Genomic DNA, 113,824 nt, shown 5'->3' on the forward strand with positions numbered 1-113,824 from the left:
GCGAATGATCACCAAAAACAGTGAGCTTTCGCAGTTTGCCCTGTGAGAATCTCATTAAAGTGCGTCCCGTCAAGTCGGAGCTACCGATATCGGCCAATCTTGCCAGCGAATCGTCCGCGTGTGCGAGCGAATCGTGCTCGAAATACCATCTCTTTTGCCCCCTCTAAGCACTGCATTCCCTGATCAAATGAACGCCGTTCCCCATTGGGTCACGCGTTCATGCCTCGCTTATTTCGCAACAAGAAGAAGGAAGCGCTTTCGCCGCTGCCTGGAAAATATTCCGAAGATGAGCCTCTGCAGGCCATCTTTGACACCAGCACGCGCCTACGCGTCGAGGCCAACCACTGGAAGACGTTTTGCTTCATCCTCGTTTTCGTAGCGGGCGGCGCGATCTTGACGCGCAACCCGGCGCCGTCGCTCGTCAAGGTCTTCGGCGTTAGCGCCGATACCAATGGCAACGCAGTTGTACGCGAGCTTGTGACCTACAAGCCAAGCGACCAGGAAATCCGTAAAGCACTGCATGACACCGTTGTGAGCTGGTTCACGATCGAGCCGGTTCTCTCGCGATCGCTTAACGATTCGCGGATGGCCAAGAACATCAATGCGGTCCGCAAGCAAATGACCGACAACGCGCGTAATCAGTTCGGCACCTGGATCAAAAACGACGCACCGTTCACGTCGATCACGCTCAATCCACGTCTGGTGCGCGAGCCGAAAGTCACGGATGTCTCATTGCTGGACGACTCGACGGCCGTCGTGCAGTTCACCACGTCGACCTCCGACAATCCGACGGCCACACCTGTCACGCAAAGCTACGCGTTGACGATTCGGTATCAGATCGTCCCGCCAACGTCCGTCGACGCGCTCACCGCCAATCCGTTCGGTGTTTTTTATCCTTACTTTACTTTGCAAAAGACGCAATGAGCCATCGGACCTATTACCGCGTTCGAGTCTGCGTCGCGCTCTTGATCGCCTCTATGTTGCACGGTGCTTACGCGCGCGAATCCAAACCCGCAGCGGCATCGGTCGACAGTACGAGTGCACTGGTGCAAGCGTTGACGGATCCCATGAATGCAACGAATCCATTTAATGGCGGTGCGGACGCGACAACTTTGCCCAACGATGCACGCATCGCTGTCTTTACCTACAGTCGGGATCAAATCTTCAAGCTAGTTACGGCTCCGCTGAAGTTGACCACGATCGAACTTGCGACGGGGGAGCAGCTTGCCAGTCCGCCGGCAATGGGCGACTCGGTTCGATGGGACATCGATACGGACGGCGCGAATCACATCTATATCAAGCCTTCTAAGCCGGGCCTGGTTAATACCGTTCACATCACGACGAACAAGCGAGAGTACGACTTTACCGTCGTGTCCTCTCCGATCGGTGGCTTCTACTACCAAGTCGTCCGTTTCAACTACCCGCAGTCCCTTATGGATAAAGTCCGTGAGCGAAATGCGGGATCTGATTCGCCCACGCGCGTGGGGTCGGGCAACCCGAATGCGGTCAACGCCTCGCCGGATCAGTTGAACTTCGATTACACCGTTGAAGGCAGCGCGAACTTCAAGCCCCTGACCGTCTTTGACGATGGACACGCTATTTGGCTGCGCATGCCCTCGAACGCTCCCTTTGCCGTCGCGCTCGTGAAAGAAGACGGTGATTGGGTAACGCCGAACAGCATCACCCACGGCGACTATCTGATCGTGCAACGCTTGGCGAGCGAGATGGTGCTGCGCTCCGGCAAAGAGGAAATCCATGTGTACCGCGGCAAGCACCGGGTACTTGGGCTCTTCTGAGCGAATACATCATGGCAGAGAACCCATTTAATTTGGACGATGAGGCCCTGAAAAAGGGCAAGCCGCCACGCAAGGTGCTCATCATTATCGGCGTCATGGTTGCCATCGTCGTTGCCGCCCTCGGCTTTTATTCGCAAACAAAGGACGCGAGCGAGGCTGCGCGTAAAAAAGAGGCTGCGCGTGACGCCAAGCTTGCCGAGACGACAGCAGCGAGTCCCACGGAGACCGATGTCGACTCTATCATCCGTCAACAGCAAGGCGATGCCTTAACGCAGGAGCGCAAGCAGCAGGCGCAGGCGAGAACGCCAGTCACTGCAATCAATGACGAACCTAAGCTGACGGCAGACGGCTTTGTGCGCGAGGAAGCGGCAAACCGCGGACAAGCGTCGTCTGGCGGAAAAGAGGATGACATCTACAGCGCGCCGATCTTTAAAAAAGGTCGAGAGGGTGAGGGCGGCGGCGGCGCCGCTGCGGCTGCTGGCGTCGCAGCGACTTTGACACCAGGCGCGATGGCGCTCGCGCAAAAGCAAGCAGGGCAGGACGCTGTCGAAAACGCTTCAACGCAGGCTGCAGCGATGGCAGCAAAGCTCGCGCAATCCGGTCAAAGCACGAGTGCGAACCATCCGAGCGGCAAATCCGATGACTCAAAATTCTTGGCCGACACCGCGACGCTATCGAAATCGGGCGCGGGATTCAAAACCTCGACCTTCGTCGGGCAAGAACGTGGTTGCACATTGGCGCCACCTCATCACATTGACGTCCTGACCATGGAGGGTGGCAATTCCGACCGCCCGGGGACGATCGCGCTGATGGTCAATGAAGACGTGTACGACAGCGTGCACGGCGATTGCCTGATGATTCCGCGCGGCACGACGATCACCGCTCCATACAGCAGCGATATCGCACCTGGCCAAGAAAGCTTATTAGTCGCCGCGACCGAGATGCGCCTGCCAAATGGCAAGGAAGTACCGCTAGACGGTGCACCGGGCGCGGACCCTAACGGGTACAACGGCTTTTCGGCGCATGTGAATAATCATTTCCTCCGGATATTTGGTGTCTCTTTCCTAACGGCCGTACTGGTCAACAAGTTTGACGGATCGTCTACGACATCCACCACCACCGGCGCATATGGTGTGCAGCAAGTTGGCAGCACGGCAGGCCAGGTAGCGGGCCAGACGGCTCAATCCGTCCTGCAGCGCTACCAGAACATGCAGCCCACGCTTACGGTGAAGCCAGGTCAGCATTTCATGCTGAAGGTGACGCACGACCTCGTGCTGGAGCCCTATCACTATGAATAGCGTGAGATGGGTATGGCTTATCCTCGGCGCGACCCTTTGGGCCGCGGCCACGCCAAGCCGGGCGCAGGCGCGTATTGCCGCCGTAATCAGCCCGACGGCCATCGTGATTGAGGGCGAGAGCAGCCGAGCTGTGCTGGCTTTGCCAGGCACACCGGTTTTTTATTGCGGGGCTCGCCCGTTCAACAACTGGGCACAGCAGCTTGTCGGGCAGGTCGTCCTCGCATCCAAGGGGGTCAGCGCCACGGTGAACGTCGATGGTAAGCCAGTCGAGATTTCGGAATTATTTGCGCAGGCCGGCTGGCTGCGCCCGCCCGTGCTGTCGGATGCTGCCCAAAGCGCCATGACTGAGGGGCGCGGTGGCTGGGCGTGTGCCACAACGGCCACCATATTCGATGCACTGCACTCGCGCGTTGATCCCAAGGTATTGGCCGGCATCGCGCTCAACGAGAGCGCTTGGCATGGGCGTCCCTGGCCTTGGACCTTAAACGTGGCAGGGCGTAGTGCTTTTTTTCGAAGCCGCGAGGAAGCATTCACAGCGATCGAGGCTCTGCGCCGCGTCGGTCGGTGCGATTTCGACGTTGGCATTATGCAAATCAATTGGTGCTATCAGGGACAACGATTTACGTCGGCGTGGGATGCACTTGATCCGCAGACAAATGTCCGCGTTGCCGAAGACATTCTCAACGAAAACTTCGCGCGTACGCACTCCATTGCAAAAGCAATTGCCTACTACCACTCCGCCAACCCCGGTCCTGGCCAAGCATATCTCGCTAGTTTTGTGACACACCTCGCCCAGATCGAGAACGGACGATAAATGCGTACCACACGCCTCCTGGCCTTGCTTGTCGTGCCACTCCTGCGGGCAGCGTATGCCGCTGACACCGATCCGCTTGACTTCGACTATACGCTCGCAGGCGATATGGCGTCGCGCCCGGCTCTCGTGTTCAACGATGGCCGCAGCACCTATCTACAACCGCGTGCGGGACAAACGATCAAGGCGTCCGGTGCCGAGGTCCAAGGTCCGTACTTGGTCCTGGCCGGCACGCCGATGGACCTTTCCTTCGATGTGAATGGGAAACCGGCGTCTGCACACTGGAATCGCTTGAATCAATTCGCCGGCCAAAGAGGCCCGTCCGGTGTGGCGAAGGATGACCAACCCGCAGGCTTTACGGGTTTCTCTGATCACCTGACGTTGATAGGCACGCATGGGCAGCTCGAAACCGTGCGTGCATTGACGCTCACGCTGCCGGTGGCAGCTATCGTGAAGACCCTTGTACCACAGGGATGGAGCGGTTCCGCTGAGCGTGGCGTCGATCTGAGCGCAATGCGAACGTTTACTTCTGCTGCGGGCGAGAACTGGGTTCATGCGCTCGATCGGCTTCTTGGTGCCGTGGACCTCTTTGCGAGTGTCGACTTCGACGCGATGCACGTGAGGATTTCAGCGCTGCCTCCGAAGTCCAATGCAGTGAATTATGCAGGTTCTACCGCGGTGCCACCTGCTGCCGCAAAAGTAAATACCGCTGGTGAGGCGGGGCTCGCGGTCCCTAACCATTACTCGCTGCTTGCATCGGTTTTTGGTGCTCAAGCGATCCGCGATGGTGACGATACCCACACGCAGATCCGGTTCGCTGCCAAGCCGGAGCCGATGCCGAAAGTGCTCGACCAAGATGGCCGATCGCTCCATCCGAAATGGGATGAGCTCACCAAGGTGCTAACGATTGATCGCAGCGCCGACTTCTTCGTATCCAATGAGCACGACAGTGTCGAAGTGGCGCGCGTGGACGGCATGGTCTATGACTTCGCCCCCAATAACGCGGCCCATCTGGAAGCGGTTTTCGACCAGGATAATGCGACTTATTTCAAATTTGGCCCGACCGTCGTTCAAGCAAGCGTGACAGATATTACGCACGCCGGTACCGGCGAGCAGAAGGGGCAGTACTACAAATTCGATGGCATTGCCTCCGATTACATCGCTACCGGCGATGGTCAGTCGGTGACGGTAAAGCGTCGGCATGACGTGCGCTATTTCGACCGCAAACCGGAGGCCACAAAGTGAGAGGACGGCTCATCGGATTTGCGATGTGTTTCATATCTGCCAATGCGGCTTGGGGTGACTGCCTCGATGACGCAGCGGCGTTTCAGCACGTCAGTCCCGCTCTGGTGCGGGCCATCGCGCAGCACGAATCGGGGATGCACGCGAGGGCGGTGAACGTGAACGCTGATGGGAGCGAGGACATCGGGCTTATGCAGATCAATTCGTCTTGGCTGCCGACGCTTGCGCGTTATGGCATCGGTCGCGCACAGCTTTTCAACGCTTGCGTGAACGCGTATGTCGGAACGTGGATTCTCGCTGCGAATATCCGGGAATTTGGACCATCGTGGCGTGCCGTCGGTGCGTACAACGCGCGATCGCCCCAAAAACAAATGATCTACGCAAAGGCTATTTATCGCCGTTTGACGGGTGCGGGCCAATAACTATGCAAATCAATAAATACATCGCTCAGCTTTTGCAGATTACAAGCCTGTCTGTCGCGCTTGCGCTCAGCGTGCATGCCAGCGCGCAGGAACTGAACCAGGGCAGCGTTGCACCGCCGGCGGGAAAAGGTTGGCAATCCTTGGATGCACCGGCAATGGCGCAGCCACCAATATCCGCCGCGCAGCCGTCCGCACTTGATTCCCAGATTGCGGCGGATCGCAAGATCGGCCCGCCTGTCATTTTGCCCAATGCGCCGCCTCGACCGGAGGATCAGCCCGCTGCGAAACCGTACGTTTCGCCATATGGAGCCGTAACTTCGTCGGTATCGGTGACGGATCAGTCGGCAAGCGGCGGTATTCCTACATTCGTGCTTCATCAGGGCGATCACATCCAGGCAAAGCTTGATGCCTGGCTCAAGCCGCAGGGTTGGCACCTGGATTGGAGCGCGACGGCGGGCACGCCCGGTCGTTTGCGCGATCTTGTTTCCGATGAAGACTACAACCTCCACCCGTCAAGCGTGGGCGATTTGCTTCAAACACTTCTGGCTGGATATGGCTTTGCGGCCGACGTCGACTCGTCCGCATTGATCCGCCGAATTGTCGTGCGTAACGATAACAACCAGACCGAATAAGCCATGCCCTTTTATTTGAAACGAATAGCCGTTGCGCTCGCGGCAGTTGGCATGTCGGCTTGCTCGAGTCTCGCCTATAACCAGGACAAAACCGACGCAGCCCTCAAGCCTGCGATCGAGCGGGCCAAGCAATTCCGTCCGGCCCGCGGCGTGGTGCACGATGTAACCGGACAAAAACACATCATTCTGGCTCACGAAACTCAAATCCCTGACCCGAGCAAGACGTTCTCCTTGCGCGTGAGCAATGCGCGTTTTTTCGATCTCGCCAGCACGATCGCGAAGTCGCGCGGATATGCCGTCTCGGCGATGAAGGAAGTCGACACGCAAGCGTCAGTCAATGTCGATTTCTCGGGTCTGACGTTTGATGAAGCGCTCAGGCAGATAGGTATGGTGGCCGGGTACGTGGCCGTTATCAATGACGATAGTCGCACGGTGACCTTCGCCAAGGTTGGCACTTACACTTTTCGAGTGCCGACAGTTCTGCTGCAGCGATTGTCCTCCGCTGGCACCGTCGGTGGCGATCCGTCTAATTCCGGGTCCGGCTCGTCCAGCTCCGGTTCGGGTGGGGGCTCGTCGGCGGGACAGTCATCGAGTAGCACTGGCTCGTCCGGCGGCTCGCAAGGCGCGAGCCTCACCGCGTCGTTTGTGATTACCTCGGAAACGTCGACACCCGGCGACACGATGACCACCTATTTGGAGCGTGTGGGCGGGGAAAACGTGCAAGTCGCGATCAACAAGGCGACGGGTTTCATCTTCGCCCGTGGCAATGCAATTGCCTTAAAGCGAATCCACGATTTTCTTAAAATCTTCGCGCGGGACGAAATGCGCCAAGTCCAGTTGCAGGCCAGCATCGTGGATGTGACGCTTGGCCAGGAGATGCAGTACGGAATCAAGTGGGACAAGATTCTGCGCGCGAACGGCTCCAGCATCGCCTTGGACACGACCAGTGCGGTCACCGGCACGGCAGCGCTTACAGGCACACTCACGACGAATTCGATCTCGGGTGTGCTCTCTGCGTTGGAGCAGGTCACGGATGTTCGCGTGGTCACGCAGCCGTCGATCGTGGCGGTGAACCACACACCAGCGACCTTGTTCGATGGTCGCAAGATCCCGTATCTGCCGCAGAAAACCACCACCGTATCCGGTAGCACGAGCAGCTTTTCGTCGAGCAGCGAGACCATCGTGTATGCGCTCGATGGCGTCAATATCTCCGCCACCGTCGATATTCTTAGTAACAACCTTGTTCAAATCCGTCTGATCCCCGTGACAAACACGGTCGGGACGTTCCAGACCTTCGACAGCGGCAATGTGACCGCACCTGTGCAGACGAATAAGCAGTCGGACATGACCGTGCAGGTGCCTAACGGTCAAACAGTCATCATGGGGGGTGACCGTTATTCGACGGCAAATGATGCAAATAACGGCATTCCCGGAATTACCGACATTCCCGTGCTTGGCAAGGTGTTGGGCGGCGTAAATAACTCCCATACGACGCGCGAGAACGTCATGATGTTGCAAGCGCAGATCCTGCCAGCTCCGGCGTACGAGCCATTGGTAGGCGAGGCGCTCTGATGAGTCTCTTCGACTTTAGGAATCGGCGCCGAGCCACCCTTTACGACATCACGGACGTTGAACCCGTGCGCGTTGAGCCGGGCCTTGGAAACGAGAGCGAGGCCCCGCGCCCGGTGGCTTCACAAAAAGCGCCCCGCAGATCGCTTTTCCGGCGCGCCATATTGGGCCGTCGTACCCTCCAAGAAAAAGCCTCATCCAAGCAGGGTGCGGGTTTAGGTGTGAAGCGCGCCCGCTCGCAGCTTGCGGCCCGACTTAAAGGTATGTCGTCGGCTGCCGGAGCGTCTGGGCAGGTCGCGGCAAAGCTCACCGAAACCGATGTGTTGGTCGTCACAGACCAGGGCGAACAGAAGGCTTGGTGGTCGCTCGACCTTGTGGCCGACACCGTTACGGAAGTGGCCTCTAGCGTGCCACCGGAGGATTATGAGGGCGAGCATGACCCGGCACCGCGCGCTGAGCCGGTGCTGTCGTTCTCGATTCACGACCTCACGGCACCCATCAAGCGCAACGAGATGAAGGGGCAGATCACGGCCCGCTTTGAGCGCGAGGAAGGCCTCAAGGTTGAGATCGTTGCTCGCAGCAAGGGCGACACCCTGGCCTTTGGCGCCGAGGGCGAGTGGATCAAGACCTATGCGCCGCAGCGCCTTTTTCCGGGAACCTATGCGCTCAGTGCGCTTCTCAAGGAGCGCGCACCGAAGCGCCTCCCGGCTATCGCCGGTTTTATGTTCCAGCAGTCAAGCGCACCCCTTCTCGTGCTGTACGAAGTCAAGGATAACGCGCAGATCGGGAACATGGCTTTTGTGCCGCGCGCCGGTGGCAAGCAAGAGATGGAATTGGCGCTACGCAGCTTCGCCGAGGAAAAGGGCATCTCCCTTTTTGAGGATTGGACGTCTCAGCAACTGGTTCTTTTCACGTCCGCGGACCTGCGGCAAGTGCTGCCCTCCATCAGAGCCTACCCGACTGAGCCGTACATCGGTAACGTCCCGGTGCGTCAACTTTGGTCTGGTGCGCTATTGGTCTCGGCGTGTGCGTTAGCTGGCGCGATAGCGAACGACGTATATCAAATCGCCGCGTTGCATAGCGAGCAGTCAACGCTCGCATTAAAGCGAGAGCAAGTTGAGCAGATTGACCATGAACTGAAATCCACGGTCACGGCGAATTTTGCTCGATTTGTCGAACTTGCCAACATAGATCCAACCCCGACCCTGCAAAAAGCCCAAGCCGTGTATGTCAGCGGCGCGAAGGTCGATGTCACGCTTAACCGGGCCGTCCCGCTTCAATTGGTCGTTACCGCGCCGTCCCAATCGAAGGCGGCGTTGAACTTCCGCGATGCGCCGCCTGGTTGTCAGCGCGCACCGCTATCCACGAACTCGAATGTAAATGTGATCCAGGCAACGTATGAATGTGCGCCTCATAGTTTTGACTTTGCTGGTTTGTTCGGCCCTGGCCATTCACTACGGAGTCCGGGTGAGTGAGGACCGCGTTGCTGCACAGACCGACATTGCGAATGCCGATGTGGCTCACACACATCTGTCGGTGCAGCTCGAACACCTGCGCCAAGCGTTAAGAAGTGTGAAGGGAGACGGTACGGCCGCCATGAGTGTCCAGGATGGTGTGGCGCAAACGATTAGCGCCGTCACGCGTAGCGCGGATGCCGCCTATGTATCCATTGCGAAGTGGGACTTGCTGGGCGCGAATGGCGCAATGCACGAGTTTCCAATTCAGGTGACGGCTAAGCGGACCGAAAGCGGCTTATGGGTTTCGACCTTAAGGGTTCAAGGCCGATATACGAGCTTGCCGCGCTTTGTCGCATTTGCCGCCGGCATCGGGCACGGGGGCATCGCGCTCGAAGAATTGCACATGCATGAGTACGACTACGACTTGTTGATTGACGTTTATGGAACCTGCAAGGGGTGTGTAGATGCCGCTAGATAGTGACTTTTTTACGGGCGGGCCGCTCACCCGTCAGGGCTTATTGGCTGAGTCGGCCAGTGCCGCTGAAACCGCTCGCGTCTTGGCGCAGGACAGCGCGCGCATCGGCGTGAGCGTCAATCTATTAGGGGTCACGGCACCGCTCACGGAAAAGGCTGAATTGTCGACGGGGTCCGTCGAGGACGCCGACGCGCAAAAGCTGGAACGATTGTTACGCAAGCACGGGGTCAAAGAGGCGCACATCCGCGCCTCCATCCTGCGCGCGCGCCTCACGGGCGAGGCGTTGACCACCATTATGCGTTCGAACGACTACGGATTTCTCTCGCCCGAGCGCATTGCACAGGTGAATGCGGAGATGTCGGGGTTCGCGTATTTCTCACCGGATGACGCTAACTGTATTGATGCGAATACGGTCAGCGCGAAAGTGCCGTCCTTCAAACTCGCGGGCTTCGTGCCTGTGCAGTTCCAGGCACCGAATAATCTGGTCGTGGCGCTCACCGAAGTGCGCGACTCGAATCGGGCAAGATCGGAATTCAACGCCTTCAACATCGAATGGCGGATTGCTTCGCCGCGCACCGTTCAAACCCTTTACCAACGCTATTTCGCACGTTCGGACGAAGCTTTCGACAAAGCCTACGAGGCGGTACGAACGATGCGCGAAGATGATGATAAGGCCGCGGTGCGCCTGGGAAATTTGGAAATGGCCCTGATTCGGCACGCTTGCTATTCCGGCGCGAGCGATATCGCTTTGCAGGCGATGGTCAAGGATACCGGCGGCATCGTCCGACTGAAGATCAATGGCGTGGGCGAACTATTCCGCTATCTCGAACGTGATATCTACCGGCGCCTCGTCAATCGGCTGGTGGTGAGCAATGGCAACACGGATGCACTCAAAAAAGGCCCTATCGAGGCGCAGATCGCATTTTCACCGGAACAGCAGCGCGAATACGCTGAGATATACCACCGATACGCGTTTCGGGTTCAGATGATCCGGCGCTCGGAGATGCAGTCCGATGAATATACGTCGATCGTCATCCGGATTTTGGATCAGAACGCCGAGGCAACCGATATCGATCGGCTGGGTTTCGATGACGAAGACTTGCGATTGCTACGAAAGGCGATGCGTAGCGCCTACGGCCTGATCCTGACCACCGGACCAACGGGTTCGGGCAAGACCACGACCACATACGCCATGCTGTCTGAGATCGATCCGGTCGAGAACTGGATTCAGTCGATCGAGCGACCAATCGAGTACACGAAAGGCCTGTGGATGCAGTATCAAGTGCCGATGGCCAAGTCCGAGGCGGAGGGTACGGCGGACCTGCTCAAGGGTTTGCTTCGTAATGCCCCAAACGTCATTTATGTGGCCGAGGTGCGCGATGGTCCAATTGGCATGCAATTGCTGCGCGCGTCTAACACCGGGCACTTGGCATTCTCTTCCCTCCACAACAACGATGCGGCGAGCGCCTTGTCTCGCTTGCGCGACTTGGGCTTGGATATGAGCGATGTCGGCGGCGTGCTGCTCGTGATCGTTGCACAACGACTCGTTCGAACGTTATGTGTGACCTGCCGCGTGCCCGACGATCGAGCGGAAGTACTTACCGAAGTCGAACGCGCTGGCAGCTATCTGGGCGCCGTGCTTGGCGCTCAACCCGCATCGCTTTATCGCGCAAGCGCCGAGGGGTGCGCGGCGTGCAAATTCACGGGCTACCGCTCGCGAGCCATGGTCTACGAAATGCTGCATATGACGCCGCGTGTACGACGTCTGATTGCCCAGGGCACGGCGCCGTACTTGATCGCACAGGAGTTCATCCCCGCCGATCGCACACTGCGCTCGCGCGCCGTGCGTCTGATGGCGCGCGGGATTACCTCCTATGAGGAAGTCGAGCGACTGGAGGAGCGGGAGGAATAATGCGCAATCTCATGTATTCCTTCGTCGCGCGCACTCGGCATAAGGACACGATCACCGGTCTCATTTCGGCGCGTTCGGCGAACTTCGCGCATCACCGTATCAAGAAGACCGGGATGTCTCATATCCGGATCAAACTCAATGTACTGGAGTCGGTCTCGGAGCTGCTTGGCGCCAAGCCAGATCAGCGGCAATTGAGCACGTTTTATCGCATTGTTGGCCAGCGCTTGCAAAACGGTGAGGGTCGTATTCAAGCGGCGCTTGAGCAGGCGCAGACGTTCTTGCTCGACGGCCGACTGAAAAGCATGGTCGCCATGTTTCATGCTGGTTTGGACGATGGGCAAGAGGTCGCCACCGCCATGACCCAGGCAGGCTTCGATCAGCGCGAAGCAATGGTCGTAAAAGCACTCTCCGATGGCGCGGAGCGCGGGCAAGCCTTTCTCAGCTTGAGCGAGGAGGTGGAATCCCGGGAGGATTTGCGCCGACGCTTTACCGTCATGCTCCGCACCCCCAAATTCATGCTTGGCTTCGCGTACGTGATGCTGCCCGGTTACATCTTCTTGCTCGCACCGAAGATCGAAAAGTTCTTCGGGCAACTCGGCGGCGCGATCACGATGCCCGGTTCCGTCACCTCCTTCTATCAGTTCATCGACGTGCTACGTGGCTCGCCAATCGCGTTTGGCCTTGGTTTTTTGCTCCTGCCGATCGGGCTGAAGGTGCTGCTCGGTTCTTCCTGGTTCAAGAGTCAGCTCGAACGCATCCCCATCGTGCGCAACGTCTCGGAAAAGCGCGATCACATCACGCTTTGGCACGCGTTCGCGCTGATGTACCGCGGGCGCATACCGCAAGGTGATGCCTTACGTACTCTGGGGCGCAGTGCCGCGCGTGCTGAGACGCGACGCGCCATCGCCATTGCAGCAAAACGGTTGTCGGCGGGGGCGGATGAAGTAAGTGCGATATCGAATGCCGGTTTTCCTACTTGGGTGGTAGCTGGTTTTCGTGGCGCCAAGCTTTCGGGCGATCTGGCGGACGGGCTTTTGCGGTTTACCGTTGCTCTCAAACAAGACCTGACATTCGCGATGGACAACTTGGCGCATGTTGTCGACAAGGTCGCTTTGGTCTTTATGGCCTTGATCGTCCTCGTATTTTTCTTCATCACGGTGTACCCGATGACGGCCCCAGTCTTGGCAAGCCTTTAAAAAGTCAGCGAAAACGGAAAATGGATACCTTAAAAACTAAGTCTCTTCGTGGTCAAGCGCGCCTCAATCGGCCGCTCCAACGGCGCGTCCGAGCCGCGCGCTCATCGTCGAAGCGCGCTCAAGGAGGCTTTTCGCTGATCGAGATTTTGGCGGGCCTAGCGATCATGGCGATCATCGGCGGCACGTTGATGTACAACTTCAATACCGACTCGTCCAAGGCCACCGCGTTGTGGCAGTCGATGGAAACCGCATCTTCGGGTTTGCAAAAGATGAAGATGGACGTCGGATGCTACCCGATCTCCCCTAAGGCCCTTTGGTCCAAGACCACCGCGACCGCGTCGAATATGTATTGTGGCCAAGACGGCGAGTCGCAATGGGATGGTCCGTATATGAAGCCGGTCAATTACGACTCGACTACCAGCGCCTTCATCATGTCGAACGTGGCTCCTTCCGCGGAAATCAGTTTCAGCCGTGAGACTGGCGGCAGTAACGGCTACTACTATTTCTTGCACGCGACGAATCTGCCTGCCGGCATCGTTAATACGGCCTTACAGAAGTGCAACGGTTCGACCACCGCCAACGCGTCGTTCGACACGGGTCGCTGCCGTGGCACCATCAGCACCGGATCTACTGCGTCCAGTACGTTCGATGTCCTGGTCGAGGATTCGGGAAGCTGATCATGGCGACCGCCTCGCAGCGGACAAAGGCCGCGCGCCACCAAAAAGGTTTTATTGGGTTGGCTTCCTTGCTCCTGATGCTCCTCCTTCTGGCGGTTTGCATGGCGACGGCTGCGGCCTTGGTCCACAAGAGCACGTGGAATAGCACGCGCGCCAGGCTCGACTACCTGAATGCGACAGAAATGAGAATCGCTAATTGGTACGTCGCTCAAGCCGGGAGTATCGATGCCATATCCGATGCGGTCCAGGTCTCGAACATAAAAAGCGTCATGGGCGCGTCGGCGTATGGCGTTCAGGTTGCCTCAACTCAGCGGCTCGGGCTGCCGTGCGACGAGCCAAATAGCCCATCGTGCATCGGCTACCACGACATTTACGTGTGGCTGCCGCCGGCGTCGAGCGCTGACGGTACGACCTTGGACGCTGTCGCCGGGACGTTCAATCCGGATGCAAAAGCGCAATGGATAAAGGTGTCGGGCAAGTCGATTGAGGCACAACTGATGCAGCAGACGACAACTACGATGGCGACCGTTCAGGGCCAGTTGCGGTCTTTTTTTGCGGCTCGGGCGATCGCGGACGCCGATGTGGCTTCCGAGACCAATTACTTTCGCGATGCGAGTTGTGCGACGACATATTCAGGAAGCCTGCCGTGCGTCGACACATTCACCAATCTGACCAGCACGGCGATATTGATCGACCTCGGCCTCGATACGTCCAATGCCGCCAATGCCTGGGGACTTCCGCTCCAAGTGAGTAACCAGGTCGACTCTTCTATGACCGCATCGCCGTTCTCAATGGCCTTGCGCAGTACTACGCCATGGGGGAGTAGCGTCGAAATGGCGGTTGTGCAACCAAATTGATATCAACTTTAGGAACGCAATGGCTTCTGCCCTCAACGATATTCTGGCCGCTCTGATTGCGGATGCCGCGGTGTCTGATATTCACCTCGCGGAGGATCGCGTCGTGTGGTCGCGCGGCAGTGAAGGATTGGTCCCTATCGATGTACAGGTGCCAAGCGAGGCACTTCGGTCATGGTTTGCGCATTTACGCGCGCCAGGCCGAGATGTGCATGAATATCTTTTGGCCAACGATGGATCGGATGATTTTGCCGTGGTTATCGCGGGCGTTCGGTGTCGTGCCAATGTCTTTCTTTCGCAGGGCAAGCTCAAGCTGGTTCTTAGACGCTTGGCCGGCGTCTTGCCATTCGCATCGCTGGGGCTGCCAGAGATACTGCTCAAGCTGACGGACCGTCCCCGTGGGATTTTCTTTGTCACTGGTCCGACCAATTCTGGAAAAACCACGACCCTTGGTTCGATCGTCGATCATCTCAACGAAAGCAGGGCACTTCACATCATCACGCTGGAGCACCCGGTCGAAGTCGAGCATGCCAATAAAAAGTCTCTGATTACGCAGCGCAGCGTGGGACCAAGCGTCTCTGACGACGTACCGACGTTCTCTTGCGGGTTGCGTGCCGCACTTCGCGAGAATCCGAACGCGATCATGGTTGGCGAAATCCGTGACGCGCAAACGATGCACACCGCTTTACAGGCGGCCGCCACCGGGCACATGGTCTTTACAACGCTCCACACCAATGGTGGAGCCGCAACGATCGAGCGCATCGCCGGGTTTTTCGATGGAGTCGATCGTGTCAACGCACTGGCCGAGCTTTCCTCGAACTTTGCCGGCGTGCTCTCTCAGGAGTTGCTGACTGACGTGTCGGGCAAAAAAGTCATTGCCTACGAAATCCTGGTACCGACGGCGCCTGTTTGTATGGCGATTCGCAAAGGAGATGTGAACGTTATCCATCAAGAGATGGATACAGGTTCAAGTTATGGACATGTGAAGCTTAATACGACCCTTCTCCAATTGGTGCGCACCGGCCGATTGAGCCGTGAAGAGGCGCTGTATCGGTCCAATGATCCGAGTCGGTTCGGAAAATGAGAAGAGCATTCATTCAGTCCCGGCGTACGCAACGCCGCCGACCACTTCGGGCGGACCGCCGCCAAAAAGGTTTCACGCTGCTGGAGACCCTTATCGCGCTCGCGATAACTGCAATCATGATGACGGCGGTGTTCGGCATGCTTGACGGTGTGATGCGTTGGTACGGCAAGGCCGTGACGGCCCACCGTCTGCAGCAATTACAGGACGATATTGGGCGTGCGTATGCTGAAAACATGTTGTCAATCGAATCGAACACAACGGCGACCGACGCGAGCGGCCTGGTGTTCCCGAATGGAACAGTCGGGACCGTCAACGGCACGTCCTGCAATGCAGGCGCGGCAGCACCTTTTGCGGCAGTGAGTGCGTATTTGGAGAGTTCTCCCGGCCAAGCCCGCCTCGATGGCTTTCAGCGTCCATTTTGCGTCTACTTCACCCCGCAGATGAGCTTTGCCGTGGGTGGCACGACGCTCTATTACCACTCAATTGCGATCGTCTCGATGGGTGCGTCCGGTGCATTGAATACAAGCTGGGATTCGGCCGGTACCTTGACGTTGGGTGGCGACAATCTCGGCGTCGTGATAGATGGCCGTGGCATAGCACTAAGGCAATTCCAATCGGTCCAGTCGCAGATGCAAAAGATTGTTCAAGCGACGCAAAGCTATTTCCAGGGCCGCTTTCAGGCGAGCGGGGGCAGCACGAGTGTGGACTATTTTGGGACTAACTCGGGCGACACCAGTTGGGACAGCGCCGGGACGATGCCGATCACGTCTGGCAGCTCCATGGTTGCGGACAGTACCTTCGAGCAAGCCTTGGGGCTGTCGGTGCTGGATCTGACCGACCCGTTCTCACAACCCTATTACTTCGACAACAGTTCCTCGGCGGTGCGCAGTCCTTCGAACACCAGTGCGTCAATGAACGGCGCGCCGCCCTGGACAGCACGTATTTCCACCTCTCTGCCAGGCGGCATTACCTATTATCAAACCGCTATCGGGTCCTACTGATGAACAACAAACACAAGATAAATCTAGGGTTGAAATTGGGCGCGGCCAGCGTGATGGCTGTGAGCGTGGCTTGGCTCAGTACGGATGCTCTGGCGGTGACCTCCGATGCTTCCGCCGCGAAATCGCAGGTCCAAATGGCCGCGGAGCTTGACGGGACTGCGATGTTGGATGCTGGTTCCGGCGACCTATCAACAGGCGCACAAGCGAGCGGCAATGTAGCACCGGCGATTGCTTCGGCTGCGGTGGCAAGCAAGCCCGCATCGGTACCGGTAGTTGAGCGACATACCGCAAGTGTCTGGGACAACCAGACCAACGGGCCGAAGCATCGGGGGCGTGCTGAGGAGGCGAAAAAGCACGCTGATGAAAGAAAATCCCTTGTCAAAGATAGTCCAAAGCAAATGGCAACGGCGCTGGTCGCCGCCGCGGCTGCGGCGAGCGCGGCGACGGCGCCGAGCGCGCTCAAGGTTACTGCACCTGCCTCAGCGGGTACGATGCCGACACCGGTTAGCACGGTCACGACCCTTAGCCATGCAGAAGCGATCGTCAATCCGATGACGGGGCAGGCACTGAGTACCGAAGAATTGCGTAGCAGCCTGCAGGATGAAACGCTTCGCGCCGAAATCATGGCGCAGCGGCTCAAAGGAGCGCAGGCGGAATCGCAAATGCAGCAGTTGAAGTTCGTAGGCGTTGTGCCATCGGGCGGCCCGCTACCGCCCAAGGAGATGACGCTGGCCGATGTGCCGAAGCCGGCGAAGGTAGCAGCGGCACCTAAAAAAGCGCCGAGGAAGGAATCCGAAGCCGCTCTACCGCCCGCGCAAATCGTTAAGGTCGCGTCGCCGGTCACTGGGGTCATGACCCAAGGCGGGGTCCGTTACGCGGTGTTGCAGATCAATGGGGAGGGGGTAATGGCTCGCGCGGGTGAGACGGTGCATGGTCGACACGTCGATCGTGTGGACGGCGATAGCGTTGTGCTTGATGGACATGTATATGCAGTTGCTACCCCGATTTCCGAGATCGCGAGTGTTGATACGCAGGCGCGCGCTGATGGGGCAGGGCTGATGAGCAATCGCCTTATGCCTGTTACAGGCGGCGTGACTTCGACCAACACGCCCAATCCTTTCGCGAACAACGCCAACGGCGGCTTGCCACCGCTGACTAGCGTTTTGAGCCGGGCGCGGTGACGGGATGCGGCGCTACCGTTCGTTCTTTCTGGCGATCCTATTGATCCTAGCCGCAGGCACAGCCGAAGCGGCGCGAGTCTCGCAGGTGAGCACCCGCCTTCACGCCCGAGCCGTGATCGTTTCACAGGTGGTATCGGGCGTTGCGTCGCCGTCCTCGACGATGAAAGTCAATTACGGGCCGACTCATAGCAGCGTCTCCAGCGGTTTTGACATATCCGGAGAGACAAACTCGATCGTTGCGCTGTCGAATTCGGCGCCGGCGATGGCCGTAAGCACGTATGGGAATCTGAGCCTGACCTCGGCGCAGATTATCTCCACATCGATGGCTTACATCCAGCAGCAGCTGGCGAGCTACATACCCAAGTTGACCGCGTACGCGAGCACACTTGATGTTTCCCGCGTTTACTACACGCTCGATCAAGAGGTCTTGCCAACCGGTGCGACGTCGAGTGTGCGGCTTGTATGGTCGATGATGGTGGACGCTAACGGCCACGCGACCTATGCGCAGCCGACGATTTACAACGCGTCACCCGGTTTCGTGTACGTTTCCTACACGCCATTGGCCGTTGCGAGCGGTTTGCCGCAGAACTGGCAATACACGAGCGCGGGCGTGATGACCTATCAGCTCTTTAGCACTACGGGGGCTGCACTGTCGGCAGTGGCCAGCGTGGACACCAAGGGTGCCTATGACGCGCCCCAAGCAAGTACCACAGCCGTCGACAATGATGCCGGTCTGAAATGCCTTATCGACAATACGATAGGGGGGTGTTCGACCTCCTATCCGAGCGCCAAAGGCTTGATAGGAAGTCTGAGCGCGTCTTTTGCGATCGTCGACTATCTGCGCATGGTGCAGCCTGTCTACAACGAAGTCGAATCACCTGCCGGTAGTGGCAATTACGCGCAGATTCCGGCGGTGTCGATCGGGGTAACGCTGCGCTCATGGTTCTATCAGACGTGTACTAGCAAGTCATATCGGAACATTGGCTACTACGGGTACACGCTGCTGACTCAGGTTGATCGATATCTCGTCCAAGGCGATGGTAGCTACGCGCTGCAATATTCCTATCAAGGCTCCAATGCCTCGCCATACGAGTCCTACGATTACACCCGTGGGTTGACTGACGCCGAGTTCACCGCGCTAAGCGCTTACATGATTGATCCGAGCAACCCATCGTCTACACTGCTCGCAACATCCGCGGTACCCAATTTGGTACAGCTCGCGGCCTTGAGTGAAGGCGCGTCACAGGCACCCACCACTTATTCAGTCGTGAGCAACGGTGCGTATGGCTCATCCTATGACGTCTCGCCGCATGACCACATCATTGAATTCTCGGGATCGTCAAGCGACGACTATTACAACTCGACCACTTATTCGGGTGCCTCGTCATTTTCGATAGCGAGCGTGAGCCAGGTTTCGAGTGCAAGGCTCGTGTCCATCACTGGAGCCAGCGTGGTGGTAAGCACTGACGTGAACAACAACACGGTGTACTCCACGGGGCGCAACGGTGGTCGCATTGTGAAGTGCGCCGTAACAGCGGGAATCGAAGCCGGGGTCTGGCCAGGCGTTAGCCCTTCGAACGTTCCCCTTTATACGAGTCAAACTTACGGCGAGTATTGCACCGAACAAAGCGCGTTCAACGGGACAGTGAATGTATGTCAGGGAGATGGCGGTGATGGGCAAACATGTAGCTCCTACGCCGGTACGTGGTTCCCTCAGTACAGCTGGGTTGCGCTGAACAATTCTGGTGTGTCGCAAACGCCAAACCTGTACCCAAATATGGATGTCAAACCTTATCTCGGAGCCGGTACGAATACGGTGTCTTTCCGGGCCATTCCGGCGGGTGGGGGATCGAATTGGGATATCAAGTACGAAATCATCGACGCGTGTGATTAGGAGAAGCGGTATGCGGGCGCTTTTAGAACATTGGCTGGGTAACGTCTTGTCGTTGCTGGTGTGCGTATGCCTTGTAACGACGGCAATGCTGGTGCCAGCCGAAGAGGCCCGCGCCGCCACGGGGACATTTCTGCCGGTTTGGCGTACGACCTACGTAGACGGTTACACGCCAATAACGTGGCCAGATGAAAACTGGACCGACATCGCCACGGCCACCTATACCGGAGGTGCAAAATCCGCGACCCTGACGGTCAATCCCAGTGAGCAGTGGATTTTGAATGATGACCAGAATGCGGGAATCTTGGGGCTCGACTCATTTCAGGCGGGCAATTTCGTCCAGTACAACTCGAATCGGCCGCCGATCATCTTCGCGCGTTACTTTGCCGAGCAGGCTCAACTCCGGGTGACCGTTATCCGGGTGCGCAGGATGGGCAACACCGTGCATGTCCAAAAAGCGGATTGGACGCCATGGGATGGCCTGCTTTACGCGCGGGACCGGTACTTTCTGAGCAGCGCCGAGAAATCGAATGTTTTCTTGGCCGGCCACGACCCGTTCGCCAATTTCTCGAACGGCGACAAAACCGATCCGGTCTTCTACAACATCTCGTTCCAGGCTGCACAAGTCGCGGTCGGGCAGGCGATGCAGCATTATCAGGCGTCGATCGCCTTCATGGCGGTTCCGAGTATCAGGCTTGATCAACAGACGTCAACAAGCGGCGGATTTCTCCGTAAAACCATTACGACCACGACGAAGGGTTACGCTAAACCCATTTGGTACGTCGGCCTACCGCCGACCGCCCAGCCTTATGGGAGCATCGCGCAAATCTGTGCCATCACGTATGGCGATGGAAGTACCTGTGATGACTCTGGGCACGTCGTCAGCTCTGGGATTGCGTTCTCGAACTGGCAGGGAGGGACGATGCCAGCGACTGAAGACCTCCTGTTTACTGACAGTGAGACAAAACACTCTTGGTCTGTGATTGCCTTTGCGCTTCTGACCATTGCTCTGGTCGCGGTTGGGGGCGCGGCGCTTGGAGCTGCCTTGGCAGCGGCAGGAACCGCCGGAATTGCAGGTGCTGCGACAACCGTGGGCATCTCGGTCGAGGGAGTTGCTTTGACAGCGGCTGCGGCTGGTGCAACGTACACGGCCGCTTCGGCGATTGTAAATGGTGGCTCGCTAGTGAGCGCTCAGAATGGTTATTTGGGCTCGACGGGAAGTGGAACGGCGACCACATCGGCCACAAATAGTACCTATGAAGCGCAGCTGAGATCAACAGCAACCCAGAAAGTGATAACCGACGAGGTCGACAATTCGTTGACAGGGATCACGGTGCAATACCAAGGCACCTGTGGCGAATCTGGAAGTTACTCAGGATGTGTCGCAGCTGGTTCCGATGCGGGAATGGTGCCAAGATCAGATGATCCTGAAAACGGTAACCAGGTGGCTTCGCACGCTAGCCGCTATGAGCTTTGCAAAGCAGCTGGCTATACGTTATCGAACTTAGAGCGTTGTACGTCCGGGGCGCTCCTTACCGCCGCCGAAGTCGCTGCGTATCAGAGCAGCGGGAATGTCTTGACTAGCCAGGACAGCTTGCCGCCGTCAAACGGGGCAAACTCGGCGGCTGGACTTTATTTTGGTGACACGCCGCCGCGGCGTTAGCTTAATCAGCAAAAGGCGGAAAGTCTTTGTTCCAATGCCAGCCATCGCATTCGACTCCACCTGTTCCTACGTGAGAACCGACCCACGCGCAGGAACTGTCTTTTTCGGATGTTGTGTGGCGTGCCAAACGAACAAATTTTGATCGCGGGGCTACGTCGGTTGGCAATGTAAACTCAACTATGTCGCCTTTTCGGGCGTTCGCGGTAATTGGAACGGCTAAACCGACGCGATAATAAACCCCCATGCCACGTTGACCAATAATAGCCCCAACCCATATCCAGTTCGCTTGATCTTGACAATACGCGGCGCTTTGATTTTCGCGCTGCTTACACGCGCTCTCCATAGGGTAAATGCCGTTGATTTCACCGTAAGCGGTGAGGCCGGCAATTTGTTCGAATTTCTTGTCTCCCGGCTGTAGGGACGTGCATGCCCCTAGTACCACAGAAATTCCAGTTGCCAGGATCGAGCCGCGGCAAAAATATTTAAATATCGACATTTTTTCAAGGGTAACGGTAGTGTATGTGCCATTTTAACTTCGAGGTACATAAGTCAAGTAAGAGTGTAATGGCGGGTGCTTGCCCCTGATTGTTGATTGCGTCGTCTTAGCTATTGAGGAGCGATTCAGAGGACCCTTTCGTCGCCGTTGGGGGCCGACGCAAAACCCGCCGCACCACAACTGCGATGACCTGCAGGAGGGCAGTCCCTTTAGGTCAGGACCAGCGCTAGTCAGCCGAAGTGCAAAATTACGAAGTATTCCAATAACTTAGCGAATGCCCGCGCTGTAAGAACAAGGAATTGCGATTTTCTGGTACGTAGGCCTGCCGCAAAAGGCCGGGCACGTGGTCAGCTCTGGCGGTGCGTTCTTGAACTCGCAGGGCGCGACGGTCCCAGCGACCGAAGATCTCCTGTCTACTGACACTGAGACCAAGCACTCTCGGTCCGTTATTGTCTTTGTGCGTCTGACTATTGCTCTAGTCGCGCTCGGGAGTTCCAGCCACTTGTGATTATACTATTTATGGTATAATGTAGCCATGACAACTTTAGAAAAGCCACTCGTGTGGATAGGTAGCAGCAAGAAAGACTTGATCTCGCTCCCGATCGAGGTGCGCAAGTTCTTCGGGCACGCCCTGGATTTTGCCCAAAGGGGTAACCAACACGACGCCGCCAAGGTTCTCAAGGGCTTCGGCGGGGCCGGAGTCCTTGAGGTTGTCGAAGACGACGTTGGCGGCACGTATCGCGCCGTTTACACCGTGAAATTTGAGGAAGCGGTCTTTGTGCTGCACTGCTTCCAGAAGAAGAGCAAGAGCGGGATCGCCACGCCAAAGGCGGATATGGATGTCATCCGCGCTAGGCTAAAGGTCGCTGAAGTGCTGGCTAAGGAGTTTCGAGATGAAAAAGCGAACCGTTGAAGGTATTGAAGTCGAAACGGGTTCAGGGAATGTCTTTGCCGATTTGGGGTTTGCCGACGCCGACAAACTCAAGATCAAGTCAGGCCTAGTGATCGAAATCACGAAGGCTTTGCGTAAGCTTGGATTGACGCAGGAGGAAGCCGCTCGTCGCATGGGCATCTCTCAGCCGAAGGTTTCCGGCCTGCTGCGCGGGGATTTTTCGAATCTCTCAGAACGCAAGTTGATGGACTGTCTGAACCGGCTTGGCTACGACATTGAGATCAAGGTTAAACCGGCGACAGAAGCAATTGGGCATTTGATGCTCGCCGTGGCATAAACATCACGAGGAAACGTTGTCTCGTTCGCTTTTCGCCAATACCATGTTGCAAAGACGTCGATGGTCTTCTTTCTTCGGTCGCCGATGAAAAATCCGCAGCATCACGAAAGCGACTACCAGCAAGAAAGCCGCCCCTTCCGGATCGCGTTGAACCAAGACCGGCACGAGTCGGCCGGAGCACCAGATTATGAAGCATGCGATGGCGAACTTCGCAAATGCCGGTCGGGCAAGAAAGCGGGCTATTGGGCGGTCTCGGAACTGATCTGGGCGTTTATCAACCTCGTTGAAATCCTCAAGGTTGAAGGATTCGCCGGCGGCCTCCTGAGCAGCCCGATACCGCCGCTCGTAAGTCGGAAATCGTGAATCTCCACGCCCACGTAACCATGCGTGTGCGCTGTCTTGGAACAGGTAGGAGAAGTCTTCCATTGTATGGTGTCTTGTTAATGGATCGAGTCGCCAGTCCAGGCGGTAGCGGCGACCACGTCGAGCAGCAGGGTACCGTCTGCTTCCGAGAAGAAGCAGTCCGTTCGATTGTCCCTCCAAGCGAATTGCGCGTGTCCGTCTGCGTCGAAGACGATGAAGCCGGGCTCGTGATCCATGCGCATGTTAAGAGGGGCGGGCCGTTTAGGGTGCGGGTTATTCATTCCTGAGGCCTTTTCTTCTTGGTAGAGCGTGTCCGGCCATCGAGCTTCAGCAGGCAAGCCGGGCAGACAAATTGCGATTGCATTTCAATCCGGTTGTCGCAATTCGAGAGTACATATTCGGTACCGCAATTGCGGCACCCGGTCATTGTCAGTCGATTATCGGCGGACATCGAGCGAATCAACAGAATGGCCCGATCCTGGTTGATCAGGCTGGTTGCGCCGAACAATTTCTCGTACAGGTCGTTCGTTGCGATAATGGCTTGCGGCACATTTACCCCTGAATTCAGTGCATATCGATACAACCATGCAAAGAACGACGCTTGCAAGCGTCGCTTGGGGGTCTCGACGAACCACGGCAAGGATGTTGCCTGATTCCCGCACGTTGACGGCGTGCCATGAATCGCGAGATAGCGCTTACGCATTTGGGCAGTATTGAGATTGAGCAAGTCGGCGGCCTTCTTGGCACGACAGCCATATGCCATCATGGCATCGGCGTAACGGTCTGCCTCATTTTTAGGCAAGCGAAATTGGACGCCCCAATTTTTCGGCAGGACAAAATCCTCCAATGCAGGAGAGGTCATCATGAGTTGATGCCCGATCGACTCGGCCGTGATCGAATTGTCGGCGAGCTCCTCCCAAAACCGGGAATTGGCAAACCGAAACTGGAATAGCGGCAGGCCGGGCGCGCGCTCCATGAGCGAATGCAGTTTGTGCCCAGTCATCGACTTCAGGTATGTCGCGAGCTCCGGGGAGATGCCGAGCAGGGGCGCTGCGAGGATGTTGAGATGAAGTATTGTAGTGACTACGGTCATGAAGCGCTTGTTGGCCTCGTCAATACTCGATTTGGTCAGTGGCGCCATATCGTTGGGGACGTTTTGCATCAGTTCATCGACGGCCCGAGTTGTCGGTGTGCCGTCTACCAGACAGTCCCAGTCCGCGATAGTGCGCAGCGTGATGGTCTGCATTGAGAAAGGGGTTTGCAGTAGGCTCACGAGCGCATGACGGTCCGAGCGCAACATCCGTGACTGTGCTGAATTCAAACGGAAGATTTTGGCCAAGGTGGGCTCGCTTAGCAGTGCAATGTTCATCGTGTCTGCTATGTCGAAATTGGTGTCGTGGATGATTTTTTCCAACCACGACGGCACATATAGGCTTTCGATTGCCTTGTATTCATCTAACTTCCGCACCATCTACTCCCTGGGATAACTTATGCGCCAGGTCGAATCCTCCGGCGCCTAATCGGCACAGCTTTATTAATGATCGGCTTGCGAAATCGCCAAACGGGTTTCGTCTGCAAACTTCGTCAAGCGCTCCGACAATTCCTCAAGGAAATGGCGGTAAGGCGAGATCGAGCTGCCAGATATCAAGACCTGGGCGGCGGTATATTCGGCGCTGAACTCACTGAACTTGGCCAGTACACTGTTCATGCGATCCTTGATGATCCGAGTTTTCTCCAATTCGCCATCGATCTCGGCCTGCTCACGGCGCAGGTTTTCAAGCTTGCTGTTGGACGCAATTATTTGCTCGTCCAGGCTATCGAGGTGGGACATTTTTTGTCTGATGGTCTCTTGCATTGAGACCAATCCCGCAGGAGGCACTTCGACCTTCTCGATGATTTTCAGCGGGTTAGCCTTTAGCGAAGACAATTCACCCGCCAATTTAGCAATCTCAACACGCTGGGCGTCCGCCTCTCGCACGAGCGACGTATGCTTTCCGGTGGTGTTGCGCAGCTCAAGTACCATCGATTCTGATTTGTCCTTGAGTTGCGCGATCTTGGCTTGCGCACGCTCGTTTTCGTTTTGCAGACGGTTTTTCTCGTCATTCGCCTCGCGCGCTAATTGCTCTGCGCTTTCCGAGCGCTCTTGCAGAATGGTCGCTTCGAGTTCCTGTTCGGAGATCCGCTGCTCGGCTCTCTTAACGCGATCCAGCAAGTCCTGCACCTCCTTGCCTGAGGCTTTTGGTTTGTCTTTACGTAAGTCAATAACCGCTTTGACCATCTCCTCGGTCTTGTTTTTCGCCAGGAGAACGCGCATATCGGTCGCGCCCAAATATCGCATGGCCTCTGGGTTTCGGAAGAATTTGTGATATTCGCGTAGGTACATCACGACATTCGCTTTCGAGAACCCTGTGATGCGTTCTAGGAACTCGTAAGTCAAGCGCTCCGCTCTCTGAGTGAGTCGCGGGGACGGGAGATTATTACGTTCGAGAGCTCGCGTGATGTGTCGCAAAATGTTGACCGCTGACAGAGCGATGCTCATGTGCAGTTCGACAATTCGATCTTTGGTAATACGGATATTGATGCTTTCTTCGACAATCGCGTTGCGGATGTCGTCGGGAACCTCCGTCCCCAGCATGGTCTTAGCTACCAGGCGAACTTCATCGCTATTCAACGGCTGATTCGATGTTCCATTGAGTTGCGCATCCGTGGCTGGCGTATTGTCGTCGTCGTCCTCGAGCGCAGAGGGGTCGAACTGCACGTTCTCTTGGCGATCGTTGTTAATTCTTTTAAGGGGGGGTGGTTTGGCCATGCGAAGAACCTCTCTCTTTTAAATAAGAATGCTCTAAAGAGCGTGTAATCGAAGCAGAAGACGGCGGCCTGCTAGTGTGGACGCAGCTATGCTTAGCAAACTGAGACCGGTGAAACTAGAAGCACCTTCAAGAAACTATTGGAAGCACCGAATAGCGGTAAAACTTCGGGAATCTTTAGAAGCACTACAGGAAATTTCATTGAATAGGGCATGAATTCCTTTTATTGATCAACGCATAACAGTTGCGCGGTGCCGTGCTTCGGCATCGTGTGAAAGATCGCAGGCCGACAAGATACGATTAGTCAATACAGATATGGATAGTCTTTCAAAGCCTGCTGAAAGGTGTAGATCACGTTGCGCTACAAGCCATTGAGGGAGGTCACTGCTGTAAATGAGATCGGGATGTAGATCGCCCTCAAGCGTGCAGTTGGGTGCCGCGAACACGCCCACGCTGCGCACGGGGCACCCCATTCCCGAAACAGTCTTTTGCAGGAAGGCGACCTTGGTTCGGTTTTGTGCCAGCGGCGATTTGCGCGTCTCACTCAAGCCGCTAGGGCTGATGCGTATCAAGTGATCTAGCGATGGACTTGGGCGCACGCGCCCGGACCAATGCTTGGTCTCGATGACGAAAACGCCGAACTGCGTGATCACCAGGTGGTCAATTTCCGCACTTGGGTATGCCGTACCAGGGGCATGCAATAAGATGGCTGGCCCGCTGTGAAGATAAAAGTCATCGCCGCAAATTGTTGGGAGGATTCTTGCAAGCTCTTTTTGGATCGCGCGCTCACCCAGAGCGCCGCGAGCGTCGCTCATTTTTGTGAATACGCCTCCTCGGGAGCGCGTTTCCGCCCTGTCACGGTTGATGTAGCAATAGATCACGTAGCCTACGAAGGCGAGTATCAGAAGTGACAGCATGGCAAATGGCTTTTGAGGTTGTGATAGCTGTAGTCTGAAGCGTTATTTTTGAAGTCAAGACATCGAAGTGTCTAGCGTATCGAATTTTCTTCAACGTCAAATGGCGAAAGATGATCGAAAAACGTGAGCTTTCGACGGAAAGTGGTAAACGAAACGCTTTTTTGTCGGGTTTCGAAAGCGAATCGATTTGCATAACCATTTGGTGGTTGCAGATTGCCTTTACGCGTATATGCTTGCGATACCCCCTCGCGCACTAGCGCATCGATCTAACCAAGCGGTGCACCCATGCCCGCTCGGCTCCTCCCAGCTTCCTCTCCCGCCTGAGCACTGAGTTCTTTCTTGAATCCGCGTCCGCAGTTAGCGCTGCTTCAAGAAAGCACTCTGGTGCCGAGTTTCCTTGCTCGCCGAGCATCGAAATAGCCATGTCGCCTGACCTGGCCAATTCCCTTGTGATCCCGTCCGTACGGAGAAGAAAATGCCTAATCTGATAAAGAACCCGCTCAAGTTGCTTGCCGTTTGCTATGTCGTGTATATGGCGCAGCACTCTTTTGCGGTATTGCTTTTCCTGCTTGGTGGTGGCTTTGTTTATTTGAAGCACCACTTGGCAAGTAAAGCTCGTGCTGAGCGCGAAGTCGAGCAAGCCGAGGGTGATTCATCAGCCCATAGCGAGCACCGGCCGGCGCAGTCGACAGTGTCGAGTACACCCGACAACGTTCGGCCGATCCGCAAGCAATATGCGAAATCTGCTGCTGTCGTCGATTTGAAGAATGGTACGAAGGATTAGTACCTGATCAACGAGGTGATGAATCCACTGAGGATTCGTCGCCTCCCACCGCATTCCGGGAGTTCCATTCCCCGGCGCGGGACATGGGGCTCCCCGGTTTCCTAGGAGCCATCCCATGAATGACCATGTGGCGGCATATCAATGTGACTTCTTCGCCGATCCCACACCCATCTTCAAGCCGGCGATAAAGCCGGACCCACTTCCGGACCCCATGCAGTGGAGTGAGGCTGTCCGGGAAAAAATGGTCGACGCGCTTATCGAGTTGGCATGCGACAGCCGACAAAACGACAAGATGCCCGAGTCCCTCATGGACTGCGCAACGCTCATCTCTGAGCGACTTCGCAACCGCCGCATCGACACTGCTGATTACTTCGCAACGCTTGGCTGGGTTATGGAGCTTTGGGACGGCGCTATTCCGTATCGGTTCGTATGCGACGTGAATGGTGTCGATCCAGAAACGCTGCAATACGTGATTCAGTCAACCCCATTGTTGAAATATGACTTTGCAGAGGTTCGCCGTCATTTAGTCGGCACGCTGCTTTAGAGGAGGCTTTTGTGATGAGTCTTGCCGCTAGTTTGTTCCAGAAGATTTTTATTACCCACGCCGTTGACCCGGAGTTTGCGCAGCCTGCAAACAGAGCGAAACCCGTTGCGGTGAACCGACCGAACGTGGGGAAGAGCACACCTGACGTTCCCGTGATAGTTGGCCAGGGGGCTTCGAACGAGACGCGAGTGACGATCGCGGGCATACCCAATCTCTTTGTCGATGAGAGTGAGTATGTTGTTCAGTTCAAGCCGAAATTCGCAAGCGATCTTCGCGATTTCGGATCGTTTGGTGTCAAGGTCCTTCCAGATCTCGTGCCAAGCTGGACTGAGGTGGGGACCCATTATTCATCGATGCGTGATGCCGTCACAGCAGCAATTCGAGCCGCCTCCGGATGCGAGTCGACGCAGAGCAAGGAGGCACCCACGCGCACGCATACCGCCGTCGAGCAATCGCCCGTGCCCGACCCGGCCCACGAGACGTCATCTGAACCGGCGCATCGACCGAGCCGCACCGTGGTGAAAAGCGTTACCGCGCGCAATACCCGGCGTTCGAGCACTGATTTTCACGTTGGTGTTATCCAGGGGTGGGGCGAGGAGACATTTCCGCGTCGCGAACCCAAGCCTGGTGAGAGCGCAACCTATCAATCTTTCGCACTTCGACTGCGTCAGGCTGATGGATTTGAGCGCGTGCTTCAGGGTGAGGGCTTGAAGGACGCGATTACGATGGCGGCCGCAGAGATTGGTGAAAGCGTAAAAGTTCATCGGTTGGGTAAAGAAGCGGTCGCAGCGTTTGGTGACGATGGTGAGCCTCTGTTCCGAGACAACGTCCGAGTGTATTGGAACCGTTGGAAATGGCGGATCACCAGGTAAGTCCATCGAGCAACTCTCCATATTGACTATCTCACCATGCGCAAGCGCGCATGGTGCTGAAGTCCCTTTTTCTCCAGAAGCAAAAAGCCTGCTGAACGAAGCTCGCCGCGAGCGCGATTTTCGTTGAGCAACGGTTTCCCCGTCCGCTCTGGACATCGACCCTACCACTTCCCTTGAGGTGAAATATGAAACTGAAAGACTTGGAGCTCACGTCCGGTCAGTGGTTATCGCTGCTCCAGAAGTACGGGGTCGCAGCGAGCTCACTTACAGGTAAAGGTGCTCCCTGTCCTATGTGCGGCGGTAACGATCGCTTCACTTATGACAATAAGTACGGGCGCGGCAATTGGGTGTGCCGTCAATGCGACGACGGATCCCCCGCAGCTGGCGACGGATTTGCCCTGATCACTTCGGTTACCGGGATGACTTTTCGTGAACTCGAGCGTGAGCTTACCGGGCCATTGGTACACAATCTGAAGCCAGTTGACGTCCCCCTTGCATTGCGTACGGCTGAGGGGCGTAAAGACCCAGTTGCAGTCGCCAAACGCTTGAACAAGATGTGGGAGGGCGCCAAGCCCCTCGCCATCGATGACCATGTGATGCGCTATCTGCAATCTCGGGTGCCAGGAATGAATGCGCCTGTCTCGGATGCGTTACGCATGGGCATGCTGGAATTTTGGCAGGATGGAAAATTGCTCGGTTCCTGGCCGGGTATCGTGGCGCGGTATCTGTTGCCCGATGGCAGCTTGGGCACGTTACACCGCACGTATTTAGACCGGGTGAAGCCGGCCAAGGCGACGATCTGCGATGGTGATGGCGTGGTGCTGGATGTCAAACGCAACGATGCAACACTCAACCCGTTGTCTGGCGGCGCGGTTCGCCTGATGCCGTCGGCGAATGGTGAAATCGGCGTTTGTGAAGGGCTGGAGACCGCCTACGCGGCTTTCACGATGTTTTCCGTGCCTATGTGGTATTGCCTCAATCGGGTGCATCTTGCTCAGTTCGAAGTTCCGCATGGACATGGTATTCGCAAGGTCCATGTTTTTGTGGACTATGACCGTGTTGACCAGAAGTGCGGAAAGCGTCCAGGCGTGCAGGCGGGCGATGTTCTGGCCAAGCGCCTACGCGCTCAAGGCTTTGACGTCGTGATTCACCGCCCGCGTGTGGAGGGGACGGACTTCGCCGACGAGTGGATGGAATTGGTCAACGGTGCTTCGCCAGATGTTGCGTTGCGCCGTGTTGCGAAATACAGGCCGCATCTGAGAACGCCTGCCCGTGTCGCTGTGCATATGTAGAAACGCGTTTCAATTGAAAGAGAAGCGGTAACGAAACTTTATTTGGCCCGGTGGGTTCCTCCCACCGGGAGAGATCCGTCTGGGCTTTCTTGCTTTTTGGGGAGTTGAGATGTCTCAGTTTTGTGTGATTATTTCTCGTTTCGCTATTGTTGGCACGACAGGTATCGACAATGGAAGTCAGCCGGCAGGGAAATCGGAAGCCGTGGCCTTTGATGTGATCGACCGATCGTCGATGCGAACGCGTCATCGTGATCTGTCGTTTTGGACAGCCTGGGAATTTTGTGTTTCCCAGTTACAAGCCGAGAAGCTCAGTCGGCTACATTGAATAAAAAAGCGCCGCTCCCATAACTAGGGGGCGGCGCTTTTTTTTTGCCGTTGTGTCAGAGCGACTTTAGCTTGTTGACCATCTTCACGATACCTGTCTCCAGCTCGATAGTGGCGGCGACGACGCAGGCGCCCCCGGCAAGTACGAGCCAGGCAAGTGGATCGTGCGCGTAATCGAGATTCAAGGCATCTGCAGGCGAAAAAGAAAAGACGGACAGGACGGCGTGTGCGATAGAAGAAAACATGTCATTGACTCCGAGGTAGATGGGATTAGTTTGCCAGGGAATTTTCTAAGGCAAGCATCCTCAATCAAAGGCGGCGAACTGATTTGCGATGTCCAGATCTAGATTGTCTTCGTTGATGAGTGGTAGGCTCGTCTCGACGGCTGCGTGTCCCGGTTTCTTTGCCGTCTCACCGGCCGATTTTATAGTGGGGGACCTGGTCGGCGGGATGCCAATAGAAACGCTCGTCTCGGCCGTATCGTCTATTGGTGTAGCCCCGGCCGGATGCCATATCGTCTGACCCGGGAGAGTAGATGGCTGCAGGGCATTCATTGCGGCTAACTCTCCCAGTATGCGCAGCAGCGTTGCACGCTTGCGTGGCGTGCTGCATTTTGAGAGTCGAGCGTGCAGAAACGGGGTGTCGATCGGATCGATAACCAGCTTCATTTCGATCTTGGCGGCGGTCGGCTCGTTCATGCGCGCTTAGCGAGCGTGCGCTCGCGCGCTATGCCCATTTCGCCAATCGCAAGGAAGCCTTTCGCATTGGTGAAACAGGGGGCGTCGAGAACCTCGACGGCAACGCGGGGGAATGCCTGGCGTATTGCCGCCTCGTAGAGTGCCGCGCCGCCACCGGAGAGGATGATGGAGCGTGCGTCGGCCAGGCGACCGACGTTATTCTGAATTTCCTTGACCGTGGCGTTGATGACCGGTGCCGATTGGTCTAGATAAGGTTGCAGGTCGATATCCTGACCAAAAAAGAAAAACGGTTTGCTCTCGCGCAAAGCCTTATCGATGCGCTCCAGATCGTTGACGGGTTCACCCTGGTCACGGGAGATGAGGCCTGCGATGCTCTGATAGATATGCGAGGCACCGCCCGGCAAGCCGCCGCTACGCTTGTCATCCATCGTGAAGCCATTCGCGTAGACCCAGTCGGTGGTGAAGTACCCCACGTCGACGATCAAATGGGCGCTGTCGCGTTGGAATTCGTTGCTGCGGTTTGCGGATGCGAATACCAACGAGCCCAGGGGCTGGGGAATAACCTGGACCCGGCCGATTGCGACCGGACCGTAGCCGAAGTCGACCGCTCCGGTATAGCGCTCCTTGAGTTCGTTGGCGTACTTCTGCATGTTGTGTACCGGTAATCCGAGCGCGAGCCGCTCGATGGTGGTGACACCGGAGAAATGAAATGCACCTCCGAGCAGCGCCGTATAGGTTGCCGATAAGGCGAAATCTTCCGATAGGGTTCGGCCCGTGTTGCCATAAGCGGATGTGATGGCCACGTCTGGGCCGACCTCGTAGTAGGCGCCCTCGATGCACACCTTGGTTACCCGGCGAGTGTTGAGCACGCCATCGCCAAACGAGGACAGACTGTGGGTGGCAGCTATTGGCGCAAGCGAGGGAAACATTCCGGTAGCGACATTAGAGCCGTTGCGAAAGGCGTACTTCGTATTACCGTAACCGACGTCTACTGCGAACACTGAAGTCTTCAAAATACGCTCCCAAGATGGCTATCGTGATACGAAGTCACCCGAATCTGACAGTTTGGGGTGACTTTCGGAATCGTTGAACTGTGGCGGAGTCCAAAGTCACCCGGAACTGTCAGATCAGGGTGACTTTGGCTCGTAACCACCTAGGAGTCTATCGAGCACTACACGAAGTCAAGGATTCAAAAGCGAGGCGAATTTACGCAGCATTTGATATGCGACGGCAACGCATAAGCCGCTATGCTTACTTCACCTACCGCGTCGCTGACGCATCGAATAGCTCACAGGGCCATATTGCGCCCTATGAGCATGTCATCTTCGGGACCGAGAAAGCCGCGAAGATGGCCAATACATCAATCAAATGACCGGGCCGCACGTTGAAGCGGCTTTTTTTTCAATTCCATCAAACACATGATGGCGCACACTGAGTACACCGTACACCAAGATATCTACTGGGCTGCACGGTGAATTCCCACAAATGATGCGCAATGAGGACATGTGGCACCGGACATCCGGACACATCCCGAGCGCGAATTAGGAGCCTGCTACACGTTCCCCAAACGTCAGAAACGCATCCACTGGTCGCTCCTTAAAACAGGTGCGAGCGAGATGGTGGAGCGCGGGGGGCGGGAGAGTGGTGAGCTGCATCAGCATCGCTCCATTCTCTGAGACGCATATAAGACGGCGCGCGCGGCCGTGGAAAGAACAGCGCAACAAGAGCTACGCGGGTGGCGGCAATCGAGCGATCAGCAAGATGCCGTTCATGTGAGATGGCGTTCCTCACAACCGAGTAACCGATAGACGCAATCCAACGAGCACCGCTCGTGGTGCGGCTGTCGGACAGTCGACGCATGGATGCTTCCCCATGTGTGGTTGGCCAGTCAGATATCGCTAAAGGTCAGGAAGAGCAAGGCAGTAGGAAAACGTGCGGTAGCGAAATACCGGTGAAGAGAAACGAAGGTGCAGCAATGCTTGGTAGGGGCAGATTGCGACTGCGCTAAAAGGGAGATGGGTGAAGATGAAAAATAGCCTGAAACTAGATGTGAATGCGATGGTAGAGCGCTATTCGCTCCCCACGCGGCTCAAAGCGGAACTTGCTGTGGTGTGCGCCGCGCAAGTAAGCGAGGTGCTGAGTCGCACCCGCGTCAGCCCGAAGGTCACTTCCTACAAGACGCAGGAAAGGCGGATGTACACCGTCTGCCGGACGTTTGCGGAGCTGCGCACATTAGGGTTTGCGGTTGAAAGTGCGCACGCGCTCTCAGCAAAGCACCTTACAGCATTGGTTGCCTATTGGATCGGCGAAGGGCAATCGGGCGGCACTATCGAGAACAAATTGTCTCACCTACGTGCCTATGCCAAATGGATAGGAAAGCGCGGCCTAGTGCTGTCGCTCGAAGACTACGTCGATCGAGACGCTGCCGGCCTTAAGCGCACGTATGTGACGACCACGGATAAATCGTGGGAGGCGGCGGGCGTCGACGCCGACAGCTTGATTTCTGAGATAGGTAAGCAATATCCGCGGGTGGCAGTCCAGCTCAAGCTACAGGCGGCGTTTGGCCTGCGCATTGAAGAAAGCTTTTCCCTGAAGCCGGCATCGGCGCTACGCAATCTTGATACGCTGAGGGTGAAGGACGGAACAAAGGGCGGGCGTGAGCGTTTGGTTCCAACGCAGTTGCGCCTTGACGTGCTTGCCGAAGCGCTCGCACTGTGCGACCCCTTGAGCGGATCAACGACTCCGGCGACCTACACGATCGCTCGGTGGCGAGACCACTACAACTTCGTGTTGCGCAAGTTCGGCATATATAAGAAAGGGCTCGGCGTCACGAGTCACGGGCTTCGTCACCAATGGCTCCAGAAATACTATGAACGTATCAGTGGTGCGCCGGCGCCGGTAAAAGGTAGCGTGCTGCGTCCTGATGCTGACTTGCATCGCGAGGCCTTGCAACTTGCGGTAGAGGCGGCTGGGCATAGCAAGGCATCGAAAACCGGTGCGTATCTATCGACCCACCACACGATGGCTGGAATTCAACGAAAGCGCATCTCTCCAGATGAAGCCAAGCAAGCGCTTGATCAGGCGAATGGCAACGTGTCGCAGGCCGCAAAGCATTTGGGAGTTACACGGCAATCGTTATATCGCGCTATGGCGCACCTGGCACCTCGGTAAACGGCCGTTCACATTGGAATGATCACGTCTTTAGTAGCGCATAGACCGGCCGCGAGCGCGACAGTTTGTCGTCTAATTATGTGTTACGGTGGTTTGCGCCGTCATTGGTCGCTGAGGTATGGCAAAGTGGTAGAAAAGGTAGGTGAGGAGATTTGGTCGCCCCGCCACGTTGTCCGTGACGCGAATAACATTCGCGTGCTGATTTACGATCACGGGGACGAGGTTGCCATGCTCTGCGAGGAGCTGGAGCTGCGTGGTTTCGACACGATGCGAGCAGCTACCGGTGCGCAAGCGTTGGTAACTGCTAAGGCATGGCGGCCTGACATTGCCGTGGTCGCAACAGACGTTGTATTAGGCGACGGATGTGCCACTGCGCGAAAGCTGCGAAACGACGATAAATGTTGGGATGTCGCAATCATTGCGTACACGTCGGATAGCGCAGAGAAAGTGCGTGACAGTACTCGGCAGTTCGAATTCGACGCCTATTGCCACAGAAGTCGTGGACCGCGCAGATTAATGGCGCTCATCGAGAGACTAACGCCGCCGGACTTACCAGCGATCCCGGTCAGGTAAATCGTCTACGGTTCTGGCCACCCTGGCCTCCCAAGCGAAATCGGTGTAGGCGGCGTCGGACGGAAGGCAGGGGAATTGGATCGACGGCACCCCGTCCACGATAACCATCTTGACCAGTTGAGTGATTTTGCGAAAGCGTGCCGCGTCCTCAAGTGTCGGCTCGATTGGCCAGTACTCGCGACCGGTCAGCGTGGCATCAAGTATGCGCAGCGCGGCTGCTTTAAGCACCGGCCCCCGAAGCTCCCATTGGTCGTCGTCCGTGGTGGCCATCATTGCCAGGACGAGTTGTTCGTCTTTAACCCCGACTTCCCGGTCTATCAAGGCGCGTACATCGTCGTCGCTGTACTTTGGACGTTCTACGCGGGTATTCCAACGGCGGCCGACTCGCTCCAGCACATCGATTTCAGCTTCGCCGTCTTTCAGATCTTCCCACGCCGTGGCCATGCCGCAGTCAGCGCAGTGGATATTTCGCAATTGAATCGTTTCGGGCATGCCGGGTGGGCGTGCTCCAGAGTCACCGTTTTCCGGGGCGGTGTCATAACCGAAGTCACCGAAGATCCGGTAATCAACCCGACGTTCGTAAAACGGCACGGCTAGACGCTGGGAACGACCTATTTTTGGCATTCCGGCGCAGCTAGGGCAGGGAATCAGTTCAGCAATCATAGTGGTAGACGTCGGCGCGGTTGGATCGGTCGTGTGGATACTGGGTGGGGCTTGTATCGCCACTCCTGTCGTGGACTGGCTTTTTGTTTCGAACCCGAAAGATACCGCTTTTTATGCATCATTCGCAATTAGGGGTTCGATTATTTGCGCAAGGCATCGTGAGTTTCAAGGAAGACGGACGTTTGTCTGGTAGATCGATGCCTAATTAATATGCTATCGATATTATCCATTCGCAAACATAGCGTTACGTGATTTTTCAACAGGAAGTTAGGCCGATTCTGTGGATACTTTAGGTCCGCGTAATCGTTAAGCGCACCAAATATAGGTAGCATTTGCCGTTTTCGAGTGGCGAATTTGCTGTATTGTCGTTCCACCTAACGCGTCCCACGACGCATCGATTTAACCCAGACGGGAGTTCTCCCGTCCTGGGCAGCTCTTCGTCCTTCGGAGAGCATGCATGGTTCGCAAAATAGCCAAAAATCTTAAGCAGTCGATGGGCAGCGGGCGCAAAACCGCACTTATCGCTGCCATTCATTCTTTCCCCGCTAAGCACCGACCTGAGCAGGTATTTTCAGACTTCGTCGAGTTGGCGGCCTTGTCGATATCGAACGCCGTGGATCGCTCCCAGTTCGATGCTCGGGAAAAGCGCTACCTCGAAGTGGTCAAGGGTTATGCTTCGGAAGATCTCGCACTTTTTCCTGAAATGTTGGGCCTTTTGACGATCGAATTGGAAGAGCGGGTGACATCCAATACGCTCACGGATGTTCTTGGCGAGACGTTTATGGGTCTTGGTTTGGGCAATGATCGTACCGGGCAGTTTTTCACGTTATGCGCAGCTGCGCATAACGTGAATAATGCGAAGTCGAAGATTATGCGAAGCTAGGCCCATCATGAAGGAGTACTCCTCCTGACGGGCCTTTCCGAGTAAATCCGGCTTCACATAATCAAAGACTTTGGAGGAACGCCAGCAGTGCCTTCGGTGCGCGATAGACAGCGGGCCTTACATCAGGCTGCTTCAGCCGAGCCAGGGTGCGCTGCTTCATCGCCAAGTCCGCTTCCACATACATGTGCGTCGTAGATGGGCTCTCATGTCCAAGCCAGAGTGCGATCTCGCAGGCGTCAGTACCGGCCTGTAGCAGGCTCATGGCGGTCGAGTGGCGCACGACGTGCGGGGACACTTTCATCGACCTCAGTTCCGGGTATCGGACTGACGCTGCCTGCACAGCAAGCTGCAGGCGCTGCGCTACATTGGCTCTCGTCATGTGCCGGCCATCACGCGTGGGCAGCAATGGCGAGTCTTCAACCAACTGTGGATTCAGATACAACCAGTCGCGCACGCCCTTTGCTACGCTCTTCCACAAGGGCAACGAGCGCTGTTTGCGGCCCTTACCACGTAGCTTGATACTGCTACACGGACCGAGTACGATGTCGCCGACACGCACGCCGATGATCTCGGAGACCCGGGCACCCGTGTTGAATAGGATGCTGAGCATCAGCCGGTCGCGCTGACCGATCCAGGTGTCCGTCGCCACATTGATCACCTCCGTCATCTGCTCGCGCGTGAGGAAACCGACCAGCTTGCGGTCATATCGCTTCATCGGAACCGCAAGTGCACTTTGGATTGCACCAAGACTCGCTGGCTCGCGCCTGGCGGCAAACTTCAAGAACGCCCGTATTGCCGCGAGCCGGACGTTTCGACTTCGTACCGAGTTGTGCCGCTGAACTTCGAGATGATCCAGGAATTCACTGAGAAACTTGGCGTTCAGATCGACGATGTCCAACTCATGAGCCGCCAGACCGAGCCTGACCTCAGTAAATCGCAAAAGGAGCACGAAGGTATCGCGGTAGGAGGCGACGGTGCGCGGACTCAGGGCTCGCTGCTGCACCATGTAGTACGTGAAGAACTCCTGCACGAGTCGCGGGAAGGATGTCGCAGTCTGACGGTTCATCGTGCACCTCCGATCGTACCCGTCTCAACGAAGGCCTCGAGCCGGTCTCCGACGGTGCTCATCAACTCTGGAATCGCAGTGAGATACCAGTACGTATGGGAGATCCTGGCGTGACCCAGGTACGTGCACATCCAGAACATCGCGTGCTCGATCGACTGGTCCGCCTCGCGCCAGCGCTGCACGCGTCGCACAACGAACGTATGACGGAGATCGTGCACGCGAGGAAGCGGGTGGTCCCCGCGTGCTACCCAGCCGAGTTGTTGCTGCAGCCGTCGAAAGACGTACTCCACGGCCGACCTTCGGAGATAGCCGCCGTCGCGCGAAGCGAAGAATGGAGAGTCTATTTCGGTGCTGTGACATCGATCACGAGCGTTGCGATATGACTGCAGCTCGCTGACCGTGCTCTCATGAAGGGGCAGGCAGCGAGACTTATGGAACTTCGCATTGCGCACAGTGATCGATCCCCCTCGGAGGTCGACGTCACCAAGGGTCAGAAGCCTCGCCTCGGAAAGCCTGAGCCCTGCCGCTGAGAGCAGCCCAAAGATCGCACGGTAGGTCTGGGGCCGCAGAGCCCAGCTGGGCGACAGCCGGCCTGCTGCGTCAAGCAAATCGACAAGCTCGGCGTCAGTGAAGATATGAGGGGTAAGCCGCCGATGACCGCATCCTAGTACTCTCAGTGTCGGAACCTCCGTGTCTGGTTCGAACTGCCTGTAGTACGCCGCGAATGGGCGCACCACCTCCAGTCGACGGGCGGCTGTCACCGAGCTGGTTCGTCTCACATGTTCTTGCGCCCATGCGAGCATCAGGGCTTCGGTAAGCGGACCGCGGTGGGCTCGCGCATCTGCGAAGCGCGCGAATCGCTGGAGCGCATATGCCTCTGCCTTCAGCGTAAAGCCCAGCCGTCGCCGTTCTTCGACGTAGCGGCGCACCGCGTCTTGCATCAATGTTGGGGCGCTCATGCTGCGCTCCCGGGCCACGGCATGGCGACGAGGATCAGGTGGCTAAAGTCCACCTTTGCGTAAATACGTGACGCATCCAACTCGCGATGGCGCAGTACATCGGCGACTTCCTTCAATGTGCTGCCGCTATTGAGCATCCTCCGAGCCAGCGTATGACGCAGAACGTGCACGACGGTGTACGGCAGGCCAGCGCGACGATATGCCTCTCGAACTGTCCGTCGAACAACGGCGGTGCTCACTGGCTTGTCCACTGGCGCGATATGTCGAACAAAGATGCGCCGACTTGTGGTGGGCGGACGCTCTAGACGTAGGTAGCTGGCGATGGCGGCGCCAGTTGCATGAGGCAACGGCAGGATATCGGACCGTTGTGTCTTACCCCCTTGGATGGAGACAGTGCCAGCTCGCCAATCTATATTGTCGAGATTCAGGGCAATCACCTCGCATCCTCGAAGGCCCAGATCGACCAAGCAACGGACGATCGCGTAGCACCGCAGCCGCGAGGGCAGATCAGACGGGAAGGCGCTGAGCAATCGCTCGATTTCGTCGGGAGCAAGAGTCTTTGGCAGTGCGGAATTGCGCCAGTGCGCCGGCTTGGCGACGACTGGCAGCAGATGGGTGACGGGATCACCGTCACTTGCGCGGAAAAGGAGATAGCTCCGGATGGTGGAAGCCGTCACTCCTGCACTGGCGGTAGAAATGCGAGAGAACTCCCTCATCAGGAACGCGCGCAGCTCCTCGGCCGTCGGAGTGATCGCTCTTGTTGGCATGCACAGCAGGCTTCGGACGATTGCGACTCGCCGCAGCCTTGTACTTGCTGCGAGGCCTTTTGCCCGCGACATGTAGTCGTCAAAGCGAGATAGCACCGCCTCGTATCTTTCGATACACGGATCCTCGTGCCCAAATCCGCTTGCTCGCACGATTTCCGTCAAGTGCCAGAGCGCGGCGCTAAGGTGATGTCGGCTTCTGGGAGCCGGGGCAGCACAGGTACAACGCGGAAGGTGACGATCGAGAAAGCAGGTGATGTGGCGATCCAAACTCGCGAGGTCGAAAGCTCGTCCCCTTGCCCATAGAGAAAAGTGCGAAAGGGAAATTAAATACGACCGGATCGTGACTGGCGCGTACTTCAGCGCCGACAATCGATCGTAGTAGATCTGTGCGAGCGGCGCGAGTTTGCCGTCACGCAATCGCGACGAAGCAGGTTCTGGAAGAGCTTCGAAGACATTCATGGCGAACTCCTTATGAGGGTTGAACCCAAAGGAGACGCCGTTTCTTATGCAATGTCCATCTGGCGCTTCGCCCCCCTTTGACGCTCTCGGGGCGGAGCGCCCGTGGTGGGGCTTCGCATAATCTTCGACTTCGCATTATTCACGCCTTACCATGTGTCGAGTCTGATGGCGAAGCTCACGATCAACGGCTCGCAGCAAGCGATCGAGGAGAACGGCTTCCTGCGCTTGCAGGAGCCGGCTTGCGGTGCGGCTGGAATGGTTATCGCGGCTGCAGAGGCCGTCCGCGATGCTGGCTATAACTACCAGAAGCAGATGCATGCGACCTGTATCGATATAGACGCGCGATGCGTTCACATGGCGTATCTGCAGCTTTCACTGCTTGGCATTCCTGCTATTGTCGTCCACGGGAATGCGTTGACTGCGCAGGTATGGAGCATTTGGCAAACGCCAATGCACGTTCTCGGCGGTTGGCGAGGCAAACTCAGCAAAGAGCTTGGTCGAGAGGGGCGCCGTTCGTTACACCGACCCGGGTCGCCCGATGATGTTGTCGACGTCACTGCTGCGGCAGGTGCGCCATGCGATGTCGAGGCCGGGAGCGACAACGGTGCTGCCCCAATTGTTACTGAACGCAAGGTCAGTGTTGAGTCTCCAAACGGGTCCGCTGCGGATATAGCAGCGCTTTTTGAGGACGTCGTGCGGGAAGTTCCCACGCCTATGATATTTGATGTCGTAGAGCAGATGACGCTGTTTTAAGCAACGTAGTATCTTTAGCCACGTTTTTTCCACGAAAGCCCACCGTAATTAGTGAGCATTCGAGGGATAGCGTCGTTCTTTTTTCGCGTATCGTTTGTTCAATTCCTCGCGTCTCTGACGCATCGACACCGGGCCATTCGGCCTTTTTTTCACCCCATTGGGACCATTTCCCAATGGGACAGGTCCCTTTACTGGAGACCTGTTATGCAAGGTAGCACTGTTAGCCTGTCCAGAATTCGTCTGGGTCAGAACCCCCGGCTGTATTTTGACGATCAGGAGATGGCTGATCTTGAGCTTTCTATCAAGGCTCAGGGTCTGCTCCAACCCATTCTCATCCGACCGGTAGACGATGCCTTCGAGCTCGTAACCGGTGGTCGTCGTTACAGGGCAATGACGAAAGTCTTTGGTCCCGATTACGAGGCCCCGGTTTTAATCCGTGAAATGGACGAGTTCGAAGCCCGCGCGGCCGCCCTGGCCGAAAATGCGCAGCGCGCCAATGTTTCGCCAGGAGAAGAGGCCCAATGGGCTTCCGAAATGCTGGGCTTGGTGAACAACGATCGCGATGAAGCCTCGCGCCGCATGGGCTGGACGCGAGCGACCTTGGATCGGCGGCTCGCTCTCATGAACTGCGATCACTCGGTGATCGTGGCGCTCGCTGGACGAAAAATCCAATTGGGCCATGCGGAGTTGTTGGCAGTCTTGCCCAAGGAGAAGCAGGTATTACTGTTGCCTGTGGTTACCAACGAAAGCAAGACGGTCGCGGAGCTCAGACGCGTCATCGAGCAAGCCGCGTGCGCGCTCGAATCAGCGATCTTCGACAAGTCCGACTGCGCATCGTGCCCACATAACTCGGCGCTTCAGACCGAAATGTTTGGTGAGTCGATCGCGACAGGAAATTGCACGAACCGCATCTGCTACACGGATAAAACCGAGCAAGCGATCAATGTCATCGCCGAAGGGCTAAGGGACGCTTACCCCGTGGTGCGTATCGTTCGTCCAGGGGAGAAGTTCACTCGTGTACAACTGGTACCAGAAGGCCCGAAAGGTGTGGGCGTGGAGCAGGCCAAGGCATGCCACGCTTGTAAGAACTATGGCGCTGCAGTAAGTGGCTTGCCCGACACCGTTGGTCGAGTGTACCGCGGTCAATGCTTTGACACCGTCTGCAATATGAAGATGGTGTCGAAGCAATTGAAAGCGGAGTCGGCATCTCGCGCGGCAGCACCGCAAGCGGCGTTAGGCAAAACATCGTCCAGCAAAACGACGTCAGTCAAAGGTGCCAAGGTGACAGCCGATTCGCCGCCCGTTACAACGGTTGCTGAGTCGGATCGTGTGAAAACGTACCGAGTCGGTGTGTGGCGCGCTGCGTTGCGCAAAGACATCGGAATGAACGTCGATCTGGCCCGCGAGTATCTTCTGGCCATTGCGCTGACCGGTAACGCCCGGAAAGTGAAAGAGGATACCTTGCGTAGCCTCTATGAGAAGGTGACCAAGCAGCAAGCCGAAACGCTTGATATTGCAAAATCGGCTGCGGCTGTCGCTTTACTGTCGGCGGACCAGCAAACCACGTTGATCATTGCGACGTGTTTTGCGGGGATTCAGGGGCTGGAGGTTGCAGAGCTCGTGAGTCTTTGCCGTCACCACAAGCTGAATCTCGGAAAGCACTGGTCATTATCGAAGGAGCTTTTGGAGATGATCACGAAATCCGAGATGCTCGCGCTGGCCGATGAGATCGGTATCGCGCAGGCCCTGGGCGACAACTGCCGGAAGACATTTGCCAAGCCGAAAACCGAGCTTATCGAGGCATTGCTAGCCGTCGAGGGTTTCGACTATTCCGGCAAAGTCCCAAAGGTCATGCAGTTTTAAACCATTTATCTATGTTGATGCTGCCCGGTTCTCGGGCAGCCGTCATCCCTATGGAGAAAGCAATGTTTCAGGAAATTAGTGATTTGGTGCGATCGAGTGGTCGGGTAAATATGACGATCACTGTAAAAGGCGAGCAGATGACCGTCGTCGTCGTGCCGGGTGCAAGCGATAGTGAAGGCGCGCTCAAGCAACCGTTGGTGCTGAGTGCGTCACCGCTTGAGCTGGACGCTGAATTTGCGTCCGTCATCACGGGCTTCAGCGCCGCCCATTGTTCCCTCGCGGAGCAAATGGAGGCGACGAAGGCCATCATCGACGCTGCCACGAAGGAGTCAGCCAATAAGGCGCAAAAGTCCTTGTCATCCTCTGCGAAGGCAAAGACGTCTGAGCCTATGCGTAGGCAGGGAGCTTCGGCGAATGGCGCATCCGATGAGCAGGACGGTGATGGAATCGAAACGGTGGTCTCCGACGAGATGGTGGAGGAGCGTCCCACGACGCCTCAAGCCGGCACCGACATGTCGTCGTTGTTATTTTGAGGGGCAGCGACATGTCGATCTCTATTAGCAAGGCCATCCGTGAGTTTTCCTATAACGGAATGACTTTTGTAGACCCAGGGCCGCAATTTAGCGCGGATGAGGTACGGGATCTATATAGCGCGCAATACCCCGAACTGACGACCGCTTCGGTCAATGGGCCGGAGGTGAAGGGAACGGTTATGCGCTACACCTTCCTTCGGGCGGCGGGCGCCAAGGGCTGATATGCGCAAAGCTGATTTGTTAAAAGCGCTTTTGAATTCGGAAGCGAATCTTAAGAACCTGGAGCCGCCCGAGAGGGCGGTTTTTTTTCATGATGAGGAACTACATAAATGTTGCTGGATCCTCGACAAGTTGGTAGCGAAATCGTGGGGGGAAATGGCGGCGAACCGAGTTGCGGAGCGCCTTCCGATACCCAATGTCGATTTGCCGATGATTTTCTGACGCTTCCAAAGATAGCGGAAGATGTGCCGGCCACTGTAGTGAAGCAGCAATCGGCACAGAAGGAGATATCGGCCATGGCTGCGATGCACTTTCGGTATGGTCCTATCCGTGCTGCGGACGTGCAAGAGGTTACATCCCCTCTAGATGCATTCGCTCAAGGATTTTTTGCGTGGATGCGTCGGTGTGCGAACACGTGGACGCGATTATGCCTCGCGCCAGTTCTGCTTGATGCAGCAGCTGTGGGCGAGGACCTTGCCTACAGCCAAATAGACTTCCATATACCAAACGACGCGGTCTTGTATATGGGTCTTAAGACGGATGGCGATTACATCCATCCGTTTAAGCCACGTGTTGTCGAGCTGGCCAAATCGCATCCTTTGTTGATGCATAGCTGCCTGCAGATCGTCGAGGCGGCAGCGGCGTCCTTAGGCATACATCTTCGAACCTCAGACGACCTGCTGCAGATGTTTTCCTACCATTACTGGGAAGGTGATCCAGGGATATCCGACGAAGACGCGGTCGAGTTCTTGACGGAGCGTTTTGGTGAGTCGGATGAGGACAGATCTCCCTTTCTTCCTTCGACGGTTCGAGCGGAATTGTTGGGTAACGGCCTTTCGTGCGCTCGCTCATGTTCCGAGACAGGACGTTTGGTGCGGGACGAACGACTGCGCCCGATCCAGTTGGCCAATCTGGCTCAGACGCTCACGGGACACGATAGGAATGTGTGCGACGCAACGCGCGAGCTTGAATTGCTCATACGACGTTCTCGGGGTGCCTGTTTTTCCTGGGACGTGCAATGCGAGCAAGTGTATAGCGCTGCAACGATCGTGACTGGAGACGACGACTTGATCAGCCAAATCCTTGACGACCATTACGAGTACTTCAATCAGGGTGGCGATGGAAGTCTTTTTCATGGATTCATGCAGCTTGCGAGGGACCCAAAAGCGATTGGCAGACAGTACCGCCGTATTGCACGCGGAATCGAGATTTTGAATAGCCTTGATCGCCTGATCGGGCTCTTGACTGAGGAGCAAAAGTGAAATGTGGAGTATTGAAAGCGATAGTGGCCGCCGTCAGGAGCTTTATCTGGCAAAGGCAATTCTGCTGTACAGCGATGATAACGGGGCGGCGTCCTATGCCACTATTCACCCTATTGAGCGTAGTGCGGCTCAGAAGCCGTACATTGGCGCGGGCGTTGCCGTAACACGGCGGGCGCTGTTGGAAGCAGTCGGAGAGCTTTCGGAACGCACGGCTGCGCGAGCCGCCTACCTGCCTGCGCAAGTGCTTGCTTACGATTCGTACTCAATCACCTGGTGGTGTCCCCCGTCAGTACGACGCGTGTTCTTCGAATGCAAGGAACTTGGGACCAGAAGTGAAGAGGTGCCTCATCCCGGCCTCGTATTTCGAGCGTCTGTTAAAGGGTTTCAGGTGTTCGCACTGAAAGGTTCGCAACGACCTGAGCCTGACACGGTGATATTTGAGCCGCCGTACTTCAATACGTGGGATGGTGGGGCTATCTGCATCGGCTCCGCACGAGTCCCCTCGTCCATTGACGTTAAGTCGATCCCTAGCTGGGAAAGCGGTTTTTTTGATTCGGCATTCACCCACCCGAATTTCGGGTCGACACGCGTGAAGCATAAGCGCGGTGAATACGCTTTTTGGAAGGAAATGTTAGACGGTAAATATGGGGCGAAATTCCCTTTGCGCTGTCTCGTCCCAATGAATATTACGCTTGCGGATGTCATCGCAGGCCGCTCAAGAGGTTGACGATATGAATATCAAGGATGTTGTTTTGCAGGAGTCTTTTCCATCTGTGATGGTGCCGCGCTTTGAGGCGGTGACGCCGATGGCTCGCCTCGGCGATCGCTTGCTTATCGCACGCAATGGCATTTTTCTGGAGCTAAGGCGGGCGTGGTTGCATCTCGTGGCGCAAATCGGAAGCATGTCGGCGCTCACATCGATCCCGTACGGGGACGTCCGAGAGAGTCATCGCTTGCTATGTGGGCCGATCGCCCCGGTGGTCGTGGATGAGTTCGTCGACTTCGCTCGAGCGCATTGCGATGTAGAGGTCGGCGCTTGGATCGTCTGGAGCCCGAGCAGCGGGCGGTTTCGCCTTGCGAAGGTCGGTGTTTTGGAGCATTCCGCTGATTTTCTGAGCTACGAGCCACCAGCGCTGTTCGACGATGAAGTGTTGGTCGTCGACTGTCATTCGCACGCCCGGGCGCCGGCGTTTTTTTCGTCAGTGGATAACGCCGACGATCGGTTCGACGTGAAGCTCGCCCTGGTAGTGGGATGTTGCGACCAGGCCCAGCCAACGATGGTACTCAGGCTTTGCGCCAAGGGCATCGTCAACGCGACGCCGGAGATCCCGGCGGCTTGGTACGGCAAATATGCGGGGGGGCGCGCTCATGTCTGACGCTATCCAACATCGCATGCCGTCTCGATGGTCCGAGAATGCGTGGAAAGTCTCAGTCATCGGCGCCGGTGGCACCGGTAGTGCAGTTTTACCGCACTTGGCTCGTTTGCACCACGCCATGGTGTCCCTCGGCCATCCCGGAGGAATCGAATGCACTGTGTTCGACGACGATTTGGTAAGTGAGTCGAATGTGGGCCGGCAGGGCTTCTATCCCGTGGACGTGGGACAGCCCAAAGCCTCGATTCTGGTGAACCGGATCAACCTGTTGATGGGAACGCAATGGAAAGCGCGAGTGACGAAGGTTGCGCGAGGCACGGCGATCCAAACAGATGGCCTGGTAATCGGTTGTGTCGATACCCGCGGGGCGCGTGCGGCCATATTGCAGGCCTTGTGTGGGGGTACTGGCTATTATATGGACTGCGGCAATGCGTCAGATAGCGGACAGGTGGTAGTCGGTCACATGCCTCGCTATCGCGATTTACGGGTGATCAAGGGGCAGCTTCCCCATGTTGGGCTTCTATTTCCTGAGATAGTCGATCCGCGTCTTGATGACAACGATGAGGTGCCATCATGCAGCATGGCCGAGGCGTTGCGAAAGCAGTCACTGGTAATCAATCATGCTGTAGCGGTGCAAGCGTTCACGATGCTTTGGTCAATGTTTCGCTATGGCGGTCTTGCGTATTGCGCCTCGTTTGTGAATACCGCGACGGGACGGAGCAACACCGTGCCGATCGATCCAGTGGCATGGGAGAGATTTGGGTATAGCCAAGGTACGAAAGCACTTAAGGGGCGGGCCCGTCGTGGCCGCGTTTGATGTCTTTCGTTGCAACAAGAGCCGCGCACTTCGTTGCGCGGTTTTTTTTGCCCGAAAGATCGGGTTTTTAAGGAAACTGACCCGGAAAAAATCGAAAGCTCGTCGATTTTCGTGAGGATTTGCGGGCTTATTGCTCCGCGATTCACCGTACACTGAGGGCTCATCTCGCGCTTTCTGCGCATCGACTTAGGCTGCACGCTCCGTGCATGCTCATTCCCGCCGCAAGCCCTTATCGGCGGTCTCCTCCCGCGTCAACTTCCGTTGACGGATTCCATGTCTGTGTCGACTCTCATGCCGCACTGGTGAGTTCGCACGTCCAACAAGTTCTTAACCATGTCGAAAAATTGCAAATTGACGATCCTTTTGCCCGGCCACGTCGTGCTTTCTGGTCCATGTGAAGTGGATCAGGATACAAATCGGGTCTATCCGGGCACCGGTCTACGTGACGCACTGCGTGACGCATGCATCAACTTGCAGGCTCCCGGCGTGCGCACCGTTGCACTCGTGAGAAACGAGGATGTTGAGGTTGCAGCGTATGCGATGCCTTCCGGGTTTGCTTTGTACCTGGATGCCGATGACCCGCAGCCAGCCAGTTGGTGGCGGCGGCTCTTCGCCTCTCATCTAATGTCCGCTGTATTCCAACGGACCTGACTTTTTACCGCGATTTCGTATCGCAGATTATATGGCCGCTCTTCGGAGTGGCCGTTTTTTTGGGGGGTACAGATAATGAAAAAAGTTCCAAAGCTGTTTTACGCGAGCCGTCGCGCCGCTGGTCGCGGTGCAGACGTGGCAATCGAGCGGTATTCGAGACGCTTTTTGCGCCAGGTCGCGCAGGATTTGCGACTACGTCAGGCCGAACACGAAATAGTGGCCGCGCCGGCGTGGCGCAGCTACGGTTCACGTGTCACGCTTCGTGCACCGGGGCTGTTGTTGGAAATAGGCCGGCAGTGTACGAACGACAATGTCGGTGTCGCATTTCGCACTCGATGCCATCCGGAGGATCTAGCCGGCGGCAGGCCGAATGTGGTTGATGTTGAAAACCTGACGACAACTGGCGGTTACCAGGGGCTGTTATCTGACCTTCGTAAGCTCGCTGGCACACGCTAAAGGGGGCAACGATGGCGAAAGAAAAGGTTCTGGTGCACGTCGAACTGCCGAACGGTGGCCATCTCGTCGACGATGCTTTTCTTGCACGAGACACTGGCGAAGTGTACGCCAGTGAGACGCTTGAGGCGCAGCTGGCGAGTCTGCATGTGGATCCCCGTTCTGCGAAGGCGACAGTTTCGATTGGCGAACAGTCGTTCCCTCTCATTCCACGTGCTCAGGCGCCAGTGCCAGGCATGTTTTGTTTGGAGGCGCAAAATCTAAAGCGGGTGCGGTGGGATGGGAAAAAGCGACGGTTGCTGTCCCTACACGCCCTAAACAAGTCGCAGAAGGACTTGGTTGCACGTGCGCTGCACACGGTTTCGCTTGCATCGGCGGCCACCGCGGTCGCATTTTCTGGCAATCTGTCGTTCCGTTTTTACGACATGCTATTGCTTGGGCGTTCGGTCGGAATGGCCGTGCTATGCTTTGTGCTAGGTATTCTGATCGTCAGAGGAGATTGACATGGACGTTTCATGGGCAGTGTTCGGCGTCGGCGTTCTTTTGAGCGGTTACGCTTATTTGATGATGCGAGTCGAACGTAAGGAAAAAGAAGAGCGAAATAGGCTGATTCGTCGTGCCTGTTCGCGGTCTTGATGTAAGTTTTATGTAATTTTTACTGGAAAGCTGCCTCGCGCAGCTTTTTTTCTTGGGGCCCGGCCATCCGCTTAGCGCGAGTGGCCGGGCCCTTTTTACTTCCCAATCCGGGGCGACCGCCCTGGAGGGACGTCGCCCCCAATTTTTAGGGTGACGTCATGTATTTTTTGATTTCTTCGGCAGGCGCGGCGCGGTTTGCCACACTCCTGGATTTTTTTGCATTCGCTGATAAACAATCGCCGGCGTGGCACGCCAATATCGAAGCCGCGACGCTGGTGGCCGCCGACTTCAGCCGCGTCGTACTGGAAGAGATGGGTGAACGTGTACGTGTTCGTTTGCCTGGCCAAGGAACTGACGTGATCCACGGCCTGCTCTGTGAGCATCGGCGCACCCACTTCCAGCGGGGCGGCCGCGGCTTGCTCGCGTACGAGGTATCTGCGCAAGCATGGGAGGCGGCGATGCATTTTTTCGTCGTTTCGCGCTCGCCGGCACGCTTTCTCAGTGGTGCGCAGCATTGTGAGGTCGGAACGAATCCTGGGGAGGTCCTGGCGAATGTAAGCCAGCAAGCACGGCTGGTGCTTGGTTTCGACGAGCGCGGACTGCCGTGTGGGTTCGGCCCTCAACCACATGATTCCCATGCCATGCACGTAGGGCACGCTTTGTTAAGCGGCGCAACTGTGCCTCCAACTGTCCTTCGTGAGTACCAAGCGCGTGCACGGATCGAATACGGACAGGAGTGGATTTCTCTCCTTGTCGCGTTTCCCGCTTTGGGTGGCCGAGTGAAGGCCCGACACGCACAAAGTTTGGCTTTGCTTTGGCGAGAAGATCTTGAGCTCACCGACCAAACTGTGCCGTGTATTGCCGCAGCATTACGTAGCTTGCCGCAAGATGCTACGTATATCGAGGTTGATGATTGCTTGTTTGCGCACGGCCTGTTGGCACCATTGACCGCGGAAGTAGAAGAGGTCCCCGTGGATATCGGCACACCAACTTCAGCGTTAGCCGAAGCGATTCATAGGCACACCTCGAATGCCATCTTCAATCATGGTCTGCGGCAAATCGAAGACGACCGCCGTGCCGGACGTATGTCGAAGCGCAGATACGACCAAGCGATGCTTAGAAACGCACTTAGTCAGACGATGCGCAGCTATTCGTATGCAAACAAGATGGCGAGTGCGATTGAAGGTGCAGAAATGGAGCTGGTACTTCCGTGCTTGGACAGTCCTGATACCCGCAACCGGGGTTGCAAGCAGGCCGTATATGAGGTGCTTGGTGTAAAAATTATTGGTCTGAAGCCGCAGGAGCGCCGCCGCATCGTGTTTTCTCTTTGCGGATTGAACGAAGCGCAACAGGCAGCGTGGGATGCTGAGTGGGCGCGTCTTAATGCAGTGGAGCAACTTGAACGCGCGAAGAAGGAGGCCCGTCGCAAAGCGGAAACCGCCCGGTATCGGACAGTAGAAGGGCGCCGCCTCACGGGTGCGGAGTATGTCGAAGAATTGCTCGCCGCAGGCTACACCTCTATCCGTAGCAGCCGTATCGGAGCGACGCAACGCTATCGCTTGGAACGACCTGGCACTGCGGTATCGCGAAACGTGAGTGCGAAAGACGGAACGCTCGAGTACGCACGCCAGTTATTGGTCGAGTCGGTCGTTTCGGCGTGACGCTGGATTTTTCTTTTGTTCTGTGCAAGTCAAATAGTCACCTTGCCCCACGTCAAATCGTACCTTTAGAGGTTGCGATTTGGCGTACCTTCATCTGCTGGGAGCAAGAATGGACACTATCGGAATTGAAGAGTTGGAACTGGCCATCAATCAGTGGCGTGTGCGTCGAGCGCAGCCTCTTGCACTATGCCGTGAGGTACGCGTCCTGGCCGATGTGTATGGCGACATGATCTATCAACGCCTGAGCACAATCGCCATCACAGCATTGAGCGCGGAGCAATTGAACGCGTTGCGTTCAGCGAAAGGGTAGTACGGTCGAAAGAGCGTACATTTTGGTGATCATTTGACTATTGCAAAGCGCCTCTTCGGATTAGAATTTATTCACCTACTGCGTCTTAGACGCATCGACCAGCCAGCCCTCTCGGGCTGGTTTTTTTTCGCCCTATGGGACTTGTCCCTACCGGGCACGTCCCTGCGGGCTCTTTTAGGAAAGCCTCATGGACGTCAAACCCAGTGAATTGCGTGCTCTACTTCACGCCTACGTGCCACAGCGGTTACCGGTTCTCGTCACCGGTGCGCCTGGCATTGGCAAAAGCGATATCGTCGAGCAAGCCGCGCGTACCCTCGACTACGATCTTTTGATCAGTCATCCCGTGGTCGAAGATCCGACCGATTCTAAAGGCCTTCCCTTTCCGGATCTGGCGAACCGGACGGCACACTTTCTGCCGTTCGGTGATCTTTGCCGAGCGATGCAGTCTCGGCGACCGCTACTGTGGTTTTTCGATGATCTAGGGCAAGCATCCGAAGCCGTTCAGGCGGCTAAGATGCAACTGTTGCTTGCGCGACGCATCGGAGAACACAAGCTGCCAGAGCACGTCACGTTCGTCGCTGCCACCAACCGCCGCAGCGATAACGCCGGCGTGAGCGGGTTGCTTGATCCGGTCATTTCCCGATTCGCGACGGTGGTGAATCTGGTCCCGGATCATCAGGAGTGGAGCGAATGGGCAATCGATAAGGGCGTGGCGCCTGAATTGATCGCTTTTTTGCGATTTCGACCCGATTTACTCTTGCAGCCGAAAGTCTCACGTGACATCGCCAACGTGCCAAGTCCTCGCACTTGGAATTTTATCGCGAAGACGATGCCGCACGTGCCGGCCAAGTTGAGGCTGGCATCCTTTGCTGGCTCAATCGGGGAGGGGGCTGCGACCGAATTCCTAGCCTTTCTTGAAATATGGCGGGATCTGCCCTCACCCCAGGCAGTGCTGTTGGATCCAGGGGCTGCTCCCATACCAGAGAACCCGGCAACGCTATTCGCTCTGTCGACGGCACTCGCCGCGCATCTGACCGAAGGCAATATTGATCGCGCACTGATTTACTTCGAACGGCTATTGGCCGCGAAACGGCGCGAGTTTGGTGCATTGATGATCCGCGACGCTTTACGGCGCAATCCAGCGCTGCAAAGCACCGCAGCCTTCATCAAGGCGCAGTCCGGCCCGCTCGGAAGGATCATCCAAGGCGAATAACTTCTTCTTTTCAATTTTCATTGTTTGCCGCGTCGCGCTTACCAGCGTCACGCGGCTTTTTCTTGTCTGCAGCATTTATTTCATAGAGGTTTCTAATGAGCATCGAAAACGTTAAATCGCAAGTCATGCTGTGTTCGGTCACGATTTCGACCTGGTACGCCCGTCGATTCGATAACAAGGCGACGGAAGAAGTCGAAAACATCCACAAGATCAAGGGCATTGGTCGTTTTAACAAGCGGCTTTTGCCTGCGGCCGCGCCGAGTTTTCATGACGTGTGTTCTTTGGGAAATCGCATCCGGAACTACTTCTACGATCACACCTTGCGGTACGACCAATTGGGCGTGCGTCTCTTGCCTACCGAGATGTACATGGATTTCATGGGACAGATTCGGAACATGAAGGACGAGTTTGATCTCAAGGCTCGCGTGTTCATGACTGACTACACCGAGCTAAAAGCGCAAGCTCGTGGCGAATTGGGGGGCCTCTTCAACGAGAGCGACTATCCGACGCTTGCCGAGCTCAACACGAAGTTCGGCATCAAGATGACGGTGTTGCCGTTTCCCGATGCGAGCCAGTTCGGCGTTGATTTGCCGGCCGACGTTCTGACCGAACTTCGCACCGAACTCGATCAGCACGTGCTCAATTCGATATCGGTGGCCAACCGGGACCTTATCGGCCGTTTGTATGAGGCGGTCTCGCAAATGGCGTCCCGCCTCTACGCGAGCGGCAATGTGCGCCTGGACGTCGCGAACAACGTGCGTGAGCTGTGCGAGCTGTTGCCGAAGCTGAACTTCACCGAGGATGCGCAACTCAGTTATATCCTCGAAGAAGCCAAGCGGCACCTCGCAGTCCATACCGGAGCGGATTTGAAAGAGTCCGAGACACTGCGTTCACATGTAGCCGCCAAGGCATCAGAGATTGAGGATTTGATGGCGGCTTTCATGGGTGGTGTACCGAAGAGCAGCACCTCGACGTCTCTGAACCTGCAATTGGTGGCGTGAACATGGAGACGCTTGAACGACTCCATAAGCAGCGCACAGAGATGATCCTTTCGCAGCCCTTTCACGGCGCCCTGGCCATGCGATTGAGTCTGATTGAGGACCGGACTTGCAAGACGGTGTGGGTCGATGGTGTCTCGCTGGGCTTCAACCCCGCATACATCGAGAGTTTGGACAACCTGCAGGTGCGCGGCGTCATTGCGCACGAAGTGACTCATGTTGCCAATGGACACTGTTGGCGCATGGGTTCTCGCGATATTGATCGCTGGAATGACGCGGCCGACTATGTGGTCAATCCGCTCGTTGTCGAAGCGGGATTTTCACTGCCTGCCGGTGTCATACTGGATAAGCGGTATGAGGGGTATAGCGTCGAGGAGGTGTATTGCATGCTTCCCGAGCCTGCGGCCGAGCCCCAGAACAATGGGGCAGAGCCAAAGGCTTCCGATACCGAAACGGGAAAAGCGCCAGCCAGAGCGCCGGAGGCTGGCTTTGGTGAAGTCCGACCCTATCCTGGAGAATCGCCATCATCCGCGGAAGCGATGTGGAAGGTCGCAGTTGTCCAAGCAGCGAAAGCCGCGCAGCTATACGGGCCGCTATCGCCAGCGGTTGAAGGCTTGGTGCGACAAGCGGTGACACCGCGTGTAGATTGGCGGGCAATACTTCGACGGTTTGCACAGCACGCTTGCAAGAGTGACTACAACTGGGCGCTTGCGAACCGCCGATACCTCCACCTCGGGCTGTATTTGCCTGCGTTAAGCGTAAAGCGGGTTGGTGACGCAGTTTTTGTCCGTGATTCAAGCGGCTCGGTGTTTGACGAGATACAGGCGCAGTTCGATGCCGAAATCCTGTCGATCAACGAGAGTTTGCAGCCTGCGCGCTTGATCGTCATGGACTGCGACAGCAAAGTGCGACAGGTTCAGATTTTCGAGCGTGGCGACGAGGTCGTGCTTAAACCGGTCATCGGAGGAGGCGGGACTGCTTTTGATGATCCGTTCGTGCAATTGCGGAGCATGGAAGTCGATCCTGCATTCGTCGTCTATTTGACCGACCTGGACGGAAGGTTTCCATCTTTTGTTCCTTACTACCCCGTTTTATGGGCGAGCGTGAAAGCTGAGCGTCGTCTTAAAGCTCGGCCACCTTTCGGGGAAATTGTTGAAGTGCTTCCCTAGATCTAAAAAAGCCCGATGACCATAAGGTCGTCGGGCTTTTTTGTTTGGTGATCTCGGCCGAGCGAGGTGCTACTGGGCGGCGTCCAGAATGCAACTGCCCAACCAATCCAGATACTGCATCGCCGCTTCGGTGAGGGCGACGCGCTTGCGGCGTGCATCTTCCGTATTGTCTAGCTGCAGCCAGCCCTTCTTGCGCATTGCCGTAATCCGCCGGTGCAGCATGGAAGAGGATCCCAATGTTTCGTCATGAATCACGTCTCGAACACCAAGCCTCTCACCAGCGACGTTTTTCAGGATGATGACCTGCAAAAGCCGTTCTTCGATTGGATCGAGCGCTGGCAGATTTGCGTCGGGTGCGCGTCCCTGAGCGGTTTGTAGAAAATTGACGTAGCGGCTAGCCGCGCGGGGGGAAGGATTAGTGGTGCAAGGGTCTTGCTGGGATTTCATATTGTCATCTATTGGAAAACGTGAGCGAACTAAGCCTGCTCCGTTTTACCGTAAGCGCTGCGTTGTCAAGACAGCTGGCCTTGGGCTCGTTGCTCATTTTCACGAAGCGCCGCGATCCGATTGCCAACCGATCGCATCAATCCTCGCGACGCCCGTCGAAGTTGCCGATCGTGGCCCAACGCGCACGCGGCCAACGCCTGGAAGTGCGCTTCGTTAAGGCCCCACACGCCTGAGCCGGCTGAAGTCTCCTTTGCGCTGCAAAGTGCAATTTGCGCTGCTTCAATCTGCTCGGCAAGCAGGCCGCTCACTCCTGCGTCAAGAATGCCACTGGCAAACAGCAACATCGTGGCCAGCGTGTGCAAACAGCGGGCATCGCCAGTGCCTGAGCGAAGCCGCGCAAGGCATAAGTGGTACATAAGCGAAAGCTTGTCGCTGCTGGCCGTGGGCAGCGGTAAGAGCTCTGCTTTATCCGCGCGTGCGCGCTTGGCTTGCTGGAGCGATGGGTGCATCGGGTGGGGTATATGGAGAATTGGAAAGGTTTTGTAATACATGTCCGTCAAATGGTGCCATAAAACCGCGAGCTTTCGCGTTTTTCCATTAAAGATTCTGCGTTTTTGCTGAAATGCCGCTTAAAAACAAATCCAAGGCGCAAGTTTGCCGGAGATTCATTGTCATAAAAGGGGCGAAAGGTGCGTGATTTCGTAGTCCTTTTGCCCATTTGTGAGCATCGGAGTCGGATAAGAATATCGGCTGTTATTGCAACGCTAAATGGCTATGTCCACTTCCCTCGACGACGCAATCCTCGATATCCAGCCGCTCGAAGCCAACGCATTGAAGATGTTCTTCGCGTCGCTCGCGCCCTTGCGCGCGCAGTTCGAGGCGCCGGATCTCGCCGAGATCATGATCAACAGCTACAAGGATATTTGGATTGAGCACCGCGGCGAACTCATCAAGCTCGATGTCGTCCTCAATCCCCATATGCTCGAAGGCGCAATTCTCGCGCTTGCCGCGTCGGTCGATAAGTCGGCAAAGGCGGGTACGTCTAAGGGAATTATCAATGCGGGCCATCAAAATATTCGCGTCGCAGCGGTGATGCGACCCACGGCGATCGATGGCCACGCCATGTCGATTCGTAAGCACCGGGATCAGAAGCTAGCACTCTCGGATTACGTTCGGATGGGCGCGTTCTCGATAGACAGAGCCAGAACTCCTGAATCGATGGAGGATTTGTTTGCGCCCGGTGTCGCCAACGACGCTTTAATGACCTCGCTTTGCGAAATCGTCCGGCGCAGAAAGAACATCCTCGTGGCCGGCGGCGCGTCTAGCGGCAAGACTACCTTCCTCAACGCGCTTGCCGGCGCGATCCCGGCAACCGATAGAACCATCACGATCGAAGACACCATGGAGTTGCAATTGAGCGTGCCCAACAAGGTGCGCCTACTCTCCAATGCCGACACGCAAGTGAGTACCCAGCTTCTGGTCGCGCTATGCCTGCGCTTTCGCCCCGACAGAATCGTGGTGGGTGAGGTGCGCCACGGCGAAGCATACGATTTCATCCAAGCCTTGAGCACCGGTCACGACGGTGGCATGGGGTCGATCCACGCCAACACCGCGCGTGGTGGGCTAAGTCGTTTGGAGAGTCTTGCCATGTTGGGGACGCCGCCCGGGACACGGTGGGAGCTGAGCGACGTGCGTAAGAACATCGCTGACGTTTTCAACTATGTGGTCCACATGAAACGAACGGGAGAGCTGCGACACATCTCAGAAATTATTGAGATCCAGGGTTTTCGCGACAACGACTACGTTTTCAAACGGGTTTTTTAAAACAAAATGGAAAATCACATGCTAGGAAAACTCTCCCACCTCCTGCGTCGGTGCCGCTTTTTGTTCGGCCGCGGCGAATTACGCTCGACGCTTTTGGCACTGGCGCTCTGTGCGTTGGCGCCAATGGCTCAAGCCGCCGATCTTTCAGCGTTCTCCGGGCTAAACAATTTCATTTGTCTAATCTCCAGCGAGATCAGTGGACCGTGGCTCTTCGTGATAGGCATCCTGCTTATCATCATCGCGGGCGTTGCCATTGCAGCCTCCGAGAGCACCATCATCAAGGTTATTTCGACGGTCGGCGTGGGCTTTGGGATCGCAGTTGCCGCAATTCCTATCGTGCAGAGCCACTTCAATCTCAGCTACACCTGCACCTGATCGGAACGACGAATGCGAAAGCACAAAGTCAGTCGATCCTTGTCGCTGCCGCCACAGATGGGTGGCGTTGACCGCAAGATCGCCATTCTCAACGGCACGGTCACGGTGTTGTTGACCTATTCGGCGATGTCACTGTGGTTCCTTGTTGTTGGTGTTACGGCGCATGCACTCCTGCGTTGGAAAACCACCAAGGACCCATGGTGGCGTGAGACGTTGGTGGTTTATGACCGGTATGCCGATGAATATGAGCCTACGCCGACCATGAAGTTTTCAGCTCGTTTTCGCCGCCCCTACGGATTCGATCAGGATTTGCCATGCTGAAAGTCACCGGGCCACGCCGTCGGCCTATTCATGAGATTGCGCCGTGGGCTGTTGCGATTACGCCTGGTCTCACCCTCAACAAAGATGGATCGGTGCTTGCCGTCTATGACTTCGAGGGGATTGATGCGGACAGCCCCGACCAGAGCGAACTCTCGCATGGGCGCGACTCGCTCGACGCCGCTTGCAAGAATTTCGATCATCGGGTGACGGCTTGGTGGCGTATCTCTCATCGCCGCGTACGTCAGAAGATGGAGGGTGAATTCGCTTCGGCGTTCGACAAGCATCTCGACGAGCTAAACAATCGCACGCTTGGCAGCGGCAAGTTCTTTACGAACAAATTGTCGCTGTCGCTCGGTTTCACGCCCGAGACAGGCCTGAGTAAGATTTTCGACCGGATCGGCTACCACATGACCACCGGTGGGAAGTCCGTCCCGCTCGCACTGGTCGAGACAGCGAAGGATACGTTGCTGTCGCGCAGCGCGTTTGTATTCGACTTGGAGCGCATGCGCGCCGAAATCAAACGCGTTGAAGGCGTGCTGGACGCATTTACCGGCGGCTTGTCGCGTCTGAAGCTAAGGCGCCGGGAAATGCAAAATGCCATGGCGCATTTGCACCAGTGCGCTAATCCCTCGGTACCGCCACGTCGCATTCGCTACCCGGTAACGATGCTCGACACCCATTTGACCGAAAGCTTTGTCGTACCCCTCGCTGAGCACCTGAAATTTGAGTCCGCTCATGGTGTGCGATACGCCAAGATAATCGGCGTGAAGGAGTGGTTGAACTTCCAGGAGGCTGCGCTTGATGTGCTGAACGACGTAGACGCCGAACTTGATGTCTGCATCATGTATCGCTTTCTCGATGCTGGCCGAGCTGCGTCCTATATCAATAAAGTCCGGCGATTTTACAAGATGGCAGCTTTCAACCCCTGGGACATCATCAAGATGTATATCAGCAAGGAAGGTCCCAAGAATGACAAGGGTCGGGAGCGCCTTGCCGACGAAGCGGAGGAGGCACTTGCAAAACTTACCGCTGACGGTCAGCAGTACGGGTTCGCCAATATCTCGGTCGTGGTCTATGGCGACACCGTAGAAGAGGTCGATGTTGCAACGAGCGAGGTAATCGGTCGTATTGGGAACGCGGGTTTTGGGACGATATTGGAGCGCACCAACCTTTTTGCATCATTTGCGACGACGCTGCCGGGCCAATGGAGCCAACAAAAGCGTTTGCAGTTTGTCGAGACACCGGCCGTGTCCGACATCGCGCCGATCCGAAGTGTTCCGTCCGCGGGGGAGCTTAATGCCTGGCTTTCGCAACAGGCGGGAAAACCCGTTGGCCCTTTGACCTGCCTCCCAACGCGACACAAGACGCTACAAGGCATTCATCTACATGATTCGGGGGGAAACTCGCACTTGCTCGTTGTGGGGCCTGCAGGCAACGGCAAGTCGGTCATGCTGAACCTCTTGACGTCCCAAACAGGACGCCACCAGGCACGCAGGATAAGGTTTGACAAGGATCGTTCGACGCGCATTACCACTGAGTTAGCTGGCGGCACCTTCATTGACGCCACAGGCAAGTTCGCTGGCGCGACGCCCGTTAATCCTTTGTCCCTGCTCGCCGACCCAAACCACTACACCTATGTAAGCGATTGGGTGCAATTGCTATTGGAGGATGACACATTCTCTCTCAGCCGTGAGCAAGCGCGCACGTTGTTCGCCGCCGTCAAGACGCTCGGCGAAGGTTACTCAAGGGAGTTATGGACGCTCTCCTACTTGGTTACATTACTGCCGCATGAGTTACGAGATCGACTGCTGTCATGGACCAAAGGCCAAAAGAACGGACATTTCTTCGATAACGTCGAGGATGGATTGTCGCTTAGCGATGACCTGTCGATCGAAATGGGCGATTTATTCCTCAACCACCCGGTTGCCGCCGCGATGTTCCTGGACTACGCGTTTTATCGCATCTCGCAGTGGATGGACGGTAAGACATATGTGGTGATAGAGGTGGAGGAATGTGGTTTCTTCTTTCAGTATCCACGGTTCTATTCTCGGCTGGAGATGTGGGCGACCACCATTCGCAAGCTCAACGGGAGCTTGTTCTTGGCGACACAGTCGCTCAAGCAGATGGAGCGCGTTCCCAACTTCGAGATTCTGCGTGAGAACATCCCGAACATCATTTATTTGCCGAACTCGGCGGCTCGCACAAGCAAGCATCTTTACCGCGACAAATTCGGTCTCAGCGACGACCAGATCGACCTTATCTCGGATGGCCAGCCCAACCGCGATTACCTGCTAGTCACAAAAAAAGCCAGCCGCATGCTTCAGGTGTCCTTTCCCAAAGACATGCTCGCCGGTCTGCGCTCCGACATCCGCGCGCAAAACGTGATGGACAAACACTTACGCTCAGGGGACGCGAATTGGCGTCAAAACTACCTAGCCGAAATGGCGCTTGAGAATTGAGGTCCGCATGAAACAGGGAATTAGCCGTGGCATTGGTTTGCTCCTAGCCTGGTTTCTGGCATCCAGCGCAAACGCGACGATGATCGTTTTCGATCCGACGAACAACATCGAGACAACGATCAGCGCACTAAAGGCGGTCCAGGGCGAGATTTATCAGAATACCAACATCGTCTACCAATATCAGATGTTGGAGAACCAGCTATTACAGGCGACCCACTTGTCCACCGCAGCCATGTCGCAGGCATATAGCCAGGTAACAAGCGATCAAACGAAGGCAACGCAATATCTGTCGACGCTGACAAGCTTGTATGGCGACCTTACTTCGGGGGCAAACTGGCTATCGAGCGTCCAAGCGCAGATAAAAAGTTCGGGCAAGACGCCGACGCAATGGTTTGCCGATATGAAGGCTTTGCGGGCCAACAAGGATCAGCGTGCAACGGCGATGTTTCAGATGGGTAACGACGTGATCACACATCTGCAAACGACCACCCAGCGCCGACAGGAATTGCAATCCCAGCTTTCCATGTCGCCGACGCAGCAAGCGACTGCACAGTTGACCACGCATTACCTAGACGTGATTTCATCGCAGCTCTCAGATCTCACCCAAATGATGGCGGTGCAGCAACAGAAGTCGGCGCAGCAATCCTCCGAGAACGTGGCCAAGCAGCAGACGAATGCCGACACGCTGCAGGACGTGATTGCCAAGCAGGCTGCCCAACGCGCGGCGCTCAGTTCGGCGCTTCCGACCGATTCGTCCGTGAGCTACTAACATGCCTTCCTTGAGCAAACTATGTGCAGTGCTGGTACTCGGATTTTCTTGCGTCAGTGCTTACGCACAGGGCGATGGCATTACAGGCGTTGATACGACAACAAGCACTACCACCACGAGCACCACCACAGGTGCCATGACGGCAGCCCCCGGGGAGATCGGCGTTGGCATCAATCAAGCTAGCACGAAGCTCGGATCGATCATCGACACTGTGATCACGTCGGCCGTGACTCTGAGCCAAACACTCAAGCCCGAGGCCGACAAGTTCGCCGGTGCCCTGGCTGTCATCACGATCATTCTAGCCGGCGTGCGTTTCTCAGCATCCCATCACCCCGTCGCGGCCTGGGTCGAGTTGTTCGAGGAACTCGGTATGTTTGGCATTTTTGCGACGTTCTATCTCGGATACACGACCTGTGCACCGACGTTTTATAACTGGTTCTCAACGATGGCTGGTGAGATTGCACCTAAGATCGATGGCCAGTTCGGTGCCTTTGGCGCTTCGGTGTCGGACATGTGGGACGGCGTTGTCACCGTATGGAAAACGGCGTCAGTCTTTGACATTCCCAGCCTAATCCCGAATTTCATACCGGTGCTCTTGGCCTGCGTTGTCATGCTTCTCACCTCGGTCGTTGTCCTTTACTTCACGCACTTGGGCGCGATCCAATCGTCAGTGGGGATCGTTGTCGGGCAGATCGCGTTTGCCCTGGGTTTCTCCAGCTACACGCGGGGCTACTTCAAGAATTGGCTCAATTACATGATCAACTCTGGCATGTACATCGTGGTGTCGGCGATCCTGATCAGCCTTGTGGGGAAAAATATCGCCGCAGCGATGTTGATAGGCAAGGATGCATTTTTGACCAACCAAGGTGCGGCGATGCTGCTCGACCTGTCCCTATTTGTGTTCCTTCTGTCGTTCGAGATCCCGAAAATGGCTAGCCTATTCGGAGGCGGCGGGGGCGTAAGCGGGGGTGCGATCAAGGGACTCAAGGCTCTTCTGTAAAAGCGCGCACTATGACAAATCAGATTCACTTCCAAGCGCGCACGGCCGAGGAGTTGCTCGAAGGGCTAGAGAAGCGGCTGATGCTCGTGAAGCAAGCCGCCAACGAAAGCAGCGCGGCATCCTACGACAGGAAATATCGTGCTGTTATCGACGCTTGCGTGTCGTGGTTCAACGCGACGCCGCTTTCGCCCCATATATACCGGGAGGCTGGCGGCGCAATACGGGCAACGGTGGAGACGGCGTTTTACGCGATGCGGCTCGCGGGTGGCCAGAAATTTGGCTCCACGCTGCCATCTGAAGTGCGCAGGCGTGTTGAGCCGCAGTACACCTATGGCGTTTTCCTCGCGGCGGTTTGCAGCTATTTGGACGAGCCACACCGGCATTTCTCGGTCATCCGCCTGAGTGACGGTGTCGAGTGGATGCCGCTCACCGACACGGGGATGGCTGCCTGGCTTGAGGGGAGTCCCTTTCAGTTACGTCTGCGCCCTCAACCTTTGGCGATCGAACGCATGCGCACCGCGATGCTGGCGCAACGGGTAATCGGCGCCTCGCTTCTTGCGCAATTGGATACGCCGGTGCAGTCCGAGATGTTCGGGGCGATTAACCCTGTGACCAAGCCCTCGGGTGCAGAGTCGTTATTACATAAAGTCGTGCGGCAGGCGGTTAGCGTCGCGTCGGACTTTGACCTAAAAGCGCAGGCAGCGGTATTCGCGCCAGTGGCTGCCACGATACCCGACGCTGCTGAGGTGGAATCCGTCGGGGCGAAAAATGCTGCGCGTGCGCCGGAAGCGAGCGCGGCGGCCACCGCAGCGCCGAAAAATGAGGCAGAGCCGAGCGCGCCGGCGCCGATCGAGTCTGCCCTTATAAAGGAAGCCCCAAAAAACATAGTCCTGAGCGGCGCGCGATCGCCGAAGGTCAGCGCGAATGGCGAGCTCTTTCCGGCAGAGGGCAGCAACCCTAATGTGGACTTGCTAAACGCGACAATCGCCCCCGCGCCTGCTGTCTTCTCGCCGGCGCAAATGGGCGCTTCGCGTGTCCCGGTCGCTGCACCGCCGAGGAGCGACGTGCTGCACGGTATGCCCGCAATGATCCAGGAGCTGTTTCGCGCACTACGCGAGGACATTGACGCTGGCAAGGCAAAGGTGAGTTGGAGCGAGAAGGGGCTCGTACTGTCCAAACGTCTAATCGGCGGATACGGGGTGGCAAGCGACACGCTGGTTGAGCATTTGCGCAAAAAGAGCTTGGTCGTCGGGAATTCGAGTAGCGAGGTGGTGCTGGCGCCGGATGCTGGCGTCGTGTTGCTCGAACGAGAGGCAAAGGAGGGCGAATGAAGAACTACACAGCACATTTTCGTCCTATTTACGAGGCATGGGGGCTGGTCAGCTGGCTGTTTGTCGCGCTTTCGGTGCCGTTTTCGGGAATGCCGTATGGATGGATCACCGCTCTCCTCGCGCTCGCCGCGGCATCACTGCGCGGGCGGCAAGTCTGGCGAGCGCTTGAGTTTCGATTCGCTATTTCGACCAAGTGGCTCACCAAAATCGGTATCGCTGAATTGCTACAGGCTCACGCTAGCATGCGTCGGGCCAAAGATTCGATGTTTCTCGGTGTCGGTTTCGAGTGGACGCAAAAGCACTGTCAGATTGCGCACGAGATCATGCGCATGCCGACCAGCGAGATCCCAGGCTTGCCGAAATGGCTTGGGAGCGATTTAGAGAGAGCGCTTGAGCGGGTTTTTGCACCAAAGAACAGCATACGCGACACGATGCCGCAAGGCGCATCGTGGATTTACGGGATGGAGCACAGGAAGCAAGCCATCCCGCTGCACTATAAAGCGCTCGGCGGTCACACGGCCGTAGCTGGTACGACTGGTGCTGGCAAGACGCGGGCGTACGAGGTGATTTCGACGCAAGTGATTCACCTCGGCGACGTGTTGATTATCGTCGACCCAAAAAACGACGCCGACTGGAAAAAGCGGACCGAAAAGGAATGTAAGCGCGCCGGGCGCAAATTCCTGTATTTCAATCAGGCCAAGCCGTCCGAATCGGTGCGGATCAACCCGCTCGAAAATTGGTCCCAGCCCTCGGAAATTCCCGGGCGCATCGCGCAACTGATGGAAGAAGGACCATTCCGGGATTTTGGCTTTCTCTTTATCGACCGATCGGTCAAAGGTGAGCTATACATTGGCGACAAGCCCACGTTGCGCTCGATTCTCAAGTACGCGCAGTCGGGGGTCAGCCAGCTCCTAGATCGGGCGCTAAGAAAGTTCTTCGTCGAAGCGGGCTTTCACGATTGGGAGACGCAGGCGGCAGCCAATGGACAGCGAACGGCGCAAAATCGCGCGGCGGGGCCCGTCGACTCGCTCGTTGAGCTCTACAACACACGTTATGCTGCGCACGACCTCGGCCATGAGGTGATCGACGGCTTAATTTCAACCCACTCGCATGACCGCGATCACTATATGAAGGTGATCGCCACCACGTTGCCGTTGTTGCAGATGCTGGCCAGTGGTGAGACGGGTCTGATGATGTCGCCGAAAGCCGACGATTTTGATGACGAGCGCGAGATCTGGGATATCGATAAGGTGATTCGCCAGAAGGCAGTCCTTTATATCGGCTTGGACTCGCTCTCCAACAGTGTCGTCTCCAAGGCCATTGCGTCCATGCTTCTTGCGGATGTCGCCGCCGTCTGTGGCGCCATCTACAATTTTTATGACTCGCCACCCGAAGTCGTCTTGATGATTGACGAGCTTGCTGAAGCGATCAATGAGCAGGTCATTCAGATTCTCAATAAGGGGCGGGGTGCGGGCTTCAAGGCATTCGTGGCATTCCAATCGCGCTCAGACATTGAGGCCCGGCTCGGAATGACCGCTAAAATGATGCAGGTTTTGGGCAATTTGAATAACCAGTTTGTCTTACGATTAGAAGACACCGACACCGCGCAGTGGTTCTCGGAGAAAGCTGGCGAAACAGCGATCCGATACCTGACCGGGGGAAGTTCGACAGGTACGGGGAGCGAGTCTCATGCGCTTGAGTTTTCAGGCAGTGTCTCAAAAAGCGAGACCTTGGAGAAAGTGCCCCTTATCCCAGTCGAGCTGATCCAGCGCCTGCCGAACTTGCAGTACTTCCTGCGGGTTTCTGGTAGCGCGGTGTATCACGGGCGCATCCCAATTATTGTTGGATAGGAATTTCGCAATGTCAGACGTGTTCAAGAAGGTCATCCGAGACTTCAAGATATCGCAAAAGTTTACGTCCGTTTTCACGGTCGCCCCTGAGCTTGAGCTGGTATGCACGCGTGTGTGCGCCTTCATAGGGTACAACTTTATAGGCGAGGCCAAGCCGCTTGTGGCGGAGATGCTGATTGATGCATTGGCCGCGCACAAAGACGCGACACCTGAAGAATCGCCGCAAGTGGCGTTTGCTCGAGGACTGTTCGCGCGCGCCCATTTGCTTTTCGCTAGACGCTACGTCGCGTGGTTAGGTGAGAAGTATCAGATATGGTGTCCGATGTTCGAGCCGGTTCCGGCATTCGAGGCGCGTTATTGTGACTACCGCCTCGAAATGGCGGATGAGCGTTGTCCGGAGGAGGTGACTCAGCGATCGGTCGCCCTTCAGTTAGCGGCTCGGACTCTATCAAGCGAACACTTCAGGTTGTATTTCGAGGATTATGATGTCGCTCACGCCTTACCTGATTGCGAAGTTGTGCCACACTGAACTCGGCTTGGCTACACGTGCGTTCAACTACGTAGGCTCACTTGATTCGCCCGGGGGGCAACCCCCTGAGGAGCTGCGGGGCGGCGCGGGGGCACGTTGCTATGCCCTGGCGCTGATTGCGCGCTACCGCCCACTCCATTTCCGGGTCGGCCTATTTGGGGTGATAGCGTTTCCCGCTTATTTTGTCGGTCGGTATGGCCCGGGCCTGCTCGCCTCGATATGGCAGCATGCGATGCTTCTGGCCGGATTTGGCGGGGGCATTCATGGCGGGTAGCCGTTACCTTTCCCACGTCAAATGGTGGTTCGTCATCTTGCCGATGCTGGCCTTAGTGATTGAGCCACTCTTGCCTGACCAATCGTGGCTTCTGATCTCCAATGCAGAACAAAACTCGGTTTTTGATGTGCTGGGCGCCGATCGCGCGCGCGGCAGTGTAGTCGATACAAACGCCGCATTTCGAAGTGCTTTTGTCGATACGGGGATGGTTGCCGCGAGCTTACGCTACGGGGGAGCACGCATACCCGATGGCGGCATGGCCGCCTGGGGGCAAAGGTGGGTGCGTAACTTCTGGCGCCTGACATATCGGATGCTATATCGCCTGGTTGTCATGCGACACTGGCTTGTCGGCAGTCTCATTCTGTATGTCGGTGCCGGGGTAGATGGGGCGATTCGTCGGCGTATTCGCGCAAGTACCTTCGGCACGACCAGTCCGCTCATCTTCCACTTGGCCAGTCACGCAGTGGTATTGCTGATAGGGGGGCTGCTGTGCTTGCTGGTGGCCCCTATCACGATATCGGCGTACCTTTGGTGGCCGGTAACGCTCCTGATGGCCATGCTGGTATGGCGCAGTGTTTCATCCTTCCAGGTGATCGCATAGAAAGTAATGTAAGAAATTTGCGTCGAATGATAGCGGTTTTTAGTTAGCTTTCCCCTTTTGCGCTCTGAGAATCTTAGAGCGTTTTTTTTCGCCTGAATTCTGCGAATGACAGCGAATTCTGTACAGCTTTTGCCCAACAGCGCGCGCCACAAGTCGTAACAATATCGTTCATCGGCACGCGCGGGGCGTGCGGACATCCCCAACGGAAGATTCGATCGCTATGAGCACTATTACCCAAGACGATGAACTGCGTAACGATGGAATCGCTGCCTCACCAGCGATTTCTCAGACGGCGTCGCCCGACGCTATCCATGTTGAGATAGCACTGGCAGATGGTGCTGGCGCTGAATTGGGAGCGGAGGATGCGAGCGGGCACGCTGAGGTCGAGCGCGAACTGGAGCAAATGAAAAGCGATACCGAGCTCTTGCAGCGAGAGGGCTTGCTCTCGGCCGATGAAGCACGGGCGAACCACGAATTGGTCGAGCGCACGCGTAAGACATTTCGCGAGATGTCCCCGCAGGAGCGCAATGAAGTCATTCGCCGTCGCCGCGATTTCGGCCGACGTTTGCTCGAACAGCAGGTGTCCGGCGCGTCGGTCGTCAAAATCAAGCTGCAACTGCGGCATACCCGCATGAAACCGCTATTCGAGCAATGGTGGCCGTACATCAACCGCATGAGCCTCAATATGCAGCGGTTTGGCCGCGAGACGTTCAAGGCGGATGAGAAGGGTCTGAACAACGCGTTCGAAAAGCAATTGGCCGATCTTGAGGCATACGTCGAGGAGCAACTGACGGTGGCCACAGCCTACCGCGAGCGTGAGCATGCTGCGATGCAAGCCCAGGGGCGATTCGTCATGAATCCGAGCGTCTCGCGGGCAAGTCTGGAGCGCGATGTCGAGGTGTATACGCCGTTCTCCATGCGTGTGTTGAACGTCCTGCAACGCTTTGACCAGACGATGGATCATTTCGACTTTCTTGTCTGGAATGGCATCCGCGGGACCGAGGACGTCGACTCGGAGGTCAACCGATTCCTTCGTAAATTCCACCCGATCGGCGTGCGCGGCTACCAAGCGCACGCACGTCTGATGTTGACTGTGCGGGGCGGCTAAGCTCGCCAAGGTCGTTGCGCCCACTTCTCTAAAAGTTAAGCCAATCTTATATGCTCGACAGCCTGAATGCGAGACAACGCGAGGTAGTTGAACTTCGACGCAATAGTGTGGCGATCGCGTGCCCTGGGGCGGGGAAGACCACCACGATCGCCACCAAGGCGGCAATGCTCCTGCAAGAGTCGAACGCACGGGTCGGGGCGGTCACATTCAGCAAGGATGCCGCGACCGAGTTACGTGAGCGGATTCGCAAGCTCGCGGGCAGGGATGCCAAGGAGCGATTGCTGGCTGGCACGTTTCACTCGCTGGCGTATAAGCAGATCAGTCGGCCTGGCCGTCGGCTCGACATAGCGTCGGAAGGCGATCGGCAGGGCATCTTGATGCGCGTTTTGACGGACCTCGGGCTCGAATGGAAGCTGGAAGATGCCATCACCCTTATCGAGCAGCTCAAGACAAACTTCGGTCGGACCGACGAAGGAAGCATGTCCGAGAAGCTGTATCAGGCTTATCAGGAGGCGCTGGAGCGTAACGGTAAGATCGACTTCCAGGACATGCTCAGGCTCTCGGTCGAACGCATGGAGTCAGGTGACATTGAACCATACGCGTTCACTTATCTTCTCGTCGACGAGTTTCAAGATACAGATCCACTCCAATACCGATGGGTGGAACTCCATGCCAAGGCCGGCGCCATTGTCACGGTGGTAGGCGACGACGATCAGAGTATCTATGGTTTTCGTGCAGCACTAGGCTATCGTGGCATGGAAGACTTCGCGGCGACGTTCAATGCAACGCGCGTCGTCCTGGGCAGTAACTATCGCTGTCGCAGCGAAATTCTCGCTGCGGCCGACCGCCTGATTCGCCACAATGCCGAGCGAATCCCGAAAGAACTCGTGGCACATAAGGGGCCCGGCGGCACGCTTTTATCCTGCCGCTTCTCCGACGAATACGAGGAAGGGGAGGGCGCTGTCGCGCATTTGGGGCCTCTGCTAGCTGATGGCCAGTCCTGCGCCATCTTGACGCGCACGAACAGGCATCTCGACGCGCTGGAAGGCGCTTGCCGCGCTCAAGGCGTCAAATATTACCGAGCGGCGGGCAAGTCTATTCTGAAAAAACCTGAGGGCGCTTTGTACTGCAACCTTCTGTTGCTCATCGAAGGACAGAAGAAGACGGGTCTGGACACCCTCTTGGCACATGCTCAACTTGGGTTGGATGACCTGCGTCTGCTACGTGGTGAATCAACGACGCGTCTGAGCGCGAAGAAGGTTCTGATTGAAAAGGGCGTCTCGGAAGTGGGCGCGACGGCATTCCGCGCGTTGGCGAAACGCTTGCACGAGTGGTCTGATCTGACGAAACGGCAGTTCTACAGCCTCGTCCTGGAGGGCGCCAAGGAGTGGCTGGTATCACATGCCAAAACAGACAATGCCGTGCGCTCGATCGACATGATACATGCGATTTTAACCCGGCTAAATGGGAGCTTTTCGGAGCGCATCGAGTTTCTGAAACGGGACAACAACGCGCCGGCAGACGACGCAGTGCTGCTCACGACGATGCACAGTTCGAAAGGGCTGGAGTGGGATAACGTCTGGATCTGCCGGGCCGAGGAAACGGTCGTGCCGGCCGATAAGAGTCCGGAATCGGAGGAACGACGGCTTTTCTATGTGGCCATGACGCGCGCTCGTCAGTGCCTCATGGTCTCGTCGACCCAAAAAAATATCGCTTCGCGCTTTGTGCAGGAGGCGGGACTGGATGCCGCGATTGAATGAAGTGGATTTCGAGATCGCCTTTATAGACGACTCATTTTGCAACTAACTGTCGTTGAACAATGGCCCACAACACAACTGCCAACGCGACCGCACCTGATGCCCTTCCTTAAAAAAACCGCCTACTAGCGAACAGCAGCCAAGGAAGCGACATTTGAAGGCTCAGGTGACACCCCAACCGGATTGACCAGGACATCACGGCCGACACGCTTCAATTGACCGTCAATCACTGCATGTGGACCTAAGCGAATCGTGCCGGAATAGAAAATCGTCCCATCGACCCGGCCATTGACCTCTATCGACTCACGCGCTCGGATGTCTCCCTGCACCGTGCCATCCACTCGGACATGCTCGCCATCCAGGTTACCTGTCACCCGACCTGTTTCGCCAATATGCAGCAGACCGACGCTGGAAATAATGGTGCCGCGGACGAGACCAAAAACGCTGATTCCGTGATCGAGCACCAGATTCCCATCCAAATCGATCCCGACCGATAGCAAGCTCACTACGTCTTCTTTGATTGCCATATCTTCACCTTCAGAACAGTTTCACGTCGCGGTTTTGCGGTTGCGCTATAGGCGTCACCTCAGCTCCAGATTCCGTGTGCTCAGAGTCTGCTTGCTTAGTCGGCTGTGGCGCCACTTCTTCATCGCGGTGCACATGACGGGCGTGATAATGGACGCTCGTTGCACTCTTCGCGAGGTCGTTTTGCTTCTGAGTCGGTGCGTTGGCGGCCGCCCCGACATCCACGCTCGTCGCAACCACCGGCGCCACCAACTGCTGAACCTGGCGCATCTGCGGACTTGTCGTTCTTTCTAGCGGCGGGGCAGACGCCTCAATCGCTTGTCGTACCTCGGTGCCGGGTTCGATCGGTGCGGGCTGAAATGCTGTTGCTGCGCTGGCCAGAGGCGTCACGTTGGCTATCACGCTCGCTTGCGTGAGCGGTGCCGCGAATACTACTGACGCCACGGTAGATGCCACGCTTGCACGTGCCGCGGTCACAGGGGCAGACGCTGCAGGCGAACTCACGCCATGATGGTCTAAGTGGTTCCACAGCTTTCCGGCACCGGCGCCGGCGAGGCCCACCAAGGCGATTCCACCGAGACACATCGCCGTGAGCCACAATCCCGTTCGCTTGTCGTTTGAAACGTTGTTCGTTCGACCACGTGGCCGTTGCGTAGATGTGTTGGAAAGGGCGGGCAGGGGCATGCGCGCGATCTGTGCGGGCAAGTCGATCACCGTGCCGGAACGGGCATATTGCGCATGCAGCGCCTGGATTTCACGTAAATTCATATGCGATTGCGAAACGTATGCGGGAGATCGAAAGAGGAGAAATCACTTGCGCCAAGCAGCAGGGGCCGTCATGCGTCAATGAGGGCGACTTCCAGCACCGGATTATTCTTCGAACAGCGTGCCGTCGAAATCAAAACGGTCGTTATCCGGCTGGCAGACCAAATGGATCTTGCCGATGCGCCGCTCAGCATTACGCAGGATATTATTTCGCGACTCGCCGTCCAGCATGTCAGAGAACACGGCGGAGGCCGACCGCTCAAAAATGGTGTCGTACTCGTTGAGAAGGCGAATGAGTCGCCCCGCGAGTGGATGCGGAATATTGAGCTCGATGCGGTCATACGTCATCGCCATCGTGCGCGATGTGCGTGTAGAGAGCCAGTCAAGGGTTTTGTTGATCCACTCTTCCGTGCTCTTGAACGACGCCTCGATCGCGCGAAGCTTACCGCCGCGAGCGAGCGTCAGCTTCGAGGCGCAGAAATTGTAGTCGCTGCGAATAAACTCGCGAGCAAAACGAGAACAATAGCCGATCGTATGGGTAACATGGCTATGCGGGGTAATACGCGCCAGGCGCGAGTCGCCCGATAGCCGCTGGATCTCCGGTAAGCCGCTCGCTCCTTCATCGGGCGGCATCATCCCCGCGATGCCCGGTGAGCTGAAGGTAGGGATCCCTGCTGGCGGGTTGGACGACTCCGGCGATTCCGAATACATGTTCTTCCTCAGGTGACTTCTCTCTGCCTTCAATTGTCCGCTTTTGTAACAGTTTGCAACCGTCGAAAGCTATACGATTTTCGTCATCATTTGCCTGTTTACAACACGGCAAACACAGGCATACTCACTCTACTTCCTGCGTCACCGACGCATCGACCTAGACGATCCCTGGGATCAGTCCATCTGCTGTATCAAGCCGTGCTGATGTTGAGCATGCTCCGACCGAATAGCTCTCGGTGTGGATTCTTTTGTGATAAAGCGCATCGCTACCGCTTTCCCTTTCAGTCATAAAACTCGTTGCAGGCTTGCATTCAGTTGCGCCGCGACCTCGCTCGGACTCGATGTCTCGGGTGTTTCTCTCTCTAAAACCGTCCTTCGGGTAGAGCGACTGCAGTTGACTGAACCGTGATTCCTGCGGCGAGAACTATTTCTCGAAATGGGCCGTTACGCAGCGTGACCATGCTGCGCGAAGACAACATGTGTCTTCGATAGTAATGAGCGCACCTGTGCGCTCCCTAGGAACCTCGTCCCCGGAAGGGACGGGGTTTTTAGGTCATCCCCTTCCTAGATTTCCCTAACGCGTTCCTCTTGTCTGAGGGGCGCGTTTTTTTTCGTCCCTTGTCCAGCGGAGCTCATCGATGCTGCTTAAAAACAATCTTGATACGCGTATTGCCGAAGTGATCCGTTCCAGGATCTCGGAGGAAAGAGCTTATTTCGATACTTCCTCTCCCCAGTGGCGTGAACAATGCGAGGCGGCTGATGCTGCCACGCGGACCGAGCGCGAAAGAGGCGTATTGCTGTCCCATATCACCGAAACGCGAGGTCATGCGACTGCTGAGCGTATATCGCGCAACGCAGAAGCATACCGGACGTCGGCGATCTTTTTCTTAGCGAGGAAACCTTCATGAACGCTATTGTTTCAGAGGCGATAGCACCACGCAGTGTGGTGGAGGAACGTAGCTTACGTCCGCCTATCATTGGCAAGATCCGACCAGGCATCAAGGTCGTGAAGTCAGCTTTGCGTGCAAACGCAAAGGTGGTTGATCTGTACGATCAGATGGTCGCCGCTGGCGAAAGCTACGAGACCATCGGGAAAGTCATCGAAAGTCGTTTTCGCATCAACAACGCTTTGGTGCCAAAAAACGTACCGTACTTCGTCTGCCGCCGCTCCGATTTCCGTAATCCTGTTCTGGCCGATCAAATACTCGATCGGTATGGAGAGGACCGTGGCGAGGGGCGACGTTTATATCGTTTCCCTGTGCTGTTCATGTTCAACGACTGGATGCAAAACGTGCCGAACCAGATGACGTGCTGGGCGGCGAGCGGTTTGAAATTCTTCTCAGAATATGACGCCAACGGCATTCGGCACTGTAAGACCTACCAACAGCCGGAGATCGACGAGCGCGCTTCACGTGTAAAGCGCAATTTTGGCGGCCGCACGGTTATTTTCAGGCAAGACGAAGCGATTCCCGACGGAGTATGCGATCCGGAGCGTTGCCCGCAATACCAAGGCCGCCAGTGCAACCTGTCCGCATCCTTCATCTTTGCGATTCCAGAGATAAAAGGACTCGGCTTGATCGAACTCCCCACGAACTCGATTTACGTCTTGCAGAAGGCATATGCCGCAATGCAAACCGTCCGCATCGCGCGGGGTAGGCTACTTGGCACGCACTTCTGGCTTTCAAAGCAAGAGATCGAGATCACCAGACTCGATGAGCGAGGTCAACCAACTCGACAAAAGCAGCAACTGACCGTGCTTGATGCTGAAATCGATATGGGCGCACTGCTTGACGCAGGCGATGAGCCTGTCGCGCGAATTGTCGGCGAGCCACCTTCGTTGACGCTCGTTCACAACCATTCGGAAGTCAGCGAGACCGTGCATGTCGATGAAAAGCAAGAGGGGAGCGTCGATGCCGGTATTAGCGTGAATACCGATATGGATGTGGTGCCAACCGAAGCGGAGCCACCTGCGGTTGAATATGAGGACTTGCAAGCGAAGCACGATCGCCTCTCCGACCTGCTTGCGCGCCTAGGCATAAAAACGGACGCCTTGAAAAATGCCTTCGCTGCTTATGCAAGGCAACACTTCGAGCGTGGATGGCCTTCTAGGCCAAGCGACGTCGATGCGATGAATGCAACGTTGGCCGCGGCACTGTCCGATATTCCAGCGTTTCACCGCTTGATTCAAATGCCGACGGTTGATCTTTTTACCGACTGAGCGCGTGCGCTCAAGCCCTAACTGGCCGCCCCTGGGGTGGCCATTTCTTTTTTTAAAGGACGATCATGCTGATTGCTCATTTTTCTGACCTGCATTATTCGCCAAGCCATCTGGTCGAAGCAGATCGCTGCTTTTCCTTTGCGGTGACCGCGGCAATCGAACGCGGCGCGAGCCTAGCCGTCGTGTCTGGAGACGCAACCGATCACCGATTGGATGCGCACTCGCCGGCGTTGAACGCCCTGGCTACCCAAATACATCGCCTCGCAAACGCGATGCCAGTAATCATGCTGCAAGGCACTTTTTCCCATGAACCTCCCGGGACACTGGACAATTTCACTTATATGTTTGGTGAATACCCGATTCTTGTTGCGAATCGCGTCATGCAGGCAGCGCTAGTGGGCAAGGAGTTCATCGTCTCCAAGGGGCCGACTTTCGACGCCGCGGAGATAACGACCCTTTTTATGCGTAATCCTAGCGTGGTCGCTACGTGCCTTCCCACTCTTCACAAGGGACGCGTGGCACTTGCCGTCGGGGCTCAAGAGGCCGCTACTGCATCTGCGGACATACTTGGCGACTACCTGCGCGACGCAGGCCTTGTTAATGACCGGCTACGTTCTACCGGATTTGCAACGATCGGAATCTCGCACGGGACCGTGGTGGGTTGCCAAACCGAGCATGGCGTGTCCATGGCCGGATTCGATAATGAATTTTCCACGAATGCCTTATTCGACGCGCGATGCTCAGCGTTCATGCTCGGCCATATCCACTTAAGCCAGTCCTGGACGCAGCAGGGCCAGACGGTCGCTTACGCCGGCTCCATCGGCGCGTTCCACTACGGAGAAATTGGACAAAAAGGTTTCCTTTTGTGGAATGTCGATGAGGATGACGCGACCTACGAACTGATCCCAACACCTTCTCGGAAAACCATCACGGTGGACTGCAACGGCTTGCCGGACATGGATCTCTTGGTCGAACTTGCCGCTGCCTCGGCCGACAAATTCGTGCGTGTTCGCTGGCAAATCGACGAGGAGCACCGACAAGCGGTTGATCGGAAAGAGATAGAGCGTCTTTTTAAAGATGCGGCCGAGTTGAAGCTTGAAGGACGCATCCTCCCAGTTACGCGCAGCAGGGCGGAGGGTATAAGTGTGGCGTTCGGGCTCGACGCCAAGCTGCAGCGTTGGGCCGAAGTCGCAGACGTGAATGCCAAGCCATTGGTTGAACGTCTTGATCTCATGTTTGCGGCAGACGCCGACTCGATAGCGCAACAGGTGATTGCTGATCTACGAGCCGACGGCGTAATGTCGGAATCGGTGGTCGAAGAAGCTGGTCTAATCGGGAACGATGAAGACGAGATATTTAGTAGCCTATTTTGAAAAGCAGCAATTGGCACCAATGTACTCGACCTGCATTGGTGCTTGAGCACAGCCGTGTTCCGATAGCCGTTGGGCTATCGAAACAAGGTTCATCCGCGCGCTAGCGCATCGACGTTTCAATGCATCAATCTTTGTTAGCCCTTGCGGGGACGCTCCCGCAATGGGACCGGCCTCGCGTAAATTTCGTGAGGTTCATATGTTTGGTCTTTATCCCGCCGGCCAGAAATGGGCCAGCTTCCTAGACTGCCGACGCGACGTCATCCTTGTCGCGCGCGATCTCGCTTCAATTGCAGGCCATATGGCTTGCCTTCACCATGAGCCGTTCGGTCCAGGCCGCGGATGTCTGATTGCGCAAAGCAATCACATACTCGTTTTGACCAACTCTGACAGCACGCAGCTCGCTGTTGTGCCGAGTATCGACAGTCAGTATTTGATTTGGTCTTTCGAAAACGGACTCAAAGACCAATGGTCCCAGCAAGAGCTCACCGCACTCGTGCAGGCGCCGGATTGGGATGCATTTCTTCATCGGCTTCGTGAGCAATTCGTACTTGTTACCGAACAGGTACGCCAAGCCGTTGCTGGGCTACTGGTACGGGCGCAAGAGTCAAGCGCTCAGGATGAGCAAGCATCCGAGACCTCGCAATCTGTATGCACTTTGGATTTGGAAGCCGAAGCCGCTTTATGGGAGGCGAATCAGCAAACATCTCTTTTCTCAGACCTCGGCAACGCCGATTGAGTCAACATTTCATAGGAGAACTCTCATGCAACCCTTGAAACTCGTTCTGGACGGCTTTGTCGGGATTCGCAACGGTTTGAAGCGTGATCGACTTGAACTCGACTTACAGGACCTTCCTTGCGGTCTGATCGCTCTAACCGGACCGAATGGATCGGGAAAGACCACGATTATGGATAATCTGCACCCATATCGGGTAATGCCCTCCCGCACCTCGAAACTTTCTGTAGATTCGTTTTCGTATTGGGATCATTTGTGCGCGCCTCAAGCTTTAAAGGAACTGGATTGGATTCACGCTGGGAAGCGATACCGATCGACTTTCGTGTTCCGTAAGCCGGGTAAGACCGGAAAGGCGGAATACTTCTTAACTGAGATGAACAGTTCTGGTGTCTGGATACCTTATAGGGCACCAGACGGAACGGAATCTGATGGCAAGGCTGACACCTATGACCGATGTGTTGAAGCGGTATGCGGGACAATGGCGTCTTTTTTTACAAGTGTTTTCTCTGCACAAAATAGACGGCCATTGTCGGCGTATGGTGCCAGCGAGATCAAAGGTCTCCTAGCCGACCTACTCAAGATCGATGATCTTCTCAAGCACTCTGCGAAAGCAAATGAGGTCGCAAAAGCGCTTGGCGTCGAACTCGACGTCACGCAAGCAACCCTTCGTGATCTGGGATCTGCTCAAGCGTCGCGTGTCGCATTAGCAGACACACTCGCCCACCTAGGGGAACTCGCAAAATCCTTAAAGGCCCAGCGGAGTCAAACATCGCAAACCCTGGATGGACTTCAACTTGAGTACGCCAAAGCCGTTGCAAGACATAAGGATAGTGCGACGGCAACCGCCCGTCGAAACGAACTGAGCGCGCGTTGCAAAGAAATCGCTCTCGCAACAGACGCCTTCGATAAAGCTGCGAAAAACACGCAGTCTTCGCTCGATTCACGTCAGGTGGCCCTGCAAGAATCCGTGCGCCGTCACGAAGCGATACTACTGCAGCGCGATAGCGTATTGGCAGCGGCTCGTATCGTCGAACGTGAAAGGGAGGTTAGCGCGAAGGCAGAGACCGAGCTTGTGCGGCTTCAGCGGGAACTTGCTGAGTTTGACGTGAAGCGCTTACGTCATACCGAGCTCACAGGTTTGATGGCTGACGTGCAAAACCAAGGCCTCTCCAAGTTGCAATTGTTGGAAACCTTCAAGCATCAGGCATCAGTAATTGAGGCGGTTCCCTGTAGAAGTATGGCCATTCGGGATGGGTGTCCATTGCTGAAGCAAGCGCATGCCGCTGCGGTCGAGGTACAGGTTCAACAGGTATCGGTAGATGCACTCCGTGCCAAATTCGCAAAATATCGCGATGAATCTGCGCCGCTTTCCACTGCTACGCAGCAATTCCTGGACAAGCAAAAGGAGCTGCAGACCGTGACAATCACGTTGGAGAAAAGCCGTCAACGTTGGCTTCAAGCCAGTGAATTGCATGCGAAGCGCTCGTTGCTTGTCGAGGCGGAACGGTGCTTGAAGGACGCGTCTGCAGAGCTCGGCGTGATTAGCCGCGCAAGGCAGGCGGCAACCCAGCAAGCTGACGCTGAGCGAGTCCGCTTGGCCAAGGAGAAGGCCGATGTCGAGCGCGAGCTTGCCATTTTGTCTGCCGGCGACGCGAGTGCGGAGATTGCGAAGTTAGATCGCGATATTCGCGAGGCAAGGGCGGCGGCTGCAGTCCTTGACGCTCGGATTGAATCCACTGTACGTGATCACTTACTCAGGCAGGAGGAGGACCGCATGTTGACCCGTAAGCTGGAGGGGCTCTGTTCTGCCCAAGCATTGGCAGATCGGCTGTCGAACGAAATAGCGCATTGGAAACTACTCGCGAAAGGCCTTGGCGCAAATGGCATCGTGGCTTTGACGATCGACGATGCAGGTCCTTCGCTTGCGAAGCTTGCAAATGATCTGCTACTTGAGTGTTATGGCAGCCGTTTTACGGTGGAGATTCGAACACAGCGTGAAATCGCCTCTGGCGAGCTGCGCGAGGGATTCGAAATTTTGGTGCACGACGCCGATTCTGGTGAAAGCATTCCTGTAACGATGATGTCGGGAGGCGAGAAGGTATGGATTAACGAGTGCTTGATTCGAAGCATCGCCATCTATTTGGCGCAAAACGCGGGCAAGCCATACCGTACTTCGTTTGTTGATGAGTCGGACGGCCCGCTCGATGTAGAACGAAAGCGGCAATTCGTTCGCATGAAGCGCGCGGTTCTCAAGCGCGGTGGCTATGAGCGGGAGCTTTATATTTCCCACACGCCGGATATCATTTGCGAGGCGGACGCTGTCATTAACGTGGCGAGTTTAGCCCTATAATCGGCAGCAGCACGTAGTCGGAAACCTGCACCCGTTCCTGGGGTGCAGGTTTTTTTTATTCGTTTGCCAATTGCTGGAAGATGACACGGGGTAGCTCGATCGCATCACAGACGTTAGTTAAAAAATTCACCGCGCCCACATATACAGAGTCCGTCGAGATCTCGATGTTCGATAGTGGTCGCCCTCGCGCGGGTCGCTCCTTTTTGATGGATGGGTTACGGCGAACGTAATCATGCGTGTCGACTTCGAGCGCATATTGCTTTGCGCCATCACCTTGACCGATGACAAGCTTCACCCGATTCATCTGGATTCCTGCAAGTTCGCGCGACAATATGCGGTTCACTACGTCGTTTCTAAGATTCTCGTTGACGTGCAATACTGCGATGTCTGTATGCGTGGCAGTGAGCTGAAGTATCGCCAAAGTGTAGGGTGAAAATACAACCCCAATGCGGTACTGCAGTGCGATTGGGATTTGGCTGTCGTGGCCGCCGTGAACAGGCTGAAAGCTCGAGAGATGACAGTTCATAACGTCTCCGTGGGTGGTCGATGTTTTGATCCTATCGACGCATACGGAAAGTCAAGGCACCGGCCGCCGTAGCTGGTGTGTCATTAAATTGATTATCCGTAACGCAACCATGTAGTATGTGATCCACCTGTTTATTAGGTCGCGTTGGCGATGATGGATGCGACCGCCGCGCGCGTATTCCTCGTTTTTGTCCTTTTTGATGATTCGAAAGCTTCGAAAGACAGAGTTCATTCGCTAGATCTTCGAAAACCGCTTCTAATAATATGCAAATGGAGAAAAGTCGAAATGCGGTCTGTGTAGTTTGCTTCGCGGGTGTCTTAGATCATTAGTAGAGCACCGTATGCAGATAGGTATGGTATTGGCAACGATAAATACCATTTCACCATCCAAATTACTCAACGCTTTTTTACTCTTTCGATCATAAGCGTTACGCGGCCTATCGAAGCGAACGACGAAACGGTTTCGATTTGGTTTATGTGGTTGGCGATCCCCTAAGCGCCTAAAATCGCCCTCAGTCCACACCCGTTTATGGCGCTAATTCAACGGGCCCATTTGGAGATATATGATGAAAGCAGTCAAAGTTTCGCTGAAAGTCAAGAACATTGAGCAGGCTTATTCCATGCTACGCAACGCTAGTAACGCAAGGGAATTTCTGTTTGGCTACGTGGATGAATCCGCAATGTGCTGCGTGTATTTCCATAGCGACGACAGTACAGTGCGTCCATTGCGAGCGGATGAGGAGCGGGTTTTCTACTGCGTAGCAACCCAATCAAGCTCGATAAATACCTTGCTGCCGATTGATCGTAGTATCCCTGAGCATACCTTCGCGAACGGCCACGGTGATTTTCGCGACGCACCGCGTCAAGAATTTCATGAAAAGTGACCTGCTCAATGCAATGTGCAGCTTGCGGTAAGTCAATAGAAGTAAGATTCCAACTATCAAGCGCCTTCCCAAGGTGATTGGTTGGCGGGATCTGATTGATCGCTAATTTGGGAAAGCAATGCGCTAAGGAGATAAAAGATGCCCGAAACGGATCTGACCAATGCGTCACAATTCGAAATGGTCGATGCTATTGCGATTTTCAACGAAAGAGTTGGCTCCGCACGCTGGTGCCGCAAGTCCTCGAAAGTGCATGCTCGGCCTGCTATCGCGGGTGAGTTGATTGCTACAAAGTTGGGGGGATTCTTGGAGACCTCGAATGTAGCAAAAGACGGCGATATGGTAGTTAGGAATCTCGATGGCGAGCAGTATGTTGTGGCACGAGACCGTTTCATTGAAAAATACAAAAGCATTGACAGTAGCAAGGACGCAGCAGGCTTCATCACCCACATACCCACTGCGCAGCCAGTTCAGTGTGTGCGTATTGATCGTGCTATTGAGTTCATTGCTCCGTGGGGGGAGTTTATGCGAATCAAATTTGGCGGTTACCTGATTCGCGAGAATGAATGCGACGTGTACGGTATTCAGCCGGAAGCATTTAACACGACGTATGAGTTTTGTGAAACACCTTAAAAGATAACCGTGACGAATCGCTGGCGTCAATTCTGCCGATGCACGGTGGCCGCTTGCGGATCTACTTGGGCCGCAGGCAAAAGCGATGTTTTCCTATCTCAAAAACTTCAGGGCGCTGTTCCCCTAACTGTACTAAAAGCGGTTTGCGAGCGGTCATCTCGTTAGATGCTCTGGTAATGAAGATTTCTTAAGGCGAACATTCAATACCCCGTAACCGCAATATCTTTTCGTTTTGGCTGCGATCGATAAGACGCATCGCGGTTCCTCACGCTTCACGTAGTTATGTTTAATGGCGAGCTGGATAGTTTCTAAATAGATCAGGTGTCGTCGCATTTTTATATTAGGATAAAGCGAACTATTCCTCAATAGCCATTCTCATGATTCCGGGACTGAGACTAGATGTCCCGAATCTCCCACGAGCCTCTGACGCTCGGGTGAAGTGCACGATAGCCTCACGGTCGTGTCTTGCCGCTCGCGAAATAGAGGTTCACGAGGCCAAATGGCGCAAGGTAGATCGCGCCAGCACAGCAGAAACAATATTTAAAAAATAAAAAAAATGCGTAGGCGATTGGATGGACCACCAGTATATGGTTGCCTTTCAATGCAGCCAGTAGTCGATCGGCTGCCCAGTGCGCGTAGGGTGCTAACGCGCACATCGGCGCGAAAAAGAGGGCCACATACACGCCGTTTTGGAAATGAAAGTCGTCCAAAGATTGGAGTACCCAAAGTAATCCAGCAGGAACTATCAACGATAAATAGAAGTGCCTGAGATAGTAATCACGGGGAATTGCCCTGAAGGTGCGATCGATAAGATATTTCATTTTTTTCCCATTTTTAGTGAAGCCCTACCATTTCTAGTCGGACGAAGAAATTTGATCACGCGAAGACCGCGTGTCAAGACAAAGCATCGATCGGCGCGCAGTTTTTTTCACCGTTCAACGCTGCTTGCATCAGCGGCACGTCTCATTTCTGAGGCGGTCGGGAACGCTGTCAGCGCACGGTAGACAACACACATCGCACGAGCACCCTCACAATCAAATAAGCGCATAAAAAAGGTAAAGTTCCACCTTGAAACGGACGTTAAGCAGTATGACCCGTCTCGCGATGTGCGACACGACCGGTTCACACCAGGCGCCGGATCCATTCGCGCGCTACCGGGGTAGGGCAAAACAAATTCATACGAGAGCCACCATGCGTTCCCTCACGCTGCGCAAGAAACTGCTTCTTCCCTTGTTCATTTGTTGTCTCGCGTTGACCCTGCAGGCCGTCATCAGTTCACTTCAGTTGCGCAATAGCCAGCTCGCCTCGCGCAAGCTGGATCTCGCACACGTCGTCGACACCGCAGCAAGCATTGCCAAGTTTTATGCCGACGAGGTGAGCAGCGGCAAGCTTACAGAAGCGCAAGCAAAATCACGTGCGATCGAGTCGATTGGTGCACAGCGATACGGTAGCAGTGGTTATGTCACAACCGTTGGTACGAACTCGGTCGTCATCAACAATCCCTTGAGCCCGCAAGTCAACGGTAAGGACATGTCCGGCTTCCAGGATGCACGCGGACAGTATATGTACCGATCTATCGCTGCTGCCGGCGCCATGCCTCGCGGCGAAGGTTATATCGAATACTGGTGGCCCAAGCCAGGCGCAACGGAACCGAGCCCCAAGATTGGCTATGTTGCTCGCTTTGAACCATGGCAAATGGATTTCGTCGCAGGGGAATACGTTGATGACATTAATGCCGAATTCTATAAAGGACTAGCCAAGTCGGCCGCCATGCTCGTCGTGCTTGCACTCGTGGTCGGCGCTGTCGCTTGGCGCGTATCGGCTCACGTGTATGGATCCATCGGTGGTGAGCCGGCCGCAGCGGCGCGTGTTGCACAGCGTATTGCGCAGGGCGATTTGACCGCGGACATTGACATGCGGCCGGGTGACACGAGTAGTCTGCTGTTCTCGCTCAAGGAGATGCGCGCGCAGCTGGCGCGCACGATCGCGGACATCAAGCGCTCCACGCAATCTATTGCGGTTGCATCGACAGAGATTGCATCGGGCAACGACGACCTCTCGGTGAGGACGGAGGAACAAGCTGCCGCGCTTGAGCAAACGACCGCAAGCCTGGATGCGCTGGTGAGCACGGTGGAAGTCAACGCAAAGAACGCCGAGCAGGGCGCGGTCCTGGCCAACACTGCATCGGAGGCGGCCGAGCGCGGCGGGCGTGCCGTTGGCGACGTCGTCGAAACCATGCGCGGCATCAACGAGAGTTCACGCAAAATCTCCGACATCACGAGTGTGATTGACGGCATTGCGTTCCAGACCAACATACTTGCCCTCAATGCCGCAGTGGAGGCCGCACGCGCCGGCGAAGGCGGGCGTGGATTCGCCGTGGTGGCTGGCGAGGTACGGTCCCTCGCGCAGCGCAGCGCGACAGCCGCCAAGGAAATTAAGACCTTGCTCACGGCGTCGACCGCGCGCATCGAGCAAGGCTCGGAACTGGTCGAGCGTTGCGGCACGACCATGACCGACGCCTTGCACTCGGTGGACGCGGTGACAAAGATCATGCGCGATATCGCGCAAGCCTCGTCGCATCAAACGCAAGGTATTGCAGAAATCGGCAAGGCGATTCGACAGCTTGACAGCGTCACGCAATCGAACGCGGCGTTGGTTGAAGAGGCGGCCGCCGCCGCACAGTCGCTGGACCATCAGGCGGCCCGCTTGCGGGACGCCGTAGCGGTATTTGTTGTTTAGTAGCGTTTTACCAAAGCTACCGCTGCGGAATTGAAAGTCTTGGTGCGTGGCGGCCGCTGACGCCGCGGCGATCGCCGCTATGGTCTTCCACTAGAGCGGCACTTGGCGTAACTAATCAGCGTCTTTTGAATTTTTCCGAGGAAGTGAGCATTACGTAGCTCGGGCGGCAAAAAAATGCCAAGCGCCTTCTTTCTCGTAACAAGACTCGAGAACGAGCATATTACGAGATATGGGAGGATGAGCCCAAACTCAATAAAGGCCTCACCCCTAGAAAAATTCCACACTTGCCGAGACTTAGAGATTGATATATGATATGCATATCATATACAATGGAATATCGCTATGAGCAGAATCCTCGTAGATCTGCCTGATTCGCAGATCGATGACTTGGCGGTGATTGTGGAAGCGGAGCAACGTCCCCGTGCGGCTGTCATTCGTGATGCCATTGAGGCTTACATTGCTCAAAGGAAACGCGTGCTTGGTACGGACGTATTTGGACTGTGGCAGAGCAGGAAGGTCGACGGTCTGACTTACCAACAGGAACTTCGCTCCGAATGGTAAAGGCGCTATTTGACACTAATATTCTAATCGATTATCTCAGCGGCATAGCTGCCGCGAAGAAGGAGTTGGGACGGTATGAATATCGTGCAATCAGCACGATTACGTGGATGGAGGTTCTTGTAGGAGCTTCCATCGAGGAAGAGCAGTCGATCCGAGGATGGTTGGGCTCGTTCGACGTCATTGCCGTTGACAGTGCCATAGCGAATCGCGCGGTCGAAATTCGCAAAGCAAGGAAAGTTCGTCTTCCAGATGCCATCATTTGGGCAACGGCGCAGGTGTATTCGATGTTGCTCGTGTCCCGCAATACGAAAGACTTTCCGGCTGAAGAACCGGGCGTTAGGGTTCCCTACAAGATCTAGGAAAAGGAGGCGTGATATGACAAAAAAGGTGACTCTTGCAAGTGGATGTGGCAAAACAATAAAGTCAGACACAAAACAACAAAGTCAGACACAAAGCAATAAAGTTTGACACGAAGCCGCATTGAAACCAGTAATTAACGGGCGCAGAGACCAAGTGGCACATAGATGAAAGGTCTCAACTTTGTGTCAAACTCTATTGTTGCAGAAATTGTCAAAAGACTCTTTTAAACGGGCTTGTGTCAAACATTATTATTGTTGGCGATTGCTTGTGATTCGGGTAAAGGTTTGATTTCAAAGAGGCGCCTGTGTCAAACTTTATTGTGCGTTCACACGTGTACCAAGGCTACGCGGGGGCCATCGGACCGACGCAAGCAATCCGCGACTTTACGGGCGAGCGCGAAATCGATTGGCGTTACAGCGCAAACCGCTCCCACTGACACAACGGGAAACAATATGACGATGCGAACGTACCGGCACTTCTCGTGCCCAAATGATCACTCAGGGAAAGAGACGATCTCAGAGAACGATCAGCCCTATTCTGCCCCATGGGAGTCGGTGAATACGACAGGTTTAATCGAAGTCGGAACGGATGTTAAAGGATATCCCGTCTACGAGTGCGCTACATGTAGTCAGCCTATGTTCGAACGCACAACGTTAGCATAGGAAAAAACCTTAGCGCGTGAGCGCTCCGCACTCCGGCCGGTAGCTGGAATTAGAAACCCGAAATGAAGAAATACACTCTTGCAGTTCTCGTTACCGCGCTGGCATCGGGAAGCACGTTCGCAGCAGATGGATTCAGCATCGATGCCCAACGATATAACCTGTGCAAGGCGCGAGGCATCGAAGCAGTCGGCGTGGCAACGGATGCGCTGGATAAACAGGAGCCGGTCGAAGCAACGCTCAACCGCCTGAAGCCGCCGACGCAGATGGACGTGAAGCTGGCGATTATGGCAGACAACTACATAAAGGAAGGCTACGCCGGGTCAGGGGATGTGTCGCTCGACGGCCTCAAGGAATTCTTGGCCGGGGTTTGTTACCAGAGCTTTAACCCTCGCTGAACACCCCGGAAAAGAACGAAATGTATAAAGCAAAACTGGTTGCATCCATGCTGGCGATAGCTACTACGCTGGGAACTGCACATGCTGCGCAAGTCGTGGATACAAAATGCGCCGACGAGAACAACGGTATTTTCGGTGAGACTGCATCGCATCAGCCGGTGATCTGCGCAAACGGCAAGTGGCAGGATGCCAAGACCGTGCCAATGGCGAGCATCGATATCATCAAGTACAGCCCAACGATCAATAATGGCGTAGAAGCGGATTACCAGGCAGAAACGTTTGTTGGAACGCGCCAACTGCGGCAAAGCAGCGATGGGTACGGCCAGTTCACGCTGGTCGCTACCGTCGTAGCGTTCAACGCTGACAACACGGCGCACGTCGTGATTGATCTAAATGATTCGGACTGGCAGAAGCACGTCGATGCAACAGTACCGCTCGACACCGCAACTGCCATCGCGACCGACAGCCACGGCGCTGAGTACCGTCTTACGATCAAGCGTACTCCCGCATAACACTGCGCAGGCTATGACGAGCATCGGAAACGGGGAAACGATGATGCAAGCTGACGAACGAAAAGAAGCCTTCCGCGCCATGTTTGAAGACGATGAAGTGAAACAAAACACCACGGAGGAAACCATGAAGCAATTTGAGCTTGATGAAGTCCGCGCTATGTCTTTCGAGCAGTTAGGTGCAGTTGAAGATCCGATGGACCTCATGGCCACCGGATCCGTCGCGCCGATCCTTGTGCGTTATGCCGTGCGTACGGGGCAACTAGAGCGCCGGTATCCGGGGATTTCCCTGCCGACGCTGCTTGACGCGATCATGAAGTCGGCAACGATGATCAACTGGCCTCTGGCCACCGTTGCACAGAAGGCACCCCGGGCGGAGCAGGATGCGGACGTGGACGCATACCTCGATGAACTTCAGCCGCATCTTGAACGTGCGCTGAATCCTCACTAAATAAGCCTGTTTGGCTATGGCGGAGCGAACGTCAGCAAAGCGCCCGCTAACTGCCTCACGGAGTCCGACGCACGAGTGTCAAAAAAGGCCGGATTGCACGCCTAGCTCGTCCGTCAGGTGCCGGAGTAATTGCAGCCGTTCCAACGGCGGGCTTCCCTGATCGCTGAACGGCCCCACAATGCTAGCTCGAAAATATTCAGGTAGATTGTCCTTGATTGGCCCAGATTGTGTCAAAACGCATTTTGGATGCGTTAAAATTTGCCATCCGAAAGCGAGGATGAGCAACATGAAACGGTTCGTTCAAGGCGACAATCGTACACAAAGCTCTCTCCTTCCTGAAGCGCTCGATGACTACGTGACGGACACCAATCCCGTGCGCGTAGTTGATGTCTTTGTCGATGAGCTTGATCTTCGTAAGCTTGGGTTTGAAGGCGTCGAACCAGCGTTGACTGGTCGGCCGTCGTATCACCCCGAGGTGATGCTCAAGATCTATATCTACGGGTACCTGAATCGTATTCAGTCGAGCCGCCGCCTTGAACGCGAGGCTCAGCGCAACGTCGAACTCATGTGGCTTACGGGCCGCCTGGCACCAGACTTCAAGACCATTGCGCGGTTCCGTAAAGACAACGGCAAAGCGATCCGTAGCGTCTGCCGTCAGTTCGTCGTGCTGTGCCAGCGTCTGGACCTCTTCGCCGAAGCGATCGTTGCGATTGACGGCAGCAAGTTCAAGGCGGTGAACCACCGCGACCGTAACTTCACGAGCGCGAAGCTTGAACGACGCATGCGCGACATCGAGTCAAGTATCGCTCGCTATCTCGAGGCAATGGACACAGCGGATCGTCAGGAGCCGGCAGTCGCGAAGGTCAGGACAGAGCGACTGCAAGACAAGATTGCGGCCTTGAAGGAGCAGATGCGAAGCCTCAAGGAGATCGAGGTGCGACTGAACGCGACACCTGACAAGCAGGTTTCGCTTACCGACCCGGACGCGCGTTCAATGAAGACGCGTGGGACCGGAGTTGTTGGCTACAACGTCCAGACGGCAGTGGATACGAAACACCATTTGATCGTCGCGCACGAGGTAACTAACAACGGCATTGATCGTGATCAACTGACGTCGATGGCGAAGCTTGCCCGAACGGAAATGGGTGTAGGCAAACTCACTGCGATCGCGGATCGAGGCTACTACAAGAGCGAAGAGATACTTGCATGCCACGAAGCTGGCATCACCGTATTCGTGGCAAAGACGGTGACATCAACCGCCACGGCGCATGGCCGTTTCAGCAGGGATGATTTTATTTACAACCCGGAAACGAACGAATATCGGTGTCCGGCCGGTGAGCGGCTCATCTGGCGATGCTGGACCATAGAGCGTGCTCTGAAGCTCGGCAAGTATTGGAGTTCGAATTGCCAGCAGTGCTCGTTAAAAGAGAAATGTACGCCGGGCACTGAGCGGCGTATGACCCGCTGGGAGCACGAGACCCTTGTTGAGGAAATGCAGGCGCGACTTGATCATGCTCCTGAGATAATGCGTACCCGGCGAGAGACAGTCGAGCATCCCTTCGGCACGATTAAGGCATGGATGGGGGCCACTCATTTCCTCACGCGGACCATCGAACGAGTGAGCACTGAAATGAGCTTGCACGTGCTGGCGTACAACATGAAGCGAGTGATCCGGTTACTCGGTTCAGAAACGCTTATGACAGCAATGCGGGCGTGATGCCCGCATGGGGTTGTTGAACCTTTGCAATCTGTTCGCCGGGTTTCGTTCGGCTTGTCGCAATCGAAAAGCTGCAACGTCCGATGAGACCGGTTTCGTTATTTCTTGTGGCCGCCCGTTTCGACACAGTCTGGGCCGGAACCGGTCATTGACCTTCCTCGTGCAAAGTGATGTAAGCGGCTGGAGATCCCATCTTGACGATGGTGGATGGCTGGTTAGGCTACCGCCGACTTCCAGTTGTGCGGCAAGAGATCATCGATGCGCCGTGCCGGATGGGTTGGCAATCGATTTAGTACGTCTTTGAGATAGGCGTACGGATCATGGCCATTGAGCTTGGCCGACTGAACGAGACTCATGATTGCCGCCGCGCGTTTGCCTGCCCGCAATGAACCCGCGAACAGCCAATTCTTCACGTTATGCGCAGCTGCGCATAACGTGAATAATGCGAAGTCGAAGATTATGCGAAGCCCCACCACGGGCGCTCCGCCCCGAGAGCGTCAAAGGGGGGCGAAGCGCCAGATGGACATTGCATAAGAAACGGCGTCTCCTTTGGGTTCAACCCTCATAAGGAGTTCGCCATGAATGTCTTCGAAGCTCTTCCAGAACCTGCTTCGTCGCGATTGCGTGACGGCAAACTCGCGCCGCTCGCACAGATCTACTACGATCGATTGTCGGCGCTGAAGTACGCGCCAGTCACGATCCGGTCGTATTTAATTTCCCTTTCGCACTTTTCTCTATGGGCAAGGGGACGAGCTTTCGACCTCGCGAGTTTGGATCGCCACATCACCTGCTTTCTCGATCGTCACCTTCCGCGTTGTACCTGTGCTGCCCCGGCTCCCAGAAGCCGACATCACCTTAGCGCCGCGCTCTGGCACTTGACGGAAATCGTGCGAGCAAGCGGATTTGGGCACGAGGATCCGTGTATCGAAAGATACGAGGCGGTGCTATCTCGCTTTGACGACTACATGTCGCGGGCAAAAGGCCTCGCAGCAAGTACAAGGCTGCGGCGAGTCGCAATCGTCCGAAGCCTGCTGTGCATGCCAACAAGAGCGATCACTCCGACGGCCGAGGAGCTGCGCGCGTTCCTGATGAGGGAGTTCTCTCGCATTTCTACCGCCAGTGCAGGAGTGACGGCTTCCACCATCCGGAGCTATCTCCTTTTCCGCGCAAGTGACGGTGATCCCGTCACCCATCTGCTGCCAGTCGTCGCCAAGCCGGCGCACTGGCGCAATTCCGCACTGCCAAAGACTCTTGCTCCCGACGAAATCGAGCGATTGCTCAGCGCCTTCCCGTCTGATCTGCCCTCGCGGCTGCGGTGCTACGCGATCGTCCGTTGCTTGGTCGATCTGGGCCTTCGAGGATGCGAGGTGATTGCCCTGAATCTCGACAATATAGATTGGCGAGCTGGCACTGTCTCCATCCAAGGGGGTAAGACACAACGGTCCGATATCCTGCCGTTGCCTCATGCAACTGGCGCCGCCATCGCCAGCTACCTACGTCTAGAGCGTCCGCCCACCACAAGTCGGCGCATCTTTGTTCGACATATCGCGCCAGTGGACAAGCCAGTGAGCACCGCCGTTGTTCGACGGACAGTTCGAGAGGCATATCGTCGCGCTGGCCTGCCGTACACCGTCGTGCACGTTCTGCGTCATACGCTGGCTCGGAGGATGCTCAATAGCGGCAGCACATTGAAGGAAGTCGCCGATGTACTGCGCCATCGCGAGTTGGATGCGTCACGTATTTACGCAAAGGTGGACTTTAGCCACCTGATCCTCGTCGCCATGCCGTGGCCCGGGAGCGCAGCATGAGCGCCCCAACATTGATGCAAGACGCGGTGCGCCGCTACGTCGAAGAACGGCGACGGCTGGGCTTTACGCTGAAGGCAGAGGCATATGCGCTCCAGCGATTCGCGCGCTTCGCAGATGCGCGAGCCCACCGCGGTCCGCTTACCGAAGCCCTGATGCTCGCATGGGCGCAAGAACATGTGAGACGAACCAGCTCGGTGACAGCCGCCCGTCGACTGGAGGTGGTGCGCCCATTCGCGGCGTACTACAGGCAGTTCGAACCAGACACGGAGGTTCCGACACTGAGAGTACTAGGATGCGGTCATCGGCGGCTTACCCCTCATATCTTCACTGACGCCGAGCTTGTCGATTTGCTTGACGCAGCAGGCCGGCTGTCGCCCAGCTGGGCTCTGCGGCCCCAGACCTACCGTGCGATCTTTGGGCTGCTCTCAGCGGCAGGGCTCAGGCTTTCCGAGGCGAGGCTTCTGACCCTTGGTGACGTCGACCTCCGAGGGGGATCGATCACTGTGCGCAATGCGAAGTTCCATAAGTCTCGCTGCCTGCCCCTTCATGAGAGCACGGTCAGCGAGCTGCAGTCATATCGCAACGCTCGTGATCGATGTCACAGCACCGAAATAGACTCTCCATTCTTCGCTTCGCGCGACGGCGGCTATCTCCGAAGGTCGGCCGTGGAGTACGTCTTTCGACGGCTGCAGCAACAACTCGGCTGGGTAGCACGCGGGGACCACCCGCTTCCTCGCGTGCACGATCTCCGTCATACGTTCGTTGTGCGACGCGTGCAGCGCTGGCGCGAGGCGGACCAGTCGATCGAGCACGCGATGTTCTGGATGTGCACGTACCTGGGTCACGCCAGGATCTCCCATACGTACTGGTATCTCACTGCGATTCCAGAGTTGATGAGCACCGTCGGAGACCGGCTCGAGGCCTTCGTTGAGACGGGTACGATCGGAGGTGCACGATGAACCGTCAGACTGCGACATCCTTCCCGCGACTCGTGCAGGAGTTCTTCACGTACTACATGGTGCAGCAGCGAGCCCTGAGTCCGCGCACCGTCGCCTCCTACCGCGATACCTTCGTGCTCCTTTTGCGATTTACTGAGGTCAGGCTCGGTCTGGCGGCTCATGAGTTGGACATCGTCGATCTGAACGCCAAGTTTCTCAGTGAATTCCTGGATCATCTCGAAGTTCAGCGGCACAACTCGGTACGAAGTCGAAACGTCCGGCTCGCGGCAATACGGGCGTTCTTGAAGTTTGCCGCCAGGCGCGAGCCAGCGAGTCTTGGTGCAATCCAAAGTGCACTTGCGGTTCCGATGAAGCGATATGACCGCAAGCTGGTCGGTTTCCTCACGCGCGAGCAGATGACGGAGGTGATCAATGTGGCGACGGACACCTGGATCGGTCAGCGCGACCGGCTGATGCTCAGCATCCTATTCAACACGGGTGCCCGGGTCTCCGAGATCATCGGCGTGCGTGTCGGCGACATCGTACTCGGTCCGTGTAGCAGTATCAAGCTACGTGGTAAGGGCCGCAAACAGCGCTCGTTGCCCTTGTGGAAGAGCGTAGCAAAGGGCGTGCGCGACTGGTTGTATCTGAATCCACAGTTGGTTGAAGACTCGCCATTGCTGCCCACGCGTGATGGCCGGCACATGACGAGAGCCAATGTAGCGCAGCGCCTGCAGCTTGCTGTGCAGGCAGCGTCAGTCCGATACCCGGAACTGAGGTCGATGAAAGTGTCCCCGCACGTCGTGCGCCACTCGACCGCCATGAGCCTGCTACAGGCCGGTACTGACGCCTGCGAGATCGCACTCTGGCTTGGACATGAGAGCCCATCTACGACGCACATGTATGTGGAAGCGGACTTGGCGATGAAGCAGCGCACCCTGGCTCGGCTGAAGCAGCCTGATGTAAGGCCCGCTGTCTATCGCGCACCGAAGGCACTGCTGGCGTTCCTCCAAAGTCTTTGATTATGTGAAGCCGGATTTACTCGGAAAGGCCCGTCAGGAGGAGTACTCCTTCATGATGGGCCTAGCTTCGCATAATCTTCGACTTCGCATTATTCCTGCCCAGCGCAACGGGGCGTTCATTGTGCACCTCCTTCTGAAACCTGGATAAACATTGGGATCTGGCCTTCGACATCGTTGCGACACGGGCGATACTTGCGCGCCAGTGCTGCGGTAACCGCTTCGCTGTGCAGATCGATCGTCCGAATCTGCCATGGGGCATCAGGCACGACCTGCTCGGCAGGCAGAATCCGATCGTTGATCAAACGCCGGATCATGTAGTGAGTGACACCAAGCTCCTTCGCTGCCTCAGACATCGTCAGCCAGTCGCCATCCTTATCTGCCGACTTGTAGGCGTGGATATCGCGGACATGCCGTACAGAGCTGACACGATGTGCGGTCCAGGTCTTGCCCTGTCCTGTGCGTATTCCCATGCGGTTCAGTGATGCAGCAATGTCCTCGTCGGACCATCGGGTTACCATGCTGCGAATAACCGCGAGCGCTTCGTCTGACGTACTGCAGCCATGCTCGCCAGTTCGCGGCCTGCGAATCCGTAGCCGGGAATGTTGACCGCCTTGCCAGTGGATCGTCAGAATGATTTCGCGTGTAGCCTCGTCGACGTCGGCAACGATATCGACGATGAGCGCGCGAACAAGCTGTTGACGTGTGCGCATGGCGACGCTCGGTGCATTCCACGCAGCATGAAGATCTTCGGCGAGCTTCGTAAAGTCAGGCAGGGGAGCCTGCGCCTTTGGTGCAGTCACCGTCTCCACGCGCGTCTGGCAGGCCTGTACACGACGTAATGCCGCTTCCCAGTTCTTCTCCAGCTGCGCGGCAATCAGGCGGTTCTCGGGATCACAGGCGGCGTAGCGCCGCTCAGCCAGCGTGGCCTCGTACTGGGCCTGCTGCAGTTCGAGTTCCACGATCTGTTGCTGCTCGTTCAGGGTATCCATGTGCATTTGCTCAGCCTGTTGTGCCGCTTCGATCGCCAATGGCTCCACGACGCGCAGAAGCTCCTTGCTGACAGTCGCATCGATACGGGAACCACCGAACCTCATACATCGCGCTGACGTGTCGAAGCGGTCACACCGGTACACGGCCTGCGGGATACGTCCAGCGTAGGCCACCGACAGGCGACGTCCACAGCGTGCGCAGGCAAGCAGGCCAGCGAGCAGCGCGCGGCCACCACGACCGGATTTTACGTCGCCCGCCTTGCCGTAAGCATTTGTCGCGAGCTTCTTCTGGTTGCGTTCAAACTCCGCCCAGTCGATGTAGCCTTCGTGGTGTTCCCGGAGCATGACGTCCCAGTTCTCAAACGGCTTGCGGTGCTTGTAGCTCTTGCGTGCCCGGCCTTCGACGATCGTCATCTGCTTGCCGCTCTTGCCATACGCGTAGACACCAGCATAGAACGGATTCTTGAGCACCGAAATCACGTTACGGTAGCGTATTGGAGTCCAGTCGACCCGCGTCAGCGTCCGGCCGTCAGAGGGGCGCGGGAAGTGGACCTGTTCAGCGTTCATCGACAGCAGAACCTGCCGCGCGCTGCCCAGTTGCCGGAAACGAGTAAAAATCAGGCGTATGACTTCCTGCAACCGTGCGTCTGGATCGAAACCCAGACCAACATCACGATGCCAGATATAGCCGACCGGCACGCTGATACGTAATTCACCACGGTGTGCCTTCTCTCGTTTGGCGTCGTGCATGCGCGTTCGAAGCACGTTGAGTTCGAATTCGCTGATGCTGCCCTTCATGCCAAGTAATAGCCGGTCATTTGCCCGGCAAGGATCGTACACACCGTCAAGGTCGATTACCCGCGCTTGAACGAGACCACAGAGCTCGAGCAGATGATGCCAGTCGCGTCCATTGCGGGCAAGGCGTGAGGCGTCCAGGCAAAGCACTGCGCCGACATCGCCTGCACACAATAACGCGACCAGACGATCAAAGCCCGGTCTCGCAACTGTGCCGCTCGCCGAGCGTCCCTGGTCGTCGTCGATGACTTCGACGTCGCGAAATCCATGTCGCTTTGCTTCCTGCACGAGGTCATACTGCCGGCGCCGGCTCTCGAGGTTCAGTTGGACCTGCGTTCGGCTGGACTGTCGGACATAAACTACCGCCTTGCGTTTAAGAAGATCTGCGGGCAAACGATCATCATTCGTCATCGTTACGCCCCTTCGCAGTCGGGATGCCCGCCGCCTGCATCAACAGGCATGCGAGATGCCTGAGCGTGTTTGCCCGTTGCACCGCGTTCATCCCCTGAAGCTCGACCGCGTCGAACATCAGGTTCATCTGGGGCGGCATCGACCGCGATAACTGTTGACCTGCTGGAACGACGTTTGGCAGATTGCCCATTGCGTTTCTCCCGGACGTTGGTGGAACCGTCCGGAGAGTTTCCCCGCAAATGCAGATCGACCAGCAATTGATGCAGATTATGCAGTGTCGCTACGGTAACTCTCGGTTCGCCGAGAACCATCGCTGAACAAATCGCGGCATCGAGCATCCATCCCGCGATCATCCTGATTACACCGGGGTCCGCCTCCACATGGACGACCTGACCTCCGCCGCGACGCTCGATGTCTTTAACCTTGACGCGACGCCCATACAGCGGATGCCAACGATAATGAATCTCGACTTCCTGCCCGATATGGGCAGAATGAACGGGAAATTGCGATCGGGCGAATTTGATTTTCTGCCCAGTTGTTATCAATGGGCAATTGGCTATCGTCCAAGAATCGCGTGAGCGCTTCCCAGCGACGTAGGCTGTAGTCGAGCGCCTTGGCAATCGCCGAGCCTTCGCTCACTTGCTGACGGTGCAGCAGCATCCAAGTATGAAGCGCATCGGCAATGGGCCGACTTCGTTTCTGTCGTCGTTCGTGACGCTCATCGGGTTCTAGATTTTGTACTTCGCGCTCGATGTCGTAGAGCTGCCCAATGTGGGTCAACGCCTCTTCGGCAATCTGGCTTTTATTGCTCGCGTGCAACTCGTAGAACTTGCGCCGTGCATGCGCCATGCAGCCGATTTCCGTCACGCCCTGGGCGAATGAGGCTTTGTATCCGCTGAAGTCGTCGCAAACGAGCTTGCCCTGCCAGTTGCCGAGGAAGGCACGAGCATGTTCTCCCGCACGGCTCTCAGCGAAGTCGTAGACCACGCCCTTCATTGACTCGAACGCCCCAGGACAGTAAGTCCAGAGATAGGATCGGTGCGTCTTCTGTTTGCCTGGCACCAGCATCGAGACCGGTGTTTCGTCCGCTTGCAGCACGCGGTGCTGAACAATTTGCGCACGCAGGGCGTCAACTAACGGCTGCAACTGCACCCCGCATGCGCCAATCCACGCGCCCATGGTGGAGCGAGGGATGGCGAAGCCCGCGCGCTCGAAGATGCGCTCTTGGCGGTAAAGCGGGAGATGATCGCTGTATTTCGCGACCAATACGTGGGCCAACAGCCCCGCCGTAGGAATGCCTTTATCGATGACGTGCGCGTCGACGGGGGCTTGGATCAGCGTCTCGCACTTCGCACACGCCCACTTGCCCCGGATGTGTCGCTCGACCGTGAACACGCCCGGCGTATAGTCCAGCTTCTCGCTGACATCCTCGCCAATGCGTTTGAGTTGGCAGCCGCACTGGCACAGCGTTGACTCGGGTTCGTGGTGTAAAACGACGCGCGCCAATGCTGCTGGGAGCGCCGCGCGGCGCGGCTTGTTCGCCTCGGTCTCGCGCGGCGGCTGCCCGGACATGTGCGCGAGTTCGTGTTCGACGGCAATCAGGTCGGCATCGATTGCCTCGTCCAGCAAGCTACGCTGCTCGGGCGGCAACTTCTCGCTCTTGGCGGCGAACTGCAAACGCCGCAGTACCGCGATCTCGTGGGTGAGCTTCGCGTTGACGGCCTCTTTGTGACGCACATCCGATATCAACTGCACGGCCAGTGCACGCAGTTCTTCTGCGCTCATGGACTGGAGTTGTGTCGGATCGATCATAGGCGCTATTGTGCCAGGGCAAGAGGACCTCGCCTATTGGCGCACGTGCCGATTGTCCTTCAGGTGACACGCACGACCGCGTCTTCTCCCAGGCGTTGCCAAGGTAGGCCGAGCACCAGTGCTGCGAGTTGTTCCGAGGACAGTGGCACCTGCTGCCCGACGCCACGTTGCGGCCAGACGAAGCGGCCCGTGTTCAAACGCCTGGCTGCCAGCCACACGCCAAATCCATCATGCACAAGCACCTTGATCCGATTGGCTCGGCCATTGGCAAACACATAGGCATGGTGCGGGTGTGCGGCGCCGAAGATCTTGACCACACGTGCCAGTGCGGTCTCGGTGCCGGCACGCATGTCCATGGGCTCGATGGCGAGCCAGATGGCGTCGATACGGATCACCGTAAAATCTCCCGCACCCAGGCGGCGCTGTCGTCCAGGCGGCCAGCAGGCCAATCAATGGCAATCGTGATGCCGTTGCGCTGAACTTCGATGCGCACCGGCACCGAGGGGCTCTCGGGCGCAGGTGACGTTACTGCCATTGGCAACGGGATGAAGGCCGGCACCGTATCAATGTGCTGCGTTGCCTTCTTCGGTGCGGGTGTCTGCCCAGATTCTTTGATCCAACGACGCAGCACATTGGGATTCATGCCATGCGAGATCGCAAGGGCGGAGCACGACATGCCGAGTTGCTGACTTTGTGCGACCAGATCGGAGCGAAATTCACGCGAATAGGTACGACGGGTTCTGCCTTTATGGGACTGCTCTTCTATAGGGTACACGTGCCCGCTTCCATGATCGTGGAAACGTATGCTCTTACACGCTAATGTCGGACGCTAGATGGGATGACCGGCCGCTTACGGTACTACAACAATGACCGTATCAAATTGAAGCTAGGGGGCATGAGCCCGGTAGAATATCGAACGGGCTTGCTTTAGCGATAGAGGTACCACCGTCCAACTTTCGGGGGTCAGTTCACCATGATCGTGGACACGTATGCTCTTACGCGCTCATACCGAATGCCAGATGGGATAACCAGCCGCTTACCTCAGTCGGAATCTGTAGCCACCCCGGTCGGCTCAAGAGGGAATGACCTTGGTCTTCGCGCAAAACTCCGTCAGCAATCGTCCTACGTCATAACCCCACGCACCAGTCCGATGACGAGGAGTGTTCCTTAGAGCTTGTGCCCCTTGAGCACGGGGCATTGCGGCCAAAGCGGATCGAGTATGAGCGTGTGGACTTTTGCTCGCGTGATGCCGACTCGAAGCACACGACGGCTTTTGGGATACGGGTCAGTGTCGCCTCGCCAAACGAAAGATGATTCGACGGCTGGGCCGGTCCGACGAGCTTCGCGAACGAGGATGACTCCGTCGAACTGTTTGCCCTTGGCCTTGTGGAAATTCATGACTTGCAAGCCCATCGGCGGCTCCACGCCGTCGAGGATTTGCTCTTGCGCGAGAGCCAAGTCGAGGGCAGTGCGGGCATTGGTGTAGGCACCGTCGCGAAGCCATTCATCTGAGAAGGCAGCCGAGATGCGATGTCCCCGACGGAACGCCACCAAGAAGTCCAACTGCGCGGCGACCCGCGTAAGTTCGTCTTGATTGGTCGCCCGCAGCTCATGTTTGACGATGAGCCAGTCCTCGGCGGGATCGCCACTGAAATGGTTGACTGCTAAGCCCGAAATCAGGCCGCGAAGCGCGTTGGCGATGTTGATGTTCAGGGCCTTGCCACTCTTGATTTTGTTGGCCTGCTCCAAGAGTTTGGAGACTTCCTTTCGGCTCTGCCCCGTCGCGCGCCTCGCGGCGGCGATCATTTCCATGCTGGTGGCGACATCAACCTCCAGTTGGGCGAGGTCCTTGGGCTCCAGCAGAAAGGCCGCTAAACGGGCTGACAGCAGCGCTTCGGCCTCGTCGAACAGCAGCTTGTGCCGAACCGGCTTCCCGACATTGGCCCCCAACGCGTTGAGGGCGTTGGACATCTTCAACGCACTGCGGTTGTTGGTGACCAGTATCGCGATCGTCTCCACTTTTTTGTCGCTCTGAGCCTGAATTGATTTCAAGAGCTCCCCGAGGGCTCGGCGCAGCAGATGATTCCAGTTAGGCGGTGGCTTCTCGGGGCGGTAGGCAAGGGCGGATACGCCCTTGTAGGGCGCGCCGCGTGGCTTGGCCGTCAGGATGTCATTGCCGAACGCCAAGATTTCAGAGTCCGGGCTGCGGTGATTCTGCGTCCCAAGGTCGATCTCGTGCGGTTCCAACGCCTCCCGGATGGCGATCACGCGCTCCGGGCCGACGCCTGGCAGGTAGTCGAAGATTTGCTGCTCGAGGTCTGCCAAGCACAGCACCTGCGTGTGTGGCGCGAGCATCTGGATGCACTGCCACGCGTATAGGCCGGTGTCCTGGGCCTCGTCCACGATGATGATGGGATACCGATGGGCGATCGACGCCAAAAGATGCGAGCTGCGAGCCAACAGAGCTGTCGCATTGGGCGCGAACAGATCGAACGCGATCCGCCCCTCTTCCCGAAACAGCCGCTCACGCTCGATGAGCCACTCGTCCCAGCCATCGTCTTCGTCGCCAAGGCCGCCCGACAAGGCCTTCTCGTCGTGTGGCAGCAAGATCGAGAGCCTATGAGGTGCCCCAAGTAGGTAGGCGTGGGCTTTGAGGGTGTCCCAGAAGAACGAATGGAACGTCTGGATGGAGAGCTGCTCCTGTTCGGCTTTGGTGGACTCGAGCTTGGCTGCATCCAAGATGCGCGCCACTGCCGCCCGCGAGAAACTCAGGAACAAGGCCGACTGACCCGGAAGCATGCCATCGCGAATCCGCTTGACTGCCTTGCGCAGCGCGAGCGTCGTCTTGCCGCTGCCGGGGCCGCCGATGACCAAGGCATGGCCCTCGCAAGCCATGACGCTTTCGCGCAGCTTGCAAGGCTCGTTCATGGAGCAGCAGCAGCGGCCGCCGGTTCGGGTGCTGCTCCATCGCCGTCGTCGATCGGGGGGGGGAGGTGGGAACAGTGCGAACACTGACGTTAGAAACTTCGTCACCGTGGCCGGCAGCTCGTGGAGCTCGCACTCCTCGAACAAGCGCGCCGACCAGCCGGCGCCCTTGTTGCCGCCGAGGGCTTCTTTGGCGATGGCCTTGACCGCGTCGTCGTTCGGGCGCGTATCGGGGATGGCGACATTGCCGTTCTCATCATTGGCTTTTAGGCCCGACAGGAAGGACCACAACCGATCCACGGGTACCTCCGCCACGACAAGGTCTTCGAAGCCCTTGTAGGCGTGCTCGACATTGATTTCAAAGTTGTCCGCCAAAGCCTGCGCCTGCTCGGCCTTGCGCTTCTTTTTGTAGTCAAGGTCGTAGAAGGCGAAGGTGCGTAGCCCCAGCGTCGTAAAGAACTTTCCGAACTTGGGCATGTTCGACTCGCCATCAGCGTCGAAGAAGGCCACACCCGCAATGTCCAGTGGCTGCAAGTTGGGATCGCGCTCTTCCATGCGCCGTGCGACGACGGGCATCGCATGCAACTCGGTGACGCCTTCGACGACGATGGCTGCTCGTCCCAGCATGCATTCAGACAGGCCGGAGCGAGAGAAACGCTTGTAGTCGTTGTCTTTGAGGCCGGTGGCGTCGGAGACCTTTCGCGCCGTGACCACGCCGGCATTACGAGCCAGCAGCAGTGTCTTGGATGGCTCGAACTTCTCGATTACGAATGGCGAGTGGGAGGTCACGAAGGCCTGCGTCGTCTTGGTCAGCAGGTATTGGGCGATGCGTCGCTGGGTGTGCGGCGGCACCGCGATCTCGGGCTCCTCCATAGCGAAGATGACCGTGTCGGGCTTGAGGTCGGCGATGAATGAGAGCAGCGCGAGCACCAGCGTGTTGATGGTGCCCGTGCCGGCGTGGGGGAATGGGACGTGACCTTGGTCCGCCGACAGCGCCAAGAAGAACGTCATTGTCTTGCGCAGATGCTCACGCGTGAGCTCCGAGACATGCAGCTTTGTGGCGTTGCCGGGCGACTCCAATGCGATGTAGCGGGCCAGCCGCCTCTCGACGGATCGCAGAACCGGCGCGATCTCGGCCGCATCGGCTTCGATGTCGAGGCCGCGCAGGCGCTCGATGGTCTTCTCCCACAGGCTGGTTCGCACACCCTTGGTCCTCAGGATGATGTCGAGAAGCGACCCACGCTCTAAGCTCAGCGCCCGCGATCCGGTTCGAAGCGCCCTCAGGTAGAGGAAACCAAACAGCCGCTTGACCGGCTTGGGAAGCTTGGTCAGCTCCCCGGGGGGAGCGTCGGGACTATGAGAGAAGTAGGTGCGTGCCTCGAACTCGTCTTCCTCGGGGTTGTATTGGCCGATGGTCTCGATCCGAAGGCAGGGGACGGCATGGGGCGGATTGGCGACGTCGGCCTCTCCCGGCCCGAGCAGTCTTTGCTCGGCTACATGCCAAAACTCGATGTTGCCGCCGCACTTGGCTCCGATTTCGGCGCCGGGTTCAATGAGGACCACCTCAATCCGAAGCGGAGTCGGCACCGGCTCCGCGCCTTCTTCTGCGGTATGGGCCAGGTATTCAGCGTTGTAGAAGTCGAACTCATCGACGGGCGGGAAGCGGTTTAGGCGGTCCGGCCCCAAGACTAGGTCGAGCGCCTCGCATAGCGTGCTCTTGCCTACATTGTTGGAGCCAACCATCAAGGTGTGCCCATCGAACAGGAGCTCCGCCGACTTGATGCCGCGAAAGTTCGAGATGATCAGCCGGACAACCTTCATATCTTCTCCCGTATTGGCGCGAATCTCAGTTTGATGGCGTGGTGGTCATCGTAAAGAGGCGTGCATGGTATTTTTCTTCATCTATGCGTCATTTTGACATCCTGTGGAGCCTCCGGCACCTTCAATCACGACGAATCCTGTCGAACTGTCCCAAACGCCTCGCTTTTTTGGATATGCGTGCGTATTTCACCGGGGAGCTGCGCCGGGCCGACAGCGCGGGCCGCTGCTATCGCCCTTCTGAAGGGTTTCGGCTGCTGTTTGAGTTCCAGTCGGAGCACGTGGTCGCATGGTTGTTGTAGGGGTTTGGCGATGGTCTGTAAGCGTCATCTGGAGACCGCATAGACAGGGGCGGTTGCCGTGTTCAAAGTGATGCCCGTCACTTCAAGTAGTGGGGATTACTTTGGAAACAACCAATACACGGCCTTCGAATCGCAGAGGACGACCGAATTACACGGCTGAGTATAGCAAGCAGGTCGCAGTCGCGGCGTGTCAGCCTGATACGTCGGTGGCCAAGCTCACGCAAACCCATGGGCTCAATCCCAATATGGTGTTCAAATGGCGGCGGCAATTACGCGCAGGCTTGTTGGATGCCATCAAGCCCGCTGAAGCGCTGATGCTGTCCGTTGCGCTGTCGAACCCGCTCACACCCGAACAGTCGGAGCCGAAGACAACGGCGCATGCGCAGATGACTTCCACACAGGGTAGCCCCATAGCAGTTTCAGCGATCGAGATCGAACTCAACGGTGCTCGCGTGCCCTCGACAACGCCAACCTCATCGGCAATGCTCGCGAAGGTGCGCTTGACCGCGTGCTTGCCGATCCAGTCGGCAGACGCGGGCAGAAGCGGTGGCCCAGTAACCGGAACAAGCCGAATACCACGTCGCTGTACGCGCCGGGGTCGGTCATGATCTGCGTGGGCAGCAACTCGCTCTGCTTCCGTGTGCTCGCACCGTTGCTAACACTTCGTGAACCAACTTCCTCGCGACCCTTTCTTGTCCCGAGTGTATAGCCAGCATCCTAGGGCGAAATGGTCGCGCCAAAGCATCGCGGGTTCACCGTGGCACTCTTCGAGTAACGCTCGCAGCTTATGTGCGTCTACCTGCTTCGCCATATTGCCCTCACGTCAATTGTTGCTTGAATTTGCTGAGTCGCAGGCCTGCAAAAAACTTGATTGCCTAGCTAACTAGCGCCATCTTGAGACACTGAAACATTGGCCACCGGGTTTCTGCTTACAAAAACGGTTTGACGTCCAATTCGTTCAAATCGCCCCGTACGTGAGACGCCCCGCCTTTTCGTACGCTACAAAACCGGGATCGCTTCGCGATGCATCTACAAGAGCTGCCAAACGGCGCATCGCGTCATCTGGCAAGTGAAAATTCTTATCGCCGTCCCAAAGGATAAATTTGCCGTATTGGCCGAAAGGCAGACTAAGTCGGCGCCCACCTGCTTCATAGGCATGGTGGCGGGCTCCTGGTCGTGTCGCAACTACGAGCAAATCAAAAAAGTCGTTAATAAGCGGAAGCGACGAAAGCGAGAGAAGCATAGGAAAAAGGTCGCTAAAATCCAAAATTGCGCTTAGCCGCCCATCGTTGACAGTAAGCGAAAGGTTAAGACCTTCAGCATTGATCGTCCCAAGATGCCGCATGTTCACCGTACCGCGATCACGCTCATCGCGCCTTTCTTCCAAAGCCTTTCCTTCGGCCTTCCAGAGCGCCCTGATCGAAAGCGTGAGCAATGTGTCGAGATATGGTTTTAGCGCGTCGTTGATAAGCGCATCTGGTAGGACTGGATCTTCGCCGTTGAAGTAGCCTTCAATGGGACGCGTTAGCCATTCGGCATAACCAGCATCTGACCACTCCGACAGTGAAGAGGCGACACGATCAATACCCTCCAGAATCTGTTCCCCCTCCCGCAGATCGAGTTTCGAACGATAGTAAGCATCTGAGGGGAGTGTAGACTTGCCAATGTGCTGCGTTCGCGCAGCGAGCAGTGCTCGCGTCGCGAGCAAAACTTTTCGCAACAGGTTTCCGTTGACGAACGACCTGTCTGGGAACATATAGGCTTGATGCGTCATGCGTCCCAAGAATGCCCATTCGTCCCATGTGAGCACATCATCGCGGTAATAGCGATCGCGTAAAACAATTAACGCTTCGCGTGGCTCTTCTGGGAGCGCGCGCTTGATACTCGCCGTTCGCGCGTCGGCCGCGACTCCCAGTTCTAGAAGCCGCCGCGCAACTTCGGAGGAAGAAGATTCTTGCCAGCGCTGCTTCACCCCCTCGACTGCATTGGCAAGCGTGTCGCTCAACCGCATTGTGAAAAGTTGCTTTCGCATAAAGTGTAAGCGCTTTTTGTATTGTAGATGATATTTTGCGATTACATACCAGGTCTGTCAAGAAACCCGGCTGGGGTTGGCAAAAAATCCGCCCCATTTACGCCTAAGCTTATGATTTGAATTCGAAATTTCTCGCAGGGAGGCAGTGGCACGGAAAATCAAGCGCTTAGCTTGCCAAGCCGGTTGATGTGTTGGTGCCACCGGCACGTGCGGGAAGGCCGCATTCTTCCTGACAGGGCGGAAGCCGCCGGTGTACGCCGGGTTTCAGATGCGCCCCTATCGATAACTCGTATTATCGATAGGGTTACATTCTTTGATGAAACATCCATTTCGAGAAACGGGCCACCCCTGAGCAGCACACCGCTGTCATCCCATTGCCTATAATCTCCAGATGTCGAATGTCCCCCCGCCACAATCCTTTCCAGACAAAGCGTCCCTGTTCGGTTCGAACGGTGCGTTTCTGGCTGAATTATCCATCAAAGACCAGTTCGCGCGAGTGTCCCGCATGGGCGGTATCGGTCCTCGCGGGAGCGCTTTCCGAGAAAAAGTAACTTGGCTCCCGTGCTACCAATTTCTCCCATTCACTACGAGAACCGTTGTCAGTGCGCTCTCAATCGTTGGGTCCGGGTGTTTGTGCCTAGCAGCCCCTTGCTTTTTTGATTTGTACATGGCGGTCGCATACTCTGAATCCTCATCGGTTGGCGCGTCCGCTCTCTAGACGCCTTCACCATTTGCAATGGCTAGGGCGGCTTTTGCGCACCATTCACACCTGTTAATAAAGTCAAGTTGTTGTTGCTGGGTAAGATTATGATGTGACATGTCGAAAATCTTCAGTGATAGATAAAATTAGTATTCCTCTCTCATTTAACATAAGATTAATTAGCATACCAAAACATGTAGGTCCAAAATTTAGAGGTCGTGTTTCTCCCAAGTACAGATGTCGTTTTCTTGACCTACATTGGTCGGTGTAGTCGAGCGTACGCACGCATGGCTGCACAATTTTCGTCGTCTTCGCATTCGCTTCGAGCGTCGAGCCGACATTCACGAGGCATTCCTTAAACTTGGTTGCGCGCTCGTATGCTGGAACATCTTCAGACGTGCCGAGCAGTCTTTTTGAAACTGTCTCTTACCTATTTGAACCAGAACCCGGGGCATTTGAACCAGAACCCGGGGCGATTGGGATCTCAATTGATCTTGTCACTGATTAGTCAATCACCGAACAAAATGGCAGGAGGTCTGGCGTAGTGATAGAAGCACTACCTTGGGATAATAAGGGTACCTCGACCTTGCGCAGCTGAATTTTGGTCGCTTGGACTTCTGTTGTAGGAAAAAAAGCTCCGCCTGGCTCATTGTGCATATAGAAGTCACCAAGCTTTGCATCACAGCTCCTGCAGTGATTTATGAAATAGTTGCTTTCGGCAGTCTTGCTGAAGTCCACTCGATAGTTAGGACAGTGCCTTGCAAGGGAGCGACGAACACTACCGTTTACCAAGGTCAGATTTCCAATGAATGTTCCCGATTCAGCCATTGTCCAAACGACACCTTCAGTCGTGGCGTCGTCTTCTTCGCAAAGTGGCAATCGGGCCAAATAGTCGCCTTTGGACGCGACACTAAAAACGGGGGTGGAGCAACCACATTTCCAACATGACTGAGTATTTGACGCCAAGAGAAAATTTGGAGCGACATATTCCGGCATCCATTCGGCCAACGCGTTAATGTCGCTCTCTTCCGTCGCAAACCATCCGGCAGGTTCGTCCAACCATACAGCCCGACCAGTACGCGCAGTTGATGCTTCGTTTTTTGAAAGCAGTAGCGGTGTCCGTTCAAATGACAAAAAGCCGCCCTCGCTCTGGCGCAAACCCCCAAACAGCCCCAGCGAAACAATTTGCTCCAAACACGTGTGCTTCGCCATCGTTGCTCTCCCTTTTTCCTTGGTTTTGATCAGGTGTTCCTAACAGAAATCGTTACCGCTTCCGCGCCTCGGTCGCCGCTCTGGCACTCACCACGCCAACCGAAACGATCCTCACCTTCTTCAAGTTCGCCCTTGGGAGCATTCATGTAGCGCATCCAAGCGTGACGTAGTGACGGAAACGAGGGGCCGCCGCTTTCGCGCTTCATGACCTCATCCGTCGCCGCAAGGTCAACGTGGCCTTCAATAACCAGTGTTTCGCAGCGCTCGTTGATAAGCCAATCAACCTCCATATCGCGCTTCGGTACACGGCACATTTTACCTCGGCGTGGCCTGAATGCATCGGCGCACGAGCTGGTGATGGATGGCGTTCGGGCTTACATGGTTCAATAACTCATCCGATCCCGACCTGAACGCCAAAGGCACCGATGCCACGTTCTGCGGGACAACTTTCTTTCCCAAGCAACTGCCTTCGGTTTGCGGAATAATCTGCACGCAAGCCAGAAAGTGTCCGCTCTACATTGCTTAACCGCCATTGTGAACGACTCACATCGGGAGACCGCTTCGGATCGATACGCGACCTTCGTCCGCGATTTTCACCGGCCGTATCATTAACGACCGCTTACTAGCCCGCTTCGGACATTGGTAGCGCCCGCGCTGAGTGACCGCTAAGGCCGAGCAACGGAAGTTGGCCGTTCGTTCGGGTACGGTCGCCCCAGTTAAGGATGGGAAGCTAGTATTTCTCGTTACCGTAATGCAAAATACCAGAAGGTACCGGAGACCATCGTGGATTTGCCCACGGACGCAAACGTTATTCCGTTACCATTTACCGTAAAGAAAAAACGATCGAGAGGACGGCCTCGAAAAAAAAACGCGCTGTCGAATGCAGAGCGCCAAAAAGCATTTCGGGCGCGCCAGGCAGCTGCCCGTAAATCCGTTACTGTAACAAAAAATACCCACGGCAATTCGGCGGAAGTTCAACGGCTGTTGGGTATTGTCCGTGAAGCAGAAAATGAAGCGGAACGCAGAAAAAACGAAATCGCGTTATGGCGCTCCCGCATTGCTGAGTTGGAAAAGCTGATCCAAAAAAATGCCCGCGATGCGAAGAAGACCATTCCGCAAGGATTGAATGTCAGACAGGCGCTAACAGGTCCAGAACCATATCTCGTAAAAATGTCGCTGGGACGTAGTCCGGCTCGTCGCAGATCATTCACGCTCGATCCCGCACGTTGGATGGATCTCGAACTGCTTGCGAAGTGGTTAGGAATATCAGAGGCCGAGGTGCTCGGACGTGCCATTTCGCTATTGCACCACGGCTAAAAGTGCCCAACGCCCATAAATGGAAAATCCATCCGTAACCCTTGTCAGATGAGGCTTTGGGGAGGGCGGGCGAGTCGTTACGCGGGCGAGCGTCGCGTGAAGACATGCTCGATCTGTTGCGTGCGCCGCACCTCGTCGTCGTCGAGATAGACCGAGGTCGTGGAAATCGATGCGTGCCGCAGGTTATCGCGCACGGTCGTGAGCGTTGCCCCACCGGCCAGTGCGTGTGTCGCGTGCGAGTGTCTCATCCAGTGCGGCGTGGCCTGTCGCAGTTTGTCTGCGAGAGGTGGATGGTCGGCTTCGATGGCATCGGCCGCGTCGCTAAAGAACCGGCGCAGCATCTGCCTCAGGCGCGGCGTGGTGATGCCGCACGGCTCGCCGAGGTGACCCAGTATCGGCGTATCAGGTGCCCATCGGGACGGCGTGACGGGCAAACCGCGTTGTGCCAGATACTGGTCCAGCGCGAAGCTTGCGAGTGACGGCAGGACCACCTTGCCGGGTTTCGCTCCCTTACCCGTGAGGTGAAGCCAGCGCTCACCGCGTGCGCCATGCTCGATGCCGCCGAGTGTCACACCAACCAGTTCGGCGGCCCGCAGGCCGGTCGCGTAACCGAAGTCGAGCAGAAATCGCAGGCGCTGTGCAGCCGGCACTGCCCAGCCATACGACCACTCGAGCCCGTCGGCGATCGTGCGTACCAGCTCCCATTCGCCAGTCGTAAAGGCCCGGGATCTGTCCAGTTTGCCCTTGCGGCGCGCACCACGCACCTTGAGACCCGCGAACGGATTGGCCAGCACATAACGTTGCTCGATCAGCCAGCGGAACATGGCGCCGAGCACCGACAGCGCATAGGCGATGGAATCCGACGACAGTGCCCCCGTAAACGGCCGCCATTCGGGCGACGATCGTGGCCGCGCGGGTGCAACCCAGCGAGCGCGGGGCGCGGGGTGGCGCAGGAAGGCACGCCAGGCCGCCGCATCCTCGCTGGTCAGTGACGATAACGCCTTGCCGCGTTCGACAATGCCCCACAACAGCAGCCGTTCTGCCTCGCGGCGGTAGGCGCGCTGCGTGTCACGGGCTTCGTGCCGTTCGAGCCACGCGTTGATGGCCTGCCAGTCGTTATCGGCCTCGAGCGCGCACATGGATTTCGGCGCACGAAAAAGGCCGCGCGAACCATCGACTTCGCGTGGTACGAGGATGTTTTCCCACGGCACCACACCCTCGGGGGATGTAACGGCAACCAGTGCGCGCGCCCGCTCGGTGAGCGCGGGATGAGCCGCAAAGAATGCTTCGATACAGCGTGCGCTGCGCTCGCCGAGTCCGGCCACCGGAAGCCACCAGCGCCGCCGGCGGGGGATGCGTACGGTCAGATCGGCGAGCGTATGGATACCGTGCCGATGCAGGACTGCTACAACCCGTGCCGGTAGCCAGACGTCGACCTGGTCAGAGACCTGAGGTTGTGGGATCTGCAGCGATGGCAGTATATCAAGCGCCCGGCTGGCCGCCTTGCGATAAGACTCACGTTCATCCGCGGGACACTGGAAGAGTCTGGCCACATCCTCGCGATGCCGACTGAGGGCAAATTCGACGATCTGCCGGCGAATGCGGCCGATTACGCCGCGTGCTGACGTACCGTCCCCGAGCGCTTCAGGTTGATAGCGCTCGACAGCCTCACGCGAACCCATGCCAGCGTACCACGCGCGCAGCACGGATAACGACGGGGTATCGGGAAATGTGAAGGATGGGTCTATGTTCGGCATCTTTCGATTATAGATACGACAGCGCGATGGTGTGCCAGCCAGGTGAGACGCGTTTTGCAAAACGGAAGTTTTAGTATAAAACAGAAGTCTATCGCTAATAAGCCTTAGCGATAGACATTCGAGAGCGCTCACCTCCATGTGACCGACGGACCGATTCAGACGCTGTGCCGTCGGGTAAAATGTGCGCAGCGATTGCCTTCCATTGTCTTCAGCGAAAATCTCCTCATGACCAGCACATCGCGGTCCATCAGCATTGCGCACGACCACACTCCGTCAGCACTGTCAAAAGCCCGGAAGACATTCAACTCACTGATCGGGCAGATAGGCAAACGACGCAAGCGCCTGCGCGACTGGGAAACGGTGACGCCAGTCTTCCAGAAGCAATATGTCGATGAAATTCTGCCCCTCGATAAAACGTCGGCACAGTTGCAGGCACCGGATGGCGCGCCGTCTCGACCAGGCCCATGACCAGTTGACCCAGGCTGAACGCCGCAAGGTGGCGCTCGTGATTGTCGATCTGGCGGGCGAGCTGATAGGCGGCGAAGACGACGAAGGGCAGATGAAGATCATCCACGACAGATACAGTCCAGAGAGCTACGACAGTCAGGTGGCCGCTGAGGTCGACGGGATGAAGAGCATGATCGAGACGATGTTCGGCGTTGACCTGGGAGACGATGAAGACCTGAATTCCCCGGAAGATCTGCTGCAGCGTGCGCAGGTCCATCTCCAGCAGGCCCAGGCGCAATGGGAAAGCGAGAATGTGCAACGCGATACCCGGCGTGCGAAACGGAAAAAATCATCCAGACAGCAGGCCGCCGAGGCGCGGGCACAGGAGCAGCAGGCGCAGGTCAACCTGTCCCTGCGCGAGGTTTACCGCAAACTGGCCAGCGCGTTGCATCCTGATCGTGAAACCGACCCTCAGGAGCGGGAGCGCAAGACCTGTCTGATGCAGCGTGTGAACGAGGTCTACCAGAAAAACAATCTGCTGCAGTTACTGGAACTGCAGCTTGAACTCGAGCACATTGACCAGCACGCGCTCAACGGCCTGAGTGAGGAGCGGCTGAAGCACTACAACACGATCCTGCGGGGTCAGGTGCGCGAACTCGATCAGGAAATCCTTCACGTCGAATCGGCCTTCCGGGATGCGTATGGGATGGATCCGTTCGGCCCGATATCACCCGATACGGTCCTGCGTGATCTTGCCAGCGAGATCGGGGAATTCCAGAACAACATCTGGACTCTCGAGCAGGACCTTGCAGCGTTCGAAGATGTCAGGAACCTGAAACGCTGCAAGCTCGTACGCGCCAGGCCAGAGTTCGAATTTGCACCGTTTTGATGTGGAAGGAGACGCCTGTGCTTGACTATCAGTTGCTGAAAAATCATGCCGGCATTTTGCTCGTCGGCGACTACCATTCGCTCATCGAGCTGCACGAGGTCGTCCATGACGTCAATGAACGCTCTCCCTTGATCCCGCAGGAAGAAGGGCCATTTCTAGGCCTCGCGTATGATGTGCGCAAGGTTTATGAGCAGCAGCGGGAAATCCTGCAACCGCCCGAAGGCTACGAGGAAATGGGCGTGCGCTACGGTGTGGAGATTCTCTGGCCCGTTCTCCTCGTGCAGCATCGGATGCTTCGGGTCTCACTCGGATACCTTGACCATTCCAGGCGGCATCAGGCCATCACCTACTCGCTGGAAGCGGTCATCGAGGCGGCATTGCGGGAAGACTTTGGTGCGCAGGGGCAAGCGATGGTCGATCACTGGCTACGAATCGATCCCACTGCGGACATCTTCGAAAAACTCGACAGCCGGGGCGCCATGTTCTGTTCCTGGTCGAAGGCCGAGCGGGCGGGTCGCCTGGCTTCGCTGCTGCTGAGCTTCGACTTTATGTACGACCGTTATTCCACGCCTGCGAACGGACGGCACACCCCGGAATCGATATCACCTCGCGAACTAAAGCGATGGGAAGGCGTTGAATGGCCTGACCCGAACTGGTAACCAGAAACCGCCCATGCATGCACCGGAGCGCTCGCACCGTCTGTCGATCCTCACCCGGCAGGAGATCGACGATCTCTATGGCGTGCCGCGCTTTACCGGCGAGGAGCGTCAGACGTATTTTGAACTCGACGAACCGGAGTCGCGTGCGGTCCACTCCCGCACGACACCTGTTGCCGTTCACCTGACGCTGCAGCTTGGGTACTTCCGGGCGAAGCGGCAGTTCTTCGATTACAGCCTGGAGGCGGTGCGGGAGGATCTGGACTATGTCGTGCGGCGGCACTTTCCCGAGGTAGATCCGGCTACTATCAGTCTGCCGTCCCGTCCCACACGGCGAGCCCTGAGGGACACCATTCTCGATCTGTCCGGATATCGCCTGTGCGACAGCGTAGCGCGCGAGGACCTTGAACGTCGCGCACAGCGTATCGCCATGCGCTCGACGCAACCTGTCTACCTCCTGCGCGAGATGTTGCAGTACCTGAGCCAGCAACACATCGTCGCCCCGGCCTACGCCATCCTGCAGGACATGACCGGTCGGGTCGTGACCAGCGAGCGCCAGCGCATCACTGCACTGCTGGATGAGGCGCTCACGCCAGACATCGCACACCAGATTGACGCGCTGCTGCAGGCCGACGAATCCGCCTACCGGATCACGCTTCTGAAGCGCGAACCGCGGGATTTCAGCTGGCGTGAACTGCGCGAGGAAGTGGCCCGCCGACAGTCCTTCGCCTGCCTGCACGAATTTGCCCGAAGCTTTCTCGAGCTCGCCGGCATCTCAACCGAGAGTGGCCGGTATTACGCGTCGCTCGTCCGGTACTACACCGTCTACAAGCTCGGACGCATGCCGGCGCGGGTCGCGAGACTTTATCTGCTGTGCTTTGCGTTTCACCGGTTCCGGCAGATCAACGACAACCTGATCGATGCATTCATCCATCTTGTTCGCCAGTACGAGAAGTGGGCTCGCGCTGCAGCCCAGGAGGCCATGCTCAAGGCGCAGTCTGATGCGGGTTCGCGCCTTCAGGCCGCGGGCAAGGTGCTGGGCCTGTTCGTCGACGAGACGATTGCGGATAGCACGCCGTTCTCGAAAGTTCGAAAGCAGGCCTTTGCGCTACTCGAGCGCGAGCAGTTCGAGCCGGTGTCGGGCTATCTGCGCAACGTCGCCTTTGATCGCGCCGGCTTCGAGTGGGCGCACTACGCAACGCTGTCAGCGAAAATCAAGCGCAACCTGCGGCACCTGTTCTGTGAACTTGAGTTCTCCGGTCGCATCGAGGATGCGCCGCTCCTAGAGGCCATCGCATTCCTGCATGATCTGCTGCGCAATGGCCGCTCGCTGCGGCAGGTGAAACCGGCCACGTTTCCCGTGGCGCTGATCCCGAAGAACCTGCAGCGTTATCTTTATACATCGGAGCCGGGCCGGAAGAAACAGCTCGATGTCGACCGTTATGAATTCCTCGTCTATCGGCTCCTGCGCAATGCGCTTGAAGCGGGTGACGTGTACGGCGAGGACAGCACGGAGTATCGCCGGTTCGAGGACGATCTGATCAGCGATGTCCGTTGGGAACAGAAGGACGCGCTGCTCAGGGACATCGGCGCGCCGGTTCTGCTCGCGCCCATCGAACAGACCCTGACGATGTTCCACGATGCAATCGACGCCAGCTTCAAACGCGTCAACGAGCGTATCGACAGCGGCGAGAACACGCACATCAACATCGGCCAGCGCAAGGGCGTGCGCCGGTGGACGCTGCTCTACCCTGAAATCGACGAAACGGTCAACGGATCGTTTTACGGCCAGTTGCCAGGCGTGAGCATCGCCAATCTGTTGTGGTTCGTCGCGGGCCGTACGGATTTCCTGAAGGCATTCACTCATGTGCTCGAACGTAACGCACGCCAGGATGCCGATCCACGTGAAATACTCGCCTGCGTGGTCGCCATGGGCACGAACATGGGGCTGCGCCGGATGGCCGAAGTCTCGGGCCTGAGCTACGCGAGCCTGCTCACCGCCGCCAGGAACTACCTGCGCCCGGAAACCCTGCATGGGGCCAACGATGCGATCAGCAACGCCACGGCCAGCCTGCCGGCGTTCCGGCTGTTCGACATCCGCGACGAGATTCATTCGAGCAGCGATGGACAGCGTTTCGAAACGCAGATCGACACGTTCAACGCCCGATACTCGCCAAAGTACTTCGGTCTGGACAAGGGCGTGAGCGCCAGCACGCTGGTCGCCAATCATGTACCGGCCAATGCGACCATCATCGGCACACACGAGCACGAATCCCATTACGTATTCGACCTGCTCTACAACAACACGTCCGACATCCAGCCCGATCGCCACTCGACCGACACGCATGGCACGAATCAGGTCAATTTCTTCACGCTGTTCACGTTCGGCTACCAGTTCGCGCCGCGCTATCGCAATCTGCACAAAAAGATCGATCGCCTGGTCGCCCGTCACCCGCCGGGTCATTACAATGAAGACTGGCTGATCCGGCCGTCGCGCAGGTCCGACGACGAACTGATTATCCGCGAGTGGCCCAACATCCAGCGCATCATGGCCTCGCTCGCGCAGAAGAATGTGACGCAGGCAACCATCGTACGCAAGCTCAGCAATTATGCCCGCCAGAACCAGACAAAGAAGGCGCTGTGGGAACTCGACAATCTGTGCCGCACGCTCTACATTCTGGAATTCATCGATGATGTCGGGTTGCGCCAGAGTGTGCAGAAAGCCCTGAACCGCGGCGAAGCCTATCACCGCCTGCGCCGTGCGATTGCCTTCGTCAACGCTGGCAGGTTTCGCGTGCAGACAGAGGCTGAACAGCAGATCTGGAATGAATGCTCGCGGTTGATTGCCAATGCGATCATTCACTACAACACGGCATTGCTTTCGCGGGTGTACGAGCAGAAGCGCGCCGCGAGCGACGATGCCGCAATGGCGCTGATCGCCAGCATGTCGCCCGTCGCCTGGCAGCACATCAACCTGTTCGGGGCATTCGAGTTCACGCCGGGCGGTGCCAACGTCGACATCGATGCGCTGGCCGCGTTCTATGCCGATCCAGCGTGGTGGAGCAGGATTGCCCGGCCGGGGCAGACACGGCCGGACGTATAGCTGCCATGCGCAGCATTCGCCCCACGGGAAGTCCGGCGGACCGATCACGGAGAATCGCATGGGTGAGGCAAAACGCCGGGCAAACGAGGCTGCTGCATCGATTACACCGCAACAGCGGGAGCTCGCTGAGCGCATCGACGCGCAGATGCAACGTTTCCAGGCCGCAGGGCTGGACGAAGCGGAGATCATGGCGGCAATGGTCGACCATATGCCTGACTTCCATCGCCTGATGACGGAGCTGGAAAACGCCGCCATCAATCTTCTGGCGCGTGAGTTTGCCGGCTTCTATCGCTATGCGAAAATCGTTGAAACGGTTGCCTCAGGTATTGCAACGGGGCAGATTCAGGTGCCCGGCAAGGAGCGAAGATTTGCCGACGAGCACCGGATCGCCGCCGCGATCGACCAGCGCGTGCGTCAACTTGAAGCAAACGGCATCCGCGGCGCAGCCTGCTTGCGCATATGGCTGCCTATACGCCCGAGCTGCAACGGCTCTGGAACACCACCTCCAACGAACTGCTCGTGTCGCTGTGCCAGACGTACCCAGGCCTGTACCGCTATGGCGAGCTCTTCGAGCAGGCATGGCTCAAGGATGCCGGCAGGACAAAGTCCGGACAGGAGCTGCCTGATTCCATCAAGCCCACCGTCCTGCGCCTTCTCTCGGACGGCGCGACGCTCGAGCGCGAGTTCCAGACGATTCTCGATGCCCGTCCGCAGCGCGATCTCTGGGTGAAGGCCGAACTGCTGGAGCACACCTGGCAGCAGTGGACCACCTTGCTTGCGCAATTGCCTGCCCTGTTGCTGCAGGCCGATGTCCCGGAAGTCTCCCGGGAAACGATGCGCGCCATCTTTGAGCCCATGGCGCTGCGGATCGAAAACCTTCGCACCCAGGTTCAGCGCCCGTAAACCCGATACGTCCTCCCGAAAGCCTTGTCTGGCAGGAGGTACAGGGGGATTTTCCATTTATGGGCGTTGGGCACTTTTAGCCTAACAGGTCCAGAACCTTATCTCGTAACAGTGTCGCTGGGACGTAGTCCGGCTCGTCGCAGATCATTCACGCTTGATCCCTCACGTTGGATGGATCTCGAACTGCTTGCGAAGTGGTTTGGAATATCAGAGGCCGAGGTGCTCGGACGCGCAATTTCGCTATTGCACCACGAGCTTACAGACTCGCTAGATTCGAAGGAGCGAGAAAAATACTACGGCGTTTAGAACCCGAGTGCCCTTATTGTTTCAAAAATCCGCAGACGCTGGTGAGCGCTCACATTCGCGAGCAGTACCAACACACTCGCCATGACAACCACGGCACCAGCCGCGATCAAGGGACGAAATCCTCGGCAAACCGTCAAAGCGGGAGGGAGGACATTTCACGCCCAACTCTCGCCCGTTTTCTCTCGCGTAGAACGTGGGTTCTCCCCCTACCCCAGATCGGATCGCCTGATCGATCGTATCCGCACCAAATGCCGCGCGCATCTCGTCGATCCAGCGGGTGACAACGGGCATCTCTTCACGTAAAGATCCGCGCTTTTTATGGGTTTGCCCGCTGTCGCCGCTCATCAGTTGTTTGATATTGCTTTTAGGGTATTGCGTTTTTGGGACGCGCATTTGCGCAACTACCGCATCGCGAGCAAGCCATTCCGGCGAATGACACGGTACCGCATCCGTAAAAATTACGGCATCGCGCCATCCAGTTTCATCACATTGACGACGCTTCCCGCGTGGCGTTTGCCAAAATCCCAAACGTGAATGATACTGTGCATCCATACAGCCTTATTGCCTAGCGCTCCGATCATCATGATTGTCGCCCCCGAATCCATTCATCCAGCGCTGTGGCGGGCCTCCTCCCTTGGCCGGGGTGCCACGCGCTGCCTGGCGTCAGGACATGCGCATCTGGATACCGAATTGCCGGGTGGTGGCTGGCCCGTCGGCACTTTGGTCGATCTACTTACTCCACACGCAGGAGTCGGCGAGGTGCGGCTGCTGCAGCCCGCGTTGACCTCCCTGGGAGCCCGTCCCATTTTCTTCGTCTCGCCGCCCCATAGCCCGAGCATGCAGGCCCTTGCCAATTGGGGCGTACCGACAGGCGGGCTCCACTTGGTCGAACCGCAAACCTTAGCCGACGCGCTGTGGTCGACCGAGCAGATTTTAAGGGCCGGCACCGCCGGTGCGCTGTTGTTTTGGCAACCACAAGTGCGCTCCGAA

109 protein-coding genes and 6 pseudogenes (1 of these 115 cut by a window edge) are annotated in these 113,824 nt (G+C 56.6%); 83 read left to right on the forward strand and 32 right to left on the reverse strand.

Features of this window, described 5'->3' with window-relative positions:
* Positions 1-219 precede the first annotated feature (219 nt).
* The 19 genes from SJQ66_RS10885 to SJQ66_RS10975 all read left to right on the forward strand — a co-directional run bounded on the left by SJQ66_RS10885 (position 220) and on the right by SJQ66_RS10975 (position 21,161).
* On the forward strand, positions 220-924 hold the full coding sequence (locus SJQ66_RS10885) for a VirB8 family type IV secretion system protein (protein WP_320534228.1): 705 nt from the start codon (positions 220-222) through the stop codon (positions 922-924).
* Positions 921-1,796, forward strand: coding sequence for a TrbG/VirB9 family P-type conjugative transfer protein (locus SJQ66_RS10890; RefSeq protein ID WP_320534229.1), 876 nt, complete (start codon positions 921-923; stop codon positions 1,794-1,796). Before SJQ66_RS10885 ends, SJQ66_RS10890 begins: the two co-directional genes overlap by 4 nt.
* A gap of 11 nt (positions 1,797-1,807) precedes the next feature.
* Entirely contained in the window at positions 1,808-3,094 is a 1,287-nt protein-coding gene (locus SJQ66_RS10895) for a TrbI/VirB10 family protein (protein ID WP_320534230.1), read from the forward strand.
* Positions 3,087-3,908 carry a transglycosylase SLT domain-containing protein gene (locus tag SJQ66_RS10900; RefSeq protein ID WP_320534231.1) on the forward strand — a complete coding sequence of 274 codons (822 nt, stop codon included), beginning with the start codon at positions 3,087-3,089 and terminating at the stop codon, positions 3,906-3,908. Before SJQ66_RS10895 ends, SJQ66_RS10900 begins: the two co-directional genes overlap by 8 nt.
* Positions 3,909-5,150, forward strand: a complete 1,242-nt coding sequence (locus SJQ66_RS10905; RefSeq protein ID WP_320534232.1) for a TrbG/VirB9 family P-type conjugative transfer protein — start codon at positions 3,909-3,911, stop codon at positions 5,148-5,150.
* Positions 5,151-5,173: 23 nt separating this feature from the next.
* On the forward strand, positions 5,174-5,569 hold the full coding sequence (locus SJQ66_RS10910; RefSeq protein ID WP_253466191.1) for a lytic transglycosylase domain-containing protein: 396 nt from the start codon (positions 5,174-5,176) through the stop codon (positions 5,567-5,569).
* 2 nt (positions 5,570-5,571) lie between these two features.
* A complete protein-coding gene (locus SJQ66_RS10915; protein WP_320534233.1) occupies positions 5,572-6,201 on the forward strand; it encodes a hypothetical protein in 630 nt (209 codons plus the stop codon).
* A gap of 3 nt (positions 6,202-6,204) precedes the next feature.
* Entirely contained in the window at positions 6,205-7,773 is a 1,569-nt protein-coding gene (locus SJQ66_RS10920) for a type II secretion system protein GspD (protein WP_320534234.1), read from the forward strand.
* Positions 7,774-8,033: 260 nt separating this feature from the next.
* A complete protein-coding gene (locus SJQ66_RS10925) occupies positions 8,034-9,245 on the forward strand; it encodes a hypothetical protein (protein ID WP_320534235.1) in 1,212 nt (403 codons plus the stop codon).
* Entirely contained in the window at positions 9,238-9,705 is a 468-nt protein-coding gene (locus SJQ66_RS10930; protein WP_320534236.1) for a hypothetical protein, read from the forward strand. Before SJQ66_RS10925 ends, SJQ66_RS10930 begins: the two co-directional genes overlap by 8 nt.
* Positions 9,692-11,614 (forward strand): GspE/PulE family protein, encoded by a 1,923-nt coding sequence (locus SJQ66_RS10935; protein ID WP_320534237.1) that lies wholly within the window; start codon positions 9,692-9,694, stop codon positions 11,612-11,614. The genes SJQ66_RS10930 and SJQ66_RS10935 overlap by 14 nt, the downstream gene beginning before the upstream one ends.
* A complete protein-coding gene (locus SJQ66_RS10940) occupies positions 11,614-12,810 on the forward strand; it encodes a type II secretion system F family protein (RefSeq protein WP_320534238.1) in 1,197 nt (398 codons plus the stop codon). The genes SJQ66_RS10935 and SJQ66_RS10940 overlap by 1 nt, the downstream gene beginning before the upstream one ends.
* 20 nt (positions 12,811-12,830) lie before the next feature.
* Entirely contained in the window at positions 12,831-13,487 is a 657-nt protein-coding gene (locus SJQ66_RS10945) for a type II secretion system protein (RefSeq protein ID WP_320534239.1), read from the forward strand.
* Positions 13,488-13,489: 2 nt separating this feature from the next.
* Positions 13,490-14,344, forward strand: coding sequence for a hypothetical protein (locus SJQ66_RS10950; RefSeq protein ID WP_320534240.1), 855 nt, complete (start codon positions 13,490-13,492; stop codon positions 14,342-14,344).
* A gap of 220 nt (positions 14,345-14,564) precedes the next feature.
* Positions 14,565-15,425, forward strand: a complete 861-nt coding sequence (locus SJQ66_RS10955) for a type IV pilus twitching motility protein PilT (RefSeq protein WP_456153916.1) — start codon at positions 14,565-14,567, stop codon at positions 15,423-15,425.
* Entirely contained in the window at positions 15,422-16,426 is a 1,005-nt protein-coding gene (locus SJQ66_RS10960) for a PulJ/GspJ family protein (RefSeq protein ID WP_320534242.1), read from the forward strand. Before SJQ66_RS10955 ends, SJQ66_RS10960 begins: the two co-directional genes overlap by 4 nt.
* Positions 16,426-17,607, forward strand: coding sequence for a hypothetical protein (locus SJQ66_RS10965; protein WP_320534243.1), 1,182 nt, complete (start codon positions 16,426-16,428; stop codon positions 17,605-17,607). Before SJQ66_RS10960 ends, SJQ66_RS10965 begins: the two co-directional genes overlap by 1 nt.
* Positions 17,608-17,611: 4 nt before the next feature.
* Positions 17,612-19,501 (forward strand): hypothetical protein, encoded by a 1,890-nt coding sequence (locus tag SJQ66_RS10970; RefSeq protein ID WP_320534244.1) that lies wholly within the window; start codon positions 17,612-17,614, stop codon positions 19,499-19,501.
* 10 nt (positions 19,502-19,511) lie between these two features.
* The gene (locus SJQ66_RS10975; protein WP_320534245.1) at positions 19,512-21,161 is read left to right on the forward strand and encodes a hypothetical protein; all 1,650 of its coding nucleotides are present in this window, start codon (positions 19,512-19,514) and stop codon (positions 21,159-21,161) included.
* Between the two features lies 1 nt (position 21,162).
* On the opposite strand, the gene SJQ66_RS10980 is transcribed toward SJQ66_RS10975, so the two are convergent.
* Positions 21,163-21,657: a hypothetical protein gene (locus tag SJQ66_RS10980; protein WP_320534246.1), complete on the reverse strand. Its 495-nt coding sequence runs from the start codon at positions 21,655-21,657 to the stop codon at positions 21,163-21,165.
* Positions 21,658-22,192: 535 nt separating this feature from the next.
* Between SJQ66_RS10980 and SJQ66_RS10985 the strand changes: the two genes are divergently transcribed.
* Both SJQ66_RS10985 and SJQ66_RS10990 read left to right on the forward strand, forming a co-directional pair.
* Entirely contained in the window at positions 22,193-22,570 is a 378-nt protein-coding gene (locus tag SJQ66_RS10985) for a type II toxin-antitoxin system RelE/ParE family toxin (protein WP_320534247.1), read from the forward strand.
* A complete protein-coding gene (locus tag SJQ66_RS10990) occupies positions 22,551-22,886 on the forward strand; it encodes a helix-turn-helix domain-containing protein (protein WP_320534248.1) in 336 nt (111 codons plus the stop codon). Before SJQ66_RS10985 ends, SJQ66_RS10990 begins: the two co-directional genes overlap by 20 nt.
* A 3-nt stretch (positions 22,887-22,889) precedes the next feature.
* Here the strand turns inward: SJQ66_RS10990 and SJQ66_RS10995 are convergent, their stop codons facing one another.
* The 5 genes from SJQ66_RS10995 to SJQ66_RS11015 all read right to left on the reverse strand — a co-directional run bounded on the left by SJQ66_RS10995 (position 22,890) and on the right by SJQ66_RS11015 (position 26,973).
* Positions 22,890-23,312: a hypothetical protein gene (locus tag SJQ66_RS10995; protein ID WP_320534249.1), complete on the reverse strand. Its 423-nt coding sequence runs from the start codon at positions 23,310-23,312 to the stop codon at positions 22,890-22,892.
* A 14-nt stretch (positions 23,313-23,326) separates the two neighbouring features.
* Entirely contained in the window at positions 23,327-23,485 is a 159-nt protein-coding gene (locus tag SJQ66_RS11000) for a hypothetical protein (RefSeq protein WP_320534250.1), read from the reverse strand.
* Between the two features lie 41 nt (positions 23,486-23,526).
* Positions 23,527-24,618, reverse strand: coding sequence for a FlhC family transcriptional regulator (locus SJQ66_RS11005; RefSeq protein WP_320534251.1), 1,092 nt, complete (start codon positions 24,616-24,618; stop codon positions 23,527-23,529).
* 165 nt (positions 24,619-24,783) lie between these two features.
* Positions 24,784-26,058, reverse strand: a complete 1,275-nt coding sequence (locus SJQ66_RS11010; RefSeq protein ID WP_320534252.1) for a hypothetical protein — start codon at positions 26,056-26,058, stop codon at positions 24,784-24,786.
* 228 nt (positions 26,059-26,286) lie between these two features.
* Positions 26,287-26,973: a nuclease-related domain-containing protein gene (locus SJQ66_RS11015; protein ID WP_320534253.1), complete on the reverse strand. Its 687-nt coding sequence runs from the start codon at positions 26,971-26,973 to the stop codon at positions 26,287-26,289.
* Between the two features lie 475 nt (positions 26,974-27,448).
* Here SJQ66_RS11015 and SJQ66_RS11020 point away from each other — a divergent pair, with 475 nt between their 5' ends.
* The 5 genes and pseudogenes from SJQ66_RS11020 (at position 27,449) to SJQ66_RS11040 (ending at position 30,465) form a co-directional block, all read left to right on the forward strand.
* On the forward strand, positions 27,449-27,757 hold the full coding sequence (locus tag SJQ66_RS11020; RefSeq protein ID WP_253466252.1) for a hypothetical protein: 309 nt from the start codon (positions 27,449-27,451) through the stop codon (positions 27,755-27,757).
* A 115-nt stretch (positions 27,758-27,872) separates the two neighbouring features.
* Positions 27,873-28,301 (forward strand): hypothetical protein, encoded by a 429-nt coding sequence (locus SJQ66_RS11025; protein WP_320534254.1) that lies wholly within the window; start codon positions 27,873-27,875, stop codon positions 28,299-28,301.
* A 14-nt stretch (positions 28,302-28,315) separates the two neighbouring features.
* A complete protein-coding gene (locus SJQ66_RS11030) occupies positions 28,316-29,173 on the forward strand; it encodes a hypothetical protein (RefSeq protein ID WP_320534255.1) in 858 nt (285 codons plus the stop codon).
* 185 nt (positions 29,174-29,358) lie between these two features.
* Positions 29,359-29,556: pseudogene (locus SJQ66_RS11035) on the forward strand (primase-helicase zinc-binding domain-containing protein); the annotation flags it as partial.
* 36 nt (positions 29,557-29,592) lie between these two features.
* Entirely contained in the window at positions 29,593-30,465 is an 873-nt protein-coding gene (locus SJQ66_RS11040) for a DUF7146 domain-containing protein (RefSeq protein WP_320534305.1), read from the forward strand.
* 380 nt (positions 30,466-30,845) lie between these two features.
* Here the strand turns inward: SJQ66_RS11040 and SJQ66_RS11045 are convergent, their stop codons facing one another.
* Genes SJQ66_RS11045 through SJQ66_RS11055 form a run of 3 tightly spaced genes read right to left on the reverse strand, consistent with a single transcriptional unit; the run spans position 30,846 to position 32,500 of the window.
* Positions 30,846-31,034, reverse strand: coding sequence for a hypothetical protein (locus SJQ66_RS11045; protein WP_320534256.1), 189 nt, complete (start codon positions 31,032-31,034; stop codon positions 30,846-30,848).
* A gap of 60 nt (positions 31,035-31,094) precedes the next feature.
* Positions 31,095-31,487 (reverse strand): hypothetical protein, encoded by a 393-nt coding sequence (locus SJQ66_RS11050; protein ID WP_320534257.1) that lies wholly within the window; start codon positions 31,485-31,487, stop codon positions 31,095-31,097.
* Entirely contained in the window at positions 31,484-32,500 is a 1,017-nt protein-coding gene (locus SJQ66_RS11055) for a PRTRC system protein D (RefSeq protein WP_253466266.1), read from the reverse strand. The genes SJQ66_RS11050 and SJQ66_RS11055 overlap by 4 nt, the downstream gene beginning before the upstream one ends.
* A gap of 1,012 nt (positions 32,501-33,512) precedes the next feature.
* On the opposite strand from SJQ66_RS11055, the gene SJQ66_RS11060 reads away from it, so the two are divergent.
* Positions 33,513-34,658 (forward strand): phage integrase N-terminal domain-containing protein, encoded by a 1,146-nt coding sequence (locus tag SJQ66_RS11060; protein WP_320534258.1) that lies wholly within the window; start codon positions 33,513-33,515, stop codon positions 34,656-34,658.
* Positions 34,659-35,207: 549 nt separating this feature from the next.
* Here the strand turns inward: SJQ66_RS11060 and SJQ66_RS11065 are convergent.
* Entirely contained in the window at positions 35,208-35,855 is a 648-nt protein-coding gene (locus SJQ66_RS11065) for a hypothetical protein (protein WP_407691490.1), read from the reverse strand.
* 496 nt (positions 35,856-36,351) lie between these two features.
* Between SJQ66_RS11065 and SJQ66_RS11070 the strand changes: the two genes are divergently transcribed.
* Positions 36,352-36,777, forward strand: a complete 426-nt coding sequence (locus SJQ66_RS11070) for a hypothetical protein (RefSeq protein WP_320534260.1) — start codon at positions 36,352-36,354, stop codon at positions 36,775-36,777.
* Positions 36,778-36,838: 61 nt separating this feature from the next.
* On the opposite strand, the gene SJQ66_RS11075 is transcribed toward SJQ66_RS11070, so the two are convergent.
* The 3 genes from SJQ66_RS11075 to SJQ66_RS11085 are packed head-to-tail and all read right to left on the reverse strand — an operon-like array spanning position 36,839 to position 40,028.
* On the reverse strand, positions 36,839-37,843 hold the full coding sequence (locus SJQ66_RS11075) for a tyrosine-type recombinase/integrase (RefSeq protein WP_320534191.1): 1,005 nt from the start codon (positions 37,841-37,843) through the stop codon (positions 36,839-36,841).
* Positions 37,840-38,802, reverse strand: a complete 963-nt coding sequence (locus SJQ66_RS11080; RefSeq protein ID WP_320534190.1) for a tyrosine-type recombinase/integrase — start codon at positions 38,800-38,802, stop codon at positions 37,840-37,842. Before SJQ66_RS11080 ends, SJQ66_RS11075 begins: the two co-directional genes overlap by 4 nt.
* A complete protein-coding gene (locus SJQ66_RS11085) occupies positions 38,799-40,028 on the reverse strand; it encodes a site-specific integrase (protein ID WP_320534261.1) in 1,230 nt (409 codons plus the stop codon). The genes SJQ66_RS11080 and SJQ66_RS11085 overlap by 4 nt, the downstream gene beginning before the upstream one ends.
* Positions 40,029-40,133: 105 nt before the next feature.
* Between SJQ66_RS11085 and SJQ66_RS11090 the strand changes: the two genes are divergently transcribed.
* The 16 genes from SJQ66_RS11090 to SJQ66_RS11165 all read left to right on the forward strand — a co-directional run bounded on the left by SJQ66_RS11090 (position 40,134) and on the right by SJQ66_RS11165 (position 53,939).
* Positions 40,134-40,781, forward strand: a complete 648-nt coding sequence (locus tag SJQ66_RS11090; RefSeq protein WP_320534262.1) for an N-6 DNA methylase — start codon at positions 40,134-40,136, stop codon at positions 40,779-40,781.
* Positions 40,782-40,985: 204 nt separating this feature from the next.
* Complete coding sequence (locus SJQ66_RS11095) at positions 40,986-42,644, forward strand: PRTRC system ParB family protein (protein WP_320534263.1); 1,659 nt, start codon at positions 40,986-40,988, stop codon at positions 42,642-42,644.
* A gap of 62 nt (positions 42,645-42,706) precedes the next feature.
* The gene (locus SJQ66_RS11100) at positions 42,707-43,177 is read left to right on the forward strand and encodes a PRTRC system protein E (RefSeq protein ID WP_320534264.1); all 471 of its coding nucleotides are present in this window, start codon (positions 42,707-42,709) and stop codon (positions 43,175-43,177) included.
* Positions 43,178-43,188: 11 nt separating this feature from the next.
* A complete protein-coding gene (locus tag SJQ66_RS11105) occupies positions 43,189-43,398 on the forward strand; it encodes a PRTRC system protein C (RefSeq protein WP_320534265.1) in 210 nt (69 codons plus the stop codon).
* 108 nt (positions 43,399-43,506) lie between these two features.
* A complete protein-coding gene (locus SJQ66_RS11110; RefSeq protein ID WP_320534266.1) occupies positions 43,507-44,658 on the forward strand; it encodes a PRTRC system protein F in 1,152 nt (383 codons plus the stop codon).
* A 1-nt stretch (position 44,659) separates the two neighbouring features.
* Positions 44,660-45,385: a PRTRC system protein B gene (locus SJQ66_RS11115; protein WP_320534267.1), complete on the forward strand. Its 726-nt coding sequence runs from the start codon at positions 44,660-44,662 to the stop codon at positions 45,383-45,385.
* 4 nt (positions 45,386-45,389) lie between these two features.
* The gene (locus SJQ66_RS11120) at positions 45,390-46,034 is read left to right on the forward strand and encodes a PRTRC system protein A (RefSeq protein WP_320534268.1); all 645 of its coding nucleotides are present in this window, start codon (positions 45,390-45,392) and stop codon (positions 46,032-46,034) included.
* Entirely contained in the window at positions 46,027-46,848 is an 822-nt protein-coding gene (locus tag SJQ66_RS11125; protein ID WP_320534269.1) for a PRTRC system ThiF family protein, read from the forward strand. The genes SJQ66_RS11120 and SJQ66_RS11125 overlap by 8 nt, the downstream gene beginning before the upstream one ends.
* A 351-nt stretch (positions 46,849-47,199) precedes the next feature.
* Positions 47,200-47,499 (forward strand): hypothetical protein, encoded by a 300-nt coding sequence (locus tag SJQ66_RS11130; protein WP_320534270.1) that lies wholly within the window; start codon positions 47,200-47,202, stop codon positions 47,497-47,499.
* Between the two features lie 75 nt (positions 47,500-47,574).
* Positions 47,575-47,955 (forward strand): hypothetical protein, encoded by a 381-nt coding sequence (locus SJQ66_RS11135; RefSeq protein WP_320534271.1) that lies wholly within the window; start codon positions 47,575-47,577, stop codon positions 47,953-47,955.
* A gap of 11 nt (positions 47,956-47,966) precedes the next feature.
* Entirely contained in the window at positions 47,967-48,455 is a 489-nt protein-coding gene (locus SJQ66_RS11140) for a hypothetical protein (protein ID WP_320534272.1), read from the forward strand.
* 291 nt (positions 48,456-48,746) lie between these two features.
* The gene (locus SJQ66_RS11145; protein WP_320534273.1) at positions 48,747-50,249 is read left to right on the forward strand and encodes a hypothetical protein; all 1,503 of its coding nucleotides are present in this window, start codon (positions 48,747-48,749) and stop codon (positions 50,247-50,249) included.
* 109 nt (positions 50,250-50,358) lie between these two features.
* Positions 50,359-50,559: a DUF3717 domain-containing protein gene (locus SJQ66_RS11150; protein WP_320534274.1), complete on the forward strand. Its 201-nt coding sequence runs from the start codon at positions 50,359-50,361 to the stop codon at positions 50,557-50,559.
* Between the two features lie 187 nt (positions 50,560-50,746).
* Positions 50,747-51,772 carry an ATP-binding protein gene (locus SJQ66_RS11155; RefSeq protein WP_320534275.1) on the forward strand — a complete coding sequence of 342 codons (1,026 nt, stop codon included), beginning with the start codon at positions 50,747-50,749 and terminating at the stop codon, positions 51,770-51,772.
* Between the two features lie 95 nt (positions 51,773-51,867).
* Positions 51,868-52,773 (forward strand): hypothetical protein, encoded by a 906-nt coding sequence (locus tag SJQ66_RS11160; protein ID WP_320534276.1) that lies wholly within the window; start codon positions 51,868-51,870, stop codon positions 52,771-52,773.
* 2 nt (positions 52,774-52,775) lie between these two features.
* The gene (locus tag SJQ66_RS11165) at positions 52,776-53,939 is read left to right on the forward strand and encodes a vWA domain-containing protein (protein ID WP_320534277.1); all 1,164 of its coding nucleotides are present in this window, start codon (positions 52,776-52,778) and stop codon (positions 53,937-53,939) included.
* A gap of 69 nt (positions 53,940-54,008) precedes the next feature.
* On the opposite strand, the gene SJQ66_RS11170 is transcribed toward SJQ66_RS11165, so the two are convergent.
* Positions 54,009-54,386, reverse strand: coding sequence for a winged helix DNA-binding protein (locus SJQ66_RS11170; RefSeq protein ID WP_320534278.1), 378 nt, complete (start codon positions 54,384-54,386; stop codon positions 54,009-54,011).
* A gap of 65 nt (positions 54,387-54,451) precedes the next feature.
* Positions 54,452-54,895 (reverse strand): hypothetical protein, encoded by a 444-nt coding sequence (locus tag SJQ66_RS11175; protein WP_253466807.1) that lies wholly within the window; start codon positions 54,893-54,895, stop codon positions 54,452-54,454.
* Positions 54,896-55,160: 265 nt separating this feature from the next.
* Between SJQ66_RS11175 and SJQ66_RS11180 the strand changes: the two genes are divergently transcribed.
* The 12 genes from SJQ66_RS11180 to SJQ66_RS11235 all read left to right on the forward strand — a co-directional run bounded on the left by SJQ66_RS11180 (position 55,161) and on the right by SJQ66_RS11235 (position 68,587).
* Complete coding sequence (locus SJQ66_RS11180) at positions 55,161-56,210, forward strand: TadA family conjugal transfer-associated ATPase (protein WP_320534279.1); 1,050 nt, start codon at positions 55,161-55,163, stop codon at positions 56,208-56,210.
* A gap of 18 nt (positions 56,211-56,228) precedes the next feature.
* On the forward strand, positions 56,229-56,585 hold the full coding sequence (locus SJQ66_RS11185) for a TrbC/VirB2 family protein (RefSeq protein WP_253466813.1): 357 nt from the start codon (positions 56,229-56,231) through the stop codon (positions 56,583-56,585).
* A gap of 12 nt (positions 56,586-56,597) precedes the next feature.
* The gene (locus SJQ66_RS11190) at positions 56,598-56,906 is read left to right on the forward strand and encodes a VirB3 family type IV secretion system protein (RefSeq protein ID WP_253466816.1); all 309 of its coding nucleotides are present in this window, start codon (positions 56,598-56,600) and stop codon (positions 56,904-56,906) included.
* Positions 56,900-59,365 carry a VirB4 family type IV secretion system protein gene (locus tag SJQ66_RS11195; RefSeq protein WP_320534280.1) on the forward strand — a complete coding sequence of 822 codons (2,466 nt, stop codon included), beginning with the start codon at positions 56,900-56,902 and terminating at the stop codon, positions 59,363-59,365. The genes SJQ66_RS11190 and SJQ66_RS11195 overlap by 7 nt, the downstream gene beginning before the upstream one ends.
* Before the next feature lie 7 nt (positions 59,366-59,372).
* Positions 59,373-60,134, forward strand: coding sequence for a type VI secretion protein (locus SJQ66_RS11200; RefSeq protein WP_253466822.1), 762 nt, complete (start codon positions 59,373-59,375; stop codon positions 60,132-60,134).
* 1 nt (position 60,135) lies between these two features.
* Positions 60,136-61,134 (forward strand): type IV secretion system protein, encoded by a 999-nt coding sequence (locus tag SJQ66_RS11205; RefSeq protein ID WP_253556638.1) that lies wholly within the window; start codon positions 60,136-60,138, stop codon positions 61,132-61,134.
* An 11-nt stretch (positions 61,135-61,145) separates the two neighbouring features.
* On the forward strand, positions 61,146-62,465 hold the full coding sequence (locus SJQ66_RS11210) for a TraI domain-containing protein (protein ID WP_320534281.1): 1,320 nt from the start codon (positions 61,146-61,148) through the stop codon (positions 62,463-62,465).
* Entirely contained in the window at positions 62,462-64,315 is a 1,854-nt protein-coding gene (gene traD / locus SJQ66_RS11215; protein ID WP_320534282.1) for a conjugative transfer system coupling protein TraD, read from the forward strand. Before SJQ66_RS11210 ends, traD begins: the two co-directional genes overlap by 4 nt.
* A 10-nt stretch (positions 64,316-64,325) precedes the next feature.
* Positions 64,326-64,844: a hypothetical protein gene (locus tag SJQ66_RS11220; RefSeq protein WP_320534283.1), complete on the forward strand. Its 519-nt coding sequence runs from the start codon at positions 64,326-64,328 to the stop codon at positions 64,842-64,844.
* 227 nt (positions 64,845-65,071) lie between these two features.
* Positions 65,072-65,719 carry an IncC plasmid conjugative DNA transfer DtrJ family protein gene (locus SJQ66_RS11225; protein WP_320534284.1) on the forward strand — a complete coding sequence of 216 codons (648 nt, stop codon included), beginning with the start codon at positions 65,072-65,074 and terminating at the stop codon, positions 65,717-65,719.
* Between the two features lie 220 nt (positions 65,720-65,939).
* On the forward strand, positions 65,940-66,827 hold the full coding sequence (locus SJQ66_RS11230; RefSeq protein ID WP_320534285.1) for an ATPase: 888 nt from the start codon (positions 65,940-65,942) through the stop codon (positions 66,825-66,827).
* 50 nt (positions 66,828-66,877) lie between these two features.
* Positions 66,878-68,587, forward strand: coding sequence for an ATP-dependent helicase (locus tag SJQ66_RS11235; protein WP_320534286.1), 1,710 nt, complete (start codon positions 66,878-66,880; stop codon positions 68,585-68,587).
* 122 nt (positions 68,588-68,709) lie between these two features.
* Here the strand turns inward: SJQ66_RS11235 and SJQ66_RS11240 are convergent, their stop codons facing one another.
* The 3 genes from SJQ66_RS11240 to SJQ66_RS11250 all read right to left on the reverse strand — a co-directional run bounded on the left by SJQ66_RS11240 (position 68,710) and on the right by SJQ66_RS11250 (position 70,585).
* Positions 68,710-69,111, reverse strand: a complete 402-nt coding sequence (locus tag SJQ66_RS11240) for a bactofilin family protein (protein ID WP_320534287.1) — start codon at positions 69,109-69,111, stop codon at positions 68,710-68,712.
* A gap of 10 nt (positions 69,112-69,121) precedes the next feature.
* Positions 69,122-69,877, reverse strand: a complete 756-nt coding sequence (locus tag SJQ66_RS11245; protein WP_320534288.1) for a hypothetical protein — start codon at positions 69,875-69,877, stop codon at positions 69,122-69,124.
* A gap of 102 nt (positions 69,878-69,979) precedes the next feature.
* The gene (locus tag SJQ66_RS11250; protein WP_320534289.1) at positions 69,980-70,585 is read right to left on the reverse strand and encodes a DUF1845 domain-containing protein; all 606 of its coding nucleotides are present in this window, start codon (positions 70,583-70,585) and stop codon (positions 69,980-69,982) included.
* A 638-nt stretch (positions 70,586-71,223) separates the two neighbouring features.
* Between SJQ66_RS11250 and SJQ66_RS11255 the strand changes: the two genes are divergently transcribed.
* The 5 genes from SJQ66_RS11255 (at position 71,224) to SJQ66_RS11275 (ending at position 77,259) form a co-directional block, all read left to right on the forward strand.
* Positions 71,224-71,493 carry a DUF7696 family protein gene (locus SJQ66_RS11255; protein WP_320534290.1) on the forward strand — a complete coding sequence of 90 codons (270 nt, stop codon included), beginning with the start codon at positions 71,224-71,226 and terminating at the stop codon, positions 71,491-71,493.
* A complete protein-coding gene (locus SJQ66_RS11260) occupies positions 71,490-72,803 on the forward strand; it encodes a recombination directionality factor (protein WP_320534291.1) in 1,314 nt (437 codons plus the stop codon). The genes SJQ66_RS11255 and SJQ66_RS11260 overlap by 4 nt, the downstream gene beginning before the upstream one ends.
* Before the next feature lie 65 nt (positions 72,804-72,868).
* Complete coding sequence (locus tag SJQ66_RS11265; RefSeq protein ID WP_320534292.1) at positions 72,869-74,176, forward strand: metallophosphoesterase family protein; 1,308 nt, start codon at positions 72,869-72,871, stop codon at positions 74,174-74,176.
* Between the two features lie 160 nt (positions 74,177-74,336).
* Positions 74,337-74,912, forward strand: a complete 576-nt coding sequence (locus tag SJQ66_RS11270) for a hypothetical protein (protein WP_320534293.1) — start codon at positions 74,337-74,339, stop codon at positions 74,910-74,912.
* A gap of 25 nt (positions 74,913-74,937) precedes the next feature.
* Positions 74,938-77,259 carry a sbcc family protein gene (locus tag SJQ66_RS11275; RefSeq protein ID WP_320534294.1) on the forward strand — a complete coding sequence of 774 codons (2,322 nt, stop codon included), beginning with the start codon at positions 74,938-74,940 and terminating at the stop codon, positions 77,257-77,259.
* A gap of 55 nt (positions 77,260-77,314) precedes the next feature.
* Here SJQ66_RS11275 and SJQ66_RS11280 read toward each other — a convergent pair whose 3' ends face one another.
* Entirely contained in the window at positions 77,315-77,563 is a 249-nt protein-coding gene (locus tag SJQ66_RS11280; RefSeq protein WP_320534295.1) for a hypothetical protein, read from the reverse strand.
* Between the two features lie 784 nt (positions 77,564-78,347).
* Between SJQ66_RS11280 and SJQ66_RS11285 the strand changes: the two genes are divergently transcribed.
* Both SJQ66_RS11285 and SJQ66_RS11290 read left to right on the forward strand, forming a co-directional pair.
* On the forward strand, positions 78,348-78,668 hold the full coding sequence (locus tag SJQ66_RS11285) for a hypothetical protein (RefSeq protein WP_320534296.1): 321 nt from the start codon (positions 78,348-78,350) through the stop codon (positions 78,666-78,668).
* Positions 78,669-78,806: 138 nt separating this feature from the next.
* A complete protein-coding gene (locus SJQ66_RS11290; RefSeq protein WP_320534297.1) occupies positions 78,807-79,298 on the forward strand; it encodes a PGDYG domain-containing protein in 492 nt (163 codons plus the stop codon).
* 452 nt (positions 79,299-79,750) lie between these two features.
* On the opposite strand, the gene SJQ66_RS11295 is transcribed toward SJQ66_RS11290, so the two are convergent.
* Positions 79,751-80,119, reverse strand: a complete 369-nt coding sequence (locus SJQ66_RS11295) for a hypothetical protein (protein WP_320534298.1) — start codon at positions 80,117-80,119, stop codon at positions 79,751-79,753.
* A gap of 370 nt (positions 80,120-80,489) precedes the next feature.
* On the opposite strand from SJQ66_RS11295, the gene SJQ66_RS11300 reads away from it, so the two are divergent.
* The 7 genes from SJQ66_RS11300 to SJQ66_RS11330 all read left to right on the forward strand — a co-directional run bounded on the left by SJQ66_RS11300 (position 80,490) and on the right by SJQ66_RS11330 (position 86,692).
* Positions 80,490-82,037 carry a methyl-accepting chemotaxis protein gene (locus tag SJQ66_RS11300; RefSeq protein ID WP_320534299.1) on the forward strand — a complete coding sequence of 516 codons (1,548 nt, stop codon included), beginning with the start codon at positions 80,490-80,492 and terminating at the stop codon, positions 82,035-82,037.
* Positions 82,038-82,379: 342 nt separating this feature from the next.
* The gene (locus tag SJQ66_RS11305; protein ID WP_320534300.1) at positions 82,380-82,598 is read left to right on the forward strand and encodes a ribbon-helix-helix protein, CopG family; all 219 of its coding nucleotides are present in this window, start codon (positions 82,380-82,382) and stop codon (positions 82,596-82,598) included.
* Complete coding sequence (locus SJQ66_RS11310) at positions 82,592-82,957, forward strand: type II toxin-antitoxin system VapC family toxin (protein ID WP_320534301.1); 366 nt, start codon at positions 82,592-82,594, stop codon at positions 82,955-82,957. Before SJQ66_RS11305 ends, SJQ66_RS11310 begins: the two co-directional genes overlap by 7 nt.
* Before the next feature lie 725 nt (positions 82,958-83,682).
* On the forward strand, positions 83,683-84,015 hold the full coding sequence (locus tag SJQ66_RS11315) for a hypothetical protein (RefSeq protein WP_320534302.1): 333 nt from the start codon (positions 83,683-83,685) through the stop codon (positions 84,013-84,015).
* Positions 84,016-84,035: 20 nt separating this feature from the next.
* The gene (locus tag SJQ66_RS11320) at positions 84,036-84,527 is read left to right on the forward strand and encodes a hypothetical protein (RefSeq protein ID WP_320534303.1); all 492 of its coding nucleotides are present in this window, start codon (positions 84,036-84,038) and stop codon (positions 84,525-84,527) included.
* Positions 84,528-84,567: 40 nt separating this feature from the next.
* Positions 84,568-84,975 carry a hypothetical protein gene (locus tag SJQ66_RS11325; RefSeq protein ID WP_320534304.1) on the forward strand — a complete coding sequence of 136 codons (408 nt, stop codon included), beginning with the start codon at positions 84,568-84,570 and terminating at the stop codon, positions 84,973-84,975.
* Positions 84,976-85,261: 286 nt separating this feature from the next.
* Positions 85,262-86,692 carry an IS1182 family transposase gene (locus SJQ66_RS11330; RefSeq protein ID WP_224028112.1) on the forward strand — a complete coding sequence of 477 codons (1,431 nt, stop codon included), beginning with the start codon at positions 85,262-85,264 and terminating at the stop codon, positions 86,690-86,692.
* A 215-nt stretch (positions 86,693-86,907) separates the two neighbouring features.
* Here SJQ66_RS11330 and SJQ66_RS11335 read toward each other — a convergent pair.
* Positions 86,908-87,102 (reverse strand): annotated as a pseudogene (locus SJQ66_RS11335) (transposase domain-containing protein); the annotation flags it as partial.
* 168 nt (positions 87,103-87,270) lie between these two features.
* Here SJQ66_RS11335 and SJQ66_RS11340 point away from each other — a divergent pair.
* From SJQ66_RS11340 to SJQ66_RS11350, 3 genes are read left to right on the forward strand one after another with little or no spacing between them, the layout of a single operon-like run.
* A complete protein-coding gene (locus tag SJQ66_RS11340; RefSeq protein WP_320534261.1) occupies positions 87,271-88,500 on the forward strand; it encodes a site-specific integrase in 1,230 nt (409 codons plus the stop codon).
* Entirely contained in the window at positions 88,497-89,459 is a 963-nt protein-coding gene (locus SJQ66_RS11345; protein WP_320534190.1) for a tyrosine-type recombinase/integrase, read from the forward strand. Before SJQ66_RS11340 ends, SJQ66_RS11345 begins: the two co-directional genes overlap by 4 nt.
* Positions 89,456-90,460, forward strand: a complete 1,005-nt coding sequence (locus SJQ66_RS11350) for a tyrosine-type recombinase/integrase (RefSeq protein ID WP_320534191.1) — start codon at positions 89,456-89,458, stop codon at positions 90,458-90,460. Before SJQ66_RS11345 ends, SJQ66_RS11350 begins: the two co-directional genes overlap by 4 nt.
* A gap of 116 nt (positions 90,461-90,576) precedes the next feature.
* Here the strand turns inward: SJQ66_RS11350 and SJQ66_RS11355 are convergent, their stop codons facing one another.
* The 5 genes and pseudogenes from SJQ66_RS11355 to SJQ66_RS11375 form a co-directional block, all read right to left on the reverse strand.
* Positions 90,577-92,655 carry a recombinase family protein gene (locus tag SJQ66_RS11355; RefSeq protein WP_320533729.1) on the reverse strand — a complete coding sequence of 693 codons (2,079 nt, stop codon included), beginning with the start codon at positions 92,653-92,655 and terminating at the stop codon, positions 90,577-90,579.
* On the reverse strand, positions 92,645-92,845 hold the full coding sequence (locus SJQ66_RS11360) for a hypothetical protein (RefSeq protein WP_320533730.1): 201 nt from the start codon (positions 92,843-92,845) through the stop codon (positions 92,645-92,647). The genes SJQ66_RS11355 and SJQ66_RS11360 overlap by 11 nt, the downstream gene beginning before the upstream one ends.
* 248 nt (positions 92,846-93,093) lie before the next feature.
* Positions 93,094-94,467, reverse strand: a pseudogene (gene tnpC, locus SJQ66_RS11365) (IS66 family transposase); the annotation flags it as partial.
* A 59-nt stretch (positions 94,468-94,526) separates the two neighbouring features.
* Entirely contained in the window at positions 94,527-94,862 is a 336-nt protein-coding gene (gene tnpB, locus SJQ66_RS11370) for an IS66 family insertion sequence element accessory protein TnpB (RefSeq protein ID WP_320533886.1), read from the reverse strand.
* Entirely contained in the window at positions 94,859-95,242 is a 384-nt protein-coding gene (locus SJQ66_RS11375) for a transposase (protein ID WP_253463807.1), read from the reverse strand. Before SJQ66_RS11375 ends, tnpB begins: the two co-directional genes overlap by 4 nt.
* A gap of 63 nt (positions 95,243-95,305) precedes the next feature.
* Between SJQ66_RS11375 and SJQ66_RS11380 the strand changes: the two genes are divergently transcribed.
* Positions 95,306-95,398, forward strand: coding sequence for an IS3 family transposase (locus SJQ66_RS11380; protein ID WP_407691489.1), 93 nt, complete (start codon positions 95,306-95,308; stop codon positions 95,396-95,398).
* A 236-nt stretch (positions 95,399-95,634) separates the two neighbouring features.
* Here SJQ66_RS11380 and SJQ66_RS11385 read toward each other — a convergent pair whose 3' ends face one another.
* Entirely contained in the window at positions 95,635-99,213 is a 3,579-nt protein-coding gene (locus SJQ66_RS11385) for a UvrD-helicase domain-containing protein (protein WP_320534192.1), read from the reverse strand.
* A 388-nt stretch (positions 99,214-99,601) separates the two neighbouring features.
* Here SJQ66_RS11385 and SJQ66_RS29660 point away from each other — a divergent pair.
* Positions 99,602-99,868, forward strand: a pseudogene (locus SJQ66_RS29660) (transposase); the annotation flags it as partial.
* Positions 99,869-100,040: 172 nt separating this feature from the next.
* Here the strand turns inward: SJQ66_RS29660 and SJQ66_RS29665 are convergent.
* Together SJQ66_RS29665 and SJQ66_RS11395 are read right to left on the reverse strand one after the other, a co-directional pair.
* Positions 100,041-100,148: pseudogene (locus SJQ66_RS29665) on the reverse strand (Tn3 family transposase); the annotation flags it as partial.
* Between the two features lie 322 nt (positions 100,149-100,470).
* Positions 100,471-101,523: a hypothetical protein gene (locus SJQ66_RS11395; RefSeq protein WP_320534306.1), complete on the reverse strand. Its 1,053-nt coding sequence runs from the start codon at positions 101,521-101,523 to the stop codon at positions 100,471-100,473.
* A 988-nt stretch (positions 101,524-102,511) separates the two neighbouring features.
* Here SJQ66_RS11395 and SJQ66_RS11400 point away from each other — a divergent pair.
* Positions 102,512-102,661, forward strand: a pseudogene (locus SJQ66_RS11400) (IS5/IS1182 family transposase); the annotation flags it as partial.
* A gap of 87 nt (positions 102,662-102,748) precedes the next feature.
* Here SJQ66_RS11400 and SJQ66_RS11405 read toward each other — a convergent pair.
* A complete protein-coding gene (locus SJQ66_RS11405) occupies positions 102,749-103,456 on the reverse strand; it encodes a hypothetical protein (RefSeq protein ID WP_320534194.1) in 708 nt (235 codons plus the stop codon).
* A 29-nt stretch (positions 103,457-103,485) separates the two neighbouring features.
* On the reverse strand, positions 103,486-103,746 hold the full coding sequence (locus tag SJQ66_RS11410) for a hypothetical protein (protein WP_320534195.1): 261 nt from the start codon (positions 103,744-103,746) through the stop codon (positions 103,486-103,488).
* Positions 103,747-104,239: 493 nt separating this feature from the next.
* Between SJQ66_RS11410 and SJQ66_RS11415 the strand changes: the two genes are divergently transcribed.
* Complete coding sequence (locus SJQ66_RS11415; RefSeq protein ID WP_320534196.1) at positions 104,240-104,773, forward strand: hypothetical protein; 534 nt, start codon at positions 104,240-104,242, stop codon at positions 104,771-104,773.
* A gap of 77 nt (positions 104,774-104,850) precedes the next feature.
* On the opposite strand, the gene SJQ66_RS11420 is transcribed toward SJQ66_RS11415, so the two are convergent.
* Positions 104,851-106,530: a site-specific integrase gene (locus SJQ66_RS11420; protein ID WP_320533703.1), complete on the reverse strand. Its 1,680-nt coding sequence runs from the start codon at positions 106,528-106,530 to the stop codon at positions 104,851-104,853.
* Between the two features lie 225 nt (positions 106,531-106,755).
* Between SJQ66_RS11420 and SJQ66_RS11425 the strand changes: the two genes are divergently transcribed.
* The 6 genes from SJQ66_RS11425 to imuA form a co-directional block, all read left to right on the forward strand.
* Positions 106,756-106,998: a hypothetical protein gene (locus SJQ66_RS11425; protein ID WP_320533704.1), complete on the forward strand. Its 243-nt coding sequence runs from the start codon at positions 106,756-106,758 to the stop codon at positions 106,996-106,998.
* Positions 106,970-107,866 (forward strand): J domain-containing protein, encoded by an 897-nt coding sequence (locus SJQ66_RS11430; protein ID WP_320533705.1) that lies wholly within the window; start codon positions 106,970-106,972, stop codon positions 107,864-107,866. Before SJQ66_RS11425 ends, SJQ66_RS11430 begins: the two co-directional genes overlap by 29 nt.
* Positions 107,867-107,883: 17 nt before the next feature.
* Positions 107,884-108,525 (forward strand): DUF6904 family protein, encoded by a 642-nt coding sequence (locus SJQ66_RS11435; RefSeq protein WP_320533706.1) that lies wholly within the window; start codon positions 107,884-107,886, stop codon positions 108,523-108,525.
* Between the two features lie 13 nt (positions 108,526-108,538).
* Entirely contained in the window at positions 108,539-111,625 is a 3,087-nt protein-coding gene (locus SJQ66_RS11440; RefSeq protein ID WP_320533707.1) for a Tn3 family transposase, read from the forward strand.
* A gap of 459 nt (positions 111,626-112,084) precedes the next feature.
* Positions 112,085-112,528, forward strand: a complete 444-nt coding sequence (locus tag SJQ66_RS11445) for a hypothetical protein (RefSeq protein WP_320533708.1) — start codon at positions 112,085-112,087, stop codon at positions 112,526-112,528.
* 888 nt (positions 112,529-113,416) lie between these two features.
* Positions 113,417-113,824 carry the 5' portion of a translesion DNA synthesis-associated protein ImuA gene (imuA, locus tag SJQ66_RS11450; RefSeq protein ID WP_320533873.1) on the forward strand. Its footprint extends 291 nt past the window's final position, so 408 of the gene's 699 nt are visible here — the first part of the coding sequence; its start codon is at positions 113,417-113,419; its stop codon lies beyond the right edge, outside the window.

The organism is Robbsia andropogonis, assembly GCF_034047095.1.
Lineage (GTDB): Bacteria > Pseudomonadota > Gammaproteobacteria > Burkholderiales > Burkholderiaceae > Robbsia > Robbsia andropogonis.

What these genes read in the sequence shown, in the direction of transcription:
- SJQ66_RS10885 (WP_320534228.1), top strand. Translation starts at nt 220, where the DNA reads ATGCCTCGCTTATTTCGCAACAAGAAGAAGGAAGCGCTTTCGCCGCTG.
- SJQ66_RS10890 (WP_320534229.1), top strand. Translation starts at nt 921, where the DNA reads ATGAGCCATCGGACCTATTACCGCGTTCGAGTCTGCGTCGCGCTCTTG.
- SJQ66_RS10895 (WP_320534230.1), top strand. Translation starts at nt 1,808, where the DNA reads ATGGCAGAGAACCCATTTAATTTGGACGATGAGGCCCTGAAAAAGGGC.
- SJQ66_RS10900 (WP_320534231.1), top strand. Translation starts at nt 3,087, where the DNA reads ATGAATAGCGTGAGATGGGTATGGCTTATCCTCGGCGCGACCCTTTGG.
- SJQ66_RS10905 (WP_320534232.1), top strand. Translation starts at nt 3,909, where the DNA reads ATGCGTACCACACGCCTCCTGGCCTTGCTTGTCGTGCCACTCCTGCGG.
- SJQ66_RS10910 (WP_253466191.1), top strand. Translation starts at nt 5,174, where the DNA reads ATGTGTTTCATATCTGCCAATGCGGCTTGGGGTGACTGCCTCGATGAC.
- SJQ66_RS10915 (WP_320534233.1), top strand. Translation starts at nt 5,572, where the DNA reads ATGCAAATCAATAAATACATCGCTCAGCTTTTGCAGATTACAAGCCTG.
- SJQ66_RS10920 (WP_320534234.1), top strand. Translation starts at nt 6,205, where the DNA reads ATGCCCTTTTATTTGAAACGAATAGCCGTTGCGCTCGCGGCAGTTGGC.
- SJQ66_RS10925 (WP_320534235.1), top strand. Translation starts at nt 8,034, where the DNA reads ATGTCGTCGGCTGCCGGAGCGTCTGGGCAGGTCGCGGCAAAGCTCACC.
- SJQ66_RS10935 (WP_320534237.1), top strand. Translation starts at nt 9,692, where the DNA reads ATGCCGCTAGATAGTGACTTTTTTACGGGCGGGCCGCTCACCCGTCAG.
- SJQ66_RS10940 (WP_320534238.1), top strand. Translation starts at nt 11,614, where the DNA reads ATGCGCAATCTCATGTATTCCTTCGTCGCGCGCACTCGGCATAAGGAC.
- SJQ66_RS10945 (WP_320534239.1), top strand. Translation starts at nt 12,831, where the DNA reads ATGGATACCTTAAAAACTAAGTCTCTTCGTGGTCAAGCGCGCCTCAAT.
- SJQ66_RS10950 (WP_320534240.1), top strand. Translation starts at nt 13,490, where the DNA reads ATGGCGACCGCCTCGCAGCGGACAAAGGCCGCGCGCCACCAAAAAGGT.
- SJQ66_RS10960 (WP_320534242.1), top strand. Translation starts at nt 15,422, where the DNA reads ATGAGAAGAGCATTCATTCAGTCCCGGCGTACGCAACGCCGCCGACCA.
- SJQ66_RS10965 (WP_320534243.1), top strand. Translation starts at nt 16,426, where the DNA reads ATGAACAACAAACACAAGATAAATCTAGGGTTGAAATTGGGCGCGGCC.
- SJQ66_RS10970 (WP_320534244.1), top strand. Translation starts at nt 17,612, where the DNA reads ATGCGGCGCTACCGTTCGTTCTTTCTGGCGATCCTATTGATCCTAGCC.
- SJQ66_RS10975 (WP_320534245.1), top strand. Translation starts at nt 19,512, where the DNA reads ATGCGGGCGCTTTTAGAACATTGGCTGGGTAACGTCTTGTCGTTGCTG.
- SJQ66_RS10980 (WP_320534246.1), bottom strand. Translation starts at nt 21,657, where the DNA reads ATGTCGATATTTAAATATTTTTGCCGCGGCTCGATCCTGGCAACTGGA.
- SJQ66_RS10985 (WP_320534247.1), top strand. Translation starts at nt 22,193, where the DNA reads ATGACAACTTTAGAAAAGCCACTCGTGTGGATAGGTAGCAGCAAGAAA.
- SJQ66_RS10990 (WP_320534248.1), top strand. Translation starts at nt 22,551, where the DNA reads ATGAAAAAGCGAACCGTTGAAGGTATTGAAGTCGAAACGGGTTCAGGG.
- SJQ66_RS10995 (WP_320534249.1), bottom strand. Translation starts at nt 23,312, where the DNA reads ATGGAAGACTTCTCCTACCTGTTCCAAGACAGCGCACACGCATGGTTA.
- SJQ66_RS11000 (WP_320534250.1), bottom strand. Translation starts at nt 23,485, where the DNA reads ATGGATCACGAGCCCGGCTTCATCGTCTTCGACGCAGACGGACACGCG.
- SJQ66_RS11005 (WP_320534251.1), bottom strand. Translation starts at nt 24,618, where the DNA reads ATGAACATTGCACTGCTAAGCGAGCCCACCTTGGCCAAAATCTTCCGT.
- SJQ66_RS11010 (WP_320534252.1), bottom strand. Translation starts at nt 26,058, where the DNA reads ATGGCCAAACCACCCCCCCTTAAAAGAATTAACAACGATCGCCAAGAG.
- SJQ66_RS11015 (WP_320534253.1), bottom strand. Translation starts at nt 26,973, where the DNA reads ATGCTGTCACTTCTGATACTCGCCTTCGTAGGCTACGTGATCTATTGC.
- SJQ66_RS11020 (WP_253466252.1), top strand. Translation starts at nt 27,449, where the DNA reads ATGCCTAATCTGATAAAGAACCCGCTCAAGTTGCTTGCCGTTTGCTAT.
- SJQ66_RS11025 (WP_320534254.1), top strand. Translation starts at nt 27,873, where the DNA reads ATGAATGACCATGTGGCGGCATATCAATGTGACTTCTTCGCCGATCCC.
- SJQ66_RS11030 (WP_320534255.1), top strand. Translation starts at nt 28,316, where the DNA reads ATGAGTCTTGCCGCTAGTTTGTTCCAGAAGATTTTTATTACCCACGCC.
- SJQ66_RS11040 (WP_320534305.1), top strand. Translation starts at nt 29,593, where the DNA reads ATGACTTTTCGTGAACTCGAGCGTGAGCTTACCGGGCCATTGGTACAC.
- SJQ66_RS11045 (WP_320534256.1), bottom strand. Translation starts at nt 31,034, where the DNA reads ATGTTTTCTTCTATCGCACACGCCGTCCTGTCCGTCTTTTCTTTTTCG.
- SJQ66_RS11050 (WP_320534257.1), bottom strand. Translation starts at nt 31,487, where the DNA reads ATGAACGAGCCGACCGCCGCCAAGATCGAAATGAAGCTGGTTATCGAT.
- SJQ66_RS11060 (WP_320534258.1), top strand. Translation starts at nt 33,513, where the DNA reads ATGAAAAATAGCCTGAAACTAGATGTGAATGCGATGGTAGAGCGCTAT.
- SJQ66_RS11065 (WP_407691490.1), bottom strand. Translation starts at nt 35,855, where the DNA reads ATGCCAAAAATAGGTCGTTCCCAGCGTCTAGCCGTGCCGTTTTACGAA.
- SJQ66_RS11070 (WP_320534260.1), top strand. Translation starts at nt 36,352, where the DNA reads ATGGTTCGCAAAATAGCCAAAAATCTTAAGCAGTCGATGGGCAGCGGG.
- SJQ66_RS11075 (WP_320534191.1), bottom strand. Translation starts at nt 37,843, where the DNA reads ATGAACCGTCAGACTGCGACATCCTTCCCGCGACTCGTGCAGGAGTTC.
- SJQ66_RS11080 (WP_320534190.1), bottom strand. Translation starts at nt 38,802, where the DNA reads ATGAGCGCCCCAACATTGATGCAAGACGCGGTGCGCCGCTACGTCGAA.
- SJQ66_RS11085 (WP_320534261.1), bottom strand. Translation starts at nt 40,028, where the DNA reads ATGAATGTCTTCGAAGCTCTTCCAGAACCTGCTTCGTCGCGATTGCGT.
- SJQ66_RS11095 (WP_320534263.1), top strand. Translation starts at nt 40,986, where the DNA reads ATGCAAGGTAGCACTGTTAGCCTGTCCAGAATTCGTCTGGGTCAGAAC.
- SJQ66_RS11100 (WP_320534264.1), top strand. Translation starts at nt 42,707, where the DNA reads ATGTTTCAGGAAATTAGTGATTTGGTGCGATCGAGTGGTCGGGTAAAT.
- SJQ66_RS11105 (WP_320534265.1), top strand. Translation starts at nt 43,189, where the DNA reads ATGTCGATCTCTATTAGCAAGGCCATCCGTGAGTTTTCCTATAACGGA.
- SJQ66_RS11110 (WP_320534266.1), top strand. Translation starts at nt 43,507, where the DNA reads ATGTTGCTGGATCCTCGACAAGTTGGTAGCGAAATCGTGGGGGGAAAT.
- SJQ66_RS11115 (WP_320534267.1), top strand. Translation starts at nt 44,660, where the DNA reads ATGTGGAGTATTGAAAGCGATAGTGGCCGCCGTCAGGAGCTTTATCTG.
- SJQ66_RS11120 (WP_320534268.1), top strand. Translation starts at nt 45,390, where the DNA reads ATGAATATCAAGGATGTTGTTTTGCAGGAGTCTTTTCCATCTGTGATG.
- SJQ66_RS11125 (WP_320534269.1), top strand. Translation starts at nt 46,027, where the DNA reads ATGTCTGACGCTATCCAACATCGCATGCCGTCTCGATGGTCCGAGAAT.
- SJQ66_RS11135 (WP_320534271.1), top strand. Translation starts at nt 47,575, where the DNA reads ATGAAAAAAGTTCCAAAGCTGTTTTACGCGAGCCGTCGCGCCGCTGGT.
- SJQ66_RS11140 (WP_320534272.1), top strand. Translation starts at nt 47,967, where the DNA reads ATGGCGAAAGAAAAGGTTCTGGTGCACGTCGAACTGCCGAACGGTGGC.
- SJQ66_RS11145 (WP_320534273.1), top strand. Translation starts at nt 48,747, where the DNA reads ATGTATTTTTTGATTTCTTCGGCAGGCGCGGCGCGGTTTGCCACACTC.
- SJQ66_RS11150 (WP_320534274.1), top strand. Translation starts at nt 50,359, where the DNA reads ATGGACACTATCGGAATTGAAGAGTTGGAACTGGCCATCAATCAGTGG.
- SJQ66_RS11155 (WP_320534275.1), top strand. Translation starts at nt 50,747, where the DNA reads ATGGACGTCAAACCCAGTGAATTGCGTGCTCTACTTCACGCCTACGTG.
- SJQ66_RS11160 (WP_320534276.1), top strand. Translation starts at nt 51,868, where the DNA reads ATGAGCATCGAAAACGTTAAATCGCAAGTCATGCTGTGTTCGGTCACG.
- SJQ66_RS11165 (WP_320534277.1), top strand. Translation starts at nt 52,776, where the DNA reads ATGGAGACGCTTGAACGACTCCATAAGCAGCGCACAGAGATGATCCTT.
- SJQ66_RS11170 (WP_320534278.1), bottom strand. Translation starts at nt 54,386, where the DNA reads ATGAAATCCCAGCAAGACCCTTGCACCACTAATCCTTCCCCCCGCGCG.
- SJQ66_RS11175 (WP_253466807.1), bottom strand. Translation starts at nt 54,895, where the DNA reads ATGCACCCATCGCTCCAGCAAGCCAAGCGCGCACGCGCGGATAAAGCA.
- SJQ66_RS11180 (WP_320534279.1), top strand. Translation starts at nt 55,161, where the DNA reads ATGTCCACTTCCCTCGACGACGCAATCCTCGATATCCAGCCGCTCGAA.
- SJQ66_RS11185 (WP_253466813.1), top strand. Translation starts at nt 56,229, where the DNA reads ATGCTAGGAAAACTCTCCCACCTCCTGCGTCGGTGCCGCTTTTTGTTC.
- SJQ66_RS11190 (WP_253466816.1), top strand. Translation starts at nt 56,598, where the DNA reads ATGCGAAAGCACAAAGTCAGTCGATCCTTGTCGCTGCCGCCACAGATG.
- SJQ66_RS11195 (WP_320534280.1), top strand. Translation starts at nt 56,900, where the DNA reads ATGCTGAAAGTCACCGGGCCACGCCGTCGGCCTATTCATGAGATTGCG.
- SJQ66_RS11200 (WP_253466822.1), top strand. Translation starts at nt 59,373, where the DNA reads ATGAAACAGGGAATTAGCCGTGGCATTGGTTTGCTCCTAGCCTGGTTT.
- SJQ66_RS11205 (WP_253556638.1), top strand. Translation starts at nt 60,136, where the DNA reads ATGCCTTCCTTGAGCAAACTATGTGCAGTGCTGGTACTCGGATTTTCT.
- SJQ66_RS11210 (WP_320534281.1), top strand. Translation starts at nt 61,146, where the DNA reads ATGACAAATCAGATTCACTTCCAAGCGCGCACGGCCGAGGAGTTGCTC.
- traD (WP_320534282.1), top strand. Translation starts at nt 62,462, where the DNA reads ATGAAGAACTACACAGCACATTTTCGTCCTATTTACGAGGCATGGGGG.
- SJQ66_RS11220 (WP_320534283.1), top strand. Translation starts at nt 64,326, where the DNA reads ATGTCAGACGTGTTCAAGAAGGTCATCCGAGACTTCAAGATATCGCAA.
- SJQ66_RS11225 (WP_320534284.1), top strand. Translation starts at nt 65,072, where the DNA reads ATGCGATGCTTCTGGCCGGATTTGGCGGGGGCATTCATGGCGGGTAGC.
- SJQ66_RS11230 (WP_320534285.1), top strand. Translation starts at nt 65,940, where the DNA reads ATGAGCACTATTACCCAAGACGATGAACTGCGTAACGATGGAATCGCT.
- SJQ66_RS11235 (WP_320534286.1), top strand. Translation starts at nt 66,878, where the DNA reads ATGCTCGACAGCCTGAATGCGAGACAACGCGAGGTAGTTGAACTTCGA.
- SJQ66_RS11240 (WP_320534287.1), bottom strand. Translation starts at nt 69,111, where the DNA reads ATGGCAATCAAAGAAGACGTAGTGAGCTTGCTATCGGTCGGGATCGAT.
- SJQ66_RS11245 (WP_320534288.1), bottom strand. Translation starts at nt 69,877, where the DNA reads ATGAATTTACGTGAAATCCAGGCGCTGCATGCGCAATATGCCCGTTCC.
- SJQ66_RS11250 (WP_320534289.1), bottom strand. Translation starts at nt 70,585, where the DNA reads ATGTATTCGGAATCGCCGGAGTCGTCCAACCCGCCAGCAGGGATCCCT.
- SJQ66_RS11255 (WP_320534290.1), top strand. Translation starts at nt 71,224, where the DNA reads ATGCTGCTTAAAAACAATCTTGATACGCGTATTGCCGAAGTGATCCGT.
- SJQ66_RS11260 (WP_320534291.1), top strand. Translation starts at nt 71,490, where the DNA reads ATGAACGCTATTGTTTCAGAGGCGATAGCACCACGCAGTGTGGTGGAG.
- SJQ66_RS11265 (WP_320534292.1), top strand. Translation starts at nt 72,869, where the DNA reads ATGCTGATTGCTCATTTTTCTGACCTGCATTATTCGCCAAGCCATCTG.
- SJQ66_RS11270 (WP_320534293.1), top strand. Translation starts at nt 74,337, where the DNA reads ATGGGACCGGCCTCGCGTAAATTTCGTGAGGTTCATATGTTTGGTCTT.
- SJQ66_RS11275 (WP_320534294.1), top strand. Translation starts at nt 74,938, where the DNA reads ATGCAACCCTTGAAACTCGTTCTGGACGGCTTTGTCGGGATTCGCAAC.
- SJQ66_RS11280 (WP_320534295.1), bottom strand. Translation starts at nt 77,563, where the DNA reads ATGAATCGGGTGAAGCTTGTCATCGGTCAAGGTGATGGCGCAAAGCAA.
- SJQ66_RS11285 (WP_320534296.1), top strand. Translation starts at nt 78,348, where the DNA reads ATGATGAAAGCAGTCAAAGTTTCGCTGAAAGTCAAGAACATTGAGCAG.
- SJQ66_RS11290 (WP_320534297.1), top strand. Translation starts at nt 78,807, where the DNA reads ATGCCCGAAACGGATCTGACCAATGCGTCACAATTCGAAATGGTCGAT.
- SJQ66_RS11295 (WP_320534298.1), bottom strand. Translation starts at nt 80,119, where the DNA reads ATGAAATATCTTATCGATCGCACCTTCAGGGCAATTCCCCGTGATTAC.
- SJQ66_RS11300 (WP_320534299.1), top strand. Translation starts at nt 80,490, where the DNA reads ATGCGTTCCCTCACGCTGCGCAAGAAACTGCTTCTTCCCTTGTTCATT.
- SJQ66_RS11305 (WP_320534300.1), top strand. Translation starts at nt 82,380, where the DNA reads ATGAGCAGAATCCTCGTAGATCTGCCTGATTCGCAGATCGATGACTTG.
- SJQ66_RS11310 (WP_320534301.1), top strand. Translation starts at nt 82,592, where the DNA reads ATGGTAAAGGCGCTATTTGACACTAATATTCTAATCGATTATCTCAGC.
- SJQ66_RS11315 (WP_320534302.1), top strand. Translation starts at nt 83,683, where the DNA reads ATGAAGAAATACACTCTTGCAGTTCTCGTTACCGCGCTGGCATCGGGA.
- SJQ66_RS11320 (WP_320534303.1), top strand. Translation starts at nt 84,036, where the DNA reads ATGTATAAAGCAAAACTGGTTGCATCCATGCTGGCGATAGCTACTACG.
- SJQ66_RS11325 (WP_320534304.1), top strand. Translation starts at nt 84,568, where the DNA reads ATGATGCAAGCTGACGAACGAAAAGAAGCCTTCCGCGCCATGTTTGAA.
- SJQ66_RS11330 (WP_224028112.1), top strand. Translation starts at nt 85,262, where the DNA reads ATGAAACGGTTCGTTCAAGGCGACAATCGTACACAAAGCTCTCTCCTT.
- SJQ66_RS11340 (WP_320534261.1), top strand. Translation starts at nt 87,271, where the DNA reads ATGAATGTCTTCGAAGCTCTTCCAGAACCTGCTTCGTCGCGATTGCGT.
- SJQ66_RS11345 (WP_320534190.1), top strand. Translation starts at nt 88,497, where the DNA reads ATGAGCGCCCCAACATTGATGCAAGACGCGGTGCGCCGCTACGTCGAA.
- SJQ66_RS11350 (WP_320534191.1), top strand. Translation starts at nt 89,456, where the DNA reads ATGAACCGTCAGACTGCGACATCCTTCCCGCGACTCGTGCAGGAGTTC.
- SJQ66_RS11355 (WP_320533729.1), bottom strand. Translation starts at nt 92,655, where the DNA reads ATGACGAATGATGATCGTTTGCCCGCAGATCTTCTTAAACGCAAGGCG.
- SJQ66_RS11360 (WP_320533730.1), bottom strand. Translation starts at nt 92,845, where the DNA reads ATGGGCAATCTGCCAAACGTCGTTCCAGCAGGTCAACAGTTATCGCGG.
- SJQ66_RS11380 (WP_407691489.1), top strand. Translation starts at nt 95,306, where the DNA reads ATGACCGGCCGCTTACGGTACTACAACAATGACCGTATCAAATTGAAG.
- SJQ66_RS11385 (WP_320534192.1), bottom strand. Translation starts at nt 99,213, where the DNA reads ATGAAGGTTGTCCGGCTGATCATCTCGAACTTTCGCGGCATCAAGTCG.
- SJQ66_RS11395 (WP_320534306.1), bottom strand. Translation starts at nt 101,523, where the DNA reads ATGCGGTTGAGCGACACGCTTGCCAATGCAGTCGAGGGGGTGAAGCAG.
- SJQ66_RS11405 (WP_320534194.1), bottom strand. Translation starts at nt 103,456, where the DNA reads ATGGCGAAGCACACGTGTTTGGAGCAAATTGTTTCGCTGGGGCTGTTT.
- SJQ66_RS11410 (WP_320534195.1), bottom strand. Translation starts at nt 103,746, where the DNA reads ATGGAGGTTGATTGGCTTATCAACGAGCGCTGCGAAACACTGGTTATT.
- SJQ66_RS11420 (WP_320533703.1), bottom strand. Translation starts at nt 106,530, where the DNA reads ATGCCGAACATAGACCCATCCTTCACATTTCCCGATACCCCGTCGTTA.
- SJQ66_RS11425 (WP_320533704.1), top strand. Translation starts at nt 106,756, where the DNA reads ATGACCAGCACATCGCGGTCCATCAGCATTGCGCACGACCACACTCCG.
- SJQ66_RS11430 (WP_320533705.1), top strand. Translation starts at nt 106,970, where the DNA reads ATGGCGCGCCGTCTCGACCAGGCCCATGACCAGTTGACCCAGGCTGAA.
- SJQ66_RS11440 (WP_320533707.1), top strand. Translation starts at nt 108,539, where the DNA reads ATGCATGCACCGGAGCGCTCGCACCGTCTGTCGATCCTCACCCGGCAG.
- SJQ66_RS11445 (WP_320533708.1), top strand. Translation starts at nt 112,085, where the DNA reads ATGGCTGCCTATACGCCCGAGCTGCAACGGCTCTGGAACACCACCTCC.